Genomic DNA, 114,146 nt, shown 5'->3' with positions numbered 1-114,146 from the left:
TGACGAGCAGCGTGACACAGCTGGCCCTGCGTAAAAGAGTAGAGCGTCGCGAAAGCGGGCTCCGCAGGGTTCCGATTGGACGCACCCACAAGTTTCCGGTGGTGATATCGAGAAGGTCACACCCGATCCCATACCGAACTCGGAAGTTAAGCTTCTTGGAGCCGATGGTACTGCCAGGGCAACCTGGTGGGAGAGTAGGACGCCGCCGGGATTTTTTTTATGAGCCTGCGTGCCGGCTTTGTCGCGCGCAGGCCCCTTGTTGCCACGGGTCTACAGCACGAGCTGTTCCCGCGGCAAGCAGCGAGCACGCCGCGCCCGGAACGCGGGCGCGCGAGCATCGCGCCAAGATTGGCCCGGATTGGAGCGCCGCGAAGTGCGGGCTCCGCCGAGCGTCCACCCCACGGGGCGGACGCGCCACAAGTTTCCGGTGGTGATATCGAGAAGGTCACACCCGATCCCATACCGAACTCGGAAGTTAAGCTTCTTGGAGCCGATGGTACTGCCAGGGCAACCTGGTGGGAGAGTAGGACGCCGCCGGGGTTTCTTTGAACCTGCGCACGGTGCAAACCGTGCGCAGGTTTTTTTTTGTGCTTTGTGATTTGGCTCAAGCGCGGCCCGTCCCTCGCGCTTCCCGTTCCCCGCCGCCCGGTCAGCTCCGTCCACGGGGCCCGACATCCATCCAAGCGGCCGGGGGTCGTCTGAACCCCACCCACAGCTCCATGCGGTGAGCGCCGGCGGGTGGGGCCACACGGCGGGGGCGGGCGGGCGCGCTGAGCACCGACCGAGGTGCCATAAGGTCCCAGGGGGCTCGAGGTCTCAGGCGCGCCTTGTGTGGCGCGCGACGTGACGTCCCAGGGGGCATGGCCCGAAGGGAGACATGCCGGGTGGTGTTCCCTGCGTAAGCTCCCACGCCCCGGTCTCGTCGGATGGCCAGCGCCCGCCCGCCCCCGCCGTGTGGCCCCACCCGCCGGCGCGTGCCGCTCGGAAGCACCTCTCTCCCCGACAGGATGGCGGCCTCCGCGGCAATGCGCCCGCGGCCTTCCGCCTCGCTGACCGGTCCCGAGCGAGCGGTTGCGCCATGTCCCCCCGTGAGGGATGGCTCTTGCATCGCCCGCAGCCGCCCCCTCAACAAGGGGCCGCATGAAGCAGGCGCGACGACGCGCCGCGCCCAGCTGCCAGCTGGCTTCACGCGCCGCGCAACGCCGCCGATGGCCAAGAAACGCTCTCCCACGCCCGATCCGCTCGCTCGCTTCCACCCCGCCACCCAGGCGTGGTTCCGTGGAGCGTTCTCCGCGCCCACCCCCGCCCAGGCCCAGGGCTTCCCCCCGATCCTCGACGGCGCCTCCACCTTGCTGCTCGCCCCGACCGGCTCCGGCAAGACGCTCGCCGCCTTCCTCGCCGCCATCGACCGGCTCATGGCCTCGCCCGAGCCGGATGCCGCCGAGCGCTGCCGCGTCGTCTACGTCTCGCCCCTCAAGGCGCTCGCCATCGACGTCGAACGAAACCTGCGCGCGCCGCTCGCCGGCATCGCCGCCGCCGCCGAGCGCCTCGGCCTGCCGTACCGGGTCCCCCAGGTCGGCGTGCGCTCCGGCGACACCGCGCCCGAAGACCGCGCCCGGCTCGCCAAGAAGCCGCCGGACATCCTCATCACCACCCCGGAGTCGCTCTACCTCCTCCTCACCGCCAACGCGCGCGATCGCCTGCGCGCCGTCGAGACCGTCATCATCGACGAGATCCACGCGCTCGTCGCCACGAAGCGCGGTGCGCACCTGGCCCTGTCCCTCGAGCGGCTCGAGGCGCTCCGCTCGGCGCCCGCGCCGATGCAGCGCATCGGGCTCTCCGCCACGCAGCGCCCGCTCGACGAGGTCGCGCGGCTGCTCGGCGGCGGCGAGATCGACGGCGCCGGCGCGGGCGCGCGCTTCGCGCCGCGGCCGGTGACCATCGTCGACGCGAGCGCCCCCAAGGCGCTGGAGCTCCGCATCGAGGTGCCCGTCGAGGACATGACCAAGCTCGCCGAGGCCGCCCGCGCCGGCGAGGGCCCGCTCAAGGGCCCGGCCGAGCCGGCGCAGCGCTCGATCTGGCCGAGCATCCACCCGCGCCTCGTCGAGCTCGTCCGCGCCCACCGCACCACGATGATCTTCGTGAACAGCCGGCGCCTCGCCGAGCGCCTCGCCGCGGCCCTCAACGACACCGCGGGCGCCGAGATCGCGCTCGCCCACCACGGCTCGATCGCCCGCGAGCAGCGCCAGCAGATCGAGGAGCGGCTCAAGGCCGGCCTCCTGCCGTGCATCGTCGCGACCTCGTCGCTCGAGCTCGGCCTCGACCTCGGCGCCGTCGACCTCGTCATCCAGCTCGAGGCGCCGCCCTCGGTCGCCGCCGGGCTCCAGCGCGTCGGCCGCGCCGGGCACGAGGTCGGCGGCACGTCGCGCGGCGTCGTCTTCCCCAAGCACCGCGGCGACCTGCTCGCGTGCGCCGCGGCCGCCTCCCGCATGCGCGAAGGCAAGGTCGAGGCGACCCTCTACCCGAGGAACCCGCTCGACGTCCTCGCCCAGCAGATCGTCGCCATCGTCTCGATGGACACCCTCCACGTCGACGCGCTCTTCTCGCTCGTGCGCAGGGCCGCGCCCTTCGCCGACCTGCCCCGCGCGAGCTTCGAGGGCGTGCTTGACATGCTCTCCGGCCGCTACCCGTCCGACGAGTTCGCCGAGCTCCGGCCCCGCGTCGTCTGGGACCGCGTGGGCGGCGCCGTGCGCGCCCGCAAGGGCGCGAAGCGCCTCGCCGTCGTCAACGCCGGCACCATCCCCGACCGCGGCCTCTACGGCGTCTTCCTCGACGCCGGCGGCGACGCGGCGCGGCCCGGCCGGCGCGTCGGCGAGCTCGACGAGGAGATGGTCTTCGAGGCCCGCGAGGGCGAGGTCTTCCTCCTCGGCGCCTCCTCGTGGCGCATCACCGACATCACCCACGACCGCGTCCTCGTCGTCCCCGCGCCGGGCGAGCCGGGCAAGATGCCGTTCTGGCGCGGCGACCAGGCCGGGCGCAACGCCGAGCTCGGCGCCTCCATCGGCGCCCTCGCCCGCCGCCTCGCCTCGCTGCCCGACGGCGACGCCGAGCGCGCGCTCGAAGGCGAGCACGGCCTCGACGAGCGCGCCGCGCGGAACCTCGTCCGGTACGTGCGCGACCAGGCCGCGGCCACGGGCGAGGTCCCGAGCGACCGCGCCATCGTCCTGGAGCGGTTCGTCGACGAGGTCGGCGACTACCGCATCTGCCTCCTCTCGCCGTTCGGCGGCCGCGTGCACGCCCCGCTGTCGACGTGCATCGCCGAGAAATGCCGCCTCGAGCTCGGCCTCGCCGTCGACACCGTGTGGACCGACGACGGCATCGTCCTCCGGCTGCCCGAGTCCGAGTCGCCCCCCGACGCGAAGCAGCTCCTGCCGCAGGCCGACGAGGTCGAGGACCTGCTCGTCCGCGGCCTCGGCGACACCGCCCTCTTCGCCTCGCGCTTCCGCGAGTGCGCCGGCCGGGCGCTGCTCCTGCCGCGCAAGTTCCCCGGCAAGCGCTCGCCGCTCTGGGCCCAGCGCAAGCGCGCCGCGGACCTGCTCGCCGTCGCGTCGCGCTACGGCTCGTTCCCCATCCTGCTCGAGACCTACCGGGAGTGTCTGCGCGACGTCTTCGACCTCACCTCGCTCGAGGACCTCCTGCGCCAGATCGCCGCGCGCAAGGTCCGCGTCGTCACGGTCGACGTCCGCGCGCCCTCGCCGTTCGCGGCCACGCTGCTCTTCGCCTACGCCGGCAACTTCATCTACGAGGGCGACCTGCCGCTCGCCGAGCGGCGGGCGCAGGTGCTCGCCATCGACCACGCCCGCCTGCGCGAGCTGCTCGGCGAGGCCGAGCTGCGCGAGCTGTTCGACGCCGACGCCGTGCTCGCCCTCGAGGCGTCGCTCCAGCGCCTCGACGGCCGCGCGCCGCTCAAGCACGAGGACCAGGCGCACGATCTCCTGCTCTCGCTCGGCGATCTCACGCGCGACGAGATCGCCCGGCGCGCGGCGGGCCCCGACGTCCCGCCCGAGGCGGCCGGCGAGCGCGCCGCCGCCTGGATCGACGAGCTCCTCCGCGACCGGCGCGCCATCGAGGTCCAGCTCGGCGGCGAGCGCCGCGTCGCCGCCGCCGAGGACGCGGGCCGGCTGCGCGACGCGCTCGGCGTGGTGCCGCCGCCCGGCCTCCCGATCGCGTTCCTCGAGCCGGCCGCCGACCCGCTCGGCGAGCTCGTCGCCCGCTACGCGCGCACGCACGGCCCCTTCCGCGCGGACGACGTGGCCCGGCGCTTCGGCCTCGGGCCCGCGCCGGTCCTGGCCGCGCTCGCGCGGCTCGCGGACCGGGGCCGCGTGATCGAGGGCGAGTTCCTCCCCGGCGGCCGCGGCCGGGAGTTCTGCGACGCGGAGGTGCTGCGCTCGCTGAAGCGCCGCTCGCTCGCGCGGCTGCGCGCCGAGGTCGAGCCGGTCCCGCCCGAGGCCTACGCGCGCTTCCTCGCCGACTGGCACGGCCTGCACCGCCGCCGCCGGGGCCTCGACGGCCTGCTCGCGGCGCTCGAGCAGCTCCAGGGCGCGCCGCTCTCGGCCTCCGCCCTCGAGGCCGAGATCCTGCCCGCCCGCGTCGAGGGCTACCGCCCCGGCGATCTCGACGCGCTCTGCGCGGCCGGCGAGGTGCTCTGGCGCGGCGTCGAGCCGGTCGGCGACGGCGACGGCCGCGTCGCGCTCTACCTCGCCGAGGCCTACCCGTACCTCGCCCCGCCGCCCGGCCGCGCCGAGGGGCCGCTGGCCGAGGGCATCCGCGCCGCGCTCGCCCGCCGCGGCGCGCTCTTCTTCTCCGATCTCTCGCGCGAGACCGGCGCCTTCGGCGCCGATCTGCTCGCGGCGCTCTGGGATCTCGTGTGGGCCGGCGAGGTCACGAACGACACGCTCGCCCCGCTGCGCGCCCTCGGCCGCGAGTCCCGCTCGAGCGGCCGGCGCCGCGACCGCGACCGCCCCGCGCCGGGCCGCGGCCTCTCCGGCCTGCGGGCGCGCCGCATCGGCCCGCCGGGCAGCGAAGGCCGCTGGTCGCTGCTGTCGTTCCCCGGCGCTCCCGCTGGCGCCGGCGCGCCGGCCGGCGCACCCGGCGCGCCCGCCGGCCCGTCCGGCGCCCCCGGCGAGACCGAGCGCCGCGCCGCGCTCGCCCGCGCGCTGCTCGAGCGCCACGGCGTGCTCACGCGCGAGGCGGCGGCGGTCGAGGGGCTCGCGGGCGGCTTCTCGGCCGTGTACGACGTGCTCCGCGCGATGGAGGAGGCCGGTCAGGCGCGGCGCGGCTACTTCATCGCCGGGCTGGGCGCCGCGCAGTTCGCGGTGCCCGGGGCCGACGATCGGCTCCGGGCCTGCCGCGAGCCGTCCGACGAGCCGCGGACGCTCGTCCTCGCGGCGACGGATCCGGCGAGCCCCTGGGGCGCCGCCGTCCGCTGGCCCGAGCTCGCCGCGCGCGAGGGCGGCGCGCCCGAGGGCGCGGCCCGCGGCCCGGTGCGCCCGCAGCGGGCCGCCGGCGCCCTCGTGATCCTCCACGACGGCCGGCTGCTCGCGTGGATGGGCCGCACCGAGCGGAGCCTCACCACCTTCCTGCCCGAGGCCGAGCCGGAGCGCGGCGCGGCGATCCAGGCCATCGCATCGGCGCTCGCGGGGCTCGTCGCCGAGGGGCGGCGGCGCGCGGTGCTCGTGGCCACGATCGACGGCGAGCCGGCGCACAGCTCCCCGCTTTCGCGCGCGCTGGCCGGGGTGGGCTTCACCTCCGGGTCGCACGGCTACCTCAAGCGCGCGCCCACGGCCGAGCGCGGTCCGTGGCGGCCGCGGCAGGCGCCCGCGAACGCGCCCGACTGGGCCCGCCGCGCGGCGGCGGCGGGGCTCGACGCGCCCGAGGACGAGGTCGACGGCTTCAAGCCGCCGCCCGGGCTGCGCTCGTGGCCGGCCGGGCCTCGGGCCGGCGGCTGGCGGATGGCGCCCGCCGGCGCGGCCGAGGCCGGCGCGCGCGCGGCCGACGGCGGCGCGCTGGACGACGGCGACCTCGACCTCGACGACGACGACCCTGCGATGTTCGATGACGGCGCGGGGATCGACGACGGCCTCGAGTGACGGCCGCGCGCATCGACGGCGCGCGCGCTGTCCGCCGCGCGCGCCGTCCGCCGGGCGTGACTGCCAAAAAGGACCGCCGAGCAACCGGGAAGGGACGGACCCTTCGTGGTTCCTCGGCGGCTCTTCGTGGTCCTGCGGCGCTGGAGGGATCTCGAGCGGCGCGCTGGGACGGCTCAGCCCTGCTGCGGCTGCTCGTCGGCCTTCATCTGGCTCGCGGCGCGGTTCCTCCGGTTCCCGTTCCCCTGGCTGCGCGCCTCGGCGCCCTTGCGCCCGATCTCGGCCATGTGCTCGCGGTTCTGGCTCACGGCCTCGCCGCCCTTGCGGCCCGCTGCGCGCGCCTCCTCGGACGTGAACTCGTGCGCGGTGCCCTTCTCATGCGCCGCCTTGCCGCCCTGGCTCGCGATCAGGCGCTGTTGCTCCGCGTTCATCGCCGCGAAGCCACGCTTGGTCTCGGTGCTCTGTCCCATGATCACTCCTCGCATTGATTGCAACGTGAACGTCACTCGACGACCGTGACTACCTGCTGCGTAGCCACATCGCACCGGCGTTGCCGGCCACGCTGGACGGCGCTGCAACGCGGGTGCCATGCGCGAGCGCTCGGACGAAACCGACGATGCGTCGAGGCCGGACAACTGATGACCACCCAGCCAGCACGCGCATCCATCGACGGGGCGATGCGGCAAACTGCCTCACTGTGCGTGCGGACGTGCTTAGGCGCCCCAACCGGTGCGGGCTCAGCCGCCGCGCCCCTCCGAATGACGCGCCGCGTATTCTGATTTTCTCATTGCAATTCTTTGATGGGCTGTATCGGCGCATCGGGACGAGCCGCGAGACACCTATCGCCGCCACGGGATCTCCAGGGAGCGCCGTGCTTGCTTAGGGCATCTCCCGAGCACGCCGGCGACGAGAACGAGAAATCCAGCGCGTTCGAGCGCCTCACCGGCGCGCGCGCTTCCGGCGATGGATTCTTATGATGATGTTTATTTTTATCGATATTGTTCTCTGTCGCTCGGCCACGAAGGTCCTTGACACGTGGGTGTCGCGGGAGGCGGGAGGCGGCGCTGGTGCGTCGCGTCTTGACATCGCGGGGCCGCTGCCGCTTCTGTTGCGCTGCATCATCATTTCGGTGCCTGCGGCCCGCGGAGGGTCGTCGCCGGCAGCCGTGGTGGCGTGCAGGAGATCCTCACGATGGCGCTTCCGATCCGGGGGGCTCGGCTCGACGACGGCCGGCTCATCTCACCGACGACGACATCCTCGCCCCGCCGCGCGCGCGGCCGTGCTCCGGGAGCAGCGCGCGGCGCGGGGCTCCTCGCGCTGCCCCTCTCGCTCCTCGCCGGGTGCGGCGGGTCCACCGGCGCGGCGCCCGCGGAGGCGCCTGCGCCGAGCCCCGCGCCCGCGGCGCAGGAGCCTTTCAATCTCGAGAAGGCGCTCGCCCGCGAGGCCGGCGACCTCCCTGTCCGCGAGGTCCGCGCCGCGGACTGGTCGGCGCGCGCGTTCGGGGCAGGGGAGCCGAAGGTCGAGCCGAAGGAGAAGCTCGTCGCCATCACCATCCCCCTCGGCACGGACAGCGCTGTCGAGTGCTTCGTCTACAACACGATGCTCGACTCGGGAGAGGTGATAAGGAATTTCATCGAGCTCCTCGACCCCGCCAAGGTGGAGGTCTCCCGCGTCGTGCCCTGGGAGGTCAGCGTGCACCGGGAGAGCCCCGCGGTGTTCGTGCAGGCCCTCTATCTCGCCCCCACCCCCGCCGGGAAGGCGGCCGGCCTGCTCAAGATCGCGCTGCACGCGGACAGGGCGCACCCCATCGCCTGCCTGCACGACGAGGTCGGGTACGTCCGCACGTTCGAGCGGCTCGCCAAGGGGCTCTTCGACTCCTTCGACGCGAAGAGCGCCGCGCCGAAATCCGAGTACACGGACACGTTGATCCTTCGCATCGACAAGGCCCCTGTCGGCTTCGAGACGAGCGACCTGTTCAAGGAGGAGGGCGGCCAGCGCCGATGGCTCTCGCGCTCGACCACCCTCCTGCCGCGAGACCCGAAGTCCCTGGAGATCGAGGACGACGCCTCGAACGTGCTCATCGACGCCCAGGGCCGGGTCAAGGGAGGTGTCTGGGTCGAGTCGTCGACCGGCAAGGTGAACCACCGGATCGAGCTGTCGCAGAAGACGAACTATCAGTACGAGTACTCGGGAGAGGTCGAGGGCAAGAAGGTCCAGGGGACGTTCACCCCCTCGGCCAAGGCGTGGCTCGCCTCGCCGGTCGCCACCGCCTCCGAGCTCTCCCGGCTCCTCAAGAAGAAGGGGGCGTTCGACCTCAAGCAGCAGGAGTACGCGCCCTCCATCGATCCGACCAAGCCCGTCGACGTCCAGTACGCCCGCGACGCGTCGGGCTCGGTCACGGTTTCGCTCGGCCCCATGCGCCTCGTGGGCAGCCTCGCGCCGGACGGCCGCCCGGAGGCGTTCGAGCTCTCGTCCGGTCCCCCCAAGCTGACGCTCCAGCGGGCCTACACGCGGGGCAAGCTGTAACCGTCCTCCGCCGCGCCGCGGCGGCTCGCCGCCTCCGCGGCTGCCGGTCCAGCGCCCCGCGAGCGCGACCGTCCGCGCGCGTCGAGAGCGTCTTTCCTGCGAGGCGCGCCCGCCATGGCGGCCGTCTGAACACATCGTGGCCAGGCGTTCCCTGAGGGCACGTAAGTGGGTATCGGGCGCAGGATGAGCAGAGTACGGAGGGCCCGTCCTCCAACGGGCGAGCGACATTTCAGCATCAGAAATCGTCACCAAAAATTGGGCACTCCATGGGGACGCTTCTTAGGGTGCTCTCATGGACAAGAAAATTTTAGCCGCAACTCTCCTGCAGGCGCTTGCCGTTGCCCAGCGCGAAGGACGCGTCGAGACCCTCGAGACGCTCGTCGAGAAGCTGCGCGTTCGCCGCAGGGATATCCGCGGCACGCTGACGGTCCTCCATCGCCAGGGCATGGTGGACGTGCTCCGCATGCGGCTCACGCTCTCGGGGTTCGCCATCGGCTCGGCGCTGATCGGCAAGACGCTGCCGGCGCTCAGGCCCGCTCCGCGCGCCGCCACCGCGGCGGCGTAGCCGCGGTGGCCGCCGCGCCGCGTGGGCCGTGAGCGGGCGTCCGGCGCTCGCCGGGCGCTCGCCCTCGGCGGGGGCTACGCCTCGACGAGGCCGGATCGCACCGCGAGGCGGGTCAGGTCGGCCACGCTGTGCGTCGCCACCTTCGCGCAGAGGCGCGCCCGGTGGGTCTCGACCGTCTTCACGCTGATCGAGAGCTGCGCGGCGACCTCCTTGGCCGAGCGGCCCAGCGCGAGCAGGCGGAGCACCTGCCGTTCGCGGTCGCTCAGCGCGGCCACCATGTCTCCGTGGGCGGCGGCGTCGCGGCGCTGGAGCGCGCGCACCATCGCCGCGCTCACGTCGGGCGACACGGCCGTGCGCCCTCGGGCCACGGTGCGCAGCGCCTCCGTCAGATCGGCGAGCCGGCTCTGCTTGGACAGGTACCCGTCGGCGCCGGCCCGCATGGCCTCGGCCACCCGGAACTCGTCCCGATGCATCGAGAGCACGATGACGCGGAGCTCCCCGATGCTCTTGAGCTCCCGGATGAGCTCGACGCCGCTGCGGTCGGCGAGGCCGAGCTCGATGACCGCCACCTGACAGCGGCGGCTCTGCTGCGCCCGGAGCGCCTCCTGCCCGCTTCCAGCTTGAACGACCTCGCTCACCCCCGGCTGCGATGCGAGCGCGTGCGCCAGCGCCTCCCGAACGACGTTCTGGTCATCGACGAGCAGGATATTCATGTCGAAGCCCCCCTTGCCAAAGGGCCTTGTAACAGAATGCTTTGTGCTCCATGAACCTGTTTTCTACGTAAGGAGCCGCCTGGAAGTCGCGATTTCGTTTCTGTGGAGCCGCGCGTGGCTCGTCGAGCAATCGCCTTGGACGAGCGAGGATGTCAATCGGGCGCGGCGGCCGATGTCACCTGGAACGTCGTCCGATCGGGCCTGGGCGCACCGGCGCTCGCCTCCTCGTCCGGGAGCGCGGCGTCGCGCCGAGCCCCGGGCGGCCCTGTCGGTCGCGACGCGGGCTGCTCCGGTCGATTCATGGCGGTGCGGCTTCGGGTCGATGCCTCTCCCTCGCCCGTTATGTTTGCGGTAGATAGGCCGCCCCATGCCTGGTCTGCGCGGCGCCCTCCTCTCCGGTTTACGACCTGACTCGGCCTTCTGGCGTCGCGCCCTCACCGCGGGCGTCACGCGCGGGCCGGAGCCCTGGGTGCGCCACAGCCCTCCGGTCTTCGGCGTGCTCTTCGCGGCCGCGCTCCCCGAGCTGCGCCGTCGCGTCGAGGAGAACCTGCGCCGGGTGCGCGGGCCGAGGTCGCGCGTCGCCGACGTGCTCGACAGCGCCGCGGTGTTCGCCACCTACGGCAGCTGCATCACCGAGGCGCTGCTGCTCGCGAGCGGCCGCGGTTACACGGTCGCGCGGCGTTCCCGGGGTGTCGAGCATTACCACGCGTGCGCTGCGGCTGGCCGGGGTGTCATCATCGTCACGGCGCACACGGGTGGCTGGGACATTGCCGGTCAGATCCTGGGGGTGGTGCACCCAGGGGGGGTCATGCTGGCGATGCAGCGCGAACGGGACGCCGAGGCGCGCGCCATCCAGGACGCGGCGCGACAGCGCGATGGCGTCCAGGTGGTGCACATCGGCGACGGGCCGCTGGACGCGTTGCCGCTGCTCAAGCACCTGCAGCGCGGCGGCGTCGTCGCGATGCAGATCGATCGCGTGCCGCCCGGGATGCGCAGCCGGGAGGTCCCCTTCCTCGGCGCCCGCTGGCGCGCGCCCGAGGGGCCGATCGCGCTGGCCGCGCTGAGCGGCGCGCCGATCCTGCCGGTGTTCACGCACCGCCTGGGCTTCCTCGACTACGAGGCGCTCGTGTCCCCGCCGATCTGGCTTCCCCGCCGTCCGACCGAGGAGGAGCGGGACCGCGCGGCGGCCGAGATGATGGCCGCGATGGAGCGCTTCGTCCGGGCCCACCCCACGCAGTGGTTCCACTTCACCGGCGACGGCCCCGTCGCCCCGGCGGAGGGCGGCTCTCCGCGCGATGGGGGGTGAAGCCCCCGAGGCGCGGTGTGCAAAGCGAGGCGTCGAGCCCGTCCCCGCTTGTCCGTCTCAGCGTCGATGATCCCTTTCAATCATCGTAAAAGCCACGCTGGCACGCCTAGAACGCCGATCACGTTAAAACCCTGCGAAAATCGGCTCATGGAAAGAGGACCGCAGGGGCGCAAGGGACGCGAGGGGAAGAGAAGAATATAATCCCATCTCTGTTCCCTTGCGCCCCTTGCGCCCTTGCGGTCTCTCTTGCGGCCGGGCAGCTCTGCAAGACCTCCGCGCCGCGCGACAGGCGACCCCTAGAGCGGCCCCTCGGTCAGCCCGTGGACGAACTGCCGCACCCGCGGATCATCGCTCGCCTTCGCCTCCTCGGTGGTGCCGTCGAAGATGAGCCGCCCGCGGTACAGCATCCCCACCCGGTCCGTGACCGTGAGCAGCCGATCGAGGTCGCTCGAGACCATCACCACCGTCGCGTTCATCGCCCGCTGCTCCGCGCGCAGCAGGTCGAAGATCCGCTGCGACGTCACCGGATCCAGCCCCGCCGCCGGCTCGTCGTAGAGGACGATCTCCCCCCGCGCGATCGTCGCCCGCGCCACCCCGACCCGCTTCTTCTGGCCGCCCGACAGCCCCGCCGGCGTCCGGTCCTCGAACCCCGCGAGCGACACCACCCGGAGCCGCTCCGCGACGCGCTCCTCGATCTCCTCCTCGCTCAGGTCGTAGAGCCGGCGCAGCGGGAACGCGATGTTCTCCCCCACGGTCATGTAGTCGAACAGCGCGTTGTTCTGGAACAGCATCCCGAACTTGAGCCGGAACGTCTGCAGCTCCAGCTCGCTCAGCGCATGCACGTCCTTGCCGTCGACGATCACGCGCCCGCGATCCGGCCGCAGGAGCCCGGTGATCATCTTGAGCAGCACGCTCTTGCCCGACGCGCCCGGCCCGATGAGGCCGTACAGGCAGCCGGAGGGCACGTCGAGGTCGACGCCCCGGAGGACGGGCATGCCCGCGAAGCTCTTCGTCAGCTGCTCGATCTGGATCATCGGTCGCGTGGCCACGGCCGCCGCGGAGGGGGGCGTGCGCCCCCGCATCCTACCCCGGTTACTTCGAGGAGAACGTCGTCCGGGCCACATCGAGCCGCGGATGGGACGGGAACGACATCCCGCGGATCTGCCCGGCGATGCACGACGCCATGCCCGGGCTCGACGGGCTGGTCGTGACGGTGACGCCCACCGCGCGGCCGTTCTGCACGGCGGCGCAGACGCTCACCTCCATCGTCGACGGCACGCCGCACGCGTTCAGGTACGTGCCGCGGTTGAGCACGTTGCCGTAGGCGCCCGCCGTGAGATCGGCCGGGCCGTTGTTGCCCAGCTTGTACTCCTCGACGTAGCGCGCCTGCGCCGCCTCACAGCTCATGCCGCCGCCGAGCGTCGGGTAGCTGCCGCCGCCGCTCGGCCGCGCCCCGCCGCCGGCGCGCGCCGCCTTCGTGCTGCCGAGGCCCGCGTCGACCTCGATCGCGACCCGGTCGGTCGCGCCCTGGACGGCGAGCTCCCGCTCCTTGTGGCTGCGCTCGCGGTACCACCAGCCCGCGCCCGCGGCGAGGATCACGCCCATCAGCGCCATCCCGAGCAGCGCCTTGTACTGCGTGCCCTGCTTCTCGGCCGTCACCACGGCGTCGAGCGCGCGCTTCTCCTGGACGATGTCCCGGTTCAGCTTCGCCTGCTCGGCGAACGGCGCGAACTCCTCCCAGTCCTGGATCGCGCGCTCGTCCCCGGAGAACGTGTCGCGCAGCACCTGCTCGCCCGTGAAGGAGCCGGACGCGACCTGCTGGAGCAGCTCCACGGACGAGAACGGCCCGTGGTCCATGCCGTCCTTGATAACGACGTACCGCGGCCGCGGATCGGACTCGAGCGCGGCCTTGAGATCCGCGAGCTTGCGCGTCGGATCGTCGCCGCGCAGGCGCGGCGGCTGGTGGACCGGGATCGCGACCGCGAACGGCCCGTCCCCGGTCACCGCCTGGATCTTCGGCAGGGACGGCGCGGACGGGACGCGCGGCTCCTCGGGGTGGCCGTTCGGCGGCATCATGGAGAGATTGATGTCGACCTCGAAGTCGCCGTCGCCGTCGAGGTGCGACGTATCGGCGCTCGGCGGCTGCTCCGAGGCGGCCGGGGCGATCTGATAGAGCGCCTGCGCGAGGGCGGCGAGGTCCGCCGGGCGGTGGCTCGGATCGGCGACGAGCGACTTGCCGAGCACGGTTTCCAGCGCGGGCGGCAGGTCGGGGACCACGTCGGCCGGGCGCCGCATCCCTGGCCCCACGCTGCTGTTCGTGAGCAGCTCGTAGAGGATGGCCCCGATCGCGAAGACGCTCGCGCGCGCGTCGCCCTCGCTGCCCTTGCGCTCCTCGGGCGCGAGGCACGCGCGGTCGCGCGGCAGGAGGGGCGCGGTGTGCGCGAGCTCCTCGATGAGCTGGAGCGCGCCGCCCGCGCCGTAGCCGAGGGACGAGGGGTGAACGAACATGGTCCGCCCCTGCGCGTGCAGCTCGTGGAGCTGCGTGCAGAGCGGCACGACGAGGCCGATGGCCTCGCGGACGTCGAAGCGGCGACCGGTCGCGCGGCGCGACTCCATCTCGGCGCGGAGCGTGCCGGGGGGGACGGACATCCCGGCCGGCAAGGGGGTGAGGATGGACTGGACCTGAGCAGACATCGGGGAGCAACACTACGACAACACGCCGGCTCCGCTCAACGCCGCACCGCAACGTTGCAGTGTCGACGTGCGGAAAAGCCCGGCGTGCACGTGGGATGAGCAGTGAGAGCGTGCGCTTACGGCGTCAGCGTTCGAGTGTGCGGGTTTTGCGCCGATCAGCGTCCTTGAGCGCGCGTTTGCATTCGTTGAGCGCGCGGCTGCGCCAGTCGGCGCCAGTCAGCGAACATTTGCGTCGAGCGGCGCGCGGCTGCGCCAGTCGGCGAGCGATTGCGTCGAGCGGCGTGCGGGTGCGCCGGCCAGCGCGCGTTCGCGTCCGCCGGTCAGCGTCCGGCGGCGCCCGTCTGTGTCGCGGGGCGCGGGGGGGCGGTCTCGGCCGTCGGGGTGTCCGCGCCGATCGCCAGGACGTGGCCCGCGAAGAAGCGGAGCAGATCGGCCTCGCGCGATTTCGGCCAGCGCGCGTGGTTGATGGCGCCCTTCTTGGCGGAGCAGCGGTTCCTGAGCGCGCAATGGGGCTCGTCCCTGCCGGCCTCGTCGAGGCGCAGGAACGCGGTCTGCGCGGAGGCCGCGTCGCGCGCGCGCAGCCATCTTTCGACCGACTCGCACGAGAACATGTCGTCGCACGCGCGGTAGATCGCCATCGCGGGCGGCGGGGGCCCGGGGCACGCCCACTCGGCGGGCGGCGCGTCGCTGCCGAAGGTGGCGAACGCCGCGACGCGGTCCGCGCGCATCATGGCGTATGTCGCCGCCATGTGGCCGCCGTAGGAGGCGCCGAGCGCGTAGATGCGCCGCCGGTCCACGAGCTTCTTCTCGAGCAGCTGGTCGACGAAGGCGTCGACGGTCGCGACGTCGACGTTCTCCTCGCCGGTGAACTCGACGTCGAACGGCGAGATAGGCGTGTACATCTTGGTGCCGCGCACGCGCTCGGCCTGGCTCGGCGTCTTGAAGGCGCGGCCCTGGGGGGCGAGCACGATGAAGCCCGCGTGGGCGGGGTCGCCGGTCAGGTTCCACGTGGCGCCGAGCTTGCGGAGGCCGGTCTCCTTGTCGACGCTCGTCGGGTTGTCGCCGTCGGCGTGGAAGAAGACGATGAGCGGCAGCGGCGCGCGCGTCTCCACGCCGCTCGGCGCGATCACGCAGGCGTAGCGGGGCGATCCCTCGGCGTCGCGCGTCTCCAGCACCTGGGCGCCGCGGCAGGGCGGCCTGCCGAGGGTCTTGCGGAGCTCTCGCCCCGGGCGCCCCTGCTCGGCGACGCAGCTCCCTTCGCTGGGCGGCCTCGCCGCGGGCGGCTTCTGCGGCGCCGCGGCCGCGTTCGCCGGGCCGGCCGCGCGGGCGCCGGCGTCCTGTCGCGCCGCCGTCGGCTGCCCGCCGTCGGCCGCGGCCGCGCCGGCGTCCCGCTCGAAGACGCCGAGCAGGTCGCCGCCGTCGACGCTCGAGGAGGGCGTGGAGCACGCCGAGCACGCCGCCGCGAGCCACGCCGCGGCGCCGGCGAGCGCGGCGACGAGCGCGGCGCGGAGGCGCCGGGGGCCAGGAGGGGCCGGCGTCGAGGTGCGCCGGGCGCGGGGGCCAGGTCGAGGTCGAGGCACGGGCGCACTGTAGTACCGCTGCCGTGCCGATCTAGCCCGGCGTGGCTCGACGGGTCGATCCGGGGTGCAAGCCGAGCTACGCTGGATACGGCCATGGCTCATCCGACCCAGGTGACTGCCACGTACGCTCACGGGCATCTCCACACGCACGCTCGCGGACACGCAACGAGCCGTCCGATGGTGTTCTCGATCGCGAGCTCCTGCCGCGGAGCGACCGAGATCAGGTTCTGACTCCGGGGTCCTGGACTGCGTCGATGACCTCCGGTCGCAATCATCCGGGGTCGGAAGCGAGCCAGATCGCGACGTGCGTGTCGAGCTGCCACTTCAAGCTTCGTCTCCCTCGAATGCGTGCCTGATGTCGGCAGGGAGCGAAGCGTCGAAATCGTCTTTCATCTCGATCTGCCCGAGCAGCCCACCTGCGATCGGCGCGAGCTCGGCCGGCGGCTGCGCCCCGCCAAGCGCGATGAGCTCGATTCGCTGCCCACGGAACGGCGAGAGGGCGGGCAGGGCGCTGACGATGATGTCGTCCACGACGACCTGGAGCTTCAGTGCTTGCATTCCAGAAGGATGGGCCATCGAGCGTCGAAGTCCATTCTCCGGTCGTGACGGCATATACGCGGAGTCCGCGTGCTCGCCTTCAACCTGCGACCCTGCTCGAGCACAGGGGCCATGACGTATCGACACTGTGCCAGGAAGCGAGCCATCGCCGTTCGGCGCGAGCTGGAATGGGGTGAGCCGCGCCCGAGCGATGTAGTCTGCCTTCTCCCGAGTGCCACCGGGAGGCGCTCGGCGCGAGTTGGAATGCGGCAGGCGGCCCCTGGCGGCGTATCGATGTAAGTCGTCTTACTCGAAGGTGCCACCGGGAGGCGCTCGGCGCGAGTTGGAATGCGGCAGGCGACCCCTGGCGGCGTATCGGCGTAAGTTATCTTACTCGAAGGTGCCACCGGGAGGCGCTCGGCGCGAGTTGGAATGCGGCGAAGCGCCTCCGGGTGGCGATTCGAGTAAGATGCCTTACTCGAAGGTGCCACCGGGAGGCGCTCGGCGCGAGTTGGAATGCGGCGAAGCGCCTCCGGGTGGCGATTTGAGTAAGATGTCTTACTTTGAGGTGCCACCAGGCGGCGATCCGAGTAAGATGCCTTACTTTGCGTCGCCGCTGGGCGGCGATCCTGACAGCTCGACGACGAGGTCTGCGCCCGCCTGCAGCCTCCCGGCGCTCGTGCACCACGCATCCCGCAACCCGGGTGCGCCGGGCGGCCTGCCCGGAGATCAGGCGAGCAGGCGCCGCCCGTGTGCTCGTCCTCGAGACCAGGGCGCCGAGGATCCTCTCGACCTCACCGACGCCGGCCCACGGCCACCCGTCAGACCCATCCGCGCCCGCGACCCGCGTCGGCATCGTGCCCGCCGCGGACGAAATCGCGTCCGTGGACGCCGCCGGGTTGCGGGGGGGCGCTTCATGGCTAGGCTGGTCCGCGGTCCACCCATGACGCCCTTCGATATCCTCGTCGGCGCCGCGATCGCGGCGGTCCTCGCTTTCCAGATTTACGTCACCGTGCGCGTCTTCCGAAGCCGCGTCTACGAGACCAAGCAGAAGGTCTGGCAAGCGCAGCTCGTCTGGCTGCTGCCGATCATCGGCGCCGGGCTCGTCTTCTCCATCCTCCAGGAAGAGGACAAGGCCCACCGCGACGCCTCCTCGCACCTCCGGAGCTGACCCAGCGCCCCCGGCCGCGCCCGCGGTGACGCCAGCCGTCACGCGGAACACGCGGAACAGCCGGTCGCGCTCCCTTCTCCGTCCCCCGCGCCCATCTGGCCACCCCGGCGCATCCCGATGTCCCGCTGCGGCATCGGCACAATCGAACAGCGAAATTCGGTTTCGCCCTTCGGTCCAGCGGCGCCGTGCGCTATGGCTCAGGGGAGCATGGCGGACGACGTCTTCGGCATCGTCGGGACCACGCAGGCGGGTAATTTCCACGTCGAGCAGGTGGTCGCGGAGGGGGGATTCGGCGTGGTGTACCGCGCGATTCATGGCGGTTTTCGCGCGCCCGTCGCCCTGAAATGCCTGAAGGTCTCCGAGGCGAAGACCCCGCGCGAGCGCCAGCTCTTCCTCGAGAAGTTCCGCGAGGAAGCCCAGCTGCTCTTCCGGCTCTCCGCCTCCATCCCGGAGGTCGTCCGCCCGCTCCACGTCGACGTGCTGCACCTCAAGCGCGGGGAGTTCGTCCCCTTCCTCGCCCTCGAGTGGCTGGAGGGCGAGTCGCTCGACAAGGTCATCGATCGGCGCAGGCTCAAGGGGGAGCCGCCGATCCCGCTCCACCGGCTGATGAAGATGATGCGCCCCATCGCGCAGGCGATCTCGCGCGCGCACCGCTTCCCGAGCCCGAGCGGCACGGTGTCGATCATCCACCGCGACCTCAAGCCCGAGAACATCTTCATCACGACCCAGGAGGGGACCGAGCGCCTCAAGATCCTCGACTACGGCATCGCCCAGGCGAAGACGCTGGCCGAGCAGGCCGTCGGCCGGGTCACGAACGGCGACCCGCTCAACGCCTTCTCCCCGGCGTACGGCGCGCCGGAGCAGTGGGCGCCGAAGCGGTTCGGGCAGACGGGAACCTGGACCGACGTCTGGGGTCTAGCGCTCACCATGGCGGAGGCGCTCGTCGGGCGGCAGGTGATCGATGGCGAGGCGCAGGCCATGATGGGCACCGCGCTCGACGTGAAGCGCCGGCCCACGCCCCGGACCGAGGGCGCGAACATCCCGCCGGAGGTCGACGCGGTGTTCGAGCGCGCGCTCGCCGTGAGCCCGCGCGACCGCACGAGGGACATCGAGACCTTCTGGACCGAGCTGGAGGCGGCCATGGGGCTCGCGCCCACCTTCGGGCGCGCCGCCGCGCTCGAGGACGCGTACTCGACCCCGCCGCCGCCCTCGTCGTCGATGCGCGCCGCCCCGCAGGTCAAGCGCGCCGGGCACGTCTGGCTCGACACGCCCAGGGACACAGGGTCGCTCGAGATCGATCTCGACGTGGCCCCCGCCTCGATGCGCTCGCCCCGCGGCGGCCGCCGGGACGGGCCCGCGAGCAGCATGAGCCCGGCGCCGCCCTCGGACTCGGCCGGGCTCGAGATGGATCTGCCCGAGGCGCCGCAGAGCGCGCGCGGCCGAGGCGTGGGCGCGCTCGCCGCCGACGTCGTGCCCGGGAGCGCGCGAGGCCGCGGCCTCAGGGACGATCGCCCCGGCTTCGCGGAGACGACGCCCGTGGGCGCGCTGCCGCGCGGCGGCGGGATGGAGACCGCCCCGCCGGGCCTGTACGCGCGCGGCGGCGGGATGATGGAGAGCTCGCCGCCGCTGGAGGTGGCGCTCGGCGCGACGCCGCGCGCGACGTCGCTGGCGCCGGCCGCGGTGCGCCCGCTGTCGGACCTGCCGTCGGCGAGGTACCGGCCGTCGGCGCGGCCGCCGGCCCCGGACGCGCGGCCGCGCCCGCCGGAGCCGAAGCCGATCGCCGCCGGGCCGAGCCTCCTCCAGCAGCTCGCGCTGCCCGTGGCGTGCATCGTGTTCGCGTGCGTGGTCACGGTCGCCGACCTCATCATGAAGCGATCGGGAGAGGTGCTGAGCTTCGGCCCGGTGCGCTCGTTCTGGGTCGCCGGCGTGCTGCTCCTCTTCGGCGTCGGCCTGTTCTTCTGGCGCATGCTCGGAGACGCCGGCGATGCCTGACCAGGCCCACGGGAGCGCCGCGGAGCGGCGCGCCGAAGAGAGCGTGTCGGCCCGCTTCACGCGGATCATGAACGCGTCGACCTCGCGCTTTGGCGTGCTCACCGATCCGCCGCTCGTGGCGCTCGCCTCGGGCGTGTTCCTGCTCGCGTTCCTCGCGGCGCTCGGCCGCGACGCGGGCCCCTCGGCGGCGCGCGCGCTCGGCGCCCTCGCGCTCGCGCCGATCGCGGTCGCGCTCGCCGTCAGCGTGGCGCTGCGCGGCGCGCGGCGCGCGGTCGTCGCGTGGCTCGCGCGCCAGCCGTTCCCCGTGGAGAACCTCAACGCCGTGCTGAACGGCCTGGGCGAGGCGCTGGAGGTCACCTTCGCTGGCGCCGTCCCGGACGCCGCGGAGCTCAACGTCGAGCTCGACAAGGTGCACCCGGACGCGTTCGTGACCGGGGGCGTCGAGGACGCCCGCACGCTGGACATCCGCATCGGCGTCGTCGACTCGAAGCGCAATCCGGCCGCGACGAACCACCAGCGCTACACGCGCGTCCGCGAGCTCGTCGAGCGCGTGCTCGTGCCGCTCGCGGAGCGCTACCCGATCCAGAGCGTCCGGGTGAAGTGAGCGGCCGCGCGCGCGGGCAGGCCGCGCGCGCGTCCACCGCATGTCCGGGAGATGGCGCGGGGGCGTCGCCCGGACGCCGGCGCGCGCGCTTGCCCAGCGGCCCCGTAGCCCTGCTATCGTCGCGGCCCATGACCGCCTCGACCTCCGAGAAGCTCCTCTCCGATCTGGAAGCGCGGGGCATCACCCGCGCCAAGATCGGCGGCTTTGACATCGACGGCCTCCTCCGCGGGAAGTACGTCTCCCTCGAGAAGCTGAAGAGCGCGCTCGGGAGCGGCTTCGGCTTCTGCGACGTCATCTTCGGCTGGGACATCGCCGACGTCCTCTACGACAACACGAAGGTCACCGGCTGGCACACCGGCTACCCGGACGCGCACGCGGTCCTCGACCCGAGCACGCTGCGCGACCTGCCGTGGGAGCCGAACACCGTCGCGATGCTCGCCGACTTCCGCGACGAGCGCGGCGCCCCGCACCCCGCGTGCCCGCGCTCGCTCCTCAGGAGCGTGATCGCGAAGGGCGAGCGGATGGGGATCTCGGCGAAGCTCTCGTGCGAGTTCGAGTTCTTCCTCTTCGAGGAGACGCCGCGCTCGCTCCACGACAAGCGCTTCGCCGGCCTCACGCCGCTGAGCCCCGGCATGTTCGGGTACTCGTGGGTCCGCGAGGGGCAGAACAAGCAGCTCATGGCCGCCATCCTCGACCAGATGCGCGCCTTCGACGTCGAGATCGAGGGGCTGCACACCGAGACCGGCCCGGGCGTGTACGAGGCGGCGATCCGCTACGACGACGCGCTCCGCGCCGCGGACAAGGCCGCGCTCTTCAAGGTCGCCATGAAGCAGATCGCCCACGAGCACGGCCTCTCGGTCACGTTCATGGCGAAGTGGAACGCGGACCTGCCCGGCTCGAGCGGCCACCTGCACCAGAGCCTCTGGCGGGACGGCAAGAACCTCTTCGACGACGCGTCGGCGCCCGACCGGCTCCCGGCCGCGCTGCGCCACTACGTCGGCGGCCAGATCGCGCTCATGCCCGAGCTCACGGCGCTCTACTCGCCCACGATCAACGCGTACAAGCGGTACGTGCCCGGCGTCTGGGCGCCGCTCACCGCCAGCTGGGGCGTCGAGAACCGCACGGCGGCGATCCGCCTCATCGGCCTCGGCACGCCCGGCGCGCGCGTCGAGTACCGCCAGACCGCCGCGGACATCAACCCGTACATCGCCATGGCCGCGTGCCTCGGCGCGGGGCTCTACGGCATCGAGCACGGCGTCGAGCCGCCCCCGCAGGCCTCGGGCGACGCGTCGAGCGCCGAGTCGTCGCGCCTCGCGCTGCCGCGCTCGCTCGCGGAGGCGACGCGGCTGCTCGCGGGCAGCCAGAAGGCCCGCGAGATCCTCGGCGAGAGGTTCGTCGACCACTATGTCCTGACGCGCGACTGGGAGGTCCGGCAGTACGAGCGCGCGGTCACGGATTGGGAGCTGAAGCGCTACTTCGAGGCGGTGTGATCATGAGCCAGTTCACGGTTTGGAGCTTTCCTACACGCATCCTCTTCGGCGCCGGCGTCGTCGAGCAGACGGGCGCCGAGGCGCGCCGGCTCGGGGCGGCGAGGGCCCTCATCGTCACGGACAAGGGCGTCGTCCGCTCGGGTCTGCTCGAGCCCGTCGCGGCCTCGCTGCGGAAGGAGGGGCTCGAGGTGGCCGTCTTCGACGACGTGCTCGGCAACCCGATCGAGAAGAACGTGCACGACGGCGTCGCCGCGTTCCGCGACGCGCGCGCCGATCTCGTCGTGGCGCTCGGGGGCGGCTCGCCGCTCGACGTCGGCAAGCTCGTCCGCCTCGGCGTGAACCACGATCGGCCGCTCGTCGACTACGACGACGCCACCGGCGGCGATCGCTTCATCACGCCGAACGTCCCGCCGATGCTCGCGATCCCCACGACGGCCGGGACCGGCAGCGAGGTCGGCCGCTCGGGCGTGGTGACGCTGGACGTGAACCACCGCAAGACGGTGATCTTCTCCCCGCACCTGCTCGCGAACGCCGCGCTGCTCGACCCGGTGATGACGCGGTCGATGCCGGCGTTCCTGACGGCGGCCACGGGCTTCGACGCGCTCACCCACTGCATCGAGGCGTACGTCGCGAAGGGCGATCACCCGATGGCCGACGGCATCGCGCTCGAGGGCATCCGCCTCGCCGCCGCGCACCTGGAGCGCGCGGTGACGCACGGCGACGACCTCGAGGCGCGCGGCGGCATGATGAAGGCGGCGATGATGGGCGCCGTCGCGTTCCAGAAGGGGCTCGGCGCGTGCCACTCGCTCGCGCACCCGCTCTCGAGCGAGTGCGGGCTGCACCACGGCCTGGCCAACGCCCTCTGCCTCCCGCCGGTGGTCGAGTTCAACGTCGCCGCGGCGGCGCCGCGCCTCGCGCGCGTCGCGGCGCTCCTCGGCGCCGCCGAGGACGCGGCCGCGTGCGCCGAGGCCATCCGCGCGCTGCGCGCCCGCATCGGGCTCGCGGCCGGCCTCGAGAAGGCGGGGGTCTCGCGCGACAAGCTCGACGCGCTGGCCGATCTCGCCGCCCAGGACGCGTGCCACACGAGCAACCCGCGCCCGTGCTCGCGGAACGATCTCCGCCATCTCTACGAGGCCTCCTTCGCGGGCTGACGCGCGCGACGCGCGGCTGTCTGTCGGGCGCGTCGCTCGGCCGTGGGGCGCGCGGCGCGCATCGCTCGGCTGTCGGGCGCGCGGCGCGCTCGCGTCGCCGCCTGGAGGGGGCGCCCTGACCCGCGTCGATCGCGGCGGGGAGCACGGCCATTTCCCGGCATCCGCCGGTCCGCTGGGCGCCGGCCTACCTCTGGCCGACAATGGATAAATGAGGTAGCAGGGGTGCACGATGACGGCCACCACCACCGAGCGCACCGCGCGTCCAGCGACCTGCCAGATGTTCGAGACGCCGCTCATCGAGCGATTTTCGCGCATCCACCCGATCACGCCGTTCGCCTTCTGGCTCCCCGTCCTCGGCTACCTGGGCGTCCGCGCCGCCGGGTTTGGTGTCGGCCTCTGGTCCGGGCTCGGCCTCGTGCTCGTCGGTCTGTTCCTGTGGACGTTCGCCGAGTACGTCCTCCACCGCTACGTGTTCCACTACGTCGGTCCGCGCCTGTGGCAGCGCCGGATGCACTTCGTTCTCCACGGGGTACACCACGACTTCCCGCAGGACGCCGACCGGCTGGTGATGCCGCTCGGCGCCAGCATTCCCCTCGGCGCCGTCTTTTACATACTGTTCCGCGCCGTCTTCGGCCCTGTTCCCGCGGATCCGCTGTTCATCGGCTTCGGCCTCGGGTACCTCGTGTACGACGGCACCCACTATGCCATTCACCACTTCCGCATGAGCTCGCGCTGGGGGAAGTGGATCAAGCGGCATCACATGGTCCATCACCACACGGGAGAACACGCGCGGTGGGGCGTGTCGTCGCCGCTCTGGGACTGGGTCTTCGGGACGATGGGCACCTCGCAGCCGGGAAAAGGCAGCTGAGCGGGAGGGCGGCGCGCGCACCGGTGCGCGCCGTGGAGGATCGTCCGCGGATGGGAATGGCCCCGGCGCGCGGCGGGTTGAGGGGCCATGGTTCGGTTGCGTCTGTGCGCTTCCAACTCTGCGAGGGACGCGGCGCGGCAGCCCGGCGCTGAGCTGCGGGCGCGTCGAGGAGGGGAGCGAGGAGGGGAGGGGGAGCGGGGCCGCGTCGACGTCGTTCGCCGGCTGCGTGAGGGGGCGGCGAACGACGTTGGCGCGGCGGCGTGCGCGCGGCGCCTCGGGCGCGCGGCGGTTCGGTGGGCTGGACGAGGGGAGCGCGGCGCCGCGGGCGCCTCAGGGCGCGGGCGTGCCGGAGGGGGCGAGCCCTGCTGCAGGCGGCGCGTCGGGCAGCCGCCTCATCGCGCCTGCATAGAAGGTGCGGAGCGTGTTGCGCCCGCAGTACGGGCACAACCACGCCACGTCGAACCGGTCGAGGTGGGCATTGATGCTGTGCGCCGGAGCGAGCTCCTTGTCGGCTTCATCGCCGGCCGACCGACCGCGGGGAGCCCGGGTGGCCCACCCGGCGGTGACGTGCCGGTGCTCGTCCAGGGTGGCTGAGAGGCTTGCCTGGCACTCGCAAGGTGTGGAGATGAGAAACCGACTCATGCATGACCGTCCTTCGTAGATGTTTCCGTAGTCGATGCCAGCATGCCGCGACGCGGCGAGCTCGAGAGAGCCGCAGCGCGGCGTGCCCGAGAAAGAGCGCGTCCTCATATAAAGGTTGGTCAGTTTGAGCTCAAGGGGTGTTAGCCTGGGGCACGGTTGCCCTGGTGTGACTGAGGAAGGGGAGTCCATGACCGTTCGACGTGCACCTCGTGAGCGCGCGACGCCGGCTTCGGGGAGGTTGCAGGTCGTCGAGGCGTGCAGGCCCGGGCCGCGCTCGGTGCGCAGCTTCAGGATCCTGCTCGCGCACGACGCCCGCGCCGCGACCTGCGACGCGCTGGCGCGCGCGATCGAGGCGACCCTGGCGAACGTCGAGATCGTGGACGCGTCGTCGATCGACGACGCCCTGCTCGCGTCGGCGACCGAGCGGTTCGATGCGTGCCTGATCTGCCTCGATCTGCCGCCGGCGCCGCTCGGCGGCGCGCGGCTCGCGAGCGAGCTCGTGGACAGCGACCACCCGGTCGTGCTCGTGACGAGGAGCCTGCGGTGGCTGCCGCCGGACAGGCCGACGCTGCAGCAGCTGCCCTGGATCCCGCCGGACGCGGGCGCGGACGAGATCACGAGCGCGATCGAGGCGGCGACCAGCGACTGCAACAGCGCCGTGCGGAGGCGCTCGCCGCTGCCGGGCGACGTGCTCGGCGTGCCCGCGCTCCGCGCGCGCGCGCGCCGCTAGCGCTCCGCCGACCGGGCGCCGGTCGGATGGCCGAGCGCCGGGCGCCGGTCCGGATGGCCGGGCGCCGGTCGGAAGCCGCCGGAACACTGGGCCGGAACCGGCGGAGGAACACGGGGCCGGAACCGGCGGAGGAATCCGGGGACGGAAAAGAGATGAAGGGGGTTGCTCTGCGGCTCGGGATTGGGTAGAAGCTTCCTCCACCTCAAGCGGGACTAGCTCAGTTGGTAGAGCATCAGCTTCCCAAGCTGAGGGTCGCGGGTTCGAATCCCGTGTCCCGCTCCGAGGATTGCCGGCCCCCTCCTGCGCTGGCGGTCCTCCTGCTGTTGGTGCCTCGGGCCCGATGAGCGCCTCTTCGAACGGCGCTGCCCGAGACGGCTCCTCGAGCTGAGCTCGGAGCAGCGGCGCGCCGCGGGCGCTCCAGCGCCGAGCGCGCCGCGTGAGACGGACGCGCTCTGGGAGCGCACGACGCTCGAATCGGGCCTGCTCCCGCTGCGTGGACGCCGGTGCCCCACCCCAGGGGGACACCTGGAGGTGTTCATGCAGGATGGCCGGCGCATCGCGCTGAACGCGGCGCTGATGCTCCTCAAGCAGGCGATCATGGCCGTCCTCGGCGTCGTGTTCGTCGGCTACCTCGCGCGGAAGGTGGGCGTCGCCGCCTGGGGGGAGTTCCAGGCGTCGCTCGCGATCGCAGGGATCGTCACGATCGCCGCCGGCATCGGGGTGCGGGGGTACCTCGCCCGGGAGATCGCCGTGCAGCCGGAGCTCGGGCCGCGTCACCTCGGCGCGGCGCTCACCATCCGGGGCGTGACCGGGACGCTGGTGCTCGGCGCGACCGTGGCCGTCGTGCTCGCGACGCGCTCGGGCCTCGGCGCGCAGCTCGTCGTGCTCGCCGCGGCGTCCCAGCTCGCGACGCTGCTCTACTCGACGATGTGGCTCTCGTTCGAGGCCCACGAGCGCTTCCAGTACATCCTCTACGCGGAGCTCGGCGCGCGGCTGTTCGTCATCGCGCTCTCGGCCGCCCTGCTCGCGCTCGGCTACGGCGTCGTCGCCGCGGCCGCGGCGTTCGTGCTCGGCAACGTGCTGGAGCTCGGGATCACCGCGCACTACCTGCGCTCCCGGCTCTACCGGCCCGAGCTCACCACGCCCCCCGCCGAGCTCTGGGAGATCGTGAAGCGCAGCCTGCCCATCGGCGCGCTCGGGGCGCTCACGAGCGCGCTGCTCCAGACCGATCGCGTGATGCTCCGCGCCCTCTGCGACGAGGAGGCCGTGGGCGTCTACAGCGCCGCCTGGGTGCTGAGCGAGAACTTCAGGATGCTGCCCGACGTGCTGCTCGGCGCCGCCTTCGCGGCCGGCATGCGCCTCTACGCTCAGGACAGCGAGGCGTTCGGCCGCCTCTACCGCGGCTGCATGCTCGTCGCCGCGCTGTTCGGGCTGCCGGTCGCCGCCGGCGTCTTCCTGCTCGCGCCGGACATCGTCCAGCTCGTCTACGGATCGGCGGGCGACTACGCGCCGGCGGCGGACGTCCTCCGGATCCTCGCCTGCGGCGTCCCCGTGACGTTCGCGTTCCAGGTCGTGACGCTGCCGCTGCTCGCCGCCAAGCGCGAGGTCGCGATGGTGAAGCTGCTCGCGGTGGCGCTCGTCGCCGACGTCGCGCTGAACCTGCTCCTCTTGCCGCGCTACCGCGCCGTGGGCGCCGCGTGCGCGACGCTCGCCGTCAGCGCCGGGTCGCTGATCGCGTCGTGGGGCCTGAGCGCGCGCTGGACCCGGCGCGTCGAGCTCGGCCGCATCGCCGCGATCCTCGCCGCGACGGCGGCGATGACCAGCGCGGCGTACGCCGCGCGCGCGCTCGCGGGGATGTGGGCGTCGATCGCGGTGGGCGCGGCCGTCTACGTGGCCCTCCTCCTCGCCCTGCGCGCCGTCTCCTTCCGCGAGCTGCGCGCGCTGCTCGCGCGCCGCGTCCGCGCTTCGCCCGCCACCGCGGCCTGATCCGCGTTCCGCCGCGGGCGGGGCCCGGCGCTGCGCGCGCGGCGCTCTGCGCGCCTGTGCGGAACAGGAGGTCATCGAATTTTCGGCTTTTCCGCCGGAAGCGGCGCTCGCCTCGGGTCCCCGCGGCTGCCGACATGCGCTCTCATCCGGCGGGATCCACGCAGCGGCGCGGGGCGCCCGTGGCTCGGAGGTGACGGTGCCGCGGCCCTCTCCGTGGCATGCAGCGTGAATAGCGGAGGGGCGATGTGGCGGCGCGGGCAGGTCCGGGGGGTGCCCGGGGTTGGGCGACTCCGGCAGTGGATGGCGCGGCGGCCGTCCTCGCTCCGCGCCTTCGGCATGCCGGCGCGCGCCGAGCTGGGCGCGCCCGAGCAGCCGTGGAGGCCTCGCGAGATGGACCTGCCCATGGGCGACGGCGGCTACGCGCTGCTCGCGCGCCTCTCGGCCGGCGGCATGGCCGAGCTGTTCCTCGCGTGCCGGCGCGGGCCGGCAGGGATCGCGCACCCCGTCGTCGTGAAGCGCCTTCGCCCCGAGGCGCGGCGGGATCCGTCGATCGTGCGGATGTTCCTCCGGGAGGCGTGGATCAGCGCCCGGCTTCAGCACCCGAACGTGATCCGGTTCCACGACTTCGTGTTTCACGAGGGGCGCCATCACCTCGTGGTCGAGTACGTCCCGGGCTGCGATCTGGCGGCGGCCGCGCGCGCCCTCTTCTCCGAGGGGCGGCCGTTCCCGATCGAGGCGGCCCTCGAGATCGGCGTGGGCGTGCTGCGGGCGCTCGGGCACGCGCACGCGCTCCGCGACGACGGCGGGCAGCTCGTCGGGCTCGTGCACCGCGACGTGAGCCCGCAGAACGTGCTCCTCTCGCTCGAGGGCGAGATCAAGCTCATCGACTTCGGCGTCGCGGAGATGACGGCGATGCGCGGGATCCTGGACGAGGTCTTCCCCCTCGGCTCGCCGGGCTCGGCGGGCGGCGCGGCGCCGTCGAGCGACGCCCCCACGGTGAAGGGCAAGCTCGGCTACGTGGCGCCCGAGCAGCTGCGCGGGCAGAGCATCGACGCGCGGGCCGATCTCTTCGCGGTCGGGGTGATCCTGTTCGAGCTCTTGACGGGGCGCCGCCTGTTCCACCGGAAGGACGACGGCGCCACGATGCGCGCGGTGCTGTCGGGCGAGGTGCCGGCGATCGCGCCGCTCCGCCCGGCGTGCCCTGCGCTGCTCGAGGAGGCGGTGCGGCGCGCGCTCGCGCGCGATCCCGACGATCGCTTCGAGGCCGCGGCGCAGATGGAAGAGGCGCTCGCCGAGGTGCTCGCCTCGGTGCGCAGGGCGCCGGGCGGTGGCGACGAGCCGAGCTCGAGCGAGCGCGGGCTCCTCGCCGGCCAGGAGATCGCCGCGCTCGTGCGCGAGGTCGCGAGCGGGCGCGATCGCCACCGGTCGCTGCTCGTGCGGGGCTGCCGGCGATCCGCCGGGATCCGCGGGCGCCCGGGCGCGCGGCGCGCCCTGTCGAGCCGCTCCGGGGACGATCGCGGCGAGGCGGCGCCCGCGGCGCGCGGCCCCGACGCGGGCGCGGAGGAGGCGGCGATCGAGATCGAGCGCAGCGAGGGCAGGGACGCGGTGACGCCGCACTGGAGGGACGCGCGCCCGCCGCGGCGCGCGCGGCTCCTGCAGTGGCTCGTGATCGCGGCGGTCACGTTCGCCGCCGGCGCGCTCGCGGGCAGGGCGATCGGCGCGCTCGACGACGGCGCCGCGCCGGCGAGCCGCGGCGCGCCCCGGTAGCGCCGCGGGTCAGGAACCCAGCAGGGATCTGCCTCGCGAGCGAGAAGAAGTTTCAACGCAAAGGCGCCAAGAGCGCAAAGACGCAAAAATGCATCATTTGTTGTTTTGCGCCTTTGCGCCTTTGCGCCTTTGCGTTGAACTCTCTCTCCGGCGCCTCGCGGTCCTTGAAAGCGCGGAGCTCGCGCGATCTCCGGGAGACACCCATTCGGCGACGCCGCCGTGATGCGCCGAACGCGAACGGCCCTTTGCGGTCGCGCGCAGCGACGGGCTCGCTAGCCTAGCCGGCCCTGATGTTCCTCCGGAATCCCCTGAGCCGCTCCCTCGCGTTCGCCGCATTGCTCGTACCCCTCCTCGCGAGCGCCACGCGCGGGAGCGCGCTGCCGCGCCCGGCCGCCGTCGAGCCGGGCGCGCCGGCGGCGCCGAGCGCGATCGACGCCGCGATCGCGGAGCAGCCCGTCTGCGTCGGCTCGACGGTCGCGAGCGCGGGGGAGCTCGGCGACATCCTGTTCTACCGCAGCGCGCCGGGCGAGCGCGGCACGGTCTCGGTCGGCTATTACGCCTTCTTCTCGGAGGAGCGGCCCTGGGGCAACAACTGGCTCACCTGGACCGTGCTGCCCGCGCTCGCCGTGGACATGGTCTACACGCACGGGCTGCTCTTCGGCCCGGGAGTCCAGCGCGTCGCCTACGGCAAGGGCGACGTCGAGGGGTTCAGGATCGTCTACGGCGTGGGCGAGGACGGGCGGCTCACGGCCGAGCACGGCGCGGCCGACCGCGGCGATCACAGCGAGGTGCGGCTCGAGCGGGCCGATCTGCTCGCGGTCGATCCCGCGCGGCCGACGGTCTACTCGCGGTGGTGGAGCCATCAGCTCGGCGGGCAGGGCGCGGGGCCGGGCGATCTCGTCTACCGCCGCTGCTACGGCGCGGGCGCGATCCGGCCGCTGCCGCCGGACGTCGCGCGCGATTTTCGCCTGGACCGGCGCGCCGTGCCGGCCCGCGTGGTGCCCGCCGCGGCGCTGCTCGAGCCGCCCGCTTCGCCGCGCTGGCGCGAGCCGGCGGAGGGGGCGAGCGCTCAGGGCCTCGTCGCCTTCCGGCCGAGCGTCGCGTTGTAGATGGCGAGGAGGATGACGGCGCCGAGGATCGACATGAAGAAGCCCCCGCTCGACTGGTACGACGGGTAGAGGCCGATGGCCCGGCCGATGAAGCCGCCGAGCAGGGCGCCCGCGATGCCGAGCAGCGCCGTAATCACGAAGCCGCCGGGATCGCGCCCGGGGGTGAGCAGCTTGGCGATGACGCCGACGATGAGCCCAAACAGGATCCACAACAGCACGGACATGGTTCGCTCCTCTCGACACCGGACGACGCCGAGGGGCGTCTTCCCGCGTCAACGCGGAGGCCAGCGTTTGCAGACGACGTGCCGTTCGCGGTGAGCTCGGTTCGCACCGGGCTGAAGCGGAGGCTCGGCGGCCAGCGTGAACGGCGTCACCATCGGGCCCGCGGCGCTGGGCACCCGGTGTACATCGGCGACCCGCGTGGCGCGCCGACCCCGAGGCCGGTCTCCCGCTTCCGGGGCGCTCACGGCGGCTCCAGCGGACAGGCGCGCTCCGGCTCGTCCGCGCGCAGCGGCGTGGGCCGCGCGTCGCCGGTCGGGGGCGCGTCGCCGTCGCGCCCCGGCGAGGGCAAGGCGAGCGGGGCGAGCGCGGCGCCGGCAGCGCTGAAGAGCAGGCACAGCGATCCGCCGAGCACCGTGGCCGCGACCGTGCCGACCACGACCGGAGCGAGCCGCCGGCGACGCCGCCGGCGCAGCCGTGCCTGGCTCCGCAGCCCGCCGGGCAGGCGCGCTCGCAGCAGGAGGACGGGCGCGAGCGCGGCGTCGAGCTCCGGGCTGCGAGGCGCGCAGGCAGGAGGAGGCGGCGGAGCCATGGCGCTGGGAGGCGCCGCGTCCGCCGGCGGCGCGCCGGCCGCGGCGGCGTCCGCGGCCGTCACGACGAGCGCCGCCGGCGGGCAGGGCGAGGCGCGGTGGCCGACCCAGGTGGACGCGGACGAGGGATCGCGCCGCGCATCCGGCGGCGAGCAGGGCAGATCCAGGGGCGCGCTCCCCGGCAGCGAGGACGGGGAGCGGTACCCGACCCACGTCGAGGCGCACGCGGAGCGCGCCGCGGCGCCGTCCGCGGAGCGCGCCGCGGCGCCGTCCGCGGAGCGCGCCGCGGCGGCGTCCGCGGCGGGCTCGGCCGCACCGCGCGTCCAGCGCGACGAGGCCGCCGCCTCGGCGCGCGCGCTCGGGGCCGGGGGCCGAGCGAGGCTCGCCGCGGCGCGATCCTCCGCGGCGGAGCGCCCGCTGCGGAGCGCGACGTGCGCGAGCGCCTCGCGCAGGGCGCGCGCGCTCTGCGGGCGATCGTCCGGGTTCTTGCGCAGGCATTGCAGGATCAGCGCCTCCAGATCCGGATCGATCGCCGGGTGGAAGGCGCTCGGCCGGGGCGGCGGGGAGTCGACGTGCGCGGCGGCGAGCGCGACGGGCGTCGGGCGCTCGAACGGGAGCCGCCCCGTCGCCATCTCGAAGAGCAGCACGCCGCACGCGTAGATGTCGCTGCGCGCGTCCACGGGCTGCCCTGCTGCCTGCTCCGGGCTCATGTAGGCGGGGGTCCCGATGACGAGCCGGCCGTCGTCGGCGGCCGCGGCGAGCAGCGGCGCGCCCGCGAGCGCGCCGGAGCGCTCGTCGTGGAGCAGCTTCGCCGTCCCGAAGTCGAGGAGCTTCACCTGCTCGAACGGCGCGCCGTCGTCGTCGACGCGGGGCACCAGGCGGATGTTCTCGGGCTTGACGTCGCGGTGGATGACGCCCGCGTCGTGCGCGTGCTGCAGCGCGGAGCACAGCTGGCGCATGATCGCGACGATGCGCTCCGCGGGCAGGATCGGCGCGGCGTTGAGCAGGTCGATGAGGTCCCCGCCGTCGAGGTGCTCGGTGACGAGATACCAGAGGCTCGGCGGCTCCGGCTCGCGCCCGTCGGCGCCCGCGAACGGCGCGCCGTGGGGGCACGACGGCTCGCAGCCGAAGTCGAGGACCCGCACGATGTTCGGGTGATCGAGCCGGCTCGCCGCCATCGCCTCGACGTGGAACCTCAGCACCGCGTCCCCGGCGCGGGCGCCGCCGGAGCGCGGCCGCGACTCGGTCGAGGGCCGCTCGCTCACGCCGCTCGAGGCGCGGAGGCCCGGATCCTCCCGGCGCGACGGCGCGCAGGCGCGCGTCGTGCAGGCGCGGAGGCCCGCTCCGCCCGCCGCGCCCGGCGAGGCGCCGCGCTCGCGGATCATCTTCACCGCGCACGCGCGCCCGAGCCCGAGGTGCCGCGCGCGGTAGACGCGCCCCATCGCGCCGGCGCCGATCAGCTGCTCGATGAGGTACCGCCCCCCGAGCAGGCGTCCCCTGAGGGATCGCTCCGAGGACGGGAGTCCCGCGTCGAGGGGCGCGGAGGAGCGGAGGCAGTCCATGGCGCGTCCCACGCAGCAGAATGGGTGCCATCGCGCTGTGCGGACGGTTCACAGCCGCCCGCGGACGGCGCGGCGGCGCTGCGCGCACCCTCGCCGCGCCGCCGCGCCGCTCCGCGGAGCGCGCCGAGCGGCCCGCGCGCCGCGCGCCTCCGCGGGCAGGCGCCGCGAAACACCGGACAGCGCGCAGGGCGGCGGCGCCGCGGGGGCTGATTTGTTCCGTTGCCGACGGCCTGTGATAGCGTGGCGCGCGAGGAGGCCCGAGTGCTCTTGAGACGATGCGTTCCGTTCGCTGCGGCGCTGTTCCTGCTGCTCCCGACAGGCGAGGTGCTCGCGCAGTCGGACCAGGACAGAGCAGCGGCCCGGTCGCTGGCCACGCAGGGCGCCGAAGCGTTCACGTCCGGTCGCTTCGACGAGGCGATCGATCTGCTCGGTCGCGCAGAGGCGCTCGTGCACGCGCCGACGCACCTCCTGCTGATCGCGCGCGCGCAGACGCGCCTCGGCCGGCTCGTCGCGGCCAAGGAGACGTACCTGCGGATCGTCCGCGAGGAGCTGCCGTCCACGGCGCCGTCCCCCTTCAAGAAGGCCCAGCAGGACGCGCGGGAGGAGCTCGCCGCGGTCGATCCCAGGATCGCGTCGCTGCGCATCGCGCTGGAGGGCGCCGCCGGCCGGAAGATCGCCGTGAAGCTCGACGGCCAGCCGGTCGCGGACGCGCTGCTCGGCGTGCACCGACCGATCGATCCCGGCAATCACGCGGTGACCGTCTATCCGCCGGGCCTCTCGCCGATCGAGCAGGCGGTCACGCTCGGCGACGGCGAGCGGAAGGAGCTGAAGATCCCGGTCCCGGAGAGCCCGGCCATGCCGCCCTCGCCCGACGCCTCGGGGGCGGGGCAGGGGACCTGGAGCAGCGGCCCAGGCGAGGTCCCCCCCGAAGGCCCGCCGGGCAAGCCGGAGCGAAAGACGAACGTGCTCATGCTGGGCGGGGGCATCGCGGCCGCGGCGCTCGGGCTCGGCGGGGTCGTGGTGGGCTCGGTGTTCCTGGCGAAGGGCGGCTCGACGCAGCAGCAAGCGAACGACCTGAGCAAGACGTACCGGTGCGAGTCGCAGGCAGGCCCCAGCGCGGGCTGCGGTCCGCTGATCCAGCAGAGGATCAAGCAGCTCGACGCGGACGCCGCGGATCAGCAGACGACCGGCACGATCAACCTCATCACGGGCGGCGTGCTCCTCGTCGGCGGCGCGACGCTGATCGTGCTGGAGCTGACGTCCAAGCCAGAGCCGTCGAGCTCGGCGTGGGTCGCCCCCTACGTGACGCCCACCGGGCTCGGGGTGCGCGGCGCGTTCTGACGGGGGCGCCCCGCGCGCGCTCAGTAACCGAAGTCGCCCGGAACGCCCGGCTTCTGCGGCTTCTGGGGCTGCGCGCTCGGCTTCGTCGGCGGCGCCTGCTGCGGCGGCTTCGTCACGGGCGGCGGCTTCGTCTGGGGAGGCGGCGTCCGCGGCGAGAGCGGCTTCACCGGCGCCGAGGACGCCGCCGGGACGGCGCTCGGCTCGGCCGTGGCGGGCGGCGTCGGCGGCGTGAGCTCTGCGGCCGAGGCGCTCGCGGTGACGACCGGCGGCTCCGGCGGGGGCGGCGTCGCGGTCGTCGGAGGCGGCGGGGGCGTCGCGATGGCCGTGGCGCTGACGGCGCTCGGCTCCGGGGTCGCCGCGCCCGACGGCCCGCTGCCCCCGAAGGCGAGCCAGACGGCGACGCCCGCGCCGAGCAGGGTGGCCGCCGCGGCGATCGCGGCGAAGATCGGCATCCGGGACGGGGGGCGCGTCGCGCGGCCCGTGACGCCCGACGAGGCGCCCCACGAGTTGGCGGTCAGCTGCGGCGTGTGGCCCATGCCGGGCACCGCAGGCCCGTTCTGGCCCCACGAGGGGGTGTCGGGGCGGAGGGGGGGCGGAGGGGTCGTCGTCACCTCGGGCTGGGACGGCAGCGACAGCCGCGGGAGGGACGTCCGCCCCGTGTTCAGCAAGGCAAGGTTGGGCCGCGCCGCAGCCCAGGCGAGCAGCGCGCTCTTGAACTCCGCGCAGCTCTGGAAGCGGGCCCCCGGCTCGCGCGCCATCGCCTTCTGGATGATCCCGGAGAACTCGACGTCGAGGTCGGGCACGAGCTGCTGGGGGAGCGGCGCCGCCTCGAGGACGATCTTGAAGAGCAGCTCGTTGAAGGTCGCCGCGTCGAACGGCACCTGACCGGTCGTCGCCTGGTAGAGCAGCACGCCCATGGCGTAGATGTCGGTCCGCTGGTCGACGGGGCTGGAGCCGCGCGCCTGCTCGGGCGACATGTAGTAGGGCGTCCCGACGACGGCGCCCGTGCGCGTCATGCTCATCTCCGCGCCGGCGAGCGGCGAGAACTTCGAGACGCCGAAATCGAGCACCTTCACGAAGTTGCTGAGCCCGGCCTTCACGGGGATGACGAAGATGTTGTCGGGCTTCAGGTCGCGGTGGATGATCCCCGCGGCGTGCGCGGCGCCGAGCGCCTCGAGCACCTGGACCATGATCGGCACGGTGATCTCGGGCCCGAGCCGCCCCGCCCGCTCGATCTTGGCGCCGAGGGTCTCGCCCTCGAGGTACTCCATGACCATGTACCGCGTGCCGTCGGGCAGCACGCCGAGGTCGAGCACCTCGCAGATGTGATCGGAGCCGATCCGCGCCGCGGCCTGGGCCTCGCGCTCGAAGCGCGCGACCGACTCGGCCTGGCTCGAGATGTTGGCGTGCAGCAGCTTGATGGCGACGCGGCGCCGGATGCGCACGTTCTCGCCTTCGAAGACCGCCCCCATGCCCCCCTGGCCGAGCAGCCGGACGATCCGGTACTTGCCGTCGATGATCTCGCCGACCAGCGCGCTCATGCCGGCGTTCCCGGTGCGGAGAAGCAAATCACCCGGGCAGACTAGCACGGTGGCCCGAGGGCAGCCTACGCCCTAGCGGGCGGGCGCGCCGTCGTGTCTCCGTCTCCGCTTCCGCTTCCGCTTCCGCTTCCGCTTCCGCCTACCCGCACGCGGACCTCCGCCCCGCACACCGACCGCCACCCGGCGCGACGCGCGCCGTTCGACGCAGCCCCCCCGCGCGCGCCCTTCGGCCGACGGCGGAATGAAAGCCCCGCTCCGCGCATCCGCGGGGCTGGCGCAGGGGTTCTTCGTGATAACGTCGCCCTCGTATGCCGGTTTACGAGCTATCGGTCGACGGAACCCTGGTTCGCGAAGCGGAGAAGGTCGTGTCGCTCGTGGGCCGCGAGTTCCCGACGCTCGTCATGCGCTGGGAATCGCGCCTGTTCGACCAGCCGTGGCTCACCACGCTCGTGCTCGACTACGTGCTCGCGTTGCCGCCGCTCATCGTCGGGCAGGCGACGTTCAACGAGGTCAGGCTCGCCGCCTTCACGGGCCGCGCGGGCACGAAGTTCATGTACTTCGGCACCGAGATGAGCGCGAGCGTCCCCCGCATCGCGCCCGAGATGGAGAACGCGATCGCTCCGTCCGAGCTCTACCAGGAGTTCCGCCTCGACGAGCAGACTTGCCCGATCCCCTACCTGAAGCTGATCCAGGTCAGCCCGCGCATCTACGGCGAAGGGCTCCAGAACTACTACTCGCCCCCGATCAAGGTGGAGCGCTACGACGGGGTCGCCTCGCCCGAGCTCATCGCGGACTTCTTCCCGAAGGTCGTCGCGAACCTCGATCCCGTGAAGGGGACGACGCTGGTCGACCCCGCGCAGGGCTTCTGGACGGGCGCGCGCTTCCTCGGCGCCACGGCGATCGCCATCCTCCGGCAGGGCCGCGTGGTCGGGCTGCACCGCCGCACCGGCAAGACCGACAAGGACCCGATCCCGCCCGAGGTGAAGCGGCGCGATCCGCGGCTCGACGTGCGCGCCGACTGGGTCGCCGTGGACATCGGCGCCGCGTCGACGGCCGTCGCCGTCCGGGGAGAGCGCGGCGGCGCCGAGTTCGTCCGGATCGGCGCCGACGGGCCGCTCCGGGTCTCGGCCGACAACGAGAGCCCGAGCGAGGTCGCGTTCGAGGCGCTCGCCCGGACCACGAAGGCGTGGCGCGACCGGGTGATCCTGCCGATGACGCGCTGGGGCGACGTGCTCGTCGGGCACGCCGCGCGCGACATGCGCCTCCGGCCCGGCGATGGCGCCCACGAGCGCGCCGCGGCCTCGCTCCCGGCCCTCGCGCTGCTGCGCGAGCGGACCGAGCGCGGCGAGCCGTTCCGGCTCCGCGGCCGGAGCGACCCCGACACGACCGAGGCGCTGAAGAAGCCGGCGCCGCCCGTCATCGACGAGGAAGGGATCGGCGCGCACGACCCGTTCGATCCGATCGAGCTCTACGCGTACTACGTCGGCCTGCACCTGAACCAGCGCTCGCGGGGCATCTCCACGCGCTACGCGATCACGATGCCGACGGGCTGGTCGCCCGAGCGCCGCGCCAGCGTGCTCATCGCCTTCCGCCGCGGCCTCTTCCGGAGCCTGCCCGCGGGGCTCTGCGAGTACCACGACCTCGAGGGGCTGAAGGTCGTCGACGCGGGCCCGTCGGCGATCGCCTACGCCGTCCAGGCGTTCCGTATGTTCGGCATCCAGCCGCGCGACGGCGGCGTCCCGTTCTGCGTCATCGACGCCGGGGCCAGCGAGGCGGGGATCGCCTTCGGCCTCCTGCGGAGCGCGAAGGCCCACGAGGCGGCGCAGGGGCTGGAGCGGATGGTCGAGTACCTCGATCCCACGGCGATCCCCTGGCTCGGCGGCGAGCGGCTCCTGCACCGGCTCGCCTACCGGGTGTACGCGGCCAGCGAGGCCGAGATGCGCGAGCGCCGCATCCCGTTCGAGCGCCCGCTCGAGGAGAGCCCGCTCGACGACGCGGAGGCCCTCTTCGCGCCGTCGCCCGACGCGCGCGCCAACACCTGGGCGCTCAAGGAGCTCCTGCGGCCCCTCCTCGAGGGGGGGCCGAGCGCGCCGGTCGCGGAGCAGCTCGCGCTGGTCGGGCTCGACGGCGAGAGCTCCGTGGTGCCGCTCTCGATCGACCGCGGCGCGCTGAGCGGCGCGATCGACGGGTGGTTCCGCGACGCGATCGACGTGTTCCGGCAGCACCTCGGCGGCGCGGTGGCGAAGATCGGGCGCGAGCCGGACCCGTACCAGGGGCTCCGGATCCTGCTCGCCGGGCGCCTCGGGATGAACCCGCGCTTCGCCGAGCTGCTCGCCGGCGTGCTGCCCGCGGGCGTGCAGCTGCACCGCTTCAAGGAGCCGGACAAGGCGAACCTGGGCGCGCCGACCGTCAAGATGGCCACCGCGCTCGGCGCGCTGTCGCTGCGGTTCGATCGGATCGGGGCCGCGCTCCGCGCGGAGAAGCGCGACGCGTTCCGCTACCGCGTCGGGCGCGCCCGCCACGGGCAGCTCGCCGACGTGCTCGATCCGTCGGTCGACTACGACGCGTGGCGCGAGATGGGCGCCTGCCTGAAGCCCGAGATCGAGGTCCTGTTCATGGCGGCCGAGGACGAGGGGGAGGTCGCGGCCGACGATCCCCGGGTGCGCCGCGCGGTCTGCGCGCTCGGGCGCGACGCCGTCGGGCAGCGGCTCTACATCCGGGCCGTCGGCCCGGCGCGCGCCGAGGTCAGCGTGGGGCCGCCCGGCGGCGAGCCCTCGGCGAGCGCCGTGTGCTGGTCGGTCGACCTGCAGAGCGGCGCCGCGGAGAAGACCGGCGGCTGAGCGCATGGGGGCGCCGCGGTTTCACGTGTCCCACGCCGATCTGGAGCTCGAGGGATCGATCCACGCCGCGGCGCCTGACGGCGCCGGCTCGGCGGCCGCGCCTGCGGCCGGCGCTGCCGGCGCCGCGCCTGCCGACGCCCGGCAGGCCGAGGCCAGGCTGGCCGCGCTGCTCGCGACGGCGACCGCGCTGGCGGGATCGACCTCGCTCGCCGAGGCCGCCTCGCGCGTGGTCGACGCGCTCGTCGAGCACCTCGGCTGGGACGTCGCGGCGCTCTGGCTCGCCGAGCCGGAGGCCAGCGCCGCGGGCTGCGCGCCGCCCGCCGCGGCGCCGAGCGCGCTCCGGTGCGTCGCGGCCCGGACGGCGGCGCACCTCGAGCGCGAGGCGATCGAGGCGGCGCTCCGCGAGGAGCCGCACCCCTCCGCCGAGCACGGGCTCGTCGACGACGTCTTCCGGAGCGGCGAGCCGGCGTTCCGCGCCGGCGCCGTCGCCTCCGCTGACGCCGCGCGCGCGCCGAGCTGGGAGCGCGCGGCGTGCGCCGCCCCGATCCCGTGCGGCGACGGCGCGGCCGGGGTGATCGAGCTGAGGAGCCGCGCCCCGCAGCGCCGCGACGAGCAGCTGCTCCTCGTCCTCGCGTCGATCGGCGGCCAGATCGGGCAGAGCGTCGCGCGGCGGCGCGCCGAGCGGGAGAGCGCGCGCGCCGCGGGCGAGCTCCGCGCGCTCGTCCGCGCCATCCCGGATCTCTGCTTCCGCCTCGACGCCGAGCTCCGGATCGTCGACTGCAACGAGCCGCGGCCCTCCGCGCTCCGCGTCGCGCCCGAGGCGCCGCTCGGCAAGCGCGTGGCGGAGGCGCTCCCCGGCGAGCTCGGGGAGCAGCTGGAGCGCGCGGTCCTGGAGGCCCGCGAGACGGGCGCCGTGGTCGCGCTCGAGCACGCCGTCCCGAGCGCGGGCGGAGAGCGCCACGTGGAGGCGCGCACGATGCCGTTCCTGGAGGGGCACGCCCTCGTCCTGCTCCGCGACATCACCGAGCGGCGGCGCGCCGAGGAGGCGCTCCGGCAGCGCGAGGAGCGCTCGCGCGAGTCGCAGAAGATGGAGGCGCTCGGCCGGCTGGCCGGCGGAATCGCGCACGACTTCAACAACATGCTCATGGTGATGCTCGGCTACGGCGAGCTCATCCTGCGCCGGCTCGGGCCCGAGAGCGCGCTCCGGCGCGACGCCCTCCAGGTCACGAAGGCCGGGGAGCGCGCCGCGGCGCTCACGCGGCAGCTCCTCGCGATGAGCCGGCGCAAGGTGCTGCAGCGCGAGGTGCTCGACCTCAACGCGGTGGTGCTCGACATGCAGACGATGCTCCAGCGCCTCATCGGCGAGAACATCGATCTGCGGACGAACGTCGGCCGGGATCTCGGCTCGATCAAGTTCGACAAGAGCCAGCTGGAGCAGGTGCTCCTGAACCTGGTCGTGAACGCGCGCGACGCGATGCCGGGCGGCGGGATGCTCGTGGTCGAGACCTCCCTCGGCGAGCCGGGCCAGAGCCCCGCGGCGCGCTCGTTCGTGCCCGCGGAGGGGGACGAGGCCGACGCGCCCGCCGCGGGCGGCCCCCCGTACGTCGTGCTGTCGGTGACCGACAGCGGCGACGGGATGGACCACGACACGCTCGCGCACCTGTTCGAGCCGTTCTTCACGACGAAGGCGCGCGGCAAGGGCACGGGGCTCGGCCTCGCCACGGTCTACGGGATCGTGAGCCAGAGCGGCGGGCTCATCGAGGTCGAGAGCGAGGTCGGGCGCGGCACGACGTTCCGCATCTACCTGCCGCGCGTCGAGGACCGCTCCGAGGCGGCGCCCGCGCACCCCCGGCCGCCGCCGGCCGGCGGCGACGAGACGGTGCTCGTCGTCGAGGACGACGACGCCGTGCGCAGGCTCATCGTCGAGGTGCTCGAGCGGCGCGGCTACGGCGTGATGTCGGCCGCGACCGGCGAGGAGGCGCTCGCCACGCTCGCGAGCGACGGGGAGGAGTCGGTCGACCTCCTGCTCACCGACCTCGTGATGCCGGGCATGAACGGCCGCGAGCTCGCCGAGCGCGCCCTCGCGATCCACCCCCGCACGCGCGTGCTGTACATGTCCGGCTACGCCGAGGACGTCCTCGCGGGCGCCGAGGCCGATCGCGAGCTCGTGCTGCTGCAGAAGCCGTTCACCCCCGACACCCTGGCGCAGCGCGTGCGCGACCTGCTCGACCGGCGCTGACGGGAGCGACCGCGGCGAGCGCCCGGCCGGGGCGCCGCGGACCGAGGCTCACCGCCCGCCGCGGCCGAGGACGTCGTCGGCGGGCGCCGGGTCGGCGACCCCGAGCGTCGCCGCCGGCCGCCGCCGCCGCAGGTAGAAGAAGTCGCGCGGCGCGGGCTCGGCCACGTACTCCTCCGGCTTGAACTGCACGTCGGGGATCAGCGCCGACCGCGCGCGCGGCCCCTCGCCGCCCTCGCCGCGCCCGTACAGGAGGAAGCGGGGGTAGGCGTGGTTCACGTCGAGCTCCGCCACGTCGTGCGCGCCCGCGGCCCTCATCCCGTGGGCGAGGGTGCGCGCGGTCACGGCCTCGCCGAGCCCGTAGAAGAGCAGCTTGCCGGCCGCGTCGACGCCGAGCGCCGACCGCCGGATCACGGTCTCGCCGCTCACGGTCGCGCCCCAGTCGCGGTTCGAGTCGTAGAGCGCGTGGTGCAGCTCGCCCTGCTCGACCAGGCACGGCGGCGTCTGCCGGTAGGCCGTCATGCGGGCCTCCTCGGCGCGCAGCGCGGGCCAGGTGCGGATCCGCACGGCGCCGTCGCGGTAGAGGGCGATCGTGCACGCCCGGCCGCGCGGCGGCAGGAACGTGTCGCCGTCGAGCATCATCCCGTAGTGGCCGTGCATCGCCTTGAAGCCCCCGTTGAAGGCGGCGATGAGCTCTCGCGTGTGGCCCTCGGGGACGAGCCCGGGGCGGCGCTCGGCCGGGACGTCCGGCGAGAACGGCTCCTTCGTGCCCGCGACGAGCCGGAGGTCGACGCGCCCGAGGTCGATCGCCACCACGGCGATCGCCGCGAACACGCGCCTCGGATCCGGGTGCACGGCGCTCCGCCAGAGCACCGGGGCGTCGCCGGGCCGCACCGCGTCGGGGATCGGCGTCCAGACGCCGTCCCCCGTGGCCGCGACCTCGCGGAAGGGCGGCGCGAACGGCGACGGGGACGAGATCGACTCCGCCTCCAGGCCCTCGCCCCGCAGGGCCTCCGCCGCGGCGGCGGGCGCGGGCTCCCAGAACGTCTTCGGGGGCGCGTGCCGGTAGATGGCCTGGTTCACGCGGTCGGCGACGCCGTAGGCCACGTCCTCGGCCCACGCGACGGGCGCCGGGCCGACCACGGCCCGCGCCCCGTCGGCGAGCGCCGGGCCGAAGCCGGGGACCTCGTGGATGCCGTACCAGAGCGCCTCGACGGCGATCGCGCAGACCGCGACGCAGCGCAGCGCGCGCTCGGGCAAGCGCGGGCGGGACCGCCGCCTGCGCGGGGGCCCGCTGGCGGGAGGGGGCGAAGGCTTGTCCACGGCGACCGGGAGGCTACCCGATCGCGCGGGCAGCCCCAAGTTCCGGGCGGCGAGCGAGCGCGGCCGGCCAGCGCCGCGCGCCAGAAGCCCGCGCGGAGCTCGCTACGGCTGCCCGTGCGCCATGGTCCGGGGCCCGTCCTTGAACAGGATCTCGATCTTGCCCCGATCGATGACCTTCGCGACCACGCCGTCGCCGAACTTGCTGTGGTGGATGAGCTCGCCCTCGCCGAAGGTGAGGGTGGTGCGGTACGGCTTGAACGCCCCGGAGGGCTTCCCCGCGATGGCGCGCTCCCACGCGAGCGTCTGATCGCGCTCGGCGCGCTGGGCGGCGGTGAGGCGCTCCACGCCGCCGCCGCGCGTCGAGGCCGACGACGCGGCCCTCGGCTCGCCGCTGCTCCGCGACGCGGCGCGCGCGGCGGCGCGGCTCTCGCGCTCGCTCTTCGGCTGGCGGTAGAGGTGGTGCGACATGCAGGTCTTGCACTCGACCTTCTTCACCACGTCGCCGACCATCGCGATGATGCGATGGGTAAGATCGAGGCGGCACTTGGTACACCAGGCGTCGACCTCGCCGCCCGTCCTAAGCTTCTTCGTCGTCACTTCTCCTCGCGGCGCCGGTCTCGCCCGGTCTCTTTGCTTCGGTCCTTCACGTTCACTTGCGCGCTCACCTCCGGCTTCGGCAGGCCCGTCCTCGGCTCGTCCTGGCCGTCGTCTCGCTTGGCCGCCTCGTTCGGGACGAAGCGGATCTCGGTCTTGATCTCGAAGGAGAGCTTCGTCAGCACCTTCGTGATCTCGTCCGCGAACTGGGTGTGCTCGAGCACGTCCCGGATCTCCTTGGCGACGACCCGGTAGAGACCGTTCTTCGTCTCGTCGATCTGGGTGTAGAGGTAGTGGAGGACCTCTTTGGGGAGCTTGAGGTCGCCCACGAAGTGCCGGAGGTTCTCGGGCCCCTCGCTCAGCTTGTCGATGCCGCTCTCGACGGCGCGCTCGACCACGCGCTTGAAGATCTCCGGGATAGCGCGCTCGAAGAGGCGCTTCTTCTCGCCTTCGCCTTCCACCTTGTCCCCTTCGTCCTCGCGGAGCGGCTCGGTGTCGTCGGCCATGGCTCGGGCTCCCCTAGCGGGACGGGGCGGCCACGTCAATGCAGGGGTTCGCGCAGGGTGCCGGCGTCGCGCCATGGTCCATGGATCTGCCGGATTTTGATGACGATGGGGAGCCTTTCGCGCGCCGCTTCGCGGGCAGGAGAGCTCGGCCTTCGCCCCGGCCGCGCGGCCGGAGGTCGTGGTGACCCGGACAGAACTTCGCGGCGCGGCCGGCTCAGAGCCCGTCGTAGGCGTCGGTCTCGTTCATCTCGTAGGGCTCGTCGGACTCCGCCCCAGCGTCGCCCTCGCGCGCTCGCTTGTAGGACTTCAGCATCCACACCTCCGCCGCGAACCGGCCGGCGCCGCGGCGGGCGCTGATCTCGACGGTGGCGTCGTCGTCCTCGAGCGGGCAGAAAGGCCGATCCGGCTGGACGATCGGCCATGCGTCCTCGCTGCCGTCGCTCGCGATCATCGCCCCGCGGCTGCTCCGCACGGCGACGTCCAGGTTGAGGATCCCGGGGCCGCCGACGGCGAACACCCGGTAGCAGGCGCCCCGGAGCGCCTGCAGCTTCTCCGTCACGATCGCCCCGCCCTCGGCCACCTGCCCCTCGATCGGCTTGGGCGAGACCCGGCGCATGCCGTTCTCCGGGCCGCAGAGCAGCGACAGGCGCGTCACGTCCTTCAACGGATTGCCGCTGATCTTGAAGTTCCCGTAGCAGCGCACCCAGGGCCCGCCGACGCGCACCGGGAGGACCGGCAGGTCGGGATCCGCGGGCGCTCCGGCGTCGCCTCCGCCCTGTCCCGCGTCCGCGTCCGACAGCCCGCCGGCCCCGACCGTGACGGCCACGTTCGGCGGCGCGGCCGAGAGCACCACCGGGGGGCCGGGCTTGCCCTCCCAGGGGCGCGGCTCGTCGCGGCAGCCCGCCGCGACGAGCCCGAGGAGCAACGCGGCGCCGAGGCGCGCGGCCCTGGGGACGACCGGGGAGGGGCAGGGGCGCCGGGACGACACCGCGGTCGGCTCTTGCGCTAGAGTCCCGCGCGATGGAAGCGTTTTCTGCGCGCGGCGAGCGGCGGCCGCGCAATCCGCACAAAGCGAGGCGCGAGGCGCGCAATCCGCGCCGATGGCGCAGAGGGCGGGCCTCGCGCGCGTGAGCACGAAGCCTCGGTCGCCGTCGCGCTCGCGCGGCGGCGCAGACCAGACGCCCTCGCGCTCGCGCTCGGGCGCAGACCCGACGAGCTCGCGCTCGGGCGCAGACCCGACATCCTCGCGCTCGCGCTCGGGTGCACGCCAGAGCCAGGCTCAGGAGCGCGCCCCGCGCCGCCGCGGCTCGTCCGGTGAGCACGGCGCGCCCCCGCCGGCGCCGCCGGATCCGAGCGAGCGCGATCGGGAGATCGCCGCCGCCCTCGGGGCCTGGTTCGATCGCGTCGCGCGCGACCTGCCGTGGCGGAGGACGCGCGACCCCTACGCGATCTGGCTGAGCGAGGTGATGCTCCAGCAGACGCGCGTCGAGACGGTGATCCCGTACTACGAGCGCTTCCTCGCCCGCTATCCGACGGTCTCCGCCCTCGCCTCCGCCGAGATCGACGACGTGCTCTCGCTATGGAGCGGCCTCGGCTACTACCGCCGCGCCCGCGTGCTCCACCTCGCCGCGCGCGAGATCACGGAGCGCCACGACGGCGCGCTCCCCCGCGACGTCCCGGCGCTCCTCGCCCTGCCCGGCGTCGGCGCGTACACCGCGGGCGCGATCGCGAGCATCGCGTACGATCAGCCGGTGCCGCTCGTCGACGGCAACGTCGCCCGGGTGCTCTCCCGCATCGAGGGGATCGACGACGACATCCGCAGCACCTCGGGCACGCGCAAGCTCTGGTCGGCCGCGGAACGCCTCGTGCGGGCCGCCGCGGGCAGCGTTCATCCGGGACGCTTCAACCAGGCGCTGATGGAGCTCGGCGCGACCGTGTGCGCGCCCCGCAACCCCCGCTGCGAGGCCTGTCCCGTCGACGGCGCGTGCGCCGCGCGCGCCGAGGGACGGCAGGCGGAGCTGCCGGTGATCGCCCCGAAGCGCGACGTCCCGGCGGTCGCGATGGTCGCCGCGGTGGTGCGGTCGGGCGACCGCGTGCTCTTCGTCCGCCGCGCCGACGGAGGTCTCTTCGGCGGGCTCTGGGAGCCGCCCATGGTCGAGGCGCGCGCGCTCGCGGACGCCCTAGCCCTCCTCGAGCAGGTCGGCGTCGCGCCTGACGCGCCGCTCCGCGAGGTCGGCCGCGTGCGCCACATCCTCACGCACCGGCGGCTCGACGTGACGGTCGCGCGCGCCGAGGTGGCGGCCCCGTGGCGTTGCCGGGCAAAGCTTGCCGCCCCCTACGAGAAGGCGGCGTGGCTCGATCCGAGCGCGATGGAGTTCGGTGTTTCCAAGCTCGCGCGAAAGGTCCTGTCCGCGGCCTCGGCGTTGGACGAAGGGAGCGCGCGCCGGACGCGCTGAACGCGCGCGGGCCGGGCGGCCCGGCGCGCGCCGCGGCCTCGGAGAGGCCGGAGGCGGCCCGAAATCGCGTCCTCGCGGTCCTCCGGGGAGCAGCGCTCCGCTGCGGGCGGGGCGCGGCGCCGCTTGCGGGCGAGCTGCTGCGGCAGAGCTCCGCGGGCAAGGGCGAAACCCATATGTCGTCGCGGGACGCCGCCGGCTTTGACGCTGCAGCGCGAGCGCGGTGGCACGGAAGGCGCTTGGTGGGAGGGAGGGCAGGCCCTCTAGCCTCGCGGCGCCGGCGGTGGCCGGAGCTCGATTCAAGCCTGGGAGCTCAAGCGACATGGATGCGCGACGACGGACCACAGACACGCTGCTCACGGCGAGCGCACCTGCGCGATCCATGACCGTGATGGCGGACGACGGAGCGCTGTACGTGCTGCCGCTGTGCGAGCGGATCGTGCTCGACGTGCTGGCCTACGAGGACGAAGGCCTCTTGGCGTTCATCCGCATCGACGGCGAGGTGGTGGCGGAGCTGCCCGTGCTCGGCCAGGCGTGATCGGGCCGGTCCCGCTCGTGCGCGGGGCGACGCGCCGCGCCCCTCGATGCGCCGCCGCTCAGCCCGTGTTCCGCCGCATCCGCTGGGTCACGGGTTGCTCGTCCTCTTCGTCGGCGTCCGGCTCCACGGACTCGACCTCCTCGTCTTCCAGGAGATACGGCAGGTCGCCGTCGTCGTCGTCGTGCGACATCACGACGTCGCTCATGTCCTGCCCCTTCGTCGCTCCCTCGAGGAACTCCGCCCCGAGATCGCTCGCCAGATCGGCGGCGGCGTCGGCGGCGTCGGGGTTCACCTCGAACTCGGTGCAGCCGGCGTCGTTCGGGTGGTGGTGGTAGCCGCGGACCTCGTCGTCGAGCGTCGGGATCACGTCGCTGAGCTCGCTGCGCGGGCTCACCTTGCCGCGCAGCGGGGGCGCCGATGCGGCGTCGCTCACGTCGACGAACGGCTCGTCCAGCTCGGTCGCGCCGGGCCATCGCGCGGCGGCCCCGGGGGCCTGCGGCTGCTTGCGCGGCCTTCCCTGGTCGCTGCGATCTTCTCGTTCTCGGCGCTGCGTCGCGCTCGCGCGCGGCGCGCGTAGCGCCGGCGAAGGTGCGGCGGTGCTCTGCCTGCCTCGGGTGCTTGAATTGCTCACGGTGGTCTCGCCATGCAGGGTCCGGTCCGCAGGTGAAGCGGGCGGATACGCAACGGGGGCGAGGACCGTGCCGAGGGCCGCGGCCGGCGCCGTCGCCGAGGCGCCGCGCGCGAGCGACGCGCGGCGCCTCGGCGACGGCGCCGGCCGGGACGCAATTGAGCGTGCCAGCGAGCGCCACCTCGGGGTAGAAGGCTCGTGGCGATGCTGGAACTCCGGACCGGGCTTGCGCTCGTGGCCGTGCTGCTCGTGGCGTCCTTCGGGCGCGCCGCCGCGGCCCAGCCTGCTCCCGGCCGCGCCGGCGAGGCGGCCGCGGAGGCGCCGCCCGGCGAGGAGGGCGGCGGCGCCGAGCTCGAGGCGTACCGCGCGCTCGCGAGGCCGCCGGGAACGGCGGCGCGCGTCGTGTCGTCCCTCGCGATGGGGACGGGGCTCCGGTTCAACAACCCGTACCGCCTGCAGACGCAGCTCGGCGACACGGCGGAATCGCTCTCGTTCACCGCGGGGTACCTCGATCTCGGGGTCGCGCTGGCGCTGGGGCCGGCCGACGGCGTCCAGCACGGCGGCGCGCTGCGCCTCTCGCTCGCGGTGAGCGGCGTCCCGCAGGAGTCGATCACGCCGAGCTACTTCGTCGCCTACCGCGGCCTCCCCCGCGCGCTCGCGTACGGTCGGCTCGGCGCGTCGATCCTGATCGAGCCCGACGTGAACGTCGGCGGCGAGCTCGCGGTGGGGCTCGGGTACTACCTCCTCGCGGGCGTCGCGCTCTCGGGCGAGCTCGTCGGGGATCTCTTCTACGGCGCCGCGACGTACGAGGCGGCGTACACCGTTTACCCCGTCGTGTCGGCGCAGCTCGGGCTCATGATCGATCACGAGCTTTTGCCATGAGGTCGCCGGGGCGCGAGCGGCGCAGCGGGCGCCTCCGGGCGAACGAGGTCGCGGGGGTCGCGGCGCTCTTGCTCCTCGCGGGCATCGGGCCGGTCGTGGGCGACATCGGCAGCTGCGGGCAGGCGCCGGAGGAGCTCGACCCGCGCAAGTTCTTCGCGCTGAAGGCGCAGATCGACTGCGCCAAGTGCGAGGAATGCGGCCTGCGCACGCGCGCCTGCGCCGCCGCTTGCGGCTTCGAGGCCGCGCCGGAGCTCCCGAACGGCTGCTACCCGCTGGTCCACGACGGCGAGGTGTGCCTGCACAAGCTGCAGACGGCGAGCTGCGACGCGTACCGCGAGCACATGGCGGACGAGGGCGCCTCCACCCCGACGGAGTGCAATTTCTGCCCACTGGAGGAGGCCCCGTGAGCGGGCGCGGCGCAGCCGCCCCCGGCCGCCGCCTCGCGCGGGCCGCCCGCGCGCTCTCGTGCGCCGCGGCGCTCTCGGCCCTGTCCGGGTGCGCCTCGAGGCCGGCGCTCCTCGCGAGCCACGACGACTACGCGGCGTACCGGGCGACCCGCGTGTCGAGGACCCTCGAGGGGCGGCTCGCGGCGGCGTCGGCTTACCTCGAGCGCCATCCGGAGGGGGCGTTCGCCGCCGAGGTGCGCGCGTACCTCGCGCGGGCCGAGCCGATCTACTACGCCGCGAAGCGCGGGACGGCCGCGGGGCTCGCGGCGTACCTGGCCACGCTGCCGAGGGGCGCGTTCCGCGAGGACGCGACCCGCCGGCTGCGCGCGCTCGTCCGGGAGCGCAGCGCCGGCGATCTGCTCTCGCGCGCGGCCCGCGAGACCGACGCGCAGCTCTCGCGGCAGCGGGCGGAGCGCGCGCGGGTCCGCGAGGAGCTCGCCGCGTGGCTGCGCCGCTTCCTGGGCAGGGAGGCCTGGGGGCGCCCGCTCGCGGAGGCGCCCGCCGAGGTGATCGTCCCGTTCAGCCTGACGCTGCCGGCGCCGCGGTGCGCGCCCGCCGACGAGCGCGCGGCCCCGGGCGCCGCCGTCTGCGCGAAGCGGATCGCGCTCCCGTTCGTCGTGAACGCCGGGGGCGAGAGCGCGCCGCGGCAGGCGGAGATCGAGATCTCCGTCCTGGAGGACGCGGCGGGCCGCCCGATCGAGGTCGCGGTCCGGGGGCCCGATCTCTTCACGCGGCTCGAGGAGGCGCGCTCGGCGCGCGAGGTCGCCCCGGACGACCCGGAGGGCCGCATCGGGGGGATCGCCCTGGCGGTCGAGCTCGCGCGCGGCGCCTTCGCGGCGCGCGTCTCCGGCGATCCGTCGTGCGGCCGCCAGGTGGAGGCGCCCGTCGTGCTGCACCTCGAGTGCGAGGGGGCCCGCCTCGTGGCGCGGGCCGCGAGCGAGGCGGGCGAGGACGACGCCGTGACGATCGCCGTCGCCCCCGCCGCGCGCTAGGCCGCCGCGCGAGCGCTAGCACGGCTTGTTCTTCTTCTTCCCCTTGAGCTTCGCCGTGTTCTTCGGGCAGACGTCCTTGATGGCCGCGGAGCGCTCCCTGTAGATCGCCTTCATCGCCTCGAAGACGGCCCCCTGGTCGCGCTTGATGTCCTTCGTCTCCCCCGGATCCGCGACGACGTCGTAGAGCTCGAACGCGTCGTCGTCGCCGTAGGCGATGAGCTTGTGCCGCCCGCTGATGAGCGCCCTGCGCCGGTCGTTGTCGCTCGTGCGCGGCAGATCGACGATGACGTCGCGCGGCTCCGCGCTCGCGCCGTAGAGCTCGGGCACGAGGCTCTTGCCCGGGAACGACGGCTCCGGCGGGGCGCCGGTCATGTCCAGGATCGTGGGCGCGAGGTCGATGGAGCTGCGCGGCACGTCGATCCGGCGCGGGGTGATCCCGCCGGGCGCCTGGATCATCAGCGGCACGTGGGTGAGCACGTCCCACACCTCGAAGCCGTGGCGGTACATCTTGTGCTCGCCGAACGCCTCGCCGTGGTCCGCGGTGATGATGATCGCCGTGTCCTTCCCCCACGGCTGCTGCGCGACGAAATCGAGCAGCTTGCCCACGTGCATGTCGGTGAACCTGACCTCCCCGTCGTACTTGTCGCGGGCGCGCTTGCCGAACGGCTCGATCCCCTCGTGCGTCATGTACACGTCGTGCGGATCGAGGAAGTGGAAGTACGCGAAGAAGGTGCCCGAGGTGTTCGCCTTGTCGGAGAGCATCTCGATCGCGAGCTCCAGGTGTCCGGGGCTCGTCACGTTCCGGTCGGTCGTGTTGTCGGCCGAGAGCCCCGGCACGATCTCGTACACGTCGAAGCCCTGACGGAAGCCCGCCTTCTGGTCGAAGTAGAAGTGCGCGTGCGCGGTCATCGTCCGCACCCCGGCCTTCTGCAGGAGCTCCGGGAACATGAGGACGCTGTCGGGGTAGTTGCCGAAGAAGTAGCCGCTGCGATCGACCTCGCTCGGGTACCGGCCGGCGAGGAAGCCGCCGACGCTCATCGAGGTGTACGACGAGATCGCGTAGTGGCGCGTGTAGCTGACCGCCTTCTTCTCGAACGCGGTCAGCCGGGGCGCGATGTCGCGCTCGTAGCCGTTCCACGGCATGTCCGCGCGCAGGCTGTCGATCGAGATCACGAGCACGTTCATCTTCGGGCGCTGCGCCGCCGGCGTCCCCGCGGCGCCGCCCTCCTTGCCCGCGGCGGCCCCGGCGGCCGGCGCGGCGCTCTCCCCCGCGGCGTCCTGCGAGCCCGCCGCGGCGGCCTGCGAGCCGGCCGCGCCGGGCTCTTGCCGCGCCGTGGGCTCCGGCGTGCGCGCGGGCGGGGGGTGGCCGTCGCCCTCGCGGGAGCAGCCCGCTCCGGCGCTGACGAGCGCGAGCGCGAGCGCCGCCGCGAGGGGCCGGCGGGCCAGGCGCGAGGGCGCCGACAGGGAGGGCGCCGGGCGGGAGGGCGCCGGTTGTCCTTCCGGTTCCCAGGCTCTCGTACGTGAAGCGACCGTGTGCATGGTGGCCGTCTTACTCCGACTTGCGCCGCTCCGCCAAAGCCGCACACCGGGGGCGAGTTCCGGTATGCTCTCCGCTCATGGCCCCGGCCCATCGGAATCCTCCACCGCTGCCGCCTTCGGGCCGATCGCAACCTGGGGCCAGGCCAGGGGAGAGGTCGTCGCCCGACCCGCCGAGGTCGCTCCCGCCCAACGCGCCGCGGCGGGTGGGCGAGCACGTCAGCCAGGCGCTCAAGGATCACATCACCGAGATGGCGCTCGGCCTGCTCGAGGAGCAGATGCAGGCCCGCATCGTCCACTACCGCGCCGATCTCGAGACCAACCCCGAGCTCGACGCGGTCACCGCGCAGGTCGTCGCCCAGCTGAAGGTGATCCAGGCCTCCGCGGGCGCGGGCGAGCGCGGGGCGAAGAACCGCGACGCGATCCGCGACGCGCACGAGCGGACCCTCCGCGCCCTGCTCGAGCGGGTCATCCGCGAGGACGGCATCTCGCTGCTCGTCGAGCGGCGGCTCAAGAAGATCCACAAGAACCTCGCCCGCCTGTTCTTCCAGTCCGAGCTCCACGAGAAGACGCGGGGCCGCGACGGCGCGCCGAAGGTGATCCACCACGGCGAGCAGGCGCTCTTCTACGTGCTGACCCGCTACAAGAACCGGATCGAGGCCGAGCTCGAGGGCTTCGAGTTCGCCTCCGAGGAGGCGCGGGAGCAGTCGTTCGAGCTGCTCGCGAAGCTCACGAAGGACATGCAGGACGCCTTCCTGTCGCGCCGATCGAGCGAGCTCAGGCGCATCGTCTCGGTGGTGCACGTCGTGCTCGTCGACTTCTTCGGCGAGCGGCTCGCCCCGAGCCTCGGCGAGGTCGCCGCGAAGGTCGTGCGGGACGCGCGCACGTACGAGGGCAGGGCGTTCGCGTACAAGGTGACGAGCGAGGCCTTCCCTCGCTTCCGCGCGGCGTTCGAGCGGACCCTGATGGTGATGCTCGTCGGCTTCGCCGAGGACGAGCTGGTCGCGCAGCTCGCGGACACGGCGGGCTCCGAGCGCGACGAGACGATCCTCTTCATCACCGATCCCCACCTCTTCAGCATGATCTGCGGCGAGGTCTGCGAGGGGCTCTACGAGTTCCTCTGCAACGAGGGCTTTCTCGACCTGCCGCCCGACTGGCGCCGCGCCTCGACGGCGCCCTCCGACAGCTGACCCAAGAGAAACCCACCGACATCATGAGACGGTACGACGTCGCGCGAGCGGGCTCCGGCCTGCTCCTCGCTCTCTCTCTGCTCGCCGGCTGCGCGCGGGGCCCCGATGTGGACGCCTCGGGGCTCGCGCTGCGGCGCGTGGTCATCTACAGGAACGGCGTCGCGTACTTCGAGCGCCGGGGGCTCATCGACGCCGATCAGGTGACCTTCCGCGTGCGCAAGGAGAAGGTCGGCGACTTCCTCGCGACGCTCGCGGTCATCGAGGCCGGCGGCAGCAGCGTCCGGAGCGCGTCGTTCCCGGTCGAGGTCGACGACGGCTCGGGCGAGCGCGACGCGCCGGAGGAGCCCGGGCCCGAGGTGACGACGGCGTCGTCGCCCAAGGACAAGGGCGCGGCGGCGGGGGAGAAGAAGCGCGACGAGCTCGAGAAGGTGAAGCTCACCCTCGACGGGCGAGAGCACGACCTCGTGGTCGGCTACGTGGCCGAGACGCCGGTGTGGCGCCCGTCTTACCGGCTCGTGATGGGCGCGGCCGGGGCCCAGGGCGCGGCGTCGAAGCAGGCGCACCTCCAGGCGTGGGGCATCGTGCAGAACCTCTCGGGCGAGGACTGGAAGGGCGTGAAGCTGTCGCTCGTGGCGGGCGCGCCGCTCGCCTTCCAGGCGACGCTCGATCAGGCGGCGATCCCGCCGCGCCCGATCGTCAGCGACCAGGGCGAGGTGATCGCGTCCGTACCGACGAGCGAGACCACGCTGGCCGCCGAGGCCGCGCCGCCGCCGCCGCCCATGCCTGCGCCGGCCGTGCCGCCGGCGGCGGCAGGTGCAGATGAAGGCCACGGGTACGCGTTCGAGGCCGAGGAGGGCGCCGCCGCCAGCAGGGCGGCGATGAGGGACCGGCTCGAGGTCGCCAAGGCGCCCGCGAAGCCGATGGCGAAGCGGGCCGTCGGCGGCGCGGCCGGCGCGCCTGGCGCCGCGGGGCCGCGGGGCGGGGTGATGTTCAAGGACGATCCGCTGGCCATGGACAACAGGGCGATGATGAACCCGTCGCCGCCGCGCAACATGAGCGCCCTCGCCGCGGTCGCGATGGAGGCGGGCACGACGCGCTACGACATCCCGTTCCCGGTCGACATCCCCGACCGGAGCGCGACGATGGTCCTGCTCCTCGCGAAGCAGGTGCCCGGCGAGTCGATCTTCCTGTTCGCGCCCGACGGCGGCGTGCCCGCGTCGAGCTCGCACCCGTTCCGGGTGGCGCGCTTCACGAACGACACGAAGGGGCTCCTGGAGCGCGGCCCCATCGCGGTCTTCGAGAACGGCGCGTTCCTCGGCCAGGGCATGGTCGAGCCGCTGCCGCCGGGGGCCACGACGACGGTGCCGTTCGCGCTGGAGCGGGGCCTCGCCGTCGACACGACGCGCGAGGAGAGCGCCGAGGGCGCGCGCCTCGCGAAGATCGAGGGCGGCGCGCTCGAGATCGAGCGCGACTGGGTGACGCACACGAAGTACGCCGTCCGCAACGGCGGCGATCTCGCGGCGAGGACGCTCGTGAAGCACCCGCGCCTGCACGGGACGCGCCTGCACGCGCCGCCGAAGGGCACGGAGGACAACGTCGGCACGGGCAGCGCGCTCGTGCCGATCGACGTGCCGCGGCGGGGGACGGCGGTGCTCGACGTGGACGAGCGGCGGATCTTCCGGCAGCAGATCGACTGGCTCAGCCAGCTCGCCGACGACGCGGTGCAGGCCTACCTGAAGGACCCGCGCGCCGACGCGGCCGTGGCGAAGCAGCTCGGGCAGGCCTGGGACGTCCGGGGCAAGCTGCGCCCGGCGATCGACGAGCGCGACAGGCTGATCGCGGAGCAGCAGCGCCTCGAGCAGCAGAGCCAAGAGCTCCGCCAGAACCTCCGGGCGATCGAGAAGAACAAGACCGCCGACGAGCTCCGCCGCGACCTCACCGACCGGCTCGCCAAGGCGTCGGCGCGCCTCGACGAGATCACGAAGCGCGTCATCGTGCTCGAGATGCAGATCAACGAGCAGCAGATCCGCTTCCGAGATCTCACGAGCGAGATCAAGCTCCTCGCCCCGCTCGCCCCCGTGCGCGCGACCCCCTGAGCGCACCGCTCCCGGCCCTCGGTGGGGATGCCTCTCATCCCCGGTTCCGGCGGGGGGGCGGGCCCGCATCCCCCGAGGGGGCTCGACGGGGGATGCGCGCACCCCGCCGCGCCGCCGCGCCGCCGCGCCGCCGTGCCTGCCGAGCGCTCGCCCGCTACCGCGCCGGTTTGCTCGCGCTGGGCGGCTGCCGCACGGTGCCTGCGTGGGTCCAGCTCCGCTCCATGCCCGTCGCGAGCCAGGCCACCTCGACGCGCTCGCTCCCGAAGACGGCCGCGACGCGATCGCCCCACTGCGCGGGGGCGGGGAGCTCCACGCTCTTCTGCTCCTTGATGCTGCCGAGCGCCTCCGCGCCGACGAGGAACGTGGCGATCCCCTCGCTCGCGAACGCCGATACCGCGGTGCTCGGCACGAACGGCGCGACCACCGCGCGCACCGTCGACAGGTCGGTCGCGCGCTCCGCGACCGCCCGCACCTCGTCGAGCGTCGACAGGACGAGCGCCACCCCGCCGGCCGCCTTGCCCTCGGCCGGCGCGGCCGGCGCCATGTCGTCTCCAGCGCTCGGCGCGCTCGGCGCGACCGGCGCTGCGGGCGCGGCCGGCTCGGCCGGCTCGGCCGGGGCGGCGGCCTTGCGCCCGCGCGCCCCGACCGCCGCGCGCCCGCTCCCCTTCGGCACGCCCGCGAGCACGTCGAGCGTCAGCGGCCCCTTCCAGGGCACCGCCGTGGGCGCCGGCGGCGGCTTCTTCGTGCTCACCTGCTCGCCCTTCTTGTCGCGGAGGATCAGCACGTCGTCGGTCGGCAGCGCCCGCGGCACGGTCACCCGCACCGGCCGCTTGAACGACCGCGGATCGCCGACCGAGCCGGTGGCCACGGCGTAGGCGAGCGTCTCGGCCGAGGCCACGACGAACGACGGCGCCCCGGCGATGCGCGGCTCCGGATCGGCGGTGCGCAGCGACAGGCCGCCGGGCGGCGGCGGGTAGATCTCCGAGGTGACGACGCGCCGGTCCGGCTCGACGATGCGCGCGCCCGTCGCCACGAGGTCGACCAGCGCGCCCGACTGCGCGAGCACCTCGAGCACCTGCCGCGACGGCGGCGCGACCAGCAGATCGAGCCGCGACGGGACGCGCTTCGACTTGAGCAGCAGCGCCGCCGCGAGCATGTCGCGCAACGTCACGCCGGAGTCGCCCCCGAGGACGACCTGCGCCACCGGCTTGCCGGCGAGATCGCGGACCGGCCGGACCACGCCCTCCTCGTCCATGAGCAGCGGGTCGACCGTGCCGAGGTCGATCGAGACGACCTCCTCGCACGGCGCGCCCGGGTCCGGCACGAGCGCGCGGTGGGCCTTCGACCTGCGCTGATCGCGGAGGAAGACCTCCGTCTTTTCGTCGCTCACGAACAGCGCCGCCGCCGCGCCCACCTGCGGCGCGATGCCGCAGAGCACCGCGCGGTCGCCCACCGAGAGGAGCCGCGCGCTCGGCCCGGCGAACTCGAGGATCACCGGCGCGTGGTGCTCGCCCTCGATGCGCCGGACCACCTCGTCGAGGTTCCTGCGGAGCAGCTCGAGCGCGACGTCCCGCGCGCACACGAAGGGACGCACCCTGCCCGATAGGTGGATCTGCACGCTCCGCGGCGGCCGGAGCCAGGCCGAGCCCGTGGCGAGCGCCTGCCCGAGCTGGCTCGGCGAGACGACGAGCGACAGCATGCCGATGCCGCCGACCGTCGCGAGGCGCGGGTCGTCGGTGAGGGCGAGCCGCGCCGGCGCGGCGAAGCGCTCGAGGTGCACGGGCGCGGGAAAGCCGATGCCCGGCCGCGCGATCGGGATGTTGTAGGTCGGGAACTCGGGCGACACCGAGTGTGGGCTGCCCTCGTCGATGTCCGCGAGCGAGCTCGCGTCGGCCACGCAGGTGCCGTCGTAGGCGACGGCGACCTCGACCGGCGTCTTCTTCATGCCCGTGGCGATGGCCTCGGCCAGCGCGCGCGACGGCGCCCTGGAGAGGATCACCTGGTCGACCTTGACCTGGACGAGATCACCGCGCAGCTGAGGATCCGTCGCCCGCCCGGCGAGGATCTTCTGGGGCATCGTGCGGGGGGGATCCCCGGCTCGCGCACGCATAGATGTTGGGCCGTCCTTGTTTTTCTTGATGAGCTGGCGGGCGCGACGCAGGGCCGCGCCCGGCCACGTTTGACGTCTCCCGCCGGCGGGATGCGCCGGCGGGATCCGCCCGCGGCCTTGCCGCGAGGCGAAAGAACGGCCGCACGTTAGCCGCTCGCCGGGACAAGGGTCAAGGCGTGCTTTGGAGCGGGCCCCTTGGGGCGGGAATCGCCCGGCTGGGACCAGGATGCAAGAGGCAAAGCGCGCCCGCCGCTTATCGCGATCGCCGCGCTGCCGGGCGAACGGCGCGAGCTTTCGCGGTGTTACGCGCCGCCGCGAGGTCGCCGCCCCGCGCGCTCGCCTGCTGCAGCGGGCGGCCGGCGCGAGGCGCCCCGCGCGCGCCCTCGCGGACGCCCGGCAGGGGCGAGGGCAGGCGCCCGGGCCCGGGCGCCGGACGCGCGCCGGTTCGTTTGTTTTCCCGATCGTGCCGCGCTTGGGTAGTCTCCCCCCATGTTCCAGGCCGTGCTGAAGGAAGTCGTAGAGAACACCGAGGGCGGCATCGCGACCCTTCTCATGGATTTCGAGGGGATCGCGGTCGACAGTTACTCCAAGCCGGGGGCCGCGTTCGACATCACCACCATCGGCGCGGAGTTCAGCGTCGTGCTCAAGTCGATCCAGCGCGCCGCCGAGATGCTCGACGCGGGCAACGCCGCCGAGATCGCGATCCAGGCGGAGAAGGTCACCACGCTGATCCGCGTCGTGAACAACTCGTACTTCGTGGCCTTCTCGATGACGCCCGACGCGAACATCGGCAAGGCCCGCTACCTCTTGCGCACCAAGGTGCCCGTGCTGCTGAAGGAGCTCGCCTGAGCGGCTTCAGGATCTCGGTCATCTCGGGGCCGAACCTCGATCGTCTGGGCAAGCGCGAGCCAGCGATCTACGGCACGGCCACGCTGGATGACATCCACCGCGCCGTCGAGGAGGCCGCACTGGCCCACGGCGCCTCGGTGTCGTGCATGCAGTCGAACTGCGAGGGGGAGCTCGTGACCGCGATCAGCCACGCCGGCGATCGCGGCTTCCACGGCATCCTCCTCAACGCCGGCGCGTACACGCACACCTCCATCGCCCTCTACGACGCGATCCGCGCGGGCGCGCTCCCGACCGTCGAGGTGCACATCTCCAACCCGGACGCTCGCGAGCCGTTCCGTCGCCGCTCGCGCATCGCGCCCGCGTGCATGGCGCGCGTCGCGGGCTTCGGTCCGAGCTCGTACGTCCTCGGGTTGCTCGGGTTGCTCGGGCACCTGGAGAAGCTGCGATCGGACGAAAGAGGTTGAACATGCGCCGTCACTCTGGTTGAAAGGCGGCAAACATCGATGGCCGAACGTCCTTCCATGAACATCAACCTCAAGCAGTTGCGGGCGCTGGTGCGCCTCTTAGAGAAGCGCAACGTGAGCGACTTCGAGTTCGAGGACGAACACGTTCGCATCCGGCTCACGCGCGGGGGCCTCGTGCCGCAGGGAGGGGCGCCGCAGCTCGCGCCCGTCGCCTACCAGCTCCAGAGCGCGCCGGCGGCGGCGCCCGCGGCGCTGCCCGCTCCGGCGCCTGCGCCGGCGGCGGCGCCCGCCGCGGCACCGGCGGCGCCCGCCGCGGCGAGCGACGAGGGGGTCTCGTACGTCACCTCGCCGTTCGTCGGCACGTTCTATCGCTCGCCGTCTCCTGATGCGCCGCCGTTCGTCGACGTCGGCAGCGCGATCCGCGTGGGTCAGGCGCTCTGCATCATCGAGGCGATGAAGCTGATGAACGAGATCGAGGCGGACTCCCCCGGCACGATCGTCGAGATCCTCGTCGACAACGGCAAGCCGGTCGAGTTCGGGCAGCGTCTCTTCAAGGTGCGGAGCAGCTAGCGCTGCCCGGGCGAGGGTGCCGTGTTCCAGAAGATCCTGATCGCCAATCGCGGCGAGATCGCGATGCGTGTCATCCGCGCCTGCCGCCTGCTCGGCATCCGCTCGGTCGCGATCCACTCCGAGGCGGACGCCGCGGCGCTGCACGTCCGGTTCGCGGACGAGGCGGTGTGCGTCGGCCCAGCCGAAGCGTCGAAGAGCTACCTCAACATCCCGCAGATCATCGCGGCCGCCGAGGTCACCGGCGCCGACGCGATCCACCCGGGCTACGGGTTCCTCTCGGAGAACGCGAAGTTCGCCGAGCTCTGCAAGAAGTGCCGGCTCACCTTCATCGGGCCGAGCGCGGACGCGATGCGGACCTGGGGCGACAAGGTGTCGGCGCGCGCGGTCGCGAAGCGCTTCGGCATCCCGATGCTGAGCGGCACCGGCGTGCTCACGAGCGCGGCGGACGCGGCGGAGCAGGCGGAGCGCGTCGGCTACCCGGTGATCCTGAAGGCCTCCGGCGGCGGCGGCGGCCGGGGCATGCGCATCGTCCGCCACGCCGGCGAGGTGCAGCGCTCGTTCGAGATCGCGACGCAAGAGGCCCTGTCCGGCTTCAAGAACCCGGATGTGTACCTCGAGCGCTACGTCGAGGCGCCGCGCCACATCGAGTTCCAGGTGCTCGCGGATCAGCACGGGGGCGTGTGGACGCTCGGCGAGCGCGAGTGCTCGCTCCAGCGCCGGCACCAGAAGGTGATGGAGGAGTCGCCGAGCCCCGCGATGGACAACGAGAAGCGCACCCGGATGGGCGAGATCATCCGGGCCGCGATCCTCGAGACCGGCTACACGGGCCTCGGCACGCTCGAGTTCCTGATGGATGAGCGCGGCGAGCTCTACTTCATGGAGATGAACACCCGCGTGCAGGTCGAGCACCCGGTCACCGAGATGGTGACCGGCGTCGATCTCGTCGCGCAGCAGATCCTCGCCGCCGCCGGCGAGCGCCTCACGCTGCCGGACACGCGCCCGTGGAGCTTCCGCGGCCACGCCATCGAGTGCCGGGTCAACGCCGAGGATCCGCGCTCGTTCGTGCCGTGGCCGGGGCTCATCACCGAGTATCACTCCCCCGGCGGCGTCGGGATCCGCGTCGACTCCGGCGTCTACGGCGGCTTCCGCGTCCCGAGCTCCTACGACTCGCTGGTCGCCAAGGTGATCGCGCACGGCGCGAACCGGGCCGAGGCGATCGCGAGGCTCCGGTGCGCGCTCGACGAGTTCATCATCGGCGGCATCCGCACGAACATCCCGCTGCACCAGGCGCTGCTGCGCGATCCCGACGTCATCGCGGGCAACATCTCGACCCACACGATCGAGCGCGTCGTCTCGCAGGGCTTCTGAGCGCGGCGCTCCGGCGCGCGCGACGAGGGCGGCGCTCCCACCGCGCGCGGCGCCGGTCCTGCAGGCGGTAGCGACGGGGCTTCTCCCGCTCCTCGCCGCGCGAGTCGCCGCGCGAGCGGGCGGCGTTCCCGGTCGAGGCGATCTCGCCGGCGCGCAGCAGTTGCGCGCTCGCCGCGGCGGCGGGCTCGCGGCTGCGGTGATCTCACGATCGCGCAGCCGTTGCGCGCTCGCCGCGACGGGCTCGCGGCTGCGGCGATCTCGCGGTCGCGCAGCCGTTGCGCGCAGCCGTTGCGCGCAGCCGTTGCGCCCTCGCCGCGGCGGCGAGCGCGGGATGAGCTCGATGGATGTTGCCTGAGCGACAGGTCGGAGCTACGGCCCGGTGCTACTTTACGTTGCTCTCGAGATCGGGCGCGCGCGCCCCTCGCCGGGCGAGCAAACCCCTTGAAATAGAAAGCATTTGCTGCGGGTATGGAAGCGAACGCGGGCGTGCAGGCTGACTTCTCTTCGTGGGTGCAGGCCACCTCCGATGTTTCCGAGCTCGAGCTCGGAATCCCTGGTTTCGGTTACGTCGATCTCTTCGACCCCGCGAAGCTCGCCGAGCTGACGGAGCGCTTCGAGGAGTATTTCCACGCGTCGGACGAGGCCGCCTACGCGCGTTTCGACGCGTACCGGGCCGCCCTGCGCGCGGAGCAGGCGGCCTCCGGGGGCGGCGGCGCGGGCCGGCCTGCGCTCACCGCGGAGCAGGTCTCCGAGGCGCTCCTCGCGGCGGCGCCGTACGTCGGCCGCTTCGTCGCCACGCTCTTCCGCGTCGAGCGGGAGACCCAGGCGCAGATCGACGCGACCCGCGAGCGGGCCGCGCTCTGGGACTTCAAGCGCGAGTTCTCGAAGAAGCGGCTGTTCAAGCCGAACCCCGGGAAGGCGTGGCAGGGCACGCCCGTCGAGGCGGCGCACGCGGCGCGGCGGGCGCTCGCGGCCATGGGCGCGCCGGCGAGCGCGCTCGACAGCGGCTCCGCCGCCGAGGAGCTCGCGATCGCGCGCGCGACGCTCGCGCTGATCGAGGTCGACGAGATCGCGCGTAAGGCCGCCAAGGCCGGCGGCGCCAGGTGGACGGACGAGCTCCGCGGCCGCGCGGCCAAGGCGCGCGCGGCGCTGCGGGAGGACCCGGCGCTCGCGGAGCGCGTGGCGCCGGCCGTCGCGGTCGCGGGCGCGGCGCCGACCGAGGCCGAGGACGCGGCGATCGTCGCGTTCGCGCTCGACGCCGTCGAGGCGTGGCTCGCGGCGCGCCGCGCGGACGAGCACGACCCGGCGCATCGCTGGCCGACGCTCAAGGCGCCGCGCACGCTCGACTACCAGGCGCTGGTCCAGCTGCACAGGAAGGGCGCGAGCGACGGCCCGGGCTCGGCCGAGCTCCTCGTCGGGCCGGAGCACGAGCGGCGGGCTCGCGACGGCTTCGCGCTGACCGATCGGCGCGCGGCGCCCCGCGAGGTCGAGAGCCAGGTCGACTACTGCCTGCTCTGCCACGATCGCGACAAGGACTCGTGCTCGAAGGGCCTGCGCGACAACAAGACCGGGGCGATCAAGTCGAACCCGCTCGGCGTCGAGCTCCACGGCTGCCCGCTCGACGAGAAGATCAGCGAGATGCACACGATGCGCGGGCGGGGCGAGTCGATCGCCGCGCTCGCGCTCGTCTGCATCGACAACCCGATGTGCCCCGGCACCGGCCACCGCATCTGCAACGACTGCATGAAGGCGTGCGTCTTCCAGAAGCAGGAGCCGGTGGACATCCCGCAGGTCGAGACCGCGGCGCTCACGGACGTCCTGTCGCTCCCGTGGGGCCTCGAGATCTACGGGCTGCTCACGCGGTGGAACCCGCTCGACGCGCTCCGGCCGCACGCGCTCCCGTACAACGGCAAGAACGTGCTCGTCGTCGGCCTCGGCCCCGCCGGCTACACCCTGTCGCACCACCTCACGCGGCAGGGCTTCGCGTGCGTGGCGATCGACGGCCTCAAGATCGAGCCGCTGCCGGTCGAGCTCACGGGCGACGAGACGCGCCCGCCGCGGCCGGTCAGGGATTTCAAGCGGCTCTACACCGAGCTCGACGAGCGCGTCCTCCTCGGCTTCGGCGGGGTGAGCGAGTACGGGATCACGGTGCGGTGGGACAAGAACTTCCTCACCGTCCTCTACATCACGCTCGCGCGGCAGCGGCTGCTCCGGATCTACGGCGGCGTGCGGTTCGGCGGCACGATCGATCTCGACGACGCCTTCCGGCGCGGGTTCCACCACGTCGCGATCGCGGCGGGCGCGGGGCGGCCGACGATCATCCCGCTCAAGAACAACCTCGCGCGCGGCATCCGCAAGGCGTCGGACTTCCTGATGGCGCTCCAGCTGGCCGGCGCCTACAAGCGCTCGGCGCTCGCGAACCTGCAGGTGCGGCTGCCGGCGGTGGTGATCGGCGGCGGCCTGACGGCGATCGACACCGCGACGGAGCTCGCGGCCTACTACGTCGTGCAGGCCGAGAAGACGGCCGACCGGCTCGACGCGCTCATCGCCGAGCGCGGCGAGGCGTCGGTGCTCGCGATGTTCGACGAGGAGGAGCGGGAGTTTTTGGCCGAGCAGCGGCGCCACGCCGAGGAGATCCGCGACGAGCGCGCGCGCGCCGCGCGCGAGGGCAGGCCGCCGCGGTTCCAGGGCCTCATCGACGCGTGGGGCGGCGTCTCGCTGGTCTACCGCAAGCGGCTCATCGACTCGCCGGCCTACCGGCTGAACCACGAGGAGGTCGCCAAGTCGCTCGAGGAGGGGATCCGTTACGTCGAGAACCTCGCCCCGCTCGAGGCGGTGCTCGACGAGCGCGGGTGCGTCTCGTCGCTCGTCTTCGATCGCCAGGAGGTCGTGGACGGCAAGTGGCGGAGCGCGGGCCAGACGGTCTCGATCCCGGCCCGCACCGTGTGCGTGGCGGCCGGGACGAGCCCCAACGTCACGTACGAGAAGGAGCGCCCGGGCTCGTTCGCGTTCGACAAGTGGAAGCAGTTCTTCCAGCCGCACCGCGCGTACGTCGACGAGGCCGGCGCGCTCAAGGTCGAGCCGGCCAAGGCGCGCGAGGGCTTCTTCACGAGCTACAACGACGGCGAGCACGCGGTGAGCTTCTACGGCGACAACCACCCGCACTACGCGGGGAGCGTCGTGAAGGCGATGGCGAGCGCCAAGGACGCGTACCCGTCGGTCGTCGCGCTGTTCCAGCGCGACCTCGCCCGGCTCGGCGAGGAGCCGCAGGCGGCGCGCGACGCGCGGCGGCGCGACCTCTTCGCCCGCCTCGATCACGATTTCACCGCGGTGGTCGAGCGCGTCGAGCGGCTGACGCCGACGATCGTCGAGGTGGTCGTGCGCGCGCCCGCGGCGGCGCGCAAGTTCGAGCCGGGGCAGTTCTACCGGCTGCAGAACTACGAGGTGCGCTCGCCGGTGGTCCGCGGCACGCGGCTCGCGATGGAGGGGCTCGCGCTCACGGGCGCGTGGGTCGACAAGGAGAAGGGGCTGCTATCGCTCATCGCGCTCGAGATGGGCGCGTCCTCCCGGCTGCTCGCCGCGCTGCGCCCGGGCGAGGAGGTCGTCGTGATGGGGCCGACCGGTACGCCGACGGAGATCCCCGAGGGCGAGACCGTGCTGCTCGCCGGCGGCGGGCTCGGCAACGCCGTGCTGTTCTCGATCGCGAAGGCGCTCAAGGCGCGCGGCGACCGCGTGATCTACTTCGCCGGTTACCGGCGCGGCGAGGATCTCTTCAAGCAGGACGAGATCGAGGTGGCGACCGATCAGGTCATCTGGTGCACCGACGGCGGCGCGGAGATCCCCCCGCGGCGCGCCACGGATCGCCATTTCCGCGGCAACATCGTCCAGGCGATGCGGGCCTACGCGGAGCGGCAGCTCGGCGGCGAGCTGGCGAGCCTCTCGGAGGTCCGGCGCATCATCGCGATCGGCTCGGACAAGATGATGAACGCGGTGCGCGAGGCGCGGCACGGCGTGCTCGCGCCGCACCTCAACCCGAAGCACGTGGGCATCGCGAGCATCAACTCGCCGATGCAGTGCATGATGAAGGAGGTCTGCGCGCAGTGCCTCCAGCGCCACGTGGATCCGGAGACGGGCAAGGAGACGGTGGTCTTCTCGTGCTTCAACCAGGATCAGCTCATCGACCACGTCGACTTCAAGAACCTCGCCGCGAGGCTCCGGGCCAACACGGTGCAGGAGAAGCTGTCGAACGCCTGGCTCGATCACATCCTGGCCGAGCGCCCCGCGCTGCGGCACGTGTGACGCGGTCCCGGGCGCCCCGGCGATCCGGGGCGCCCTGAGCTGCGGCGGAGGCGGCTGGGCGGCTCGCGGTCAGGCGCCTGCGGGCAGCTTGATCTTCGGCTCCTTCGGGTGGCGCCGGTAGAGCAGGATCGTCCGGCCGAGCGTCTGCGCCACCTCGGCGCGGAGCCGCTCGGAGAGGGTGTCGGCGACCTCGCCCAGGTCGTCCGGGCACTCGGTGCCCAGGCGTACCTTGACGAGCTCGTGTCGCTCCAGGGCGGCGTCGACGGCCGCGACGACCCCGTCCGTCAGCCCGGCCTTGCCGAGCTGCACGACCGGGTCGAGGTGATGCCCCAGCGCCCGGAGGTGGCGGCGCTGCTTTCCTGTGAGATCCAAAGCGTTCGGCCTTTCTCGCGTCGCTCGCGCGAGGCGGGCCGTTCACCGGACCGGCCTCTCCTCGCGGGCGCGCGCTGGGTCATACCGGCCTCCGGGCCAAGGGAAAAGGGCGCGCCGCGCAGCGCCGCGCGCAGCCCGTCCGGCTGGGCACGCTGGGTTCAAGCAATAGGTGTGTCTATCGGGGTAAATGTATGTGAATGGGAGTTGTGGTGTGAGTGAGCGGTCGTGCGCGCGCGCGCCAGGCCAGCGCGCGCGCGCCAGGCCAGCGCGCGCGCGCCAGGCCAGATAGATGATGACGACCGCTGGCCGATGCCGACGGCCGCGTTGCGCGAGCGGGCGAGATCTCCCGGCGCTCCGTGCCGCTCTGGGTTTTGCTTGACGTGGCCGCGCAACAGGCATCCCCTGGATGTAGCGGCCGGCGTGTCGACGGGGTCTCGAGCGCTCGGATCGACAGCGACATGGGCTCATCGAGCGAGCGAGATGCGGCATCGGGTCAAGACGTCGAGCTCCCTCGGCTCGACGAGGTGGCGGACCCGATCGAGCTCACGGTCCACGACGAGGTGAGCCCTTGCCCGTACCTCCCCGAGGTCGACGCGCGGATGCCGCTCCGCGTGCCCATCCGCCCGCTCACGCGCGCGGAGTTCGAGCGGCGGCTGGTCGCGGGCAACCGCCGTCACGGCAAGCTGCTCTACCGCACCCAGTGCCCCTCGTGCCGCGCGTGCGAGCCGATCCGGATCATCGTGGGCGACTTCGTCCCCGGCCGCACGCAGCGCCGGGTGCTCCGCCGCGGCGAGCAGGTGGTCGACGTCGAGATCGGTCCGCCCGTCACCACGCGGGAGAAGGTCGCGCTCTACAACCTGCACAAGCACGGCCGGGGGCTGATGCGCGACGACGGCCCGCTCGGCGCCGCGGGCTACGAGGCGTTCCTCGTGGACAGCTGCTGCGAGACGTTCGAGATGCGCTACCGCGTCGGCGGTCGCCTCGTCGGGGTCGCCGTCGTGGATCGCGGGCAGGAGTCGCTGTCGGCGGTCTACTCGTTCTACGATCCCGAGCTCGAGCCGCTGAGCCCCGGCGTCTTCTCGATCTTGAAGCAGCTCGAGCTGTGCCGCGCCTGGGGCCTGCGGTACCTGTACCTCGGCCTCTACGTCGAGAAATGCTCGCGGCTGGTCTACAAGGCCCAGTACCTGCCGCACGAGCGCCTCATCGACGGCCGCTGGCGGCGCTTCGATCGTCCGGCGGCCCGGGCGCCCTGACGGGAGCAGGCGGCTGTCCCGGGCGGCGCCTCGCGGCGCCCGCGCCCGCGGCGCCCTGGCGGGGGCGCGCGGCTGGACTTCGCGGGCCGCCCGCTTCAAGAACGCGCCATGTCGAATCGCGCGCTCGTGTTCGCCTCCTGCGCTGTGCTCTCGACCCTGCTCACCGTCGCCTGCGGCGAGACGCGGCCGATCGTCGATCGCGGCGACGCCGCGGGCGGCGCCGGCGGCGCTGGCTCGTCGGCGAGCGGGGAGGGCGGCGCCGGCGGGGGGCCGTCCGGTGACGGCGGTCAGGCCGCCGGCGCGGCAGGCGGCGGCGGGGAAGGGTAGAGACGCCGCGCGCCCGCGGCCCGGTTGTGTCCCCGCATCGCCGGGCCTAGACCGCTCGCGTGCACCCGCTCGCAGAGAAGGTCCTCGCCCGCGACACGCGCGCGACGGCGCGGGCCTGCCGGCTCGTCGACGATCGCGCCGGCGACTACGCCGCGATCCTGAAGGATCTCTTCCCCCACACCGGCCGCGCCTGGGTCCTCGGCGTGACCGGCAACCCGGGGGCGGGCAAGAGCACGCTCACCGACCGCCTGATCGGCGCGTTCCGGAAGCAGGATCGCCGGGTCGCCGTGGTCGCGGTCGATCCCACGAGCCCGTTCACCGGCGGCGCCATCCTCGGCGATCGCATCCGCATGCAGGCGCATTTCGGCGATCCCGACGTGTTCATCCGGTCGCTGGCGACCCGGGGCGCGCTCGGCGGGCTGTCGCGCTCGGCGGTGGACATCGCGCGGGTGCTCGACGCGTGGGGGGCCGACGTCGTGCTGGTCGAGACCGTCGGGGTCGGGCAGGACGAGCTCGAGATCACGCGCATGGCGCACACGACCCTGGTCGTCGCGGCGCCGGGCATGGGCGACGAGGTGCAGGCGATCAAGGCGGGCATCCTGGAATGCGCCGACGTCTTCGCCGTGAACAAGGCCGATCGGGACGGGGCCGACGCCGCGGTGCGCGATCTCGAGCTCATGATCGCGCTCGGCGGCGAGGTGGCGAGGGCGTCCGGGCGGTCGCGCGGGCACAGCGCCGCGGCGCTCCACGCCCGCGCGGCCGAGGCGACGTCGGCTCCGGGCGGCGCGCCGGCCGAGGGGCCGTGGGAGCCCGCCATCGCGCGGACCGTGGCCACGCGCAACGAGGGCGTGGCGGCGCTCGTGGACCGGCTGGAGGCGCACCGGGCGTGGCTGTTCGGGACCGAGGCCGGCGCCGCGCGCCGGGAGGAGCGCCTGCGCGAGGCGATGCACGTGCAGCTCCGCGACGCGCTCACCGACGCCGCCGTCGCCGCGCTCGGGCCCGCGCTCGACACGGCGGTGCGCGCCGTCGCGCGGCGCGAGGTCGACCCCTACACGGCGTCGGAGCGGCTCGTCGACGCGTTCCGCGGCGCCGGAGCCGCCTTGCCCGGCGCCGCCGTCGCGCCGGGCGACGGGCCCTGAGCCGGCGTCGTCGCTAGTTCACGCACCGATCCAGCGCCTCTCTCTCGTCCTTGCACGCCGTATCCCACTTATAGTTGCGGCAAATCGCGGTATCGTCCTCGCACGCGAGGAGATCGTCGTATCGGTCGAGGCAGTCGCGGCGGTCTGCGTCTACGAACCTGACATCGTAGCGATCGAGGCAATCATTGAACTCGCGCTCGTTACACCCCTCGCAGTCGCACCTGTCGTCGCAGAGATCGTCCTCCGGGCGGCCGCACGCGGCGGTGAAAAGGCAGGCGAGGGTGAGGGTCAGGAACAAGGCCTTCATGGGCCAAGCTTACCTCGCGTCTTCAGCGTCGAGGGAATAAACAGCCGACAGCAGACGTGCCGAGCGGCGGTAAGCGACGAGCGATGCGCCGCGCTGGCCGCGCCCGTTTCCGTAAGTGCGCTCGGCGCCCGGCGTGCGCAGCGCCGATGGCGCTCAGGCCTGCGCGCCCCCGCGGCGTGGCGAGCGCGGCGCCTTGCGCCCCACGTCCTCCGCGTGGAACGCGCTCGGGCACGCATCGTTGACCCCGCAGCCTCCGCACGCCGGCTTCCTCGCGAAGCAGATCCGGCGGCCGTGGAAGATCAGCGTGTGAGACAGCATGTCCCAGTCGCGCTTCGGGAAGAGCGCCATGAGATCGCGCTCGATCTGCTCCGGCTTGTCGCTCTTCGTCCACCCGAGCCGCTGGGACAGGCGCTGCACGTGGGTATCGACGACGACGCCCTCCGGCGCGCCGAAGGCCACGCCGAGCACCACATTCGCCGTCTTGCGCCCGACGCCGGGCAGCTCCACGAGCTCCGCCAGCGTCCTCGGCACCTCCCCGCCGTGCCGCTCGACGAGGCCTCGCGCGAGCCCCACGACGTTCCTGGCCTTCTGGTTGAACATCCCCATCCCGAGCCGCCGGAGGAGCGCGCCCACCTCGGCGGGATCGGCGCCGGCGAGCGCGCGAGCGTCGGGATAGGCGGCGAACAGGTGGGGCGTCACCTTGTTGACCAGCACATCCGTCGTCTGCGCGCTGAGCACCGTCGCGACCAGCAGCTCGAACGAGGATTTGTGGTCTAGCTCGCAATGAGCATCCGGATGCAGCGCGCGCAGCCGCGCAAAGGTGGCCCGAGGCGGGGTGCCAGGCCGCGCGCGCGCCGGCGCGGGACGAGCGGCGGCAGCGGCCCCGGGCGGGCGGCGCGCGCCCCGTCCGGCCGGGGCGGGGCCGCCGCCGGGGCCGCGCTTCGCCGTCTCAGCTGACGAAGGCGCGTTTCCGCGTCTCATGCTCATCGAGGAGCTTCTCGACGCTCGCGAGCGCGTTCTCCACCGACTCCTGCACCATCTGCAGGACCGTCGTCGCCGAGCCCTTCAGCGCCTCGTAATAGCGCTGCCGCTCGGTCGAGTGGATGATCGACGGGGGCAGACCGGTGCGGAGCAGCAGCATGTTCATGAACAGCCGCGCGACCTTGCCGCTGTCGTTCGGGAACGGATAGACCCGCAGCAGATCGTAGTGCGCGCGCGCCGCGATCCGGATGCCGTTCCGCGTCTTCCGCGTCTCGGGGTCGTTCAGCCAGTCGATGATCTGCCGCACCTTGTAGGCGATCTTGTCCGGCGGGGCGTACTCGTGGAAGTAGAGCCGGTGCTGGGGGATGTCCTTGCGGTATTTCACCGTCTTGAGGTCCCCCTCCTCCGGGTGGAGGATCAGGTACAGCTTCCTCATGCAGTCGAGCGTGATCGGCGCCCGCTTGTTCTCGCCCTGCTCGCGCACATAGACGATGGCCTCCTTGTGGCGCCGGATGTCATCGTACGTCGGCTGAAGGCTCGAGTCCGTCACGAGCGGCGCAGGGCCGCTGAGGGCCGCGCGCAGCTCGTCGAACGTGTAGACCACACCCTCGAGCGCGCTGTCGTGGTAAATCCACGACATATCGAGGCTCTCGATATAACGCCGCCGGAAATCCTCCGATTGCGCGTTCAGCCGCTGCTCGATGATCGCGCTGCGCTCCTCGATGGTGGCTCGCCGCGGCGGGGGCAGCATCGGCAAGGGCAGCGTGACCACCCGCGGGGGCTCCCGGAGCGGGACGCGGCCAGGACGGCGCTCGATCGACGACGCCGGGCCCTTCCCCTTGGCCACGCCCGGCCGCACGCTCTTCTTCTCGGCGGCGGGCTTGTCGCTCGTGCGCTGCGGCCTGTCGCTCGCGCGCTGCGGCCGGTCGCTCGCGCGCTGCGGCTTGTCGCTCGTCCGACGCGGGCGCTCGGCCTCGACCGCCGCGTCCTGCTCCCCGGCGTGCTTGAGCTTCAGCCGCTCCTTCAGCTTCGGCTGATCGTCGAGCCTCAGCTTCTTGCGGAGCTTCTTCGGCTCCGCCGCCGGCGCGAGCGCCCGCTCGGAGCGCGCCGCGATCTTCCGCCTGACGAGCCTCGGCTTCGTGGCCTTGACCCGCGCGAGCCTCGGCCGTGTGGCCTTGACCCGCGAGGTCTTCGTCTTCGCGGCCTTGGCGCGCCGCGCCCGCCCGGCGGCCGCCCTCGGCTTCGCGGCCCTGGCCTTCTTCGCCGCCCGCGGCTTCGCGACCTTGGCCCGCGTCGCCCTGGGCTTCGTGGCCTTGGCCCGCGCCGTCTTGGCCCGCGTCGCCCGCGTCGCCTTGGCCTTCGCGGCCCTGGCCTTGACCTTCGTCGCTCGCGCCTTCGCCCTGGCCTTGGTGGTCCTGAGCTTGGCGGCGGCGCGCGTCGGCTTCGCCTTCGTCCGGGCGGCCGACTTCCTCGCCTTGGACGCGCTGGCTCGCTTCGCGGCAGCGCGCGTCGCCTTTTTCGCCTTCGCGGCCGTCGATTTCTTCTTGGCGCCCGTCCGGGTTGCCCGCGCCGGTGCGCGCGTCGCCTTGCGCCTCGCCGGGGCCGCCGACTTGCGGGTGGTCGCCCGCTTTGTCGTCGCCTTCCGGCGCTTTGCCGCCTTCACGGCAGCGGTGCGTCGCGCAGCAGGTCGAGAGGACGCGGCCTTTCGTTTAGGCTTTCGAGCGGCTGAACGGGCGGCGGGCTTCGCCTTCCGCGTCCGCGCCGAAGACGCGGCTCGCCTCGAGCTCGCCGCGCTGGCCTTGGTCGCTCTCTTCCGGTCTTTTTTTGAAGTTTTTCGGGTCTTCTTTGCCGCCATGGGCGTGCTTTCACACGATCGCTCAGGCTGCCCGCTGCCACGGTGCGGCGAGCTAACATACATCCAAAAGGGGCCTAATGCCGGCCAGCAGCCTAGCAATTTGAGGATTTATCCGTCAACCAGTCCGGTGCAGAAGTGGGCCGGATCCGACATGCGCGGGCTGGATCACCGGCGATCCAGCTCGGCCGCTCTGCCAGGCAGCGCCCGCGGTGGGCGCGGGCCGGGCGGCGCTCGCGGTGGGCGGGGTCGCCCCGCGTATCGAGCGAGAGCGCTCCTCGGCGCTCAGCTGTCGACGTTGATCCCGAGCCGCTTTCGGATGGCGAAGTACTCCTCGCCGACCGCGTAGAGCATGAGCTCCTTGAGCCGCTCTTTCTGGGGCACAGCGGCGCTCGCCTCGTCGGCCGCCTTGATCATCTCCTGCGCCAGCTCGAGGTCGTTGGCGAGGAGGAACCCGGCTCGATCGGCCGTCAGGTCGACGCCGGAGACCCAGCGCTTCAGGTCGATCGCGCCGGCCTGGAGGAGCTTGGTCACGATGCTCGCCAGCTGATCGCGCGCCGGCCCCACGATGGTGGGATCCAGGACCGACAGGTTCTCCTTCACCGGCCCCTCCAGCTCCTTCGTGATCGGGAACGTGGGCGAGATCAGCTTGATCGCCGCGAACAGCCAGGCGCGCAGGCCGGTGCCCGTCGGCACCAGGTGGCGGAGGTACATGCCCGGCCGGTAGTAGGTGAGGTGGCGCGCCGCGATGAACGCGGCCGCCTGGGTCGGCAGATCCATCTGGAGCGCCGCGGCGCCGAGCACGATCGCCGGCACGTGCGCGTGGAGGAACGAGACGCCGCCGCCGTCGTTCGGGTTCTGGAACGTGACCGGCGGCTCGAGGCCGAGGACGCCCGCCGCGTAGTAGAGCGTCTGCGACATCGGGTAAGGGTGGCGCGAGAGGTCGATCTGGTAGGCGAGCTGGTAGCCGAGCTCCTCCAGCGGCTGCCCGTTCTTCCGCAGCACGGCCGGCTCGATGACGCCGAAGATGGCGGTCAGGAGCGGATCCGCGTCCGGGTGGACGAGCGCGGTCGCCCACGCCTCGTCGTCGAGCGGCTGCTGCGCGGCCGCGGCCGTGTCCGGGCGCAGCCGCCGGAAGAAGCGCTCCTCGTCCGGCTCGGCCGCGTTCAGGCAGCAGAGCGCCTGGCAGAGGCAGAAGGCGGCGTCGGCCCGCTTGGTCTCGGTGTACATCTTCCGCAGCAGCCGGTAAGCGTCCGGCTTGTAGGGGGAGCGCCGCAGGATCGGGAGCTGCGCGGCCACCGCCTTGTCCAGGTACTCCGCCGGGTTCCTCGCGTAGAGGTTCGCCAGGAGCTCGTTGCGCTCCTCGCTGTCCGGATCGAGCGTCTGCGCCGCCTCGTAGGCGTCGATCGCCTCGCTCATCCAGCCGAGCTTGTCCTTGTAGAGGGCGCCCAGCCGGTCGAACGTCTCGAGCATCTTCGCGGTGTCGTTCTCCTCCGTCGCCCGGTCGAGCTCGACCTTGAGCAGGCGCTCCACCTCCTCGTGGTCGCCCTTCTCGGCGCGCAGCTCGATCGCCTCGGCGAGCGCCCGGGTGAGGGACGGATCGAGCTCCAGCACCTCGTCGTAGAACTGGGCGGCCCGGTCGAGATCGCCGAGCTGCCGCGCGCTCACGATCGCCGCGGTGTGCAGGTACTTCGCCTTCTGCCGGCTGTCGTCGATCTTCGCGGCGAGCTTGAGGACGATGTCGATGAGCTTCGACCAGTCCTTCTCCTCGCTGTAGAGCTGCATCAGCTTGGTGAGGATCTTCCGGTCGTCCGGCCGCTCGTCGAGCGCGGCCACGTAGCTCTTCGCCGCGCGCGTCCGGTCGTGGAGGTGCGTCGCGAGCAGGTCGCCGATCTCGAGCAGGAGCGCGCTCCGCTCCTCGCCGGTCACCACGTCGAGCCGCCGGTGCTTGAGGCGCGCGACCTCTTCCCAGTCCCCCTTGGCCTCGAACACCCGAGAGAGCAGGGCGAGCGGGGCGGGGGACTCCGGGGCGAGATCCGCGGCGTCGTTCAGCGGCGCCACCGCGCCGTCCGGGTCGCCGGCCGCGAGCCGCGCCTCGCCGAGCCGGAGGAGCGCCTCGGCCCGCTCCCGCTCCGGCAGGCCGGCGCCGAAGCGCGCGACGAGGCGCTCGTAGAGCTCCGCGGCCTCCTTGGCCCTGCCCGCGTCGAGGTTGACCTTCGCGGCGCGCGACAGCGCCGCCGGATCGTCCGGCGCGAGCGCGAGCAGCGCCTGCACGGTGCCGATCGCCTTGCCGCTCGAGCCGCTCTTGCTGAGCGCGTCGACGTAGCGGAGCAGCAGCTTGAGCCCCTGCTCCCTCGGCAGGGCGTCGACCCGGCTCGAGAGCAGCTCGTAGTGCCGCGCCGCCTCGAGGAACCGGCCGGCCTCGAACGCGAGATCGCCCGAGATCATGAGCCCCGGCGCGCTCGTCGGATCGAGGTCGACCGCCCTCGTGGCCGCCTCGGCGGCGCGCGCGTCGTCCTTGAGGCGCTCCCGCAGCAAGAGGGCCATCTCGCCGTAGAGGCGGGCCTTCGTGAGGTTGCCCTCGGCGACCTCGGCCTCGCGCGCGATGAGCTCGACGGCGCTCGTCGCGTCGCCCCGGGCGAGGTAGGCCGCGCGCAGCGCCGACGACGCGCCCGCGTTCTGCGGCTGCGCGTCGAGGGCCATCTTGTACCGCTCGATCGCCCCGTCGCGATCGCCCTTCTCCTCGAGCATCTTCGCCGCGCGGATCCAGAGATCGGCCCTGCTCTCCGCGGTCTTGGCGGTCGCCGCGAGCGACTCGATCGCGCTCAGCGCCGCCGCGGCGTCGCCGGTCGCGGCCCGCACGTGCGCCAGCGACTCGAGCGCCCCGGCGTGGTGCGGGTCGATCGCGAGCACCCGCTCGTAGGCCTTGCGGGCGCGCTCGGGCGAGCCGACCTGCTCGAGCAGCACGCGCCCCACGGCGAGCAGGAGCTCCTCCCGCCGCTTGTCGTCGGGCACGATGCCGAGCTGCCGCTCGTAGAGGGCGACCACGTCCTCCCACCGCTCGAGGGCGCGGTAGTGCCGCCCGAGCGCGGCCAGCGAGCCCTCGTGCGCGCCGTCGATCCTGAGGATCGCCTCGAGGGCCTCGGCCGCCTTCGCGTGGTCGAGGAACTCCTCGTCGTGGATGCCGGCGATCCGCTCGTAGAGGTTGATCTTCTGGCGCGGCGTCGCGCTCACCTCGATCTGCCGCTCCAGGTTCTGGAGCAGCTCCTGGTAGCGCCCGGCGCGGCTGTAGATGCGGTCGAGCCCGCGCAGGGCGGTCAGGCTGGTCGGATCGAGCTCCAGCGCCGCCTCGTAGCGGCGCGTCGCCTCGCCGAGGTCGCCGAGCCGGTCCTCGTAGAGCTCGGCGAGCCTGCACATCGTGTCGACGCGCTCCTCGCCCCGCAGCGCCTCCGCGCGCCGCTCGAGGATCTTGGCGTAGCCGGCGTGGTCCTCGACGCGCCGGTAAATCCGGAGCAGCGCGTCGCACGCCTTCGTGTGGCCGGGGTCCTCGGCGAAGATCTGCTCGTAGAGATCGCGCGCGCGGCCCGCGTCGTTCAGCTTCGTCTCGAGGAGCTCGGCCGCCGCGGCGCGGAGATCGCGCGCCTCGCCGGGGGTCGGGGCGCGATCGGCCCGCGAGAGCAGCACCTGGACGAGCTCCTGCCACTGCTGGGCGCGGCGGTAGACCTGCGCCAGCCCCTCCAGCGCCTTCTCGTTCGCCGGGTCGAGCCCGAGCACGAACTGGAAGCACGGGATCCCGAGGTCCGCCCGCGCGATCTTCTCCGCGTACCAGGGCCCGAGCCGGTTGAAGAGCGCGATCTTCGGCTCGGCGGCCATCGCCTCGTCGGTGCTCGCCTGGCTCAGGATCTGGAGCGCCTCGGACCAGACCTTCATGTCGTTGCCGGCCGCGCGCTCCAGGTCGACGGCGTACGCGTCCTGCTCCGGATCCTGGGCGAGCGCCTGGGCGAACGCGAACACCCCCTGGTCCTTGTCGTCGAGCTCCCGCGCGTAGAGGTGCCCGATCTCGTTCAGCGCCCGGGCGCGCTCCCCCGCGCTCTCGGCGCGCTCGCTCCGCTGGAGGAGCATCTCCACGAGCTCCTCGTGCTTGCCGAGCGCCTTGCGGAGCTCCTCGAGCGCGCTGAAGGCGATGTCGTCGCCCGGGTCGAGCTCGAGGAGGCGCAGGTAGACGGCCTCCGCCTTGTCGTGGAGCCGCCCCTTCTCGTAGATCCGGGCCGCCCGGTAGTAGAGGAGCCGCTTCGCCGCCGCCTGGTCGCCGCCCGCGGCCGCGTCGACCTGCTCGGAGGCCGTCACGAGCGCCTCGGCGACCCGCCCCGGGTCTGCCCCCCGGTCGACGGTCGCCTCGACGGCGAGCGCCAGGTCGGCGTCGGTCGGGCTCGCGACGAGCCGGCCGATGAGGTCGTTCAGCTCGGCGTCGCCGATCGCCGCCCCCTTCTGCTGCGGCTTGCCGAGCGGCTCGACCGCGTCGAGCGCCGCGCGCGCGCTCCGCGGCCGGTCGTCCTGCGCCTTCGCGAGCAGGCGCGCCGCGAGCTCGTCGATGTCCTTGCCCACCCACCCGCGCGGCGCGACCGCGCTCGGCGCGGGCGGCGGCTCGGTGAGGTGCGCGACGGCCACGTCGACCGCGGCCGCGCCCGAGAACACGGGCTTGCCCGTGAGGAGCTCGAAGAGCAGCGCGCCGAAGGCGTAGAGATCGCTCGCGGGGCCGACGCCCTCGCCGCGCAGCTGCTCGGGGCTGGACGTCTTGACGAGCTCCGGGCTGGACCACCCGGCGCCGAGCCGGTCGCCGCCCACGTCGATGAGGACGGGGAGCGGCTGCCCCTCGTCGCCGCGGGCGACGAGCACGTTCTCCAGCTTGAGCGCCCCGTGGACGACGCGCTGCTCGTGGAGCGCGGCGAGCCCGCCCAGGATCCCGCGGAGCAGCGGCTTGGCCTCGTTGATGTGGAGCGGCCCCGATCGCGCGAGGCGCGCCGACAGCGGGAGCCCGTCGACGTGCGTGTAGGCGACGAACGCCCGGCCGCCCACGAGCCCGGCCTCGACGCCGCTGGCCAGGCTCTCGTGGTGCACCTGCGCGGCGAGGCGGACGTGGGTCAAAAACCGGCGCACCGCCCGGCCGTCGCGCGTCACCTCGCGCCGGAGCACCTTCAGCGTCCGCGGCTCGGTCCCCCGCGTCGCCGCGTAGACCAGGCCTCGCGGCCCCTCGCCGATTTTTCTCGTGATGATGTAGTCGCCGAACGCCTCGCCGGGCGCGAGCTCCTCGGGCAGGCTGATCCCCTGGGAGCCGAGGGCGCGGACGCGCGCGTCGACCTCGGCGCGTGAGGCGATGACGGCGTCGATCAGCGCCTCGATGGCGTCGACCTCGACGCAATGGTCCGTGAGCGCGCGTGCGAAGGAGGCCTTGGAGGCGTTGCCGCCGATCTCGGCCGGGCTGAAACCGAGGAGGTCGGACGACAGGGCCATCATTTCATCGAGCGAAAAGAGGCGCTCGAGCTCGCCTCGGACGATATCAATGGACATGGGTCTCCTCGGGCCGAGCCCTCGTGGCGGCGCGCGCAGCGGGCCTGCCGCACGGCGGGGCGTGCGTCATGCTAGCGAAGCTTGCGGCGCCATGCGACATCCGACGCTCGCCGGTGCCGGCATCGCCCAGGGCGGCGCTCGACGCGGGCGCGGCCGCCCGCGCGCGGCTGGGCTTCACCCTGATTGCCGCGTCGAAACCGGGTGGAAGTTAGCGCGGAGTTGCAGGAATCCTGGAGGAAAGTTGACAGGAGCGCGGGTGATGTGCGAGCGGATGTCCGTGCGTCGAATAGCGCAGTTCCTCGAGCGGACCCTCCCCATCGCGGTGCTCGTCGTGGCGGTCGTGGGCGCTCCGGTCATGATCTTCTCGCCTCAGGGCCTGCCTCGCCTCCGGGAGCTCGAGAGAGAGCTCGCCGACGTCGAGGAGGAGAACGCCGAGCTCGGGCGGCAAATCGAGGCGCTCCGCGGCAAGGTGGCGCGCCTGCGCGACGACCCGACCGCCGTGGAGAGGATCGCGCGCGACAACCTGGGTCTCGTGCGGCAGAGCGAGGTTGTCTTTCAGTTCTCCCGCTGACGACTCGGGGTCTTCTGGCGCTCTCCAGGCCTCGTGTCGTCCTCGGACAGCAGCGCTCCTCCGCGGGGCGCCCCGCCTGATCGGGTGAGCTCGCCCGGCGCTCGGCGCCGCGCTGCCGGCGCACCTGCGCCCACCGAGCGCCGCCTCCGCGCCCGCGCCGCCCGCGTCTCCTTATAGGGAGATCCGGCGCGCCGCTCGCGCGAAGGTCCCGGCGTCCGTCGTGGCCGCGTGCGGGGCGCTGCACGCTGGCTCCGCCCTTTCTGGTATCGTGCAGCGAGTGTCGCTAGACCTGGGCCGCCTCCTCATCGCCGCCGGCGCCGTCTCCAAGGCTGAGGTCGAAGCCGCCCTCTTCGTGGCGGTCCTGCGGGGCATCTCGTTCCCCCGCGCCCTCATCGACCGCGCCGCCATCAGCGAGCGCGCCCTGGAGGCGGAGCTCGAGCGCCGCGGCGGCCTCGCGCTCCGGCAGGTCGTCGGCGCCCGCGATCTCGTCGCGCGCCTGCCGCGCGCCATGTGCCGCCGCCTCGGCGCCGTCCCGATCCGCCTCGATCCCGGCGCCGGCACCGTCGACGTCGCCGCCGCCGATCCGCTCGACCGCCACATCGCCGACGAGTTCAGCTTCCACCTCGGCGCGCCGGTGCGCATCTACCGCGCGCCGATCACGGCGATCGAGGAGGCCATCCGCGCCCTGGAGCTCGACGAGCGCGAGCAGGTCCCCGCCCGCTCGCGCCGCGCCACCCCGGCGTTCCCGCACGGCGCGCCCCAGTCGACCATCCCGCCGCCGCCGTCCTACGAGGTGCCCATCCCGCTCATCCGGCGCGCCGCGGTGCCCTCGTTCGACGAGCCGGGTCTCCACGAGCCGCCCAGCGGCAAACCAGGCCGCCGCGCCCCCGCGCAGAACGGTCACGTGCTGCTCGCCGAGGCGCCGTCGTCGCAGGAGGAGCCGATCCTGCCGCTCCGCCACGCCAAGGCGGCGCCCGGCGCGCGCGGCTCTCCCGCGAGCGCGCGCGGCCCGCTCGAGGCCGAGCGCGGCGCGGGCGCGCGTCGGGCCACCCTGCGCGCGCCGGCGGACGTGGAGCCGCCGGCCGTCTCGTTCCCGCCGTCACCGCCCGTGGAGATCTCCCCGCCGTTCAAGCTGCTCGCCTCGATCATGCCCCAGGGCTCGCCCGCTCCCGATCGCGGCCCGGACAGCGGCGGGCGCGAGCCGGCCCCCTCGACGCGGCGGCTCGGCCGGCTGCCGCTCGACGCGCCCTCCGGGGTCGCCCCCGCGTCGCGCCGGAGCGCCGGCGCGCCCTCCGGGGTCGCCCCCGCGTCGCGCCGGAGCGCCGGCGCGCCCTCCGGGGTCGCCCCCGCGTCGCGCCGGAGCGCCGTGGACGCGGAGGTCCCGCCGCTGCTGCGCGGCGGGGGTCGTCCCGCGGGCGCCGCGTCGCCGTCGAGCCTGCGCTCCGGGCGGCTCCCGGCGCTGCCACCCGCGCCCGAGGAGCTCATCGACCCCCTCGACGACGACCCGCCGCCGCAGCCGTTCGTCGATCTGAGCGACGTCATCGACGCGCTCTACCTCGCGCGCACGCGGGACGATGTCGTCCGGCTCGCGCTGCGGGGCCTGCGCCTGTTCGCGCGTCGCGTCGCGATCTTCGCCGCGCACCGCGGGGTCTTCCGGGGGTTCGCCTGCAACGCGGAGTTCGGCGATCAGGAGGCGCTGCGGAAGCTCACCTTGCCGATGGATCAGCCGAGCATCCTCGCCACCGCCGTGGCGACGCACCTCTACGTCGGGCCGATCCCCGGCACGCCCACGCACGCGCCGCTGCTCGACGTCATGGTCAACCCGAGCCTCGACGTCGCCGCGGTCGCCGTGCAGGTCGTCGGCCGGCCCGCGATGATCCTGGTCGCCGACCGGATCATCGACACCGCGAGCGGGTCGCGCCGGATGGTCGAGCTCGCGCGCGCCGTGGGCGAGGCGTTCAGCCGGATCCTCTCCGCGCGCGGGTGAGCGCCCGCGCGGCGCGCTCGCGGCGCTCGATCCCGATCCGCGTCGATCGCATGCGCGCCGCGGGCGGCGGCGGTCGCGCGCGACGCTCGTTCCTCATCCCTCCAGCGGTCCTCTCCGACGGCCGCTCCTCGATCTGCAGCGGCGGCGCTTCCTTGAGCGACGGCGAGGGCATCGCCTTGAGCGACGGCGAGGGCATCGCCTTGAGCGACGGCGAGGGCATCGCCTTGAGCGACGGCGAGCGCGTCGTCGAGGCGATCGCGACGCTCGAGGCGGCGCGGCGCTGCGCGCGATCCTGTGACGAGCACCGGCAAGCGACCGCCATCTGAACGCGGGTCATCTCGGTCGGCGCCTCCGAGCGCGGCGCTCCGGCGTGCTGCGTCGACGCTGCAGCGAGGCGCGATCTCGCCGGCCGCGCCCCTGCGGTAGCCGCTGGCCTCCTCGCGCACGCGCGCCGCTGCCGCGCGCACCGCGCATCGCAGCCGCGCGATCGCTATCGCAGCCGCGCGCATCGCCACCGCGCGCATCGCTGCCGCGGCGTAGGCCGCGCGCCGCTCTCGCGCCCACGCGCATCGCGCCGCGCGCGCTGCAGGCGCCGCGTTGCAAGCGTGCGCTCCGTGGCTTTCATCTGCGCAACGAAGGCAGGAAAATCCCGATGCTTGTCGAGGTGCAAGTGCGCGTCGCCTGAACTCAAGAGGTGTGATTTTCCAGTGTGTCGGTTCAGGACGATCTGAGCTGGTCGCGTGTCACAAGAATTTTCTTGTGACGGGGGAACTCAGTACGCTCCTTTCGAAATTTTTTACAATCCGGAACCCTTTTTCTGAACGGCGGTCAGATTTGGCTATCCGACTGCGGGTCAAATCGGGTTAAGGCATTTGGGTCTCATCGAGTTCGCGTGGACAGCGTGATTCGCCTCCCCGAAAGGAGCTTCAAATGCATCCTGCAAAGCCGCACCAGAGCAATGTGGTCACCCGTAAGCTCGCCGTGGTGATCGCTGGTTTGACCGCTGCTGCGGCCGGTTGCTCGGCAGACGTCGGCGACGGTAGCACCGAGGCAGTCGGCACCAATCAGTTGGGATTTGACGACTTCGAGCGGACCGTCTTCCGCGAGGCTGACACTGGCATCTACATTGTTAACGGGGACACGCCTGTCGTAGATATCAAGCATCTGCGCGAGTTCTGGGAGACGCATGTGCGCGATGGTGCGCTGATCGTCAACCAGTCCGGGGGCAGCGATATTGTCTGGACGACGGAGCAGCGGCGCAATCTCACCTACTGCGTGAGCACGAGATTCGGGGGCAACTACGAGTCCGTCGTCGCCGCGATGGCGTCGGCCGTGGAGGCGTGGGAGGAGGTCGCGGACGTCGACTTCATCCACGTGGAGTCTGCCGACTCGAACTGCACGTCGAGCACCAGCAGCGTCCTGTTCGACGTGAACCCCGTGAACGCGGGCGGCCAGTACCTGGCGCGCGCCTTCTTCCCCGGCCAGTCGCGGTCGTCGCGGAACGTCCTGATCGACAGGACCGCTCACAACAGCGCCCAGCCCGATCTCACGGGCATCCTCCGCCACGAGCTGGGTCACACCCTCGGCTTCCGCCACGAGCACACCCGTCCTGAGTCGGGCGCCTGCTTCGAGGACAACAACTGGCGCGCCCTCACCTCGTACGACGGAGCGTCCGTCATGCACTATCCCCAGTGCAACGGCACCGGCGACAGGACGCTCAACCTCACGGCGAAGGACATCGCAGGCGTTCAATCGCTCTACGGCGCTCCCGAAGGAGGCGGAGGCGGAGGCGGCGGCGGTGGCGGCGGAGGCGGCGGCGGCGGCGGTGGCGGCGGGGTGCCGACCAGCGAGACGTTCAGCGGCCGCGTCGCCCGGGGCGCGTTCGACGCGGTCGGGCCCGCCGACGGGATCGAGGTCGTGCCCGGGACGACCCTCACCGTGGCCATGACCGGGACCGGAGACCCCGATCTCTACGTGAAATTCGGCGACGCGCCGACGGCGCGCTCGTTCGATTGCCGGCCGTACCTCAGCGACGCGAACGAGACCTGCACGCTCGAGGTGCCGGAAGGCGAGACGAGGGCCTTCATCAAGGTGCACGGCTACACGGCGGCGAACTACCAGATCGAGGTGAGCTACTCCGCGCCGGGGGCGCCGGACGCGCCGGAAGGCGGCGGCACCGAGACGTCCACGAGCTTCGAGGGCAGCATCTCGCGGCGCGAGACGGCATCCCACGGGCCGATCGCGGTCGTCCCGGGCACGACCTTCCGGGCCGTGATGAGCGGCACCGGGGATCCCGATCTCTACGTGCGGTTCGGCGAGCAGCCGACGCTGAGCGCCTACGACTGCCGCCCGTACCTCGACGGCGCGGACGAGACGTGCGAGCTGACGGTCCCCGACGGCGCGTCGGAGGCCTTCCTCCTCGTGCAGGGATACTCGGACAGCACGTACACGGTGAACGTCGACTACACGACCCCGTGAAGCGGCGGAGAGGATCCGGGAGGTAACGGCGATCCGTCTCGCGGAGAGACACCGAGGACAGCGGGCGCTCGTCCTCGGTGCCTTGCGCGATCGCGGCGTGAGCGCGGCCCCGGATCGCCCGCGGGCGGGCTCACCCGGAGCGCCAGGGAGCGGCGGCGGCGCTCCCCCCCGCCTCGCAGGCCGTCGTCGACGCGGCGGCGCCGAGCGGGAGGGAGGTGATGAACTCGTCATCTGCCGACAGCGCCGCGTCGCCGAGCACCACGAACGTGTCGTGGCCGTCCTCGATGACCAGCTGATCGCTCAGGACGGCGTGGCTCTCGGCGGTCCCCTCGTCGAACATGCGGACGCTCGGCGCCGCGAGCGCCGCGCGCCGGGCGACCCACGCCGCGACCGGCGTCACGATCGAGCCCACCGGCGCATAGATGGTGGCCTCTCCGGTCGGGATCCGGACGAAGCCGGACGCGCGGCCGGCCCGGCGGAGCAGCGCTGCGCCGTGCTGCGGATCGAGGATCATCCGCTTCACCACGCCGGCGGCGTCGCCGAGCGAGACGTCGGCGTAGACGAGGCGGCCCGAGGGGTCGAGCTCGGCATACTCGCGGAGAACGCCGCCGGCCGGGAGCGCGCCCCCCGCCGCGGTCCCGTGGCCGGCGTCGGCGGGCGTCAGGCGGGTCTCGCTCGAGAGCGTCTCCGACCCATCCGGCCGGATCGCCCGCTCGACCCGGCTCTGCGCGCCGGCGCTGCCGAAGAACGTGTAAACCTTCGTCTCGGCCCGCTCGATCGATTCGCCCGGGAGGCAGGCCGCTGCCCCTCGAGCGACCCGATCCCCGACCGAGCTTGTCGCGCCGTCGCTACAGCCCACGAGCTGGCTGCCCGTGAGCGCGACCGCGAACAAAAGGGAGGTGCGTGTGCTCATACCCACTGTTCGCCGCAGCCTCCTGTTTATTTCATGCTCGCTCCGTTTTTCGCGGCTGCCGGTTCCGGGCGGACGGAGCGCGCGGCGAAAGCGTGCGGCGCGCGGCGAAAGCATGCGACGCGTGACAAGAGCGCGCGGCGAGCGGCAAGAGTTCGGCGAGCGGCAAGAGCGCGGTGGCGGCGCGTGGGGGAGCGCGGCGCGGCGCGCGGCGAAGGCCTGTGGGGAAGCGCGCGGCAGGGGCGCCGCGAACGCGCGTGGGCTCGCGGCGCAGGGGAAATTCGCGATGAAAGCGCGGCGCGCGGGTCGCCGATGAGGCCCTGCGGCGCGGGCTCGCCTGCGAGGAAATCGACCTCTGCGCCCCGGTGAATGGTAGGCTGCAGGCCCGGATCCCTCCCGGACGCCGCCGCTCGCCCATGCCGAACGAGACCCCTCACGCCCATCGCTCCCTCCGGCTGCTGGCCGCGCTGCTCGTGGAGCTCGTCGCGCTCGCCGGCTGCGTTGGAGAGCCCTTTCAGATCGGTTACGGCTCCGGGACCGGAGGAGGGACCGGCGGAAGCGGCGGGAGCGAGCCGATGGGCGGCGGCGGGAGCGAGCCGATGGGCGGCGGCGGCGCCGGGGGAGGGACCGGCGGAGGGCCGCCCATCGTCGAGGTGACGTGGCCGGACTCGCCGACGAGACGCTGCTCCGACGGAACGACCGTGCTCGAGGCGTGCCCGGCACCGTCGGAGCCCTTCTTCGGACAGGACGGCAACTACGAGATCGCCGTTCCCTCGTACTCAGAAGACGACGGCACCGTGAACGACTCGGTGACCGGGCTCACGTGGGAAAAGGTGACGGAGAGCGGGACGTTCACGCTGCAGGGCGCGCTCCAGCACTGCGAGACGCTCAGCGCCGATCAGGTCGGCGGCATCGCGAAGTGGCGCCTGCCAACGCGGCGCGAGCTCGTCTCCATCCTGGATTTCGGCCACGCCACGGCGTTTCCGGACATCTTCTTCACGAGCACCCAGGACAGCTTCTACTGGTCCGCGACCGACGTCGCCGACGACGACAGCTTCGCGTGGGGCGTGCTCGCCGCCGACGCGTCCGTGGGGTTCTTCCAGAAGGACATGTCCGGCGCGCGAGCGCTGTGCGTCGGGGGCGAGGGCGGGATGGAGCCGCCCGATCTGTCGTTCGGCGAGGAGTGGGTGCTCGATGGGCGGACGGGGCTCGTCTGGCAGCGCCACGCCTCCCTGACCCGCTTCATCTGGAACGGCGCGCTCGCCCACTGCGAGGAGCTCACGCTGGCCGGCAAGGGCGACTGGCGGCTGCCGAGCGCGAAGGAGCTGCTCTCGATCGTCGACGATCGACGTACCGGGCCGGCGATCGACCCGGAGGCCTTCCCGGGGGCGCCGTCCGACGTCTTCTGGTCGTCGACGCCCGCCATCGGCAGCGCCGACAAGGCGATCCTCGTCAACTTCACGAACGGCACATCGCAGGACCACTCGGTCCGCGATCGGCGGCTCACGCGCTGCGTCCGCTCCGACAGGTGAGCGCCGCCCGAGCCGCGCGCTCCCTGCCGTGATGCCCGCCGCTCCCGAGCCGCGGACCGGGCTGACCCGCCGTCCGCCGCGGCTCAGCCGCCGGGCTTGACGAACTTCAGGACGAAGCGGTCGCTCATGCCGCGCTTGTCGCCCGCCACCATGGGCGAGGCGTTCCAGTCGCGCGTGTCGCCGGGCGTCCGGAGGAAGCTCGCCTCGGCCGCGAGCCGGAAGCCGGCCTGCTCGATCTCCTGCCGCACGACCTTCTCCTCGATCCGGTGGAGCGTCTTCACCTCGGTGACGCCCGTCGCGTCGCGCCCCGCGTGATCGATGATCGCGTACACGCCGCCGGGCTTGAGCGCGCGGAAGATGGCGCGGTTCATCGCGGCCCGGTCCACCTCCATCCACACGGCGTCGTGATAGAAGAGGACGAGGAACACGGCGTCGAGATCCCGCGCCTCGGGCGGCAACGGGTCGTCGAGCTCGCGGTCGACCCGGACCACCGGCTTCATCACGGGCTTCTTGAGCCGCTCGCTCCACGGCTTCTCGGCGAAGCGCTCGAGGACGAAGCGGTTGTTCTGCCCGTAGACGGCCCCGCTCGGGCCGACCGCCCGCGAGAGGAGCTCGGCCGTGTACCCGCCCCCGGCCATGAGCTCCGCGACCTTCATCCCCGGCTGAATGCCGAAGAAGGCGAGCGTCTCCGCGGGCTTCCGGCCAGCGTCGAGCGCCTTGTCGGCATCCGCGCGGTCGGCGGCCTCCACGACGGCGCGCAGGGCCGCGGGCACCTCGACCGAGGTGACCTGGGACGGCGCGGAGGCGGCAGCGTCGGTCGGGGCGGGGGCCGTCGCGGTCGGCGCCGCATCGGGCGAGGCGGCCGGCGCGGCGGGAGGAGCGGACGGCGCCGCAGGAGGCGCGGAGGCGCACCCGGTGAACGCGGCGAGGGCGAAGGCGAGGAGGGCGCGATGACGTTGCACGCCGCGCTGCTAGCCGAGCGGGCTGAGCGCCGCAAGCGGCTCGGGCTGCGGGCGGTCGGCGAGCGGCTGAGCGCCGCAAGCGGCTCGGGCTTCGGGCGGTCAGCGCAGGGTGGCTGCGGGCGTCGCGTCCGTGGGGGCGCCCGCGGCGGGCGTCGCGCCTGCGGCGGGCGTCGCGCCTGCGGCGGGCGTCGCACCCGCGGCGGGCGTCGCGCCCGTGGAGGCGCCCGCCGCGGGCGCTGCCTCGGCCGTGGAGCTCGCCGGCGGCGTCGCCCTTCGCAGGGGCAGGAGCGCCGCGTGCACCGCGGGGGCGAGCCGCGGCTGCGCCACGGCCGCGGCGCGCTGCGCGGCCGCGCTCAGCCGGCCCTCGCCGACGCGCACGCTGGCGACGGCGATCCCGGCCAGCGCGGCGCAGGCGATCGCCGCCGCGAGCAGGCGCTGCCGCGTCGCCCCGGCCGCCGGGAGGGCCGCGCTCGGCACCGACGCCGGCCGGAGCTCGTCCCGCGGCCGCTGCGAGGGGATCCCCGGCCTCACGGACGGGGCTAGGAGCGGATCGAGCGAGCTCTCGTCGCCGGAGGCCGGCGCCACCGCGTGGAATCCGCCGCTCAGCGGGGCGCTCGACGGCTCCGGCAGCGCCGCGCCGTTCGCGTCGAGCGGCTCGGCGTCGCCGCCGAGCGCCTGCGACGGACCGCTGAGCCGCCGCGTCACGCGCAGGGTGAAGGGGCTGTCCTCGTCGGCGCGCGCCAGCTCGCCCCCTTCCAGGTCGTCGTCGCCGTCCGGGCGCTCGGACGCGGGGTGGCCCGCCGGGCGCGGCTCGGACGGCTCCTTCAGCGCCGCGCCCACGAGCGCCGCGAGATCCTCCGGCGCGCCGATCTCGTGGCCGGCCTCGCGGAGCGCCTCGATGGCCTCCAGCATGGCGCGCGCGTCGGGGAAGCGGTCCTCCCGTCGGGGCGCGAGCGCGCGCGCGAGGAGCGCCTCGAGGGCGGGGCTCACCTCGGGGCGCAGCTCGCTCGCCCGCAGCATCTGCCCCTCGCGCGCCGCGGCCATGCGCGTGGCGGCGCTGGTCCCGGAGAACGGCCGCGTGCCGGTGAGCATCTGGAAGAGCACCACCCCGAGCGCGAACAGGTCGGCGCGGGCGTCGACCCGCTCCCCGTCGAACTGCTCGGGCGGCATGTAGGTCGGCTTTCCGACGAGATCGCGCCTGGCCGCGTCGCCCGCCTCGCCCCGCGTGGCGATCGCCACGCCGAAGTCCGCGATCTTCACCGCGCCGGCCAGCGAGATGAGCACGTTCCCCGGGCTCACGTCGCGGTGCACCATCAGCCGCCCCTCGGCGGCCGAGCGCTCGTGCGCATAGCCGAGCCCCTTGAGCACCTCGGACGCGACGAAGAGCGCGACCGGCACCGGGACAGACTCCCCGCGCGCCCAGATCCATCGGCAGAGCCGGCCGAGGTCCGTTCCGGACACGAGCTCGAGCACGAGGTAGAAGTCGCCCGCCTCGTCGACGCCGAAGTCGAGCACCTCATCGATGTTGGGGTGCTTGAGGCGGGTCATCATGCTCGCCTCGGCGATGAAGAGCTGCTTGAGATCGTCGCTGCCGGCGTGCATCGGGACGATTCGCTTGATGGCGACCGGGATCTCCTCGCCATCCGGCCCGAGCGCGGCCGCGCGGAACACCTCGCCCATCCCGCCGCGCGCCACCCGCGGTCCGATGGCGTAACGCCCCAGCACAGACCCCCTCGATGGCACGCTCTCCACGGTGCCCGACTGTAAATGGCACCGAGGGGCCGGGTAAAGGGGCGACCGCGCTCGACCATCCTGGATGCCGGGGTCGATTGCACAAATCGACTCGCGGCGTTCCCGCGCGGCCGAAGCCCGGCTGTCACGAGGCGGCGCGGCGGCACGTCCACGACGAATCCACGGCTGCCCGGTGAGCTCGCGCAGGGCCGACGTGCGCCGCGGGGCGCGGTGGATGTCGCTGGATCTGCGCCGGTCTGGTACAAGTCCGCTCAGGACATGATGCACGCTGCCCTGAACGATTCGACTCCGGTTGTCTTCATCACCGGCGCTTCCGCTGGCTTCGGCGCGGCGATCGCCCGTCGCTTCGCGGGCCTGGGCGCTCGGCTGATCCTGGCGGCGCGCCGTTACGAGCGCCTGGAGGCGCTCGCGGCCGAGCTCACGGGCGGCGGGGCGGGCTCGTCGCCCGGGGGTGGCCGGGCGGCCGCGGTCCACCTCGTCCGGCTGGACGTCCGGGATCGGGGCGCGGTGGATCGGGCGATCGCGGAGCTCCCGCCGGAGCTGTCCGAGGTGTCGGTGCTGGTCAACAACGCGGGCGGCGCGCTCGGCCTCTCGCCCGCGCACGCGGCGGATCTCGAGGACTGGGAGCAGATGGTCGACACGAACATCAAGGGGCTGCTCTACTGCACGCGGGCGCTCCTGCCCGGGATGGTGGCGCGCGACCGGGGGCACATCATCAACATCGGCTCGGTGGCCGCCGAGACGCCGTATCCCGGGAGCAACGTCTACGGCGCGTGCAAGGCGTTCGTCGCGCAGTTCTCGCTGAACCTGCGCGCGGATCTCCTCGGCAGCCGGGTGCGCGTCACCGACATCGAGCCCGGCATGGCCGAGACGGAGTTCTCGGTGGTGCGCTTCAAGGGCGACGAGGAGAGGGCCGCCTCCGTGTACCAGGGGGTGAAGCCGCTCTCGGCCGAGGACGTGGCCGAGGCCGTGGTCTGGTGCGCGACGCTCCCGGAGCATGTCAACGTGAACCGGCTGGAGCTGATGCCCGTCATGCAGGCGTTCGCCGGCTTCGCCGTGAAGAGGGGGTAGAGCGGCGCTCGCCCGCTTCGGATACGCGCCCATCTCGGCGTTTTCGGTGCTCGGCGTACCGGAGTACGCCTGTGCGCCGAAAACGCCGATCTGGACCCGTCTCCTGTGCGGGCGAGCGCCGCTCTACCCGCGTTGACCCAGGGAGTAGGGGATTCCTCAAGGACGGGGAGAGAGCTCCGAGATCGCTTGTCTCGGTGACTTGGCGGTTCAATCTCGTCTCGCTCCGGTGCCTCACGCCTGGTGGAGCAAGATCTGGAGGAGCCCGAGCGCCGCGCGCCTGCGCTTGCCGTCGACGGCCTCCGTCGCGCCGACGCACAGCGGGCAGCCGGTCTGGTCGCAGCCGCACCCCGCGATGAGCTGCCGCGTGCGCGCGAGGAGCTCATCGCGCTGCTCGTAGATGCGCTCGGACAGGCCGACGCCGCCGGGCACGTTGTCGAACAGGAACAACGTCGGATCGAAGACCCCGGCCCGCTCGCCGTCGGGCGGGACGTCCGGCGCCCGCGCCTCGCTCCCGTCCTCGAGCGTCTGGCCGATGTCCCGCGGATCGCACATGAGCGAGAGCGTCGCGACCGTCTCCAGCGCCCGCGCGATGCCGCGCAGGCCGTCGATCGCGGTCGCGCGGCCGAGGCCGAGCTCCTCGCAGAGCGCCTCGGGCACCGTGAGCCAGAACGAGGTCGTGTGCATCTGGATGTCGGGCAGCCGCACGTCGCCATACCCCGTGTTCTCGTGCGTGTAGAACTTGATCTTCTTGTACCCAACCACCTTCTCCACGATGCTCACCTCGCCGAACGCGGCGGTCGCCCGGCCGAGCGGGGCGTTCGCGCTCTCGTCGAGGATGCTCACCTTTCGATGGGTGAGCGCGGTCGTGAAATAGTCGGGGACCACCTTCGTCACGAACGCCTTGTGGTTCTCGTAGTCGAGCCGCTCGACCTGATACTGCTCGCCGTCGTGCTGGTAGATGGCCTGTTCGTGCAGCATCGTGGGCGCGGCGCGCCAGTCGAGCTCCGCGAGCGTCTTGCCGAGCGCCTTGTCGATGATGACGAAGTTGTCCCAGCCCACCGAGCGCAGGCTCACGTGGTTCGCCGGATAGGCGTCGGTCGCCCAGTGAAAGCGATCGTTCGACTCGTGGACGACCCCGTTGTCCTGGAGGAAGCGGAGCGCCGCGACGGTGTCGTCCGCCGGCATCGCCGCGTAGGACTCCCCCTTGAGGAACGGCAGCTCGAACGCCGCGCACTTGAGGTGCTGCACCAGGATCTCGGTGTTCTGCGGATCGATCCGGGCCGACTCGGCCCCGCGCTCGAGCAGGTAGCTCGGGTTCCTCGCGAGGTACTGGTCGAGCGCCGCGCTCGTCGCGCACAGGACGGCGATGCTCGTCTTGCCGCGCCGGCCCGCGCGGCCGAAGCGCTGCCACGTCTCCGCGACCGACCCGGGATAGCCGGCGCAGATCACCGCGTCGAGCTCGCCGATGTCGATGCCGAGCTCGAGCGCGTTCGTGGCCACGACGCAGAGGATCTCGCCCTCGCGGAGCCCCCGCTCGACCCGGCGGCGCGTCTCCGGGAGGTAGCCGCCGCGGTACGCCATGATCGCGTCCTCCGCCCCGATCTCCTTGCCGACGCCCTCGCGCAGGTACTTCAGCATGATCTCGACCGAGTTGCGCGACTGGCCGAACACGAGCGTCGGCACGCGGGCCCGCGCGAGATCCCCGGCGAGGCGGACCGCGCTCTTCAGGGTGCTGGCGCGCACCCCGAGCTCCGCGTTCACGACGGGCGGGTTGTATAAGAAGAAGCGCCGCGGCCCGCGCGGGGCGCCCGACTCGTCGATGAGCTCGAGCTCGTCCTCGGCGATGCCCAGGAGGCGCGCGGCGTGCGCCCGCGGGTTGCCGATGGTCGCCGTCGCGCAGAGGAACGTCGGGCTCGAGCCGTGGAAGGCGGCGACGCGGCGCAGCCGGGCGAGCACGTGGGCGACGTGCGAGCCGAACACGCCGCGGTAGGTGTGGAGCTCGTCGAGCACGACGTAGCGCAGGCGCTGGAACGTCCGCGCCCAGTGCGCGTGGTGCGGCAGGATCCCCGCGTGCAGCATGTCGGGGTTGGTCATGACGATGGGGCTGCGCTCGCGCGCCGCCCGCCGCGCGTCGCCCGGCGTGTCCCCGTCGTAGACGATGGCCGGGATCGTGAGCCCCGCCTCGCGGATGAGCGCGTGCAGCCCGGCCTCCTGGTCCCGGGCGAGCGCCTTGGTCGGGTACAGGTAGATCGCGCTGCCGCCCTGGCCCGACGCGGCGCCCTCCGCCAGGGCGTCGAGCACCGGGAGGTGGAAGCAGAGGCTCTTGCCGCTCGCCGTGGGCGTCGCGACGACCACGTGCCGCCCGGCCTGCGCGGCCTCCGCCGCGCCGCGCGCCGCGCGGGCCGCCGCGAAGGCCCGGGCCTGGTGGTCGTAGAGCCGCGAGATGCCGCGCCGCTCCAGGGCGCCGCGCAGCGCCGGCGAGAGCGCCTCGGGCATCGGCGCGGTGCGCGCCTCGGCCGGCGGCAGCTCGCGATCCGCGGTGAAACAAGGGCGAACGTAGCCCGACGCGAGCCACGACGCGATGACGGTCTCGACGCCGGTCTCGATCTTCCAGGGGGGCGACGGCATGACGCCGGCATACTAAACAGATGCGCCGTGTCGCTCAACCGGATCGGGCGCAGGTGGGCGCGATGGGGAGATCTGTGGGAAGCTGCCGCACCCGATCCGGGCGGGCGGCGCGCCGGATCGGCGCGGGGGAGGGCGACGGCGGGCAGGGCAGGCGCGCGTACAGGGGAGCGGGGAGCGCTCGTGTCCTCGAGCGAGCTCGGAGCTCGGCGGCCCTGCCGCCGTGGAGGCGCTGCTCGCGAGGCGCGGGGCGGCGCCGGCGAATGGCTCGTTTGCGCGCAACGGTTGGGAAGCGCGGATACGGCGCGTGAGCCGACGTCTCAGCGCGCTCGGCGATCCTGCTGCACCGACGGACGCCGGGCGGCGCGCCGCGCGGGGGCGCTCAGGCAGAGCCCCACCGCGGGCAGGCCTGGTGTGCTGGTTGCCTGGGGAAGAGCCGACCGGCGACGGAGATCCGGCGTCGAGGTCCACATCGCTCTTTGACCCGCCAGCTCCGGCGATCGCTCGTCCGGGGCCGGCCACGAGGTGTCGCACATGAGAAAGGCAGTGATCCTGACGCTCCTCGGCGCGTCGGCGGCGGGGTGCGCCGCGCGCGCGGCGACGTTCGGCGAGCGGGTCGTCGCCTCGGAGGCGATGATCCGGGCCGCCGAGGAGTCCGGCGCCGACGAGGTCCCGCTGGCGGACGTCCACCTGCGCCTCGCCAGGGAGCAGGTGGAGCGAGCGAGGCGGCTGTCGGCCGAGGGCGTGGCCGATCGGGCGCGGCGCATGCTCCTGCGCGCGCAGGCGGACGCGGAGCTCGCCATGGCCCTCGCGCGCGAGGCGCGGGCCCAGGCGCGCGCGCGAGAGGCGGTCGGCGAGGTCGGATCCATCCAGGAGCGGCTCCGGTAGGGGCTCGCGGGAGGAGGCGCGGAACCATGCGATGCAACCCGAGGATGGCGGCCACGACGGTGGCCATGCTGCTCCTCGGCGGCCTCTTGGGGTGCGCGAGCGCCCCGCTGCCGCCGAAGGAGCTCATCAGCGCGCGGGAGAGCTACGCGCGCGCCCGAGCGGGCGCGGCGGCGGAGCTCGCGGCCGCGGACCTGGAGGGCGCCGGCGAGGTGCTGGAGCGCGCGGAGCGCGCGTTCGCCGCGGGGAGGGAGGTCGCCGAGGCGAGGGATCTCGCGTACCTCGCGGATCGTCGGGCGCAGCTGGCCGACGCGCTCGGGCGCACGGCGGCCGCGGAGCGGCAGCGGGGCGCGGCCCTCCAAGCGTACGCCGAGGTGCAGCTCGCGCTGCGGAGGAAGCGGGCGCCGCCGGGCGACGCGGCAGAGCCGTTCGAGCCGGGCACGCCGCCGAAGCCGCAGACGGCGCCCGCCCGGGCGCGCGCCCCGGAGCGCTCGCTGACGATCCTGAACGGGCGGTGAACCGCGTCCGCCGCGCGGCGCCCTGCCCGGCTCCGGGCCGTTTGCTCCGCGCGGCGCCATCGCGTAGAAGCGAGGGTGATGTCCTCTGGCGCACCGCAGGCGTCGCCCGCTGCACTCCTCCCGGACGAGCTCCCCCGAGGCGAGCGCGCCTCGCTCGCCTTCCTGGCCGTCGTGTCGCTCGTCTCGTGCGCCGCCGATCTGGCGACGAAGGCGTGGGCGCACGCGCGGCTCGCCGGGTTCGACCCGAAGCGGTCGGGCCCGAAGATCTTCACGGTCATCCCGGACCACCTGGATTTCATCTTCGCGCAGAACCCGGGCGGCGCCTGGAGCTTCCTCCGCAGCCTCCCGGACGGCCTGCGGCGGCCGTTCTTCCTGTTCGTCTCCGCCGCGGCGATCGTCTTCATCGTCTCGATCTACCGCCGCGTGCACAGGAACCAGGCCGCGATGAAGTGGGGGCTGGCGCTGGCGCTCGGCGGCGCGATGGGCAACCTGGTCGACCGGATCCGCTACGGCTGGGTCATCGACTTCATCGACGTGTACGTGATCCGCGGCGGTCAGGAGTTTCACTGGCCGACGTTCAACGTCGCCGACATCGCCATCGTCGCCGGCGTCATCCTCATGTCCACGGACATGATCGCCTCCGCCCGCAACGCGAGCGCTCCCTCCTCGGATCCGAGCGGCGCGGCCGGCAGCCCGGCGGGCGGCGACGCCGCCCCTCCGCTATCGACGGAAGCGCCTCCGCCCGCCCCGCCGGCCGGCTGAAGGGCCGAAGCCGCCGACGCGGCGCGTGGCGTGCGGCGCAGCGCGTGGCGCGCGGCGACAGCGCGGCTGCGCGCACACGCCCGACGGGCACGGCATGGCGACGCGCGAGACGGGCGCGGGCGCACGGGGGCAGACGGGCGAGACGGCGCGCCCGGAGGGAAGCCTTTGCCGGAGAGCTCGGTTTGTCGTAGAGGAACGCGCTCCGCATGACTGAAGACGCCACGCCGCGAGATGCTGCCGTGAAGACCGAGGGTGCCGATGCGGAGCCGGACCGCGCCGCGCCCGTGAAGGCGCCCGAAGGCGCGCCCCTGGCCGCCGGCGAGCGCGACCCCGAGGGGCGCGGCCCGTCGCTGGAGGAGGACGCCGACGACGTCGTCGCGCCGGCGAAGCCCACCTACCGGCCGTCGTACGTGTTCCTGCTCGTCGTGTCGGCCGTCACGCTGGCCGCCGATCTCGGCACGAAGTGGTGGGCCAAGGACCGGCTGGAGCCGCGGGCGCTCGCGGACCTCGCCGAGGCGCCCCGGCCGCTCGCGCTCCGGAAGATCGAGGTCATCAAGGACCACCTGAACCTGATCTTCGCGAAGAACCACGGCGGGGCCTGGGGCATCCTGGGCGACGAGAGCGAGGCGATCCGCCGTCCGTTCTTCCTCCTTGTCTCGCTCGCCGCGATCGTCTTCATCGTCTCGCTGTACCGCAAGCTCCACCCTTCGCAGATCGCGCTCAGGTGGGGGCTGCCACTGGTGCTCGGCGGCGCGCTCGGGAACCTCGTCGATCGGATCCGTTACGGGTACGTCATCGACTTCATCCAGGTGCGGTTCACGCCGACGTTCGTGTGGCCGACGTTCAACGTGGCCGACATCGCGATCGTCGTGGGCGTCGGGCTGATGGCGATCGACATGTTCTCCCCTCAGCGCCCCGAGCTCGCGAGGAAGCCCTCCGGGGCGACCGGGGCGAAGGCGTCGGCGGGCTGACCATGCGGCCCGAGCTGTTCCGCCTGCTCGACGTCGCGTTCCCCGCCTACTTCCTGCTGCTGCTGACCGGCTTCCTCTTCGCGACTGCGATCGGCGCCCTGTGGGCGCGGCGCATCGGCGAGGATCCGGACGTGATCGTCGACCTGGGGCTCGCCTGCCTCCTGGCCGGCGTCGTCGGCGGCCGGCTCCTCCACGTCATCGCCGACGGATACTTCTGGGATTACGTGCACCTGTGCACCGATCCGTCGCTGGTCGACTGGAAGGTCGAGCAGGCGCTGTGCGAGCCGCGGTACCACGGCGTCTGGGACGCCGCGAAGGGGGTCTGCCACCCGACCGAGCGCGATTGCCTCGCGTGGGCGAAGTTCTGGGCGGGCGGCCTGACGTACTACGGCGGCTTCATCGGCGCGTCGGCGATGGCGTACTGGCTGCTGAAGCGCGATCGGTTCCCGTTCTGGAAGGCGGCGGACATGGCGGGCTTCGCCGTCCCGCTGGGCCTCGGGTTCGGGCGGATGGGCTGCCTGCTCGCCGGCTGCTGCTTCGGCCAGCGCACCGACGGGGCGCTCGGGCTCTCGTTCCCGCCGAACAGCCCCGCGAGCGAGGCGCAGTTCAAGCTGCACGAGCTCGCGAGCGCGCGGCTGCCGTCGCACCCCGTGCACCCGACGCAGATCTACGAGTCGGCCATGTCGTTCGCCATCGCGGCGATCTGCCTGCTCTACGTGCACGGGCGGAAGCGGTACGACGGGCAGGTCTTCGCGACGTTCCTCGGCCTCTACGCGCTCGGGCGCTTCACGCTCGAGTTCGCGCGCGCCGACGACCGCGGCGGCCTCCTCGGCCTGTCCACGTCGCAGCTCATCGGGGTCGCGGTGATCGGCGCCGCGATCGCGATCCACGTGGCGCGGAGCCGGAAGACGGCGCCCCCGGCGATCGCGCCCGCGGCCTGAGCCGCGGCCCTGACGGCGCGCGGCATGCGCCGCCCGCCGACCCGTTCGTCACCCTGGGACACCGACGAGGCGCGGAGGCGGGGCTGCCTGCGATGTCCGCGCCGCGCCCGACGTCACCCCTCGGAGACTTCCTTCTGCTTGCGCTTCTTGTACGCGGCGCGCTGGTCGTCCGTCGGCGGCTTGCCGAAGACGTACGCGAGCCCGATCGAGAGCACGTAGAGGAGGCACATCGGCACGGCCATGACGAGCTGGCTGGTGATGTCCGGCGGCGTCAGGATGGCCGCAAGGACGAAGGCGGCGAACACGAACCAGCGGCCGAACAGGATGAGCTGCAGGTAGTTGACGATGCCCGCGATCGAGAGAAACAGCACGATGAGCGGGATCTCGAAGATGATCCCGAAGCCGAGCAGGAGCTGGGCAACGAAGTCCAGGTAGTCGCCCATCATCACCGTCGGCGTGATCGTCACCCCGCCGCCGTCGAGCGTGCCGGCCATGCTGAGGAAGTAGCCGAAGGAGATCGGGAAGGCCGCGCGCCAGCCGAACAGGCCGCCGCCCACGAACAGGATCGTCGAGAACAGGACGAACGGGATGACGTACCGCTTCTCGCGGGCGTAGAGGCCCGGCGCGACGAACGCCCACAGCTGGTAGAAGATGAACGGCGAGGCCAGCGCCGCGCCGCCGATCATCGACAGCTTGAAGTAAGCGACGAACGCGGCCGCGGGCGCGCCGAAGTGGAGCGAGGGGTTGCCCGGCAGGTTCTGCTCCCGCCACGCATCCACGAACGGGATGGTCAGGTAGTGCAGGAGCTTCTCGCGCACCTCCCACCCGGCGATGCAGGCCGCAAAGAAGACGAGGATGCTCCGGACGAGCCGCTTCCGCAACTCGTCGAGGTGCTCCCAGAACGACATCGGCTTGTCTTCGTTGGGGTCGTCCTCCGCGCCGCTGGACGCGCCGGCCGCCCCCGGGGAACCGCTCTTCGCCGCCGCCTGCTCCTGGCTCATGACGCCGCTCCGTTCCCCGTCGCTGCGGTCTCCTGCGCCGCCGCGGTCTCCTGTGCCGCCGCGGTCTCCTGCGCCGCCGCGGACCCTGCCGTGCTCGCCGCGCCCTGCGGCGCTGCCGCGGCCGCCGGCGCCGCCGTGCTCGCCGCGCCTTCCGCGCCCGCAGCGCCGCTCGCAGCGGCGCCTCCGCCCTCCGCCGGCGCAGCGGCGGCTTCGCCCTCCGCCGCGTCCGCCGGCTTGGGCGCTTCGTCGATCTCGGCGCCGTAGGCGTCGCAGCCGAGGACCGGGTACTCGCGCTCGCGGAGCGGCGGCACGTTCTGCGGCGGCGGCGGCACGTCCGGCGGCGGCGGGGGCTCGGGCTCCGGCGGCCTCACGCGCGGCGTCGCCGAGACGACCGTGCCGATGGTGCCGGCGTCGATGACGGGCTTCACCAGCGTCTCGATCACGTTGACCCGCGAGAGCGCGCGGAGCTCGCGGAGCTCGCGCTCCAGGCCCTCCTGGCGGATCAGGTCGTCGATGCCGCTCTGCGTCCGGAGCTCGGTGGTCATGCGGCGGATCTTGGCGATCCAGCTCCCCGCCGTCCGCATCATCGCGGGCAACCGTCGTGGGCCGACCACGATGATGCCCACGATGACGAGCACCATTACCTCGCCGAAGCTGAAGCCGAACACGGGCGCAAGCTAGCGCGCGCGGGAGCGGGGATCCATAGCGACCCTCACGCCGGCCGCGGCGGCGCGTTCGGCCCGACGGCGGCAGCCTCCGCCGCCGCGCCGGGCCGGGGGGACGCCCGGCGGCCGCCTGGCCGCTGCGCCTCCGCCGGAGGCCGCGCGAGCTGCCCGCACGCCGCGCCGACGTCGCCGCCGCCCGAGTAGCGCACGATCGAGCCGACGCCGGCGGCGGAGAGGACCGCGCGGAACGCATCGAGCCGCGCCGAGCGCGCGAACGGATCGGCCGGCGCGGCGCCGCCCTCGGCGCCGCCGGGCGAGGGCAGGGGACCGTCGGCCGCGCCGATCGCGTTGTAGGGGATGAGGCTGAGCCGAGGAGAGATGCCGTGCTCCGCGGCGAAGCCGCGGGCGAGCGCGGCCAGGCTCGCGGCGTCCTCGTCCGCGTCGTTCTGGCCCGCGAGCAGCGTGTACGCCCACATCGGCGCGTGCCCGGTCGCGCGCGCGTGCTCGCCCACGGCGGCGAGGACCTCGTCGAGCGGGTGCGCGCCGTCGATCGGCATGAGGTGGCGCCGCCTGCCGGGCCGGACCGAGCCGAGCGAGAGGCCGAGCCGCACGCCCGGGACCTCGGCCGCGAGCCGCCGGATCCCCGACGGGAGCCCCGCCGTGCACACCGTGATGTTGCGCATGTCGATCGCCTGGGCGCTCGGCTCCGAGAGCACCCGGATCGCCTGGATGACGCGATCGGCGTTGGCGAGCGGCTCGCCCATGCCCTGGAACAGCACGCCGTGCACGCGCGCGCCGCCGCCCACGGTGGCGCCGAGATCCCGGCGGATGAGCCGCACCTGCTCGACGATCTCCCAGGCCTCCAGGTTGCGCGCGAGGCCCATGCGCCCCGTGGCGCAGAAGGCGCAGGCGAGCGCGCAGCCGACCTGCGAGCTCACGCACGCCGAGTACCGCCCCGGCCGCTCGAGCGGGATGCGCACCGACTCGATCGTCGCGCCGTCCTCCAGACGGAACGCGTACTTCACGAACGGATCCTCGGCGCTCGCGCGCCGCTCCACGAGCGCGAGCGTCCTGATCTCGCCCGCCGAGCGCGCGGCCTCGAGCGCGGCGCGCCGGACGGTCGCGGGCGCGCGCGCGGGCAGCTCCCCGAGGCGGTGCGCCAGCGAGACGATGCGGCGCGCGTCGGTGAGGTCGATGCCGCACGCGCCGGCGAGCTCCTCCGGCAGCACGGCCTGGAGGGCGAGGCGAGGGCGACGTTCGTCCGAGCTGCTTCGAGGGCGGAGATCCACGGCGGATACCGACTAGCGCGCCAGGGCGGCCCAGTCTACGGTCGCCCGCGCATGCTTCGCCCGATCCGCTGGATGCGGCGCGGGTTCGCGCCCCTCGTCGCGGCGGGGCTCGCCCTCGCGCCGGCCGGCGCCGCGCGGGCGTCGCCGGAGGACGTGCTCGGCTTCGGCGCGCGCGCGAGCGCGATGGGCGCGACCGGCGCCGCGATCGCGGAGGGCTACGAGGCCGTCTACGCGAACCCGGCGCTCCTGTCGCTGTCGCGCGAGCGCCGGCTCACCCTGGGGCTCGAGGGCGCGATCTTCGACCTCCGCGCGGGCGGCCGGCGGCTCTCGTACGCGCCGCTGCGCGGCAGCCTGATCGGCGCCACGGTGCCGATCCCGTTCGGCGGCGCGCTCGCGGATCGCGTGACGATCGGCCTCGGCTTCTTCGCGCCGTTCGACGTGGTGGTCCGCGGGCGGATCCTCTACCCGGAGACGCCGCAGTTCCCGGTCGCGGACCGGACCCAGTCGGTCGCGGCGCAGGCGGCGCTCGGCGCGTCGCTCGGCCACGGCGTCCGGGTGGGCGCCGGCTTCGCCGCGCTGGCGGCGCTGTCCGGCTCGGTGACGGTGGCGACCGACGCGTCCGGCCGCGTGGGCACGCTGGTCGAGGACACCCTCGTCGCGAGCTACGGGCCGATCCTCGGCGCGAGCTACGACATCGGCGCGTACCGCGTCGGGGCCACGTTCCGCGGCGAGCTCGCCGGGCGCTTCGACGTCGTCATCCACGCCGAGGATCTCGGGGGGATCGCCGTGCCGCCGCTCCACATCGCGGGGATCGCGCAGTACGATCCGGCGCAGGTCGCGCTCGAGGTGGCGCGCGTGGAGGGCCCCTGGAAGGTGGCGATCGGCGCGACGTACAAGCGCTGGTCGGCGTACCCCGGCCCGGTCGAGGCGACGGTGCGCTGCCCGGACGTCGACCCCGCCACGGGCGAACCGTTCGCCGGCCCGTGCGGGGCGCCGGCGCCCGCGGCTCCGGGGTACTCGGACACGGTCGTGCCGCGCGTCGGCGTGGAGCGCAGCCTCGCGCTGCGGCCGGGGGCCACGGCGCACGCGCGCGGCGGCGCGTACCTCGAGCCGTCGCCGGCGCCCGAGCAGACGGGCGCGTCGAACCTCTACGACAACGCGCGCGTCGCGCTCTCGCTCGGCTACGGGCTCGCGCTCGCCGCGCCGCTGCCTCGGCTCTCGCTGGACCTGTTCGGGGAGGTGCAGCTGCTCCTGCCGCGCGCGCACCAGAAGCGCGGCGCGCCGGCCGCGGGCGGCGGGGCGGGCGGCGCCGGCGCGGTGCGCACGGGGGGCGTCCTGGTCGCGGGCGGGACGACGCTCGGGGTGGCGTTCTGATGCGCCGGCCCGCGTGCGCCGCCGCGCTGCTGGCCGCGCTGGCCGCCGGGCGAGCGCGCGCGCACGCGCCCGACGCGTACGGGTTCGGCTCGCGCGGCGCCTCGATGGGCGGCGCGCTCGCGGCGGACGCGACAGATTTCTCGGCGAGCTACTACAACCCGGCGGGCCTCGCCGGCGCGACGGGGCTCGGCCTCTCGATCGGCTACAGCCACGCGTCGAACGGCCTGCGCGCGAACGGCCGCGACAGCGGCGCGCGCGATGTCCACGGGCTGTCGGGCGGCCTCGTCGCGCCGGGCGAGGTGCTCGGCGTCCCATTCGCGTTCGGGCTGGCGACGTTCCTGCCGGACGACGGGCTGTCGCGGATCAAGGCGATCCGCCAGGAGACGCCGCGCTGGGAGCTCTACGACGACCGGCTCTCGATCCTGTTCCTCGCCGCGAACATCGCGGTGCGCCCGTTCCCGTTCCTGGAGCTCGGCGGCGGCGTCGCCTTCCTCGCCTCGACGCGGGGCCGCTTCTCGGTGACGGGCCGCGCCGACGCGCTGTCGCCCTACGACTCCGCGCTCCGCCACGAGGTGGACGCGGATCTCACGTCGATCCGCTACCCGCAGCTCGGCGCCCGGGTGCGCGCCGGGGATCTCGGCTTCGTCGGGCTCGTCTACCGCGGGGAGGCGAAGCTCCCGCTGTCGATCGACGCGCGGCTGCAGGGGGTCGTCGACTTCGCGGGCATCGAGGTGCCGCTCCTCTACGAGCTCGAGTCGCGCACGGTCGACGCGTTCCTGCCGCAGCAGGTCGTCGTGGGGGCGAGCTTCCAGCGGATCCGGGGCCTGCGGGTGAACCTCGACGTCACGTGGGTGAACTGGTCGGCCTACGAGAGCCCGGTGGCGAGGGCGCGCGCGCACCTCGAGGCGTCGCCGCCCCCGGAGGTGCCGCTCGATCTGCCCGACGATCCGAGGCCCACGTCCGTGGTGCCGCTCCGGTTCGAGGATCGGCTCGTGCCGCGGCTGGGCGTCGAGTACGTGATCGCCGCGGCGGGGAGCCCGCGCGAGGCGGCCGGGCAGGGCGCGCAGGGCGGCGCGCGGCCCGCGATCGAGATCCCGATCCGCGCGGGCTACGTCTACGAGCGCTCGCCGGTCCCGCCGCAGCGGGGGGTGACGAACTACATCGACGCAGATCGGCACACGCTCTCGCTGGGGGCGGGCGTGGTCTTGAATCGGCCTCTGCCGGAGCTGCCGGGCTCGCTCCGGATCGATGTGCACGGGCAGCTGTCCGTGCTGCCGGAAGTGGTGGTGGAGAAGGACAATCCGGCCGATTTCGTCGGGGATTACAGAGCGGACGGCACGATGGTGAACCTTGGAGCGACGGTGACGGCTGCGTTCTGATCCCGTGAACGAGGTGAATCGCGCGGGAATCGCCGGTGGCCGCGGCACTCGATGGTTCTCCGCCGGAACGTCGATTCACCACCTGCGGGGTCGTGCAACTTTGACATCCGGACCGTTTTGCTTTTCATATTTTTTTATGCAAGCGGACTTTCCTGCCAATCCGATCGAAAAGCCCGGCTATCTGCTCGAGTTTCATGACGAGTTTTCCGGCTCGTCGCTGGACGAGAGCAAGTGGATTCCGTGTCATCTGCTATCGACCGATCGGCGGCTATCGCTGAGCGGCCCCCCCCGGGGCGACGAACACCCTCCCCGCGGGCCGGACAGCTCGGCGGCTTCCCCGCGAAGCCACCACCATCGCCGCGCGCTTGACGCGAGCTCCAGTCCTTGCAAGACGACCTCATGCCAACGGATGCACCTTCTTCCGCATCAGGCGAAGCACCCCGCTTCGATCTGAAGGGTCAGGTAGCGCTCGTCACCGGGGCCGCCCGCGGACTCGGGAACGCATGCGCGCTCGCCCTCGCGCACGCCGGCGCGGACGTCGCCCTTGGCCTGCGCGAGATCGGCTCAGCGGGGGAGCTCGCCGAGGCCATACGCGCCCTCGGCCGACGCGCGCTCCCGCTGCAAATGGACGTGACGCGCACGTCGGAGATCAGGAGCGCGGTGGCCGAAGCGATCCGCCATTTCGGTCGCATCGACATCCTCGTCAACAACGCCGGGGTCGGCCCGCCGAACCCCGCAGAAGACGTGACCGAAGAGGACTTCGATCTCACCGTCGCGGTGAACCTCAAGGGCACGTTCTTCGTGAGCCAGGAGGTCGGGCGGACGATGATCAAGAACCGCGGCGGCAAGATCGTGAACCTGAGCTCGCAGGCGGGGTTCGTCGGTCTACCGACCGAGTCGGTCTACTGCATGACCAAGGCAGGGATCGCGCACCTGACCAAATGCCTCGCGGTCGAGTGGGCCAGGTACGGCATCAACGTGAACGCGGTCGCCCCGACGTTCATCCGGACGCCGGGCACCGTCAAATGGCTCAAAGACGAGGCGTTTCGAGACGATCTCCTGTCGAGGATCCCCCTCGGGCGCGTCGGCGAGCCCGTCGACGTGGCGGGCGCCGTCGTCTTCCTCGCGTCGCCCGCCGCGTCGCTCATCACCGGGACCACCCTCCTCATCGACGGCGGCTTCACCGCCCGGTGACTATCTCCCTCGAACCGACTCCACGTGGGCATCTGCGCCTGGATGGCCTCGGCCAGCGCGGGCAGGGGAGGAGCCGTCCGCCCTCGCAGGCCGCTCCCTGCGGGGATGCACTATGGTTGATTGGTGCTCCAGGATCCGACCCGCATGCCCATCCATGAACCTCGGGGGCCACGCAGGCCTGCACCACGCCTCGGCCCGCGCTTGCCGATGCTGCTCCTCCTCCCTCGAGCGCTCGCCCTCTGCGCGGTTCCGTGGCCGCTCGGTTCCTGCGCAACGCTCCCTTCGGAGGAGGCTGACGAGGGCAGCGTGCCGAACGCGCTCGCCGGGCCGTTCCGGGAGATCGACCAGGAAGAGCTCGGCAACTCCAGGGCGGCCCCGCACGTCATGAACGACGACGAGCGCTTCGCGCGCGACGCCTCGGTGATCGATCTCGACGGCGATCCCTCGACGCCCGCGGCCGCCGGCTTCTTCGCCGCCACGCTCCGCCCCGAGGACGCCCCGCCGGATCCACGCGCCCCGCCGAACGCGATCGTCCGCTACGAGGCCGCGGACGGCCGCTCGTTCGGGCGATCGCCGGTGACGGTCCTCGCGCCGGAGCTGCCCTGGGAAGGCGGCACGGTGGCGGCCCCTTCGGCGCTCCTCGTGGGCGGCGAGATCTGGCTCTACTACGCGGCGGAGGGCGGCATCGGCCTCGCCCGCAGCGAAGGCGGCGTCGCCTTCGCGCGCGAGCCGGCGCCCGTGCTCGCGCCGACCGCGCACGGCGACGGCGGCTGGGAGCGCGGCGCCATTCCCGGCAGCCCCGGCGTGGTCCGCCTGCCCGACGGCTCGCTCCGGATGTTCTACGTCGTCGCGGGCGAGGGGGGCGCGTCCTTCGTGGGCGAGGCGCGCAGCGACGACGGCCTCGCCTGGGAGCGCGTCGGCGACGGCCCCGCGCTCGCGCCGGCGCCCCTGCCGGCCGCCGGCGCGAGCGCGGGCGAGGACGAGCCCTTCGACAGCGCCGCCGTCTTCGACCCCGCGCCGGTGCTCGCCGTCTCCGCCACGGGCCGCCCGAGCCTGCGCGTCTACTACGCCGGCCGCGACAGCGCAGGCCGCTCCGCGATCGGCCTCGCGGCCCGCTTCGGTCACGACGGGCCGCTCCAGCGCGCGGCGGCGCCGGTGTTCGGCGCGTCCTCCGCGCTCGCGCCGCGCGCGCCCTGGGTGGCCGCCCATCCCGGGTTCTCGCTGCTGTTCGTCACGCAGGCGGCGGGGACGCGCGAAGGCGAGGACCACCCCGCGGTCGCCGCCGGCGTCGCGCCGGCCGACGCGTCGCTCCCGCCGCCCGCGCCGTGAGCGCGCCCGGATCGCCCGCCCGGCGCGCCGCCCCGGCCGCCCGCGCCGGCGGCCCAGCGCGCCGCCGTTGACGCCGCGGGCACCGGCACCACGACCTCCGCGTCGACGCCATCGATCGACGTCATCGATCGACGCAATTGCCAGCGCGCCGGCCGATCGAGCTCGCGCTCGACGAGGCCCACGGAGGAATCATGTCCATCGCCAGAGTGGGTGAGCCCGCCCCCGCGTTCACGCTCCCCGTGTTCGATCCCGCCGCCCCGAACCGCCACGATCTCACGGTCTCCCTGTCGGATCACAGCGGCCGGTGGCTCCTCTTCTTCTTCTATCCGATGGACTTCACCTTCGTCTGTCCGACCGAGATCCTCGCCCTGGCCGATCGGCGCGCCGACTTCGATCAGCTCGGCACGAGCCTCCTCGGCTGCTCGACCGACACGACCTACACCCATCGGGCCTGGGCGATGACGCCCCGGGAGCAGAACGGCATCGCGGGCGTGAACTACCCGATCGCCGCCGACCACTCGGGCGAGGTGGCGCGCAGGTACGGCGTCCTCATCGAGGGCGTCCACGCGGCGCTGCGCGGGCTCTTCATCGTCGATCCCAAGGGCATCCTCCAGTACGCCGTGATCCACTCGCTCAACATCGGCCGCTCGACCGACGAGACCCTCCGCGTGCTCGCGGCGCTCCAGACCGGCGGCCTGTGCCCGTCCGACTGGAAGCCGGGCAAGGACACGATCGAGATCGCGGCGGAGAAGCGCCGTGCTGCCTAGCGGCGCGCCGATGCCCTCGTTCGAGGGCGCGACGCGCTGGCTGCACGGCGAGCCCACGCCCGCCGCGCTCGAGGGCGCGCCGGTGGTCGTGCATTTCTGGGCGGTGTCGTGCTCGCTCTGCAAGGACAACCTGCCCACCCTGCGCGCGTGGAAGGACACATACGGGCCGCGCGGCGTCCGCTTCGTCTCGGTCCACATGCCTCGCCAGGAGTCCGACACGCGCGTCGATGGGGTGGAGGCCGCCGTGGCGGAGAGCGGCATGGACGAGCCGGTCGCCATCGACAACGCGCACGCGATCGGCGACCGCTTCCAGACGGACGGCCTCTGGCCGGCCTACTTCCTGTTCGACGGCGAGGGGAAGCTGCGGGCGCGATCCGCGGGCGCCGCAGGGCTGTCGCACCTGGAGCGCGCGCTCGCGCAGCTCACGGGCGAGGAGGGCGGCTGAGCGACCCGGCCGGCCGCGCGGCGAGCGCCGGCCCGGCGCGGCCCGCGAGGGCGACCCGGCGCTCGATCCAGAGCAGCAGCGGGCAGAAGACGAGCGCGCAGGCGATCGCCAGCGCGGCCACGCCTCCCATGCCGTCGAGGCGCCCGTCCGGGAGCTCGCGGAGCATCCTGGCGGACACGAACGCGGCGAGCGCGGACGCGAGGTGCTGCACCGCCGACTGCATCGAGGCGAAGCGCGCCCGCTCCGAGGGGAGCGGCACCTTCGAGGCGAGCGTGCTGTAGGAGATGTTGCAGATCGTCGTGCCGGTCATGAAGCCGACGAACACCGCGAGCACGGGCAGCCCCGGCACGTACGCGTGGAACCCGGCGTAGAGGACGGCCACGAGCAGCGCCGCGCCGGAGAGGCTCGTGCGGAACGCGCCGAGCCGGTCGAGCAGCGGGCCCGCCGTGCGCATCACGACGAAGCTGAGCGCGCCGCCCGCGAGGTAGAGCAGGCCGAGCCGCTCGCGCGGGTAGCCGAGGTTGTTCTGCACGTAGGCCGAGATGTTCGGGATGATCAGGAACGACGCCATCATCAGGGCCGTGGTCGCCAGGTACGAGCGCGCGACGAGCGGGCGGCCGAGCAGGGCGCGGAGCTCGCGGAGGGCGCTCCCCGGCGCCGCGGCGCCGCCGATGTGGCCGCGCATCGAGGGCAGGAGCGCGGTCGCGAGCCCCGCGACGAGGACCCCGAGCCCGGCGACCGCGAAGAAGGGCGCCTGGAAGCCGCCGCGCCGCGCGAGCTCCAGCCCGGCCGGCACGCCGAGCACCGCGGCGAACGAGTAGGCGCCCATGACGACGCCCATGGCCTTGCCGCGCCGCTCGGGCGGGATGACGTCGGCGACGATCGAGAGGGAGATCGCCGCCGCGGGCCCGCCGAAGGCGCCGGCGAGGACGCGCGCCGCGAGCAGGGTCGAGAGCCCGGTGGCGAGGCCGCCCGCCGCCGTGGCGACGACGAGGCCGAGCATCGCGACCGCGAGCGCGCTGCGCCGGTCGAACCGGTCGAGGAAGAACGCGCCGGCGACGCCCGAGAGCGCCGCGGCCGCGGTGTAGCTGCCGCCGACGAGGCCGAGATCGGACAGCGGGATGCCGAGCGCCGCGGCGAGATCCGGCCCGAGCGGCATGACCATCATGACGTCGAGGAGGTTGACGAACTGGACCGCCGCGACGAGGAGCAGGATCGTCCGCTCGGAGCGCGCGCTAGCCATGATCGCCTCGCGCCCGGCCGTGGGCCGCCTCCCGTGTCGCGACGGCGCCCCGGCCCCCGCGCGGTCCCTCGGCGGCGCTCATGACGCCAGCGTGGCCGCGGCGGGCGCGTCGCAGCCCTCGTCCAGCGCCGCCACGAACGCCTGCTGGTGCCCCTCGAGGGTGGCCGGATCGTAGAGCGACGGGTGCCCGTCGAGCGTGAAGTGGATGTCGTCTCCCCAGCTGGAGAAGGCGAAGGAGAGGTCTTCCACCGGGCCGGAAGCGACGTTGGTCACGGTCGCCTCGAGCTCGGGGCCGAAGTCGAGCGGCGCGTTGAACGGGATGACGTTCACCTCGGGGCCGAACAGGCGCTTGTGATCCATGTCGCGCCAGAGGTGCAGGTAGTGGTACCGCTGGTGGGCGCGCAGGCCGTCGAAGGCGCGCCGCGCGCGCTGCGCGAGCTCCGGGAGGGGGGCGCCCGGATCGACGCGGACGCGGACGGGGATCATGTTCATGGCCATGCACGGCACGTTGAGCGCGGCGCTGCCCATCCGCTGCATCACCGGCACGCCGAGGAGCACGTCGCGCTCCCCGGTCAGGCGCGCGTGGAACGCCGCCACCATGCCGAAGAGCAGGTTGGGCCAGCTGGTCTTGAGCTCGATCGCCCGCTTCTTGAGCTTCGCGCCGAGCCGCGCGGGCAGCGCCGTGCTCGCGCGGTTGCCGCGCAGGAGGCCGAGCTCCTCGAACAGCACCGGCGGCAGATCGAGCCCGTCGTAAACGCGCATGAGCGCCTCGCGGTCCCGCGCGACCTGCGCGGAGCCCTGGTAAGCGACGTCCTCGGCGATCACCGGGGCGAAGCCGGCGAACCGCGGAGAGAGCGGCGCGCCGCCCCCGAGCGCGCGGTAGCGCTCGGCGACCCGGCTCTTGCAGAGCTGGAAGCCGTAGCCGTCGAGGGTGATGTGGTGAGCGCGGAAGACCCAGATGTGGTGATCGGGCGAGAGCCGGTAAATGGTCTGGTCGTAGAGCCGCCCCTCCTGGAGCGAAAAGGGCTCGTCGAGTCGCGCCAGGATCTCGCTGTCGGCCGCGCGCCGCGGGTCGTCCACGCCGGTCAGATCGCGCAGCGCGATCGGGGGCTGCGCCGCCTCCCCGAGGCGCTGGCGGGGCTCGCCGTCCTGCTCGAAGAAGCGGATGTGCAGGGCCTCCGCCTCGCCCTGCATGGCGATGAGCGACTGCCTGAGCCGATCGAGGTCGAGCGGCCCGCGCAGCTCGATGCGCTCCGCCGTGTTGTTGACGGTGCTCTGCGGATCCCTCTCGTGGTCGAGCCACATGGCCGCTTGCGCTTGGGTGAGGGGGTGACTGACGCTCATGGATCCAGGACCTCAGGACGCGGCTTCCACGAAGCGCGCGTGGCTCGTCGTTGTTGTCTTCGCTCCGCGCCGCCGTCCCGTCGTCCCTCGCGGAGGCAGCGCGCGACTGGCGCGTTCGCACGAAGGCCCGAGGGGCGCGCGCGTCGGACGACAGGGCCGACCGGCGTCGCCGCGCCGCCCCGGAGACCGGTCCCGGCGCACGCGCACCGGAGCGGTGAACCGACACCCGGTTGAAGACGTGAACATGAAAGTGAAAGCTGCTTTCAATTAGCTAGAGGATCGGGTAGATCCCGTCAAGCGGATTCGCTCGGGCCGGCGAATGGGCCGGGTTTCGCGGGCTCGCCGTGCGCCGGCCTAGGCGGGCCGCCCTCGGTGGGCGAGCCAGGCGCTCCAGGCGCCGCTTCCGCTGCGAGCGATTTTCCCTTGACTATCCGGCAATTTTCATGGTAGAGGCTCGACTCGATAAATTGAAAGTCACTTTCATTATCATTTCTGGGATCGCCGTGGACGGGAAAGAGGGCCAGGGATGAACGACCTGACGCTGAAACGGGAGGCTCCGTCCGGCGGCCGGTGCGAGCGCTGCGGCGTCGCCGGCCATGGGGGGACCGACGCCGTGCGCTGCGACTGCGGCAGCATGCTCGCGCGGCACGTGGCCGGCGGCATCGAGCTGAAGTGCCGGCGATGCAAGCGCGTCGTGGTCATCCCGATCGCGCCGGCAGGGGACGAGGCGACGGCCGAGACCGAGGTCGAGCTCTGACCCATGCACGCTCGCAGCAGCGCCGAGACGCGAGCGCCGATCGCGGCCCCGCGGGCGAGGACCGGATCGACCAGGAGGCGGACCGCCGAGGGCGGCGGCGGGACGTTCTGGATCCTGGCCCTGCTGCTCTGCGGCGCGCGCGCCGCCTCCGCGCAGGAAGCGCGGCCGCGCGACGAGGCGCCGCCGAGCGGGGAGGCGCGCGCCGAGGAGCGCAGCGCGGCGCCGGAGGGCGAGGCGGGGCGCGGGGCGCCGGGCGACGGCGCGGCGCTCGAGGTGCGCGCGCCCGAGCTCATCGAGCCCGCGGAGGCCGCGTATCCGGAGGAGGCGCGCGCGGCGGGCACGGAGGCGAGCGTCGTCCTGAAGCTGACGATCGACGCGGCGGGGCGCGTCACGCAGGCGGACGTCGCGTCGCCCGCAGGTCACGGGTTCGACGAGGCCGCGCAGGAGGCGGCGCTGCGCTTCCGCTTCCGGCCCGCCCGGCGAGGCGACCGGAGCGTCGCGGCGCGCATCCTCTACCGCTACGACTTCCGGCTGCCCGCGCCGCCCGCCGCGGCGGCGCCGGTCGCATCGCCGCCCGCCACGGCGGCGCCGATCGCATCGCCGCCCGCCGCCTCCGGGCGGGAGGCGGAGGCGACGATGCGCCTCGTGCCCCTGGCCGCGGCCCCGCCGATCGAGGTGAGCGTGCGCGGCGCCTCGGAGGCCGAGCGGCTGCGCCGATCCGCGGAGGCCGTGCAGGTCGTCGAGACCGCGCTGGCGCGGCGGCAGTCCGCGGATCTCGGCGAGGTGCTCGCCCGCTCCGAGGGCGTGAGCGTGCGCCGCGGGGGCGGGCTCGGCTCCGCGGCCCGCTTCTCGCTGAACGGCCTCACCGGCGACCAGATCCGCTTCTTCCTCGACGGCGTGCCGCTCGCGCTGTCGGGCTACTCGGCGGGGATCGCCAGCGTCCCGGTCAACCTCGTCGAGCGGGTCGAGATCTACCGCGGCGTCGTGCCCGTGCGCTTCGGCGCGGACGCGCTCGGCGGCGCGGTGAACCTCGTGACCGATCGCGAGACCCGCGGGACGGGCGGCTCGGCGTCTTACCAGGTCGGCTCCTTCGGCACGTACCGGATGACCCTGAGCGCGCGCCACGCCGACGAGCCCAGCGGGCTGTTCGCGCGCGCGAGCGCCTTCGCCGATCACGCGCGGAACGACTACCCGATGAGGGACGTCGAGGTGGTCGACGCGAGCGGGCGCCTTTCGCGCGCCGAGGTCCGCCGGTTCCACGACCGCTACCGCGCGGCCGGCGGCTCGATCGAGGGCGGGTGGCTCCGGCGGCCCTGGGCCGATCGGCTGCTCCTGCGGGCCTTCTACACCGCGCACGACCGCGACGTGCAGCACAACCTGTACATGACGGTGCCCTACGGCGAGGTCACCTACGGCAGGCAGTCCGGCGGCGGTCACGTGCGGTATGCGCAGCCGCTCTCGAAGGGGCTCCGGCTCGACGCCGTGGCGGGGTATGCGCTCGCGCGCACCGTCTTCCGCGATCTCGCGACGTGCCGTTACGACTGGCGAGGTCGCTGCGTGGCGACGCTCCCGCAGCGCGGAGAGATGGGCCGCGCGGCCGATCAGGCCGTCCTCCAGCACTCGGCGTTCGCCACCGTGAGCCTGGCCTACCGCGCCGCGCCGGATCACCTCCTGCGCTTCGGGGTGTCGCCGACGTACGCGACCCGCACCGGGAAGAACATCGCGATCCGCGAGGGGTACGATCCGCTCACCGCGCGGCGGGGGTTGCTCGGCGGCGTGGCAGGCGTCGAGTACGAGGCGAAGGGGCTCGAAGGCCGGCTCGCGAACATCGCCTTCCTCAAGGGCTATGCGCAGGTGATCGGGACCAAGGAGGTGCTCCCGAACGGCGTCCTCCGCGATCTCGACCTGACGCGCCACCGGCTCGGGATCGGCGACAGCCTGCGCTTCCGCTTCACGGACGCGCTCTACGCGAAGGCCTCGTACGAGCTGGCCACCCGGCTGCCCAGCGCGGAGGAGCTGTTCGGCGACGGCGGCGTCATCACCGACAGCCTGCACCTCGCGCCGGAGGCGAGCCACAACGTGAACGCCGGCGTGACCCTGGAGCGCGCGGAGATCGGCTTCGGGGAGCTCCGCTTCGACGTGAACGGCTTCGGCCGCTTCGTCGAGGATCTCATCCGGCTGGGCGGACAGGCCAGCTACGCCAAGTACGAGAACTTCCCGTCGGCCCGGTCCGTGGGCTTCGAGTCGTCGGTCGGGTGGACGTCGCCGGGCGATTTCGTGGCCCTCGACGGCCAGCTCACGTGGCAGGACTTCCGCAACACGACCGGCACAGGCCCGCTCGCCCGCTTCAAGGGCGATCGCATGCTCAACCAGCCTTACCTGTTCGCCGACGTCTCCGCGCGCCTCACGTGGCCCGAGCCGTTCCACCCGCACGACGCGCTGTCGCTGACCTGGAGCACACGTTACGTCGGCGAGTTCTTGCTCGGCTGGCAGAGCGCCGGGGACGAGAAGCACGCCGTCGAGCCGCAGCTCCTGCACGCGCTCACGCTCGGCTACGCGGTGCAGCGCGGCGGACGCTCGGTGAGCGGCAGCCTCGAGGTCCGCAACCTCACAGACGAAAAAGCCTTTGATTTCTTCGGTGTACAGCGTCCCGGGCGAGCGGCTTACGCCAAGCTCGTCCTCGACCTGTGACCACGTGATCGATCGAAAGAAGGAGAGTTGTCCATGTCGCGTTCTCTGCGTCTGCTCACGCCGTTCCTGTTCACTCTGATCGTGCCTTGCCTCGCCGCGTGCGGCGACGATGAGAGCGAGGGTGTCGGCGGCAACGGGGGCGGCGCGGGCAGCGCCTCCGGGGATGTCGTCGCGCTCACGACGCAGGTGTTCGGCGTCGAGGCGGCCGACACGCTGAGCTACATCCTCCTGACCGACACGCTCGACAGCGATCAGCCGCTGTCGCTCGACAGCGGCATCGAGATCCTGGGGCGCGCCATCGGCGCGGGCCCCGACGGCGGGGGCGCCCTGTTCGTGGCGAGCGACGCCGGGCCGACCGTGACCCGTTATGACCTCGGGGCGAACGGCAGCCTGAAGAAGGGCGCCACCGTGAGCTTCCAGGGACAGGGGCTCGCGAAGCTCGACGAGTACGGGGGACAGTTCCAGTTCGTCTCCGAGACAAAGGCGTATTTCTTCGACGGGACCACCGCGCAGGTGGTGATCTGGAATCCGAAGGAGATGACGGTCACCGGCGCCATCCCGCTCGACGCGCTCGTGCTCGGGGACGCCATGCTCACCTTCACCGCGGCGCCCCTGCGCGTGGACGGCGCGGTGATCTCCTTCGCCGGCTGGAGGAACGGCCCCGAGGTGCCGAGCCAGGCCGGGATCGTCGTCGTGGACACGGCGACGGACGAGGCGACCGTGGTCACCGACGATCGCTGCGGCTACGTGCGCGACGGCGCGGTGGGGCCCGACGGCAAGATCTACATGGCCACCGAGGCGTACGGCGCCGCGGTGCACCGGCTCAACCCGGACAACGCGGCGGCGCCTTGCATGGTGCGGTTCGACCTCGAGGCCGGGAAGTTCGACCCCGACTTCCACGTCGAGCTCGGCTCGCTGTTCGACGGCGACGCGGCCGGCTCGCTGATCGTCGGCTCCGGCGGCGAGGCGTACCTGCGCGTGCTCGACGAGGGCGCGTTCGCGATCAAGGAGGACACCCACCCGCGGGTGCTCGCGAGCGCCGCGGCGTGGCGGTGGGCCAGCGTCACCCTCGGCGACGCGCCGGAGGCCACGCTGCTCGAGGTCGAGCCCACGAGCGGCAGCGTCGTGAGCGTGTCGCTCGGCGGCAAGAGCTTCGTGCTCCAGTTCCTCGGCCAGGACTCCACCACCTTCCGCGAGCTCGGCGGGAACGGCCCCGGCGAGGTGAGCCTGACCGCGCCCGGCGTCGTGTTCTCGGCCGCGAAGCTGCGATGATGCTGGCGCCCGATCGCGAAGGTGCGACGAGCGACGGCCCCGCGCGGGAGCCGCGCGCCCCGCAGGGCCGCCGCCCGCGGCAGCGGTACGGCGCCGCCATGAAGGTCGTGCGGCGCGCGCACATGTACCTCGGGCTGCTCGTGTTTCCCTGGATCCTGCTGTTCGGGATCAGCGGCGTGCTGTTCAACCACCCGCAGATCGGGCGCGACTTCGAGCGGCGGTCGATCTCGGCCGAGCAGGTGTCGGCGCTCACCGCGTTCAGGCCGTGGGATCCCGACGCCGTGGCGCGCAAGGTCGTCGAGCAGCTCAACGCCGGCTCGGCGTCCCGCTACACGCTCGACGCGTCGACCCCCGGCGCGTTCTCGGGCTGGCCCGAGCTCATCGGCTCGACCAGCGACGGGGGGCGCACCATGGTGCTCATCCGCCTGGACGACGGCGCCGCGACGCTCTCCACGTTCCCGCCCGAGCCCGCGAAGGCGCCCGATCCTCCGTTCGCCGGCGCGACGGTCGAGCTGCCCGAGCACCGGATGGCGGCCGTGGAGGCGCAGGTGAAGCATCTCCTGCCCAAGCTGGGCATCGACGGCGCGGGGCCGCTGCGCGCGCACCCGAAGGTCAGCCCCGAGCTGCGCTTTCGCATGCGCGACGCGGACGGCCGCCTGTGGAACGTCACGTACGACCTCGGCGCGGGCCGCCTCGACGGGCGGCTCGACGGCGCCGCCGGACAGCCGCTCTTCGTGGAGCTGCTCGGGATGCTCCACAAGACGCACCATTTCCCGGTGCACGGCGGCATGACGTGGATCTGGGCGCTGTTCGCGGACATCACCGGGATTACCCTGGTCCTCTGGGCGCTGACCGGCCTGGCGATGTGGTGGCAGATGAAGCCGTCCCGGGTCGTCGGCGCGATCGCCGTCGCGGTCGCCATCGCCGTGGCCGCCGTGGTGATGAGCGGCACGGCGTCAGATATCGTGTTCGGCAAGGTCGAGAAGGGCGGGGCGTGAGCGGCGAGGCCCGGCGGCCGCCCCGGCCGCCGGGCTGCGCGCGCCGCGCGGATCAGGCGCCGAGCGTGGCGCCGCCGTCGACGCAGAGGTCGTGCATCGTGATGTGCCGCGCCTGATCCGAGGCGAGGAACAGCACCGCCGCGGCGACGTCCTCGGCCTCGGCGATCCGGCTCAGCGGGATCCCCAGCTTGAACGCCTCGGGGGAGCCGGCGATGACCGCGCGCGCCCCGCGCCCGTCGGTCCAGAGCGCGCGCTGCATCGGCGTGTCCGTCGAGCCCGGGGAGACGACGTTGCACCGGATATTGTATCTCGCGAGCTCCAGGCCGAGGCACTTCGTGAACATGGTCGTGGCCGCCTTCGAGGCGGCATAAGCGGCCATGTGCACCCGCGGGGTCCGCGCGGCGTTGGACCCGACCGTCACGATCGCCCCCGAAGCGCGCCCCGTCATGCGCCGCGCCACGGCCCGGCTCACGTTGAACACACCGCGGGTGTTGACCGCGAAGGTCCGCTCCCAGTCCTCGTCGCTCAGCTCCAGGACCGGGCCGACGCGCAGGACGCCCGCCACGTTGACCAGGATGTCGACGGGGCCGAGCTCCCGCTCGGCCCGGTCCACGACCCTGTCGACGGCCTCGCCGTCCGACACGTCGACCGGGAACGCCGCGGCGCGGTGGCCGCCCGCCGTCAGATCGGCGACCACGGCGGCAAGGCGCTCCCGGTTCGCGTCGAGCGCCGCCACGGCCGCGCCGCGCGCCGCGAGCGCCCGCGCGACGGCCTCGCCGATCCCCTGGGCGGCGCCCGTGACGAGCGCGACCTTGTGCTTGAAATCGATCTCCATCTCTCGCTCTCCGTCAGGTGGGGTCGAGCTCGTCCATGAACCGGTGGCGCTCCTCGTGATACGCCTCCTCGGCGCGATCGGCGTTCCAGTACGGGACGGCGTACATCGCGTCGCGCCCGAGGCCGCGCTCGCTCCGCAGGTGATCGCGGATCGCGCGGACCGACGACGCCTCGCCGGCGACCCAGGCGAAGGCCCGGCCCTGCGGCCACTCGAGGGCGCGCACGGCGTCTTCCAGCGCGGGGCCGGGCGCGTGCTTTCCGCCGAGCGGCAGCCACGTCAGCGCGACGGCCGGCGGACGCGCGATCGGCTGCACGTCGGCCTCGTCCGGGACCGCGAGGAAGGCGTGTCCGCGCGCCGTGGCCGGCAGGGCCTCCAGCAGCGCGCCGATCGCCGGCAGCGCGGCGAGATCGCCGGCCAGGAGGTACCAGTCGGCGGGCCCCAGCATCGGATCCGGGCCGCTGGGCCCGGCGACGCCGATCCGGCCGCCCGGCTCGACCCGGCGGGCCCAGCGCGACGCGGGGCCGTCGTCCCCGTGCAGCACGAAGTCAATCTCCAGCTCGCCCGCCTGCGCGTCGTACCGGCGCACCGAGTACGTCCGCGTGATCGGCCGCCGCGGCGCGGGAGGCCAGACCGGGCCGTCCGGACCGAGCGTGGGCAGCTCCGGCGCCGACTGGCCGTCCCGCGGGAGGAACACCTTGATGTGCGCGCCGCCGGAGCCCGCGGGGAACCCCGCGAGCGCCTCGCCGCCGAGGGTGATCCGCCGCAGATGCGGCGTGATCGAGGTCGCGCGCAGCACCTCGAGGAGACGCGGCGGCGTGCGCGCCGCCGCTCCTTGCGGGGGAGTCGCGGTGTGGCTCATGGTGAATCCGGGCTCGTCGACGCGCGGTGACGCGGGCGTCAGCCGGCGGCCTCCTGGCTGAGCGTCTCGCCGCCCTGCCGGTGGGCTTGCCGGGCCTCGCGCGGCAGCCGGGTCGACAGGAGCTCCCACCACTGCGCCAGCGTTTGCAGCTCGCCGAGCTCCACGAACGTGACGTCGAGCCCCGCGGCGCGCCATCGCTCGACGAGGGTCATGAGACGGATGGAGTCGAGCCCCAGGTCGAGCACGTGCTCGCGATCCGAGAGCGCCGAGGCGGGCTGATCCAGGATCTCGGCGACGTCGCCGCGCAGGCGATCGAGCCAGCTCGCCCGGCCCCCCTGCGCCCGCCCGAGCGGCGCCGCCTCGCGCGGCGGGGCGCCCGCGTCGTCCCGGGGCGCGAGCGACGCCACGACGGCGCTGGTCGGCAGCGCGACGCCGCAGCGCTGCGCCACGTACGCGATGGCCATCTCGTGCTGCGCCCGGGAGAAATCGGCGGTCGCGTCGGTCACGAAGAACGGCTGGATGTCGTTCATGAACGCCTCGCACGCGGTCATCAGGCACCCGATATGGGCGTAGATCCCGCACACGATCAGCTGATCGCGCCCCCACCGGCGCAGGAGGTCGAGGAGCTCGGTGCGCTGGAAGGCGCTGTAACGCCACTTCGTGAGGACCGTATCGGCGCTCCCCGGCGCGAGATCGCTCACGATCGCCTCCTTGTCCGGGTGCTGCGTCAGCCCGGGCCCCCAGAGATCGAGCAGCAGGCCGCGCTGCGCCCTCGACTGCTCGGCGGGCTGCTTCGTGTAGACGACCGGGATCCCGCTCGCCGCGCACCGCTCGCGCAGCAGGCGGGTGTTGGCGTAGAGCTCGACGACCGGCGACGCCTTGGCGTCGTAGTAGCCGAGAAAGTAGTCCTGCATGTCGTGGATCAAGAGGACCGCGCGCCTCGGATCCGGCCGCCAGGGCACCCGGCTCTCCGGGAGCTCGTCGACGCGCGGCATGGAATAGGTCTGGATGCTGGGGATGGCCATGGTTGTTCCTCTCTCACGTGGTCACAGCGTTTCATCTCGGCGGCTCGCGCGAGGCGCCCTCGCCCTGCCGCCCCGGCCCGCGCCGCGCTTCAGCGCTCGGCGCCCCGCGCGAGCCGATCGGCGATCCACTTGCGGAGCGCCTTCTTGTCCACCTTGCCGACGCTCGTCGTCGGGAGCGCGTCGAGCCACTCGACGCGATCGGGCACCTTGTACGGAGCGACGCCGCGCTCGCGCAGGAAGGCGCTTATCTCGCGCGCGGCCGGCGGCTGCCCGCGGGGCACGAGGAACGCGCACGACCGCTCGCCGAGCCGCTCGTCCGGCATGGCCACGAGCGCCGCGTCGCGCACCGCCGGGTGGGCGAGGACGTGGTTCTCGACCTCCGCGGCCGCGATCTTCTCGCCGCCGCGGTTGATCTGGTCCTTTTCGCGGCCCTCGACGACCAGGTAGCCCGACGGCGTGCGGCGCACGAGATCGCCCGTGCGGTAGAAGCCGTCGCGCGTGAACGCCTTCGCGTTGTGCGCGTCGGCCCTGTAATAGCCGCGGATCGTGTAGGGCCCGCGCGTGAGCAGGTGACCGACCCGCCCGTCCTCGACGTCGCGGTCCTCGTCGTCCACGACGCGGACCTCGTCGTGGGGCGAGATGGGCCGGCCCTGGGTCTCGCTCGTGATCTCCTCGGGATCGTCGAGGCGGGTGTAGTTGACCAGCCCTTCGGCCATCCCGAACACCTGTTGCAGGGCGCAGCCGAGGGTCGGTCGCACCCGGCGCGCCACCTCCGCGGAGAGCTTGGCGCCGCCCACCTGGAGCACCTTCAAGCTCGACAGGTCGTGCCGCGCCGTCCGGGCCGACTCCAGCCACAGCGCGGCGAGCGGCGGCACGAGCGCGGTGATCGTGACCTTCTCCCGCTCGATCCACGGGAACGCCTCGTCCGGGCTGGGACGGCGGCTGAGCACCACGCGGCCGCCGGCGGAGAGCGCGCCGAGGCTCCCCGGCGAGCTCAGGGTGAAGTTGTGCGCGACGGGCAGGGCGGCCAGGTACACGCTGCCCGCGTCGAGCGCGCAGATCTCCGCGCTGGCGCGCACGCTGTAGAGATAATCGTCGTGCGTCCGCGGGATCAGCTTGGGCACTCCGGTGCTCCCGCCGGACAGCTGGAAGAAGGCCACGTCGC

The 114,146-nt window shown here is 73.4% G+C and carries 89 protein-coding genes, 1 tRNA gene and 2 rRNA genes (1 of these 92 cut by a window edge); 56 read left to right on the top strand and 36 right to left on the bottom strand.

Features of this window, described 5'->3' with window-relative positions; genetic code table 11:
* Positions 1-94 precede the first annotated feature (94 nt).
* From rrf (WMF20_RS23090) to WMF20_RS23080, 3 genes are all read left to right on the top strand, one after another.
* Positions 95-211, top strand: a 5S ribosomal RNA gene (gene rrf, locus WMF20_RS23090).
* Between the two features lie 212 nt (positions 212-423).
* Positions 424-540 (top strand): 5S ribosomal RNA (rrf, locus tag WMF20_RS23085).
* Positions 541-1,208: 668 nt separating this feature from the next.
* Entirely contained in the window at positions 1,209-6,149 is a 4,941-nt protein-coding gene (locus tag WMF20_RS23080) for a DEAD/DEAH box helicase (RefSeq protein ID WP_437616782.1), read from the top strand.
* A gap of 173 nt (positions 6,150-6,322) precedes the next feature.
* Here the strand turns inward: WMF20_RS23080 and WMF20_RS23075 are convergent, their stop codons facing one another.
* A complete protein-coding gene (locus tag WMF20_RS23075) occupies positions 6,323-6,616 on the bottom strand; it encodes a KGG domain-containing protein (protein ID WP_129576375.1) in 294 nt (97 codons plus the stop codon).
* Positions 6,617-7,337: 721 nt separating this feature from the next.
* On the opposite strand from WMF20_RS23075, the gene WMF20_RS23070 reads away from it, so the two are divergent.
* Entirely contained in the window at positions 7,338-8,672 is a 1,335-nt protein-coding gene (locus WMF20_RS23070; protein ID WP_437616781.1) for a hypothetical protein, read from the top strand.
* Between the two features lie 292 nt (positions 8,673-8,964).
* Positions 8,965-9,237, top strand: a complete 273-nt coding sequence (locus WMF20_RS23065; RefSeq protein ID WP_437616780.1) for a hypothetical protein — start codon at positions 8,965-8,967, stop codon at positions 9,235-9,237.
* 74 nt (positions 9,238-9,311) lie between these two features.
* Here WMF20_RS23065 and WMF20_RS23060 read toward each other — a convergent pair whose 3' ends face one another.
* Together WMF20_RS23060 and WMF20_RS23055 are read right to left on the bottom strand one after the other, a co-directional pair.
* Complete coding sequence (locus WMF20_RS23060) at positions 9,312-9,950, bottom strand: response regulator (RefSeq protein WP_437616779.1); 639 nt, start codon at positions 9,948-9,950, stop codon at positions 9,312-9,314.
* A 152-nt stretch (positions 9,951-10,102) separates the two neighbouring features.
* A complete protein-coding gene (locus WMF20_RS23055) occupies positions 10,103-10,252 on the bottom strand; it encodes a hypothetical protein (RefSeq protein WP_165374140.1) in 150 nt (49 codons plus the stop codon).
* 65 nt (positions 10,253-10,317) lie between these two features.
* Between WMF20_RS23055 and WMF20_RS23050 the strand changes: the two genes are divergently transcribed.
* Positions 10,318-11,256 carry a lysophospholipid acyltransferase family protein gene (locus tag WMF20_RS23050; protein ID WP_129576371.1) on the top strand — a complete coding sequence of 313 codons (939 nt, stop codon included), beginning with the start codon at positions 10,318-10,320 and terminating at the stop codon, positions 11,254-11,256.
* Positions 11,257-11,552: 296 nt separating this feature from the next.
* Here WMF20_RS23050 and WMF20_RS23045 read toward each other — a convergent pair whose 3' ends face one another.
* The 4 genes from WMF20_RS23045 to WMF20_RS23030 form a co-directional block, all read right to left on the bottom strand.
* Entirely contained in the window at positions 11,553-12,305 is a 753-nt protein-coding gene (locus WMF20_RS23045) for an ABC transporter ATP-binding protein (RefSeq protein WP_437616778.1), read from the bottom strand.
* 43 nt (positions 12,306-12,348) lie between these two features.
* The gene (locus tag WMF20_RS23040; RefSeq protein ID WP_129576370.1) at positions 12,349-13,950 is read right to left on the bottom strand and encodes a hypothetical protein; all 1,602 of its coding nucleotides are present in this window, start codon (positions 13,948-13,950) and stop codon (positions 12,349-12,351) included.
* A gap of 320 nt (positions 13,951-14,270) precedes the next feature.
* Entirely contained in the window at positions 14,271-15,530 is a 1,260-nt protein-coding gene (locus tag WMF20_RS23035; RefSeq protein WP_437616777.1) for a prolyl oligopeptidase family serine peptidase, read from the bottom strand.
* A 324-nt stretch (positions 15,531-15,854) separates the two neighbouring features.
* On the bottom strand, positions 15,855-16,088 hold the full coding sequence (locus tag WMF20_RS23030; RefSeq protein WP_437616776.1) for a hypothetical protein: 234 nt from the start codon (positions 16,086-16,088) through the stop codon (positions 15,855-15,857).
* 922 nt (positions 16,089-17,010) lie between these two features.
* On the opposite strand from WMF20_RS23030, the gene WMF20_RS23025 reads away from it, so the two are divergent.
* The 6 genes from WMF20_RS23025 (at position 17,011) to WMF20_RS23000 (ending at position 23,343) form a co-directional block, all read left to right on the top strand.
* Positions 17,011-17,238, top strand: a complete 228-nt coding sequence (locus WMF20_RS23025) for a hypothetical protein (RefSeq protein ID WP_437616775.1) — start codon at positions 17,011-17,013, stop codon at positions 17,236-17,238.
* A gap of 207 nt (positions 17,239-17,445) precedes the next feature.
* Entirely contained in the window at positions 17,446-19,230 is a 1,785-nt protein-coding gene (locus WMF20_RS23020) for a serine/threonine protein kinase (protein WP_129576365.1), read from the top strand.
* On the top strand, positions 19,223-19,834 hold the full coding sequence (locus tag WMF20_RS23015; RefSeq protein ID WP_437616774.1) for a hypothetical protein: 612 nt from the start codon (positions 19,223-19,225) through the stop codon (positions 19,832-19,834). The genes WMF20_RS23020 and WMF20_RS23015 overlap by 8 nt, the downstream gene beginning before the upstream one ends.
* Before the next feature lie 128 nt (positions 19,835-19,962).
* Positions 19,963-21,324 carry a glutamine synthetase family protein gene (locus tag WMF20_RS23010; protein ID WP_437616773.1) on the top strand — a complete coding sequence of 454 codons (1,362 nt, stop codon included), beginning with the start codon at positions 19,963-19,965 and terminating at the stop codon, positions 21,322-21,324.
* Positions 21,321-22,475 carry an iron-containing alcohol dehydrogenase gene (locus WMF20_RS23005; protein ID WP_437616772.1) on the top strand — a complete coding sequence of 385 codons (1,155 nt, stop codon included), beginning with the start codon at positions 21,321-21,323 and terminating at the stop codon, positions 22,473-22,475. The genes WMF20_RS23010 and WMF20_RS23005 overlap by 4 nt, the downstream gene beginning before the upstream one ends.
* A gap of 229 nt (positions 22,476-22,704) precedes the next feature.
* Positions 22,705-23,343 (top strand): sterol desaturase family protein, encoded by a 639-nt coding sequence (locus tag WMF20_RS23000; RefSeq protein WP_437616771.1) that lies wholly within the window; start codon positions 22,705-22,707, stop codon positions 23,341-23,343.
* Positions 23,344-23,673: 330 nt separating this feature from the next.
* Here the strand turns inward: WMF20_RS23000 and WMF20_RS22995 are convergent, their stop codons facing one another.
* Complete coding sequence (locus tag WMF20_RS22995; protein WP_437616770.1) at positions 23,674-23,985, bottom strand: hypothetical protein; 312 nt, start codon at positions 23,983-23,985, stop codon at positions 23,674-23,676.
* A 187-nt stretch (positions 23,986-24,172) separates the two neighbouring features.
* On the opposite strand from WMF20_RS22995, the gene WMF20_RS22990 reads away from it, so the two are divergent.
* From WMF20_RS22990 to WMF20_RS22970, 5 genes are all read left to right on the top strand, one after another.
* Entirely contained in the window at positions 24,173-24,715 is a 543-nt protein-coding gene (locus WMF20_RS22990; protein WP_129576359.1) for a hypothetical protein, read from the top strand.
* A gap of 206 nt (positions 24,716-24,921) precedes the next feature.
* Positions 24,922-24,994: transfer RNA gene (locus tag WMF20_RS22985), tRNA-Gly, on the top strand.
* 258 nt (positions 24,995-25,252) lie between these two features.
* Positions 25,253-26,701 carry a flippase gene (locus WMF20_RS22980; protein ID WP_437616769.1) on the top strand — a complete coding sequence of 483 codons (1,449 nt, stop codon included), beginning with the start codon at positions 25,253-25,255 and terminating at the stop codon, positions 26,699-26,701.
* Between the two features lie 225 nt (positions 26,702-26,926).
* The gene (locus WMF20_RS22975) at positions 26,927-28,468 is read left to right on the top strand and encodes a serine/threonine-protein kinase (RefSeq protein ID WP_437616768.1); all 1,542 of its coding nucleotides are present in this window, start codon (positions 26,927-26,929) and stop codon (positions 28,466-28,468) included.
* Between the two features lie 290 nt (positions 28,469-28,758).
* Positions 28,759-29,577 carry a hypothetical protein gene (locus tag WMF20_RS22970; RefSeq protein ID WP_437616767.1) on the top strand — a complete coding sequence of 273 codons (819 nt, stop codon included), beginning with the start codon at positions 28,759-28,761 and terminating at the stop codon, positions 29,575-29,577.
* Here WMF20_RS22970 and WMF20_RS22965 read toward each other — a convergent pair.
* Positions 29,538-29,801, bottom strand: coding sequence for a GlsB/YeaQ/YmgE family stress response membrane protein (locus tag WMF20_RS22965; RefSeq protein ID WP_437616766.1), 264 nt, complete (start codon positions 29,799-29,801; stop codon positions 29,538-29,540). The two genes, WMF20_RS22970 and WMF20_RS22965, sit on opposite strands and share 40 nt — an antisense overlap.
* A gap of 239 nt (positions 29,802-30,040) precedes the next feature.
* The gene (locus tag WMF20_RS22960) at positions 30,041-31,948 is read right to left on the bottom strand and encodes a serine/threonine-protein kinase (protein WP_437616765.1); all 1,908 of its coding nucleotides are present in this window, start codon (positions 31,946-31,948) and stop codon (positions 30,041-30,043) included.
* A gap of 261 nt (positions 31,949-32,209) precedes the next feature.
* Between WMF20_RS22960 and WMF20_RS22955 the strand changes: the two genes are divergently transcribed.
* Positions 32,210-33,289 (top strand): tetratricopeptide repeat protein, encoded by a 1,080-nt coding sequence (locus tag WMF20_RS22955; RefSeq protein ID WP_437616764.1) that lies wholly within the window; start codon positions 32,210-32,212, stop codon positions 33,287-33,289.
* 20 nt (positions 33,290-33,309) lie between these two features.
* Here the strand turns inward: WMF20_RS22955 and WMF20_RS22950 are convergent, their stop codons facing one another.
* A complete protein-coding gene (locus WMF20_RS22950) occupies positions 33,310-34,830 on the bottom strand; it encodes a serine/threonine-protein kinase (RefSeq protein ID WP_437616763.1) in 1,521 nt (506 codons plus the stop codon).
* A 308-nt stretch (positions 34,831-35,138) separates the two neighbouring features.
* Here WMF20_RS22950 and WMF20_RS22945 point away from each other — a divergent pair, with 308 nt between their 5' ends.
* Positions 35,139-37,670 carry a hypothetical protein gene (locus WMF20_RS22945; RefSeq protein ID WP_437616762.1) on the top strand — a complete coding sequence of 844 codons (2,532 nt, stop codon included), beginning with the start codon at positions 35,139-35,141 and terminating at the stop codon, positions 37,668-37,670.
* A gap of 25 nt (positions 37,671-37,695) precedes the next feature.
* Entirely contained in the window at positions 37,696-39,909 is a 2,214-nt protein-coding gene (locus WMF20_RS22940) for an ATP-binding protein (protein WP_437616761.1), read from the top strand.
* Positions 39,910-39,957: 48 nt separating this feature from the next.
* Here WMF20_RS22940 and WMF20_RS22935 read toward each other — a convergent pair whose 3' ends face one another.
* From WMF20_RS22935 to WMF20_RS22920, 4 genes are all read right to left on the bottom strand, one after another.
* A complete protein-coding gene (locus WMF20_RS22935; protein WP_437616760.1) occupies positions 39,958-41,166 on the bottom strand; it encodes a phosphodiester glycosidase family protein in 1,209 nt (402 codons plus the stop codon).
* A 165-nt stretch (positions 41,167-41,331) separates the two neighbouring features.
* Positions 41,332-41,826, bottom strand: a complete 495-nt coding sequence (locus tag WMF20_RS22930; protein WP_437616759.1) for a hypothetical protein — start codon at positions 41,824-41,826, stop codon at positions 41,332-41,334.
* Complete coding sequence (locus WMF20_RS22925; RefSeq protein ID WP_129576349.1) at positions 41,823-42,329, bottom strand: hypothetical protein; 507 nt, start codon at positions 42,327-42,329, stop codon at positions 41,823-41,825. The genes WMF20_RS22930 and WMF20_RS22925 overlap by 4 nt, the downstream gene beginning before the upstream one ends.
* A gap of 214 nt (positions 42,330-42,543) precedes the next feature.
* A complete protein-coding gene (locus tag WMF20_RS22920) occupies positions 42,544-43,317 on the bottom strand; it encodes a hypothetical protein (RefSeq protein ID WP_437616758.1) in 774 nt (257 codons plus the stop codon).
* Between the two features lie 139 nt (positions 43,318-43,456).
* Here WMF20_RS22920 and mutY point away from each other — a divergent pair, with 139 nt between their 5' ends.
* Entirely contained in the window at positions 43,457-44,785 is a 1,329-nt protein-coding gene (gene mutY / locus WMF20_RS22915) for an A/G-specific adenine glycosylase (protein WP_437616757.1), read from the top strand.
* Positions 44,786-45,104: 319 nt separating this feature from the next.
* The gene (locus WMF20_RS22910) at positions 45,105-45,320 is read left to right on the top strand and encodes a hypothetical protein (protein WP_437616756.1); all 216 of its coding nucleotides are present in this window, start codon (positions 45,105-45,107) and stop codon (positions 45,318-45,320) included.
* Positions 45,321-45,378: 58 nt separating this feature from the next.
* Here WMF20_RS22910 and WMF20_RS22905 read toward each other — a convergent pair whose 3' ends face one another.
* A complete protein-coding gene (locus WMF20_RS22905) occupies positions 45,379-45,753 on the bottom strand; it encodes a hypothetical protein (protein ID WP_437616755.1) in 375 nt (124 codons plus the stop codon).
* Positions 45,754-46,152: 399 nt separating this feature from the next.
* Here WMF20_RS22905 and WMF20_RS22900 point away from each other — a divergent pair, with 399 nt between their 5' ends.
* Genes WMF20_RS22900 through WMF20_RS22890 form a run of 3 tightly spaced genes read left to right on the top strand, consistent with a single transcriptional unit; the run spans position 46,153 to position 48,268 of the window.
* Positions 46,153-46,830, top strand: a complete 678-nt coding sequence (locus WMF20_RS22900) for a hypothetical protein (RefSeq protein ID WP_437616754.1) — start codon at positions 46,153-46,155, stop codon at positions 46,828-46,830.
* Positions 46,827-47,237: a hypothetical protein gene (locus WMF20_RS22895; RefSeq protein ID WP_129576344.1), complete on the top strand. Its 411-nt coding sequence runs from the start codon at positions 46,827-46,829 to the stop codon at positions 47,235-47,237. Before WMF20_RS22900 ends, WMF20_RS22895 begins: the two co-directional genes overlap by 4 nt.
* Complete coding sequence (locus WMF20_RS22890; protein WP_437616753.1) at positions 47,234-48,268, top strand: hypothetical protein; 1,035 nt, start codon at positions 47,234-47,236, stop codon at positions 48,266-48,268. Before WMF20_RS22895 ends, WMF20_RS22890 begins: the two co-directional genes overlap by 4 nt.
* A 15-nt stretch (positions 48,269-48,283) precedes the next feature.
* Here WMF20_RS22890 and WMF20_RS22885 read toward each other — a convergent pair whose 3' ends face one another.
* Positions 48,284-49,807, bottom strand: a complete 1,524-nt coding sequence (locus WMF20_RS22885; RefSeq protein ID WP_437616752.1) for a sulfatase — start codon at positions 49,805-49,807, stop codon at positions 48,284-48,286.
* Positions 49,808-50,010: 203 nt separating this feature from the next.
* On the opposite strand from WMF20_RS22885, the gene WMF20_RS22880 reads away from it, so the two are divergent.
* Complete coding sequence (locus WMF20_RS22880) at positions 50,011-50,994, top strand: hypothetical protein (RefSeq protein WP_020736644.1); 984 nt, start codon at positions 50,011-50,013, stop codon at positions 50,992-50,994.
* 23 nt (positions 50,995-51,017) lie between these two features.
* Complete coding sequence (locus tag WMF20_RS22875; protein ID WP_437616751.1) at positions 51,018-53,090, top strand: hypothetical protein; 2,073 nt, start codon at positions 51,018-51,020, stop codon at positions 53,088-53,090.
* 154 nt (positions 53,091-53,244) lie between these two features.
* On the opposite strand, the gene WMF20_RS22870 is transcribed toward WMF20_RS22875, so the two are convergent.
* Positions 53,245-55,167, bottom strand: a complete 1,923-nt coding sequence (locus WMF20_RS22870; RefSeq protein ID WP_437616750.1) for an aconitase family protein — start codon at positions 55,165-55,167, stop codon at positions 53,245-53,247.
* A gap of 534 nt (positions 55,168-55,701) precedes the next feature.
* Here WMF20_RS22870 and WMF20_RS22865 point away from each other — a divergent pair.
* From WMF20_RS22865 to WMF20_RS22845, 5 genes are all read left to right on the top strand, one after another.
* Positions 55,702-56,049 carry a roadblock/LC7 domain-containing protein gene (locus WMF20_RS22865; RefSeq protein ID WP_237245570.1) on the top strand — a complete coding sequence of 116 codons (348 nt, stop codon included), beginning with the start codon at positions 55,702-55,704 and terminating at the stop codon, positions 56,047-56,049.
* Positions 56,046-56,513, top strand: coding sequence for a type II 3-dehydroquinate dehydratase (locus tag WMF20_RS22860; protein ID WP_437617157.1), 468 nt, complete (start codon positions 56,046-56,048; stop codon positions 56,511-56,513). The genes WMF20_RS22865 and WMF20_RS22860 overlap by 4 nt, the downstream gene beginning before the upstream one ends.
* Before the next feature lie 39 nt (positions 56,514-56,552).
* The gene (gene accB / locus WMF20_RS22855; RefSeq protein WP_437616749.1) at positions 56,553-57,083 is read left to right on the top strand and encodes an acetyl-CoA carboxylase biotin carboxyl carrier protein; all 531 of its coding nucleotides are present in this window, start codon (positions 56,553-56,555) and stop codon (positions 57,081-57,083) included.
* A gap of 21 nt (positions 57,084-57,104) precedes the next feature.
* The gene (gene accC, locus WMF20_RS22850) at positions 57,105-58,451 is read left to right on the top strand and encodes an acetyl-CoA carboxylase biotin carboxylase subunit (RefSeq protein ID WP_129576338.1); all 1,347 of its coding nucleotides are present in this window, start codon (positions 57,105-57,107) and stop codon (positions 58,449-58,451) included.
* Between the two features lie 468 nt (positions 58,452-58,919).
* Positions 58,920-62,750 (top strand): FAD-dependent oxidoreductase, encoded by a 3,831-nt coding sequence (locus WMF20_RS22845; RefSeq protein ID WP_437616748.1) that lies wholly within the window; start codon positions 58,920-58,922, stop codon positions 62,748-62,750.
* Positions 62,751-62,819: 69 nt separating this feature from the next.
* On the opposite strand, the gene yhbY is transcribed toward WMF20_RS22845, so the two are convergent.
* Positions 62,820-63,122, bottom strand: coding sequence for a ribosome assembly RNA-binding protein YhbY (gene yhbY / locus WMF20_RS22840; RefSeq protein WP_437616747.1), 303 nt, complete (start codon positions 63,120-63,122; stop codon positions 62,820-62,822).
* A 458-nt stretch (positions 63,123-63,580) separates the two neighbouring features.
* Between yhbY and WMF20_RS22835 the strand changes: the two genes are divergently transcribed.
* The 3 genes from WMF20_RS22835 to meaB all read left to right on the top strand — a co-directional run bounded on the left by WMF20_RS22835 (position 63,581) and on the right by meaB (position 65,841).
* Complete coding sequence (locus tag WMF20_RS22835; RefSeq protein ID WP_437616746.1) at positions 63,581-64,375, top strand: arginyltransferase; 795 nt, start codon at positions 63,581-63,583, stop codon at positions 64,373-64,375.
* A gap of 108 nt (positions 64,376-64,483) precedes the next feature.
* A complete protein-coding gene (locus WMF20_RS22830) occupies positions 64,484-64,702 on the top strand; it encodes a hypothetical protein (protein WP_437616745.1) in 219 nt (72 codons plus the stop codon).
* Between the two features lie 59 nt (positions 64,703-64,761).
* Positions 64,762-65,841 (top strand): methylmalonyl Co-A mutase-associated GTPase MeaB, encoded by a 1,080-nt coding sequence (meaB, locus tag WMF20_RS22825; RefSeq protein ID WP_437616744.1) that lies wholly within the window; start codon positions 64,762-64,764, stop codon positions 65,839-65,841.
* Between the two features lie 13 nt (positions 65,842-65,854).
* Here the strand turns inward: meaB and WMF20_RS22820 are convergent, their stop codons facing one another.
* The 4 genes from WMF20_RS22820 to WMF20_RS22805 form a co-directional block, all read right to left on the bottom strand.
* Complete coding sequence (locus tag WMF20_RS22820; RefSeq protein WP_129576334.1) at positions 65,855-66,148, bottom strand: hypothetical protein; 294 nt, start codon at positions 66,146-66,148, stop codon at positions 65,855-65,857.
* A gap of 153 nt (positions 66,149-66,301) precedes the next feature.
* Complete coding sequence (gene nth, locus WMF20_RS22815) at positions 66,302-66,958, bottom strand: endonuclease III (protein ID WP_437617156.1); 657 nt, start codon at positions 66,956-66,958, stop codon at positions 66,302-66,304.
* A 139-nt stretch (positions 66,959-67,097) separates the two neighbouring features.
* Positions 67,098-68,792, bottom strand: a complete 1,695-nt coding sequence (locus WMF20_RS22810) for a Fic family protein (RefSeq protein WP_437616743.1) — start codon at positions 68,790-68,792, stop codon at positions 67,098-67,100.
* Positions 68,793-69,266: 474 nt separating this feature from the next.
* Positions 69,267-74,549 (bottom strand): protein kinase domain-containing protein, encoded by a 5,283-nt coding sequence (locus tag WMF20_RS22805; protein ID WP_437616742.1) that lies wholly within the window; start codon positions 74,547-74,549, stop codon positions 69,267-69,269.
* Between the two features lie 271 nt (positions 74,550-74,820).
* On the opposite strand from WMF20_RS22805, the gene WMF20_RS22800 reads away from it, so the two are divergent.
* The 4 genes from WMF20_RS22800 to WMF20_RS22785 all read left to right on the top strand — a co-directional run bounded on the left by WMF20_RS22800 (position 74,821) and on the right by WMF20_RS22785 (position 79,585).
* Positions 74,821-75,120, top strand: a complete 300-nt coding sequence (locus WMF20_RS22800) for an FtsB family cell division protein (protein ID WP_061625815.1) — start codon at positions 74,821-74,823, stop codon at positions 75,118-75,120.
* Between the two features lie 277 nt (positions 75,121-75,397).
* Positions 75,398-77,107: a hypothetical protein gene (locus WMF20_RS22795; protein WP_437616741.1), complete on the top strand. Its 1,710-nt coding sequence runs from the start codon at positions 75,398-75,400 to the stop codon at positions 77,105-77,107.
* Positions 77,104-77,433 carry a hypothetical protein gene (locus WMF20_RS22790; RefSeq protein WP_437616740.1) on the top strand — a complete coding sequence of 110 codons (330 nt, stop codon included), beginning with the start codon at positions 77,104-77,106 and terminating at the stop codon, positions 77,431-77,433. Before WMF20_RS22795 ends, WMF20_RS22790 begins: the two co-directional genes overlap by 4 nt.
* Positions 77,434-78,037: 604 nt before the next feature.
* Positions 78,038-79,585 (top strand): pre-peptidase C-terminal domain-containing protein, encoded by a 1,548-nt coding sequence (locus WMF20_RS22785; RefSeq protein WP_437616739.1) that lies wholly within the window; start codon positions 78,038-78,040, stop codon positions 79,583-79,585.
* A gap of 130 nt (positions 79,586-79,715) precedes the next feature.
* Here WMF20_RS22785 and WMF20_RS22780 read toward each other — a convergent pair whose 3' ends face one another.
* A complete protein-coding gene (locus WMF20_RS22780) occupies positions 79,716-80,498 on the bottom strand; it encodes a hypothetical protein (RefSeq protein WP_437616738.1) in 783 nt (260 codons plus the stop codon).
* A 413-nt stretch (positions 80,499-80,911) separates the two neighbouring features.
* Between WMF20_RS22780 and WMF20_RS22775 the strand changes: the two genes are divergently transcribed.
* Positions 80,912-82,027, top strand: coding sequence for a DUF1566 domain-containing protein (locus tag WMF20_RS22775; RefSeq protein ID WP_437616737.1), 1,116 nt, complete (start codon positions 80,912-80,914; stop codon positions 82,025-82,027).
* 83 nt (positions 82,028-82,110) lie between these two features.
* Here WMF20_RS22775 and WMF20_RS22770 read toward each other — a convergent pair whose 3' ends face one another.
* Complete coding sequence (locus tag WMF20_RS22770; protein WP_437616736.1) at positions 82,111-82,989, bottom strand: class I SAM-dependent methyltransferase; 879 nt, start codon at positions 82,987-82,989, stop codon at positions 82,111-82,113.
* A gap of 99 nt (positions 82,990-83,088) precedes the next feature.
* Positions 83,089-84,714, bottom strand: a complete 1,626-nt coding sequence (locus tag WMF20_RS22765; RefSeq protein WP_437616735.1) for a serine/threonine protein kinase — start codon at positions 84,712-84,714, stop codon at positions 83,089-83,091.
* Between the two features lie 285 nt (positions 84,715-84,999).
* Between WMF20_RS22765 and WMF20_RS22760 the strand changes: the two genes are divergently transcribed.
* Entirely contained in the window at positions 85,000-85,812 is an 813-nt protein-coding gene (locus tag WMF20_RS22760) for an SDR family oxidoreductase (RefSeq protein ID WP_437616734.1), read from the top strand.
* A 231-nt stretch (positions 85,813-86,043) separates the two neighbouring features.
* Here WMF20_RS22760 and WMF20_RS22755 read toward each other — a convergent pair whose 3' ends face one another.
* Positions 86,044-88,440: a DEAD/DEAH box helicase gene (locus WMF20_RS22755; RefSeq protein WP_437616733.1), complete on the bottom strand. Its 2,397-nt coding sequence runs from the start codon at positions 88,438-88,440 to the stop codon at positions 86,044-86,046.
* Positions 88,441-88,971: 531 nt separating this feature from the next.
* On the opposite strand from WMF20_RS22755, the gene WMF20_RS22750 reads away from it, so the two are divergent.
* From WMF20_RS22750 to WMF20_RS22730, 5 genes are all read left to right on the top strand, one after another.
* Complete coding sequence (locus tag WMF20_RS22750) at positions 88,972-89,325, top strand: DUF4398 domain-containing protein (RefSeq protein ID WP_437616732.1); 354 nt, start codon at positions 88,972-88,974, stop codon at positions 89,323-89,325.
* A 26-nt stretch (positions 89,326-89,351) separates the two neighbouring features.
* Entirely contained in the window at positions 89,352-89,840 is a 489-nt protein-coding gene (locus tag WMF20_RS22745) for a DUF4398 domain-containing protein (RefSeq protein ID WP_437616731.1), read from the top strand.
* Between the two features lie 78 nt (positions 89,841-89,918).
* Positions 89,919-90,602, top strand: coding sequence for a signal peptidase II (lspA, locus tag WMF20_RS22740; RefSeq protein WP_437616730.1), 684 nt, complete (start codon positions 89,919-89,921; stop codon positions 90,600-90,602).
* 206 nt (positions 90,603-90,808) lie between these two features.
* Positions 90,809-91,573 carry a signal peptidase II gene (gene lspA, locus WMF20_RS22735; RefSeq protein WP_129576322.1) on the top strand — a complete coding sequence of 255 codons (765 nt, stop codon included), beginning with the start codon at positions 90,809-90,811 and terminating at the stop codon, positions 91,571-91,573.
* Positions 91,574-91,575: 2 nt separating this feature from the next.
* On the top strand, positions 91,576-92,514 hold the full coding sequence (locus WMF20_RS22730) for a prolipoprotein diacylglyceryl transferase (RefSeq protein WP_129576321.1): 939 nt from the start codon (positions 91,576-91,578) through the stop codon (positions 92,512-92,514).
* A 113-nt stretch (positions 92,515-92,627) separates the two neighbouring features.
* On the opposite strand, the gene tatC is transcribed toward WMF20_RS22730, so the two are convergent.
* From tatC to rlmN, 3 genes are read right to left on the bottom strand one after another with little or no spacing between them, the layout of a single operon-like run.
* Entirely contained in the window at positions 92,628-93,515 is an 888-nt protein-coding gene (tatC, locus tag WMF20_RS22725; RefSeq protein WP_129576320.1) for a twin-arginine translocase subunit TatC, read from the bottom strand.
* Complete coding sequence (gene tatB / locus WMF20_RS22720) at positions 93,512-94,183, bottom strand: Sec-independent protein translocase protein TatB (RefSeq protein ID WP_129576319.1); 672 nt, start codon at positions 94,181-94,183, stop codon at positions 93,512-93,514. The genes tatC and tatB overlap by 4 nt, the downstream gene beginning before the upstream one ends.
* Before the next feature lie 44 nt (positions 94,184-94,227).
* Positions 94,228-95,469: a 23S rRNA (adenine(2503)-C(2))-methyltransferase RlmN gene (gene rlmN, locus WMF20_RS22715; protein WP_272829078.1), complete on the bottom strand. Its 1,242-nt coding sequence runs from the start codon at positions 95,467-95,469 to the stop codon at positions 94,228-94,230.
* A 51-nt stretch (positions 95,470-95,520) separates the two neighbouring features.
* Between rlmN and WMF20_RS22710 the strand changes: the two genes are divergently transcribed.
* The 6 genes from WMF20_RS22710 to WMF20_RS22685 all read left to right on the top strand — a co-directional run bounded on the left by WMF20_RS22710 (position 95,521) and on the right by WMF20_RS22685 (position 101,957).
* A complete protein-coding gene (locus WMF20_RS22710) occupies positions 95,521-96,843 on the top strand; it encodes an OmpP1/FadL family transporter (protein WP_437616729.1) in 1,323 nt (440 codons plus the stop codon).
* Positions 96,843-98,222: an OmpP1/FadL family transporter gene (locus WMF20_RS22705; RefSeq protein ID WP_437616728.1), complete on the top strand. Its 1,380-nt coding sequence runs from the start codon at positions 96,843-96,845 to the stop codon at positions 98,220-98,222. The genes WMF20_RS22710 and WMF20_RS22705 overlap by 1 nt, the downstream gene beginning before the upstream one ends.
* Before the next feature lie 399 nt (positions 98,223-98,621).
* On the top strand, positions 98,622-99,416 hold the full coding sequence (locus WMF20_RS22700; protein WP_437616727.1) for an SDR family NAD(P)-dependent oxidoreductase: 795 nt from the start codon (positions 98,622-98,624) through the stop codon (positions 99,414-99,416).
* Positions 99,417-99,722: 306 nt separating this feature from the next.
* Positions 99,723-100,745, top strand: a complete 1,023-nt coding sequence (locus tag WMF20_RS22695; RefSeq protein ID WP_437616726.1) for a hypothetical protein — start codon at positions 99,723-99,725, stop codon at positions 100,743-100,745.
* Positions 100,746-100,936: 191 nt separating this feature from the next.
* The gene (locus tag WMF20_RS22690; protein ID WP_129576314.1) at positions 100,937-101,512 is read left to right on the top strand and encodes a peroxiredoxin; all 576 of its coding nucleotides are present in this window, start codon (positions 100,937-100,939) and stop codon (positions 101,510-101,512) included.
* Positions 101,502-101,957 (top strand): TlpA family protein disulfide reductase, encoded by a 456-nt coding sequence (locus WMF20_RS22685; RefSeq protein WP_437616725.1) that lies wholly within the window; start codon positions 101,502-101,504, stop codon positions 101,955-101,957. The genes WMF20_RS22690 and WMF20_RS22685 overlap by 11 nt, the downstream gene beginning before the upstream one ends.
* Here WMF20_RS22685 and WMF20_RS22680 read toward each other — a convergent pair.
* Together WMF20_RS22680 and WMF20_RS22675 are read right to left on the bottom strand one after the other, a co-directional pair.
* Positions 101,935-103,200 carry an MFS transporter gene (locus WMF20_RS22680; protein WP_437616724.1) on the bottom strand — a complete coding sequence of 422 codons (1,266 nt, stop codon included), beginning with the start codon at positions 103,198-103,200 and terminating at the stop codon, positions 101,935-101,937. The genes WMF20_RS22685 and WMF20_RS22680 overlap by 23 nt on opposite strands.
* A 78-nt stretch (positions 103,201-103,278) precedes the next feature.
* Positions 103,279-104,544, bottom strand: coding sequence for a condensation domain-containing protein (locus tag WMF20_RS22675; RefSeq protein WP_437616723.1), 1,266 nt, complete (start codon positions 104,542-104,544; stop codon positions 103,279-103,281).
* 526 nt (positions 104,545-105,070) lie between these two features.
* Between WMF20_RS22675 and WMF20_RS22670 the strand changes: the two genes are divergently transcribed.
* The 4 genes from WMF20_RS22670 to WMF20_RS22655 are packed head-to-tail and all read left to right on the top strand — an operon-like array spanning position 105,071 to position 110,262.
* Positions 105,071-105,301 carry a hypothetical protein gene (locus tag WMF20_RS22670; protein WP_207218062.1) on the top strand — a complete coding sequence of 77 codons (231 nt, stop codon included), beginning with the start codon at positions 105,071-105,073 and terminating at the stop codon, positions 105,299-105,301.
* Between the two features lie 3 nt (positions 105,302-105,304).
* A complete protein-coding gene (mxcH, locus tag WMF20_RS22665; protein ID WP_437616722.1) occupies positions 105,305-107,992 on the top strand; it encodes a TonB-dependent siderophore myxochelin receptor MxcH in 2,688 nt (895 codons plus the stop codon).
* Positions 107,993-108,025: 33 nt separating this feature from the next.
* A complete protein-coding gene (locus WMF20_RS22660; RefSeq protein ID WP_437616721.1) occupies positions 108,026-109,264 on the top strand; it encodes a hypothetical protein in 1,239 nt (412 codons plus the stop codon).
* Positions 109,261-110,262: a PepSY domain-containing protein gene (locus WMF20_RS22655; protein ID WP_437616720.1), complete on the top strand. Its 1,002-nt coding sequence runs from the start codon at positions 109,261-109,263 to the stop codon at positions 110,260-110,262. The genes WMF20_RS22660 and WMF20_RS22655 overlap by 4 nt, the downstream gene beginning before the upstream one ends.
* Positions 110,263-110,314: 52 nt before the next feature.
* Here the strand turns inward: WMF20_RS22655 and WMF20_RS22650 are convergent, their stop codons facing one another.
* The 4 genes from WMF20_RS22650 to WMF20_RS22635 form a co-directional block, all read right to left on the bottom strand.
* Positions 110,315-111,097: a 2,3-dihydro-2,3-dihydroxybenzoate dehydrogenase gene (locus WMF20_RS22650; protein ID WP_437616719.1), complete on the bottom strand. Its 783-nt coding sequence runs from the start codon at positions 111,095-111,097 to the stop codon at positions 110,315-110,317.
* Between the two features lie 13 nt (positions 111,098-111,110).
* Positions 111,111-111,956 carry a siderophore-interacting protein gene (locus WMF20_RS22645; protein ID WP_437616718.1) on the bottom strand — a complete coding sequence of 282 codons (846 nt, stop codon included), beginning with the start codon at positions 111,954-111,956 and terminating at the stop codon, positions 111,111-111,113.
* Positions 111,957-111,994: 38 nt separating this feature from the next.
* Entirely contained in the window at positions 111,995-112,981 is a 987-nt protein-coding gene (locus tag WMF20_RS22640) for an isochorismatase family protein (protein WP_437616717.1), read from the bottom strand.
* An 89-nt stretch (positions 112,982-113,070) separates the two neighbouring features.
* Positions 113,071-114,146, bottom strand: the 3' portion of a protein-coding gene (locus tag WMF20_RS22635) for a (2,3-dihydroxybenzoyl)adenylate synthase (RefSeq protein ID WP_437616716.1). It continues 568 nt past the right edge of the window; the window shows 1,076 of its 1,644 coding nt (coding positions 569-1,644); the start codon falls outside the window, past its right edge; it ends in the stop codon at positions 113,071-113,073.

This window comes from Sorangium sp. So ce834, from assembly GCF_051521425.1.
Classification (GTDB): domain Bacteria; phylum Myxococcota_A; class Polyangia; order Polyangiales; family Polyangiaceae; genus Sorangium; species Sorangium cellulosum_D.
Note: the sequence above shows the minus strand (reverse complement) of the source record. Positions and strands in the feature narration are given on the sequence as shown.

Coding starts and splice junctions, on each gene's coding strand:
- WMF20_RS23080 (WP_437616782.1), top strand. CDS start 1,209: ATGGCCAAGAAACGCTCTCCCACGCCCGATCCGCTCGCTCGCTTCCAC.
- WMF20_RS23075 (WP_129576375.1), bottom strand. CDS start 6,616: ATGGGACAGAGCACCGAGACCAAGCGTGGCTTCGCGGCGATGAACGCG.
- WMF20_RS23070 (WP_437616781.1), top strand. CDS start 7,338: ATGGCGCTTCCGATCCGGGGGGCTCGGCTCGACGACGGCCGGCTCATC.
- WMF20_RS23065 (WP_437616780.1), top strand. CDS start 8,965: ATGGACAAGAAAATTTTAGCCGCAACTCTCCTGCAGGCGCTTGCCGTT.
- WMF20_RS23060 (WP_437616779.1), bottom strand. CDS start 9,950: ATGAATATCCTGCTCGTCGATGACCAGAACGTCGTTCGGGAGGCGCTG.
- WMF20_RS23055 (WP_165374140.1), bottom strand. CDS start 10,252: ATGAATCGACCGGAGCAGCCCGCGTCGCGACCGACAGGGCCGCCCGGG.
- WMF20_RS23050 (WP_129576371.1), top strand. CDS start 10,318: ATGCCTGGTCTGCGCGGCGCCCTCCTCTCCGGTTTACGACCTGACTCG.
- WMF20_RS23040 (WP_129576370.1), bottom strand. CDS start 13,950: ATGTCTGCTCAGGTCCAGTCCATCCTCACCCCCTTGCCGGCCGGGATG.
- WMF20_RS23030 (WP_437616776.1), bottom strand. CDS start 16,088: ATGCAAGCACTGAAGCTCCAGGTCGTCGTGGACGACATCATCGTCAGC.
- WMF20_RS23025 (WP_437616775.1), top strand. CDS start 17,011: ATGACGCCCTTCGATATCCTCGTCGGCGCCGCGATCGCGGCGGTCCTC.
- WMF20_RS23020 (WP_129576365.1), top strand. CDS start 17,446: ATGGCGGACGACGTCTTCGGCATCGTCGGGACCACGCAGGCGGGTAAT.
- WMF20_RS23015 (WP_437616774.1), top strand. CDS start 19,223: ATGCCTGACCAGGCCCACGGGAGCGCCGCGGAGCGGCGCGCCGAAGAG.
- WMF20_RS23010 (WP_437616773.1), top strand. CDS start 19,963: ATGACCGCCTCGACCTCCGAGAAGCTCCTCTCCGATCTGGAAGCGCGG.
- WMF20_RS23000 (WP_437616771.1), top strand. CDS start 22,705: ATGACGGCCACCACCACCGAGCGCACCGCGCGTCCAGCGACCTGCCAG.
- WMF20_RS22995 (WP_437616770.1), bottom strand. CDS start 23,985: ATGAGTCGGTTTCTCATCTCCACACCTTGCGAGTGCCAGGCAAGCCTC.
- WMF20_RS22990 (WP_129576359.1), top strand. CDS start 24,173: ATGACCGTTCGACGTGCACCTCGTGAGCGCGCGACGCCGGCTTCGGGG.
- WMF20_RS22980 (WP_437616769.1), top strand. CDS start 25,253: ATGCAGGATGGCCGGCGCATCGCGCTGAACGCGGCGCTGATGCTCCTC.
- WMF20_RS22970 (WP_437616767.1), top strand. CDS start 28,759: ATGTTCCTCCGGAATCCCCTGAGCCGCTCCCTCGCGTTCGCCGCATTG.
- WMF20_RS22965 (WP_437616766.1), bottom strand. CDS start 29,801: ATGTCCGTGCTGTTGTGGATCCTGTTTGGGCTCATCGTCGGCGTCATC.
- WMF20_RS22960 (WP_437616765.1), bottom strand. CDS start 31,948: ATGGACTGCCTCCGCTCCTCCGCGCCCCTCGACGCGGGACTCCCGTCC.
- WMF20_RS22950 (WP_437616763.1), bottom strand. CDS start 34,830: ATGAGCGCGCTGGTCGGCGAGATCATCGACGGCAAGTACCGGATCGTC.
- WMF20_RS22945 (WP_437616762.1), top strand. CDS start 35,139: ATGCCGGTTTACGAGCTATCGGTCGACGGAACCCTGGTTCGCGAAGCG.
- WMF20_RS22925 (WP_129576349.1), bottom strand. CDS start 42,329: ATGGCCGACGACACCGAGCCGCTCCGCGAGGACGAAGGGGACAAGGTG.
- WMF20_RS22910 (WP_437616756.1), top strand. CDS start 45,105: ATGGATGCGCGACGACGGACCACAGACACGCTGCTCACGGCGAGCGCA.
- WMF20_RS22900 (WP_437616754.1), top strand. CDS start 46,153: ATGCTGGAACTCCGGACCGGGCTTGCGCTCGTGGCCGTGCTGCTCGTG.
- WMF20_RS22895 (WP_129576344.1), top strand. CDS start 46,827: ATGAGGTCGCCGGGGCGCGAGCGGCGCAGCGGGCGCCTCCGGGCGAAC.
- WMF20_RS22885 (WP_437616752.1), bottom strand. CDS start 49,807: ATGCACACGGTCGCTTCACGTACGAGAGCCTGGGAACCGGAAGGACAA.
- WMF20_RS22875 (WP_437616751.1), top strand. CDS start 51,018: ATGAGACGGTACGACGTCGCGCGAGCGGGCTCCGGCCTGCTCCTCGCT.
- WMF20_RS22870 (WP_437616750.1), bottom strand. CDS start 55,167: ATGCCCCAGAAGATCCTCGCCGGGCGGGCGACGGATCCTCAGCTGCGC.
- accB (WP_437616749.1), top strand. CDS start 56,553: ATGGCCGAACGTCCTTCCATGAACATCAACCTCAAGCAGTTGCGGGCG.
- WMF20_RS22845 (WP_437616748.1), top strand. CDS start 58,920: ATGGAAGCGAACGCGGGCGTGCAGGCTGACTTCTCTTCGTGGGTGCAG.
- WMF20_RS22835 (WP_437616746.1), top strand. CDS start 63,581: ATGGGCTCATCGAGCGAGCGAGATGCGGCATCGGGTCAAGACGTCGAG.
- WMF20_RS22830 (WP_437616745.1), top strand. CDS start 64,484: ATGTCGAATCGCGCGCTCGTGTTCGCCTCCTGCGCTGTGCTCTCGACC.
- WMF20_RS22820 (WP_129576334.1), bottom strand. CDS start 66,148: ATGAAGGCCTTGTTCCTGACCCTCACCCTCGCCTGCCTTTTCACCGCC.
- WMF20_RS22805 (WP_437616742.1), bottom strand. CDS start 74,549: ATGTCCATTGATATCGTCCGAGGCGAGCTCGAGCGCCTCTTTTCGCTC.
- WMF20_RS22800 (WP_061625815.1), top strand. CDS start 74,821: ATGTCCGTGCGTCGAATAGCGCAGTTCCTCGAGCGGACCCTCCCCATC.
- WMF20_RS22785 (WP_437616739.1), top strand. CDS start 78,038: ATGCATCCTGCAAAGCCGCACCAGAGCAATGTGGTCACCCGTAAGCTC.
- WMF20_RS22780 (WP_437616738.1), bottom strand. CDS start 80,498: ATGAGCACACGCACCTCCCTTTTGTTCGCGGTCGCGCTCACGGGCAGC.
- WMF20_RS22775 (WP_437616737.1), top strand. CDS start 80,912: ATGCCGAACGAGACCCCTCACGCCCATCGCTCCCTCCGGCTGCTGGCC.
- WMF20_RS22760 (WP_437616734.1), top strand. CDS start 85,000: ATGATGCACGCTGCCCTGAACGATTCGACTCCGGTTGTCTTCATCACC.
- WMF20_RS22755 (WP_437616733.1), bottom strand. CDS start 88,440: ATGCCGTCGCCCCCCTGGAAGATCGAGACCGGCGTCGAGACCGTCATC.
- WMF20_RS22750 (WP_437616732.1), top strand. CDS start 88,972: ATGAGAAAGGCAGTGATCCTGACGCTCCTCGGCGCGTCGGCGGCGGGG.
- WMF20_RS22745 (WP_437616731.1), top strand. CDS start 89,352: ATGCGATGCAACCCGAGGATGGCGGCCACGACGGTGGCCATGCTGCTC.
- lspA (WP_437616730.1), top strand. CDS start 89,919: ATGTCCTCTGGCGCACCGCAGGCGTCGCCCGCTGCACTCCTCCCGGAC.
- lspA (WP_129576322.1), top strand. CDS start 90,809: ATGACTGAAGACGCCACGCCGCGAGATGCTGCCGTGAAGACCGAGGGT.
- WMF20_RS22730 (WP_129576321.1), top strand. CDS start 91,576: ATGCGGCCCGAGCTGTTCCGCCTGCTCGACGTCGCGTTCCCCGCCTAC.
- tatC (WP_129576320.1), bottom strand. CDS start 93,515: ATGAGCCAGGAGCAGGCGGCGGCGAAGAGCGGTTCCCCGGGGGCGGCC.
- WMF20_RS22710 (WP_437616729.1), top strand. CDS start 95,521: ATGCTTCGCCCGATCCGCTGGATGCGGCGCGGGTTCGCGCCCCTCGTC.
- WMF20_RS22705 (WP_437616728.1), top strand. CDS start 96,843: ATGCGCCGGCCCGCGTGCGCCGCCGCGCTGCTGGCCGCGCTGGCCGCC.
- WMF20_RS22700 (WP_437616727.1), top strand. CDS start 98,622: ATGCCAACGGATGCACCTTCTTCCGCATCAGGCGAAGCACCCCGCTTC.
- WMF20_RS22690 (WP_129576314.1), top strand. CDS start 100,937: ATGTCCATCGCCAGAGTGGGTGAGCCCGCCCCCGCGTTCACGCTCCCC.
- WMF20_RS22680 (WP_437616724.1), bottom strand. CDS start 103,200: ATGGCTAGCGCGCGCTCCGAGCGGACGATCCTGCTCCTCGTCGCGGCG.
- WMF20_RS22675 (WP_437616723.1), bottom strand. CDS start 104,544: ATGAGCGTCAGTCACCCCCTCACCCAAGCGCAAGCGGCCATGTGGCTC.
- WMF20_RS22670 (WP_207218062.1), top strand. CDS start 105,071: ATGAACGACCTGACGCTGAAACGGGAGGCTCCGTCCGGCGGCCGGTGC.
- mxcH (WP_437616722.1), top strand. CDS start 105,305: ATGCACGCTCGCAGCAGCGCCGAGACGCGAGCGCCGATCGCGGCCCCG.
- WMF20_RS22660 (WP_437616721.1), top strand. CDS start 108,026: ATGTCGCGTTCTCTGCGTCTGCTCACGCCGTTCCTGTTCACTCTGATC.
- WMF20_RS22655 (WP_437616720.1), top strand. CDS start 109,261: ATGATGCTGGCGCCCGATCGCGAAGGTGCGACGAGCGACGGCCCCGCG.
- WMF20_RS22650 (WP_437616719.1), bottom strand. CDS start 111,097: ATGGAGATCGATTTCAAGCACAAGGTCGCGCTCGTCACGGGCGCCGCC.
- WMF20_RS22645 (WP_437616718.1), bottom strand. CDS start 111,956: ATGAGCCACACCGCGACTCCCCCGCAAGGAGCGGCGGCGCGCACGCCG.
- WMF20_RS22640 (WP_437616717.1), bottom strand. CDS start 112,981: ATGGCCATCCCCAGCATCCAGACCTATTCCATGCCGCGCGTCGACGAG.